The following is a 111649-nucleotide window of genomic DNA, read 5'->3' as shown; positions in this document are numbered from 1 at the left end:
TCGAGCGGGAGTACGCCCACAGGCGGGAGGTCGGGCACCGTACGGTTGGCGGCCAGGTCCGCGGGGCGGCGACTCGGCGGCGGAGCGTACCGCCGGACCAGCCGGCGCAGGACGGCGCGCAACTGACCGTCACTGGCCGTGGCGACGATGAGCCGGGTCTTGCCGTCGGAATCCGGCCAGGTGAGGCCGTCGGCGCGCGGCGGGCCGTCGAGGCGGGCCAGCACCTCGTCGATCTCGGAGTCCGACCGGGCGGTCACGGTGGTCACCCGGGCACCCCGGGCGGTCAGCTCGTCCGCACAGGCCAGCACCGGTACGCGCGGCGTCTCGCAGCGCTCCTCGCCGCTCTCGGCGGCGGTGTCGTCCGCGCCGCCGCAGCAGGCGCCGCCGCTGCCGCAGCCACCACCGGGAGCGTCCCGCTCCGAGCCGAGGGTGAGCAGCACCACGTCGTACACGAAGGAGCCTCCTGCTTCTCGACCAACCCCTGCTGGTCCCGCCGTCACTACTTGTTAGCCTGACACCCCGGGCTCGCTGACCGGTCGCCACCTGGCACCCGAGCCTTCTGGAGGCGAGAAGATGCCAGCGATCGTGCTGCTCGGCGCCCAGTGGGGCGACGAGGGCAAGGGCAAGGTTACCGACCTGCTGGGTGAGCGGGTCGACTACGTCGTGCGCTACTCCGGCGGCAACAACGCAGGCCACACGGTGATCACGCCGGACGGCCAGAAGTATGCGCTGCACCTCATGCCGTCCGGGGCGCTGTCACCGAGCGCGATGATCGTGATCGGCAACGGCGTGGTGGTCGACCCGAAGGTGCTGCTCCAGGAGATCGACGGGCTCGCCGAGCGCGGCGTGGACGTGTCCCGCCTGCGTATCTCCGGCGACGCGCACCTGATCATGCCGCACCACCGCGCGCTGGACCGGGTGGTCGAGCGCTACCTGGGCAGCTCCCGTATCGGCACCACCGGCCGGGGCATCGGTCCCGCGTACGGCGACAAGGTCGCCCGGATGGGCATCCGGCTCCAGGACCTGCTCGACCCGGGCATCCTGCGCAAGAAGCTGGAGCTGGCGCTCCGCGAGAAGAACCAGCTGCTGTTCAAGGTCTACAACCGCAAGGCGATCGACGTCGAGGAGACCGTCGAGGAGTACCTCCAGTACGCCGAGCGGCTGCGCCCGTACATCGCCGAGACCCGGGTCATGCTCTGGGACGCGCTCGACCGCGGCGAGACCGTGCTGCTGGAGGGCGCCCAGGCCACCATGCTCGACATGGACCACGGCACCTACCCGTTCGTCACCTCGTCGAACCCGACGGCCGGCGGGGCGTGCGTGGGCGCGGGCATCCCGCCGACCGCGATCACCAAGGTCATCGCGGTGAGCAAGGCGTACACGACGCGGGTGGGCTCGGGCCCGTTCCCGACCGAGCTGTTCGACGACAACGGGCAGCACCTGCGCAAGGTCGGCCACGAGTACGGCACCACCACCGGCCGGGAGCGCCGCTGCGGCTGGTTCGACGCCGTGGTGGCCCGGTACGCGTGCCGCCTCAACGGCGTCACCGACCTGGTGGTCACCAAGCTGGACGTGCTGACCGGCCTGGCCAAGGTGCCGATCTGCGTCGGGTACGAGATCAACGGCGAGCGCTTCGACGACATGCCGATGACGCAGACCGACTTCCACCACGCCACGCCGATCTACGAAGAGCTCGACGGCTGGTGGGAGGACATCACCAAGGCGCGGACCGAGGACGAGCTCCCGGAGAACGCCCGCCGCTACATCGCCCGTATCGAGGAGCTGACCGGCACCCGGGTGAGCGTGGTGGGCGTGGGCCCAGGCCGAGAGGAAAACGTCCTCCGCCACCCCCTCCTCCCCTAACCCCACCCCCGCGCCGGACCCCCGGCCCCCGCCCTCCGGCTCGCACTCTGGTGATCAAGGAGTTTGTGTCCAGTTCGGCGTCGGATCCGGACACAAACTCCTTGATCACCGGGGCGGGCGCCGGGGCGGGTGAAGGCGGGCACGGGGTGGAGGCGGGGCGGGCTGTGGGAGGCGGTTTTCCACAGGGTTGTCCACAGGGGTGTCGGCTGTGGGGTGGCGCGGGGGAGCCTGCGCGTGTGGGTGAATTCGGCGAACTGACGCGGCTGGCCGCGACGCAGGGCGGGTTCGTGACGGCGGGGCAGGCGTTGCGCCTGGGCCTCGGCCGGGAGCAGATCCGGTACCTCGTCCGGTCCGGGCGATGGACCCGGGTCTCGCGCGGCTGCTACCTGCCGCCTCCCGCCGTGCTGACGCCTGTGGCACTACGACGTGCCATGATCCGCGCTACGGTCGCCAGCCTCGGGCGGGGCGCGGTCGCCGTGTTGGGTACCGCCGCCGAGCTGCACGGCATCGCCGGTCTCCCGCCGACGGCGGCGATCCACGTCTCGGTGCCGCCGGATCGGCCGCACGTGCAGCGCCGGGCGGAGCCGGGCCTGACGGTGCACCAGTTGACGCTCGCCGAAGCGGACGTGTGCCGGGCCGGCGGCGTACCGGTCACCACACCGGCGCGCACCGTCGCCGACGTGTTGCTGCGGGCGCGGCGCTATCCGGCGGTGTGCGTCCTCGACTCCGCGCTCAATCAGCGGATCCTGGCCGAGAACGACCTGTCCCTGGTGCTCACGCACCTCACCGGACGCCGTGGAGCGGTCGCCGCTCGGGGATACCTGGCCGAGGCGGACGGCCGGGCACAGTCACCGCTGGAGACCCGCGCCAGGCTCCGGTGCGTCGACGGTGGCGTGCCGCCGGACGTCCTGCAACTGCCGGTGCGGGACGAGGACGGTTACCTGCTCGGCGTCGGGGACCTGGCATGGCGCGGGGCTCGTCTGATTGCGGAGGCGGACGGCCGAGGCCCGCACCTGACGCCGCAGGCCGTCTACGCGGACCGGTTCCGGCAGAACCGCCTGGTCAACGCCGGCTGGCGGATCCTCCGCTTCACCTGGTCCGACACCCTGCGCCCCGACTACATCCCCCAGACGGTCAAGCACGCCCTGACGCGCCGGTGATCAAGGAGTTTGCGGACCCGCACCGCTCAATCTGAGACGCAAACTCCTTGATCGACGGGGTGGGGTGGGGCGGTCAGTAGGATGCCGGTCGTGCGCGTACTTCTTGTGGGTGGTGGTGGGCGGGAGCACGCTCTCGCGCTCGGACTCGCCGGTGACCCGGCTGTCGAGGCGCTCGTCGCGGCTCCGGGGAATCCGGGGATCGCTGCGGTTGCCGAACTTCGGGAGGTGACACCCACCGATCCGGCAGCAGTGGCGGCTCTCGCCGTCGAGGTCGCTGCCGACCTGGTGGTCATCGGGCCGGAGGCGCCGCTGGTGGTGGGCGTCGCCGACGCGGTACGCGCCAAGGGCATCGCGGTGTTCGGCCCGAGCGCGGAGGCGGCCCGGCTGGAGGGCTCGAAGACGTTCGCGAAGGACGTGATGACCGCCGCGGCGGTGCCGACCGCCCGCGCGTACACCTGCGAGGGCGCGGCGGCGGTGGGGCGCGCGCTGGACGAGTTCGGCGCGCCGTACGTGGTGAAGGACGACGGGCTCGCCGCCGGCAAGGGTGTGGTGGTCACCGAAGACCGGGCGGTCGCCGAGCGGCACGCCGCGGAGTGCGGCCGGGTGGTGATCGAGGAGTACCTGTCCGGTCCCGAGGTCTCCCTGTTCGTGGTCACCGACGGCGAGGCGGCGGTGCCGCTGCTGCCGGCGCAGGACTTCAAGCGGGTCGGCGACGGCGACACCGGGCCGAACACGGGCGGCATGGGCGCGTACGCGCCGCTGCCGTGGGCCCCGCCGAATCTGGTCGACGACGTGATGCGCGACGTGGTGCACCCGACGCTGGCGGAGCTGCGCCGCCGGGGCACCCCGTTCGCCGGCCTGCTCTACGTGGGCCTGGCGATCACCCCGTCCGGCCCGCGGGTGATCGAGTTCAACGCGCGCTTCGGCGACCCGGAGACGCAGGTCGTACTCGCCCTGCTGGAGACGCCGCTGGCCGGGCTGCTGCACGCCGCCGCCACCGGCACGCTCGGCGCGCACCCGCCGCTGCGCTGGCGCGACGGCGCGGCCGTGACGGTCGTGGTGGCGGCCGACGGCTATCCGGCGGGCCCGCGTACCGGTGACGTGATCACCGGCGCGGACCGCGCCGGGATCATCCACGCCGGCACCCGCCGGGACGCCGACGGCACGTTGCGCTCCGCGGGGGGCCGGGTCATCTGCGGTACGGCGACCGGGCCGGACCTGGCCGCCGCGCGCGACGCCGCCTACGCCCTGGTACGCGACGTCGAGCTGGCCGGTTCCCACCACCGCACCGACATCGCGGCGGCGGCCGTGGACGGCCGGGTCACGATTCCGGGCTGACCGGCCCGGGGCGCCGGCCGGCCATCCGGTTGAGCACGTTCGCCGTGGCCCGCTCGATGCGCGGGTCGCGGTGCCCCTGCCGGTCCAGTGCCAGGGTCCAGCCGAGCGTGCCGCTGGCGAAGACGACAGCTCCGCGTGCCGTCTCGTGGACGTAGCTGCTCTGGAGCCGTCGGCCGCCCTGCTGGGCCGGGTACGGCGAGGAGCTGAGCGTGGTCCCGGCGGGCCGCGGGAGGGCCGCGTGCAGCCCGTCCGCCTCGCCCGCGACCACGCCCGGGATGCGGTCGCCGTCGGCCACGCCGGTGCCGGCCCACACCCAGTTGTCTGCGGCGCGCACCACGAGCGGCTGCGGGGTCAGCACGATGCCGTTGTACTGCACGCCGAGCAGCGCCTGTTCCGGCCGGTCGAGGTTGCGCCAGGTCACGGTCGGGTCGCCGATGCCCGCGCCCGGGTCGGGAAGCGTCTTGGCGCACTCGACGAGCCGTTCGGGGCGGCCGTCGGCGGCGGCGCGTACGCGGGCGTGCCAGTAGACGCTGTTCGCGCCGAGGAACGCGAGGCTGGTGCCCCCGTCCAGGCCGACCTCGGTGGCGCGGCGCATCTCGGCCGACCAGTACTCGTCGTGCCCGCAGAACACCAGACCCCGGTACCGGGCCGGGTCGAGGCGCCCGGAGTGCAGGTCGAAGCTGGTGGCGTAGCTGACGTCGTAGAGGTTGCGTTCCAGCCACCGGATCGCGGCCTCGTCGCGGTCGAAGTGGGTGGGCAGGCCGGCGCCGGAGTACGGGCGGTCGAACGTGACAGCGCGTGCCCGCAGCGCCGGGTCGCGCCGCCCGTCGGCCCGGTAGCCGTTGTAGAGGCTCTTGCCGGTCCGCCGGTCGCGCGGCCACTGGTTGTACGCCTGCCAGGTGGTCACCGGCAGCACCACGCAGAGCGCGGCCGGGCGCCGGTCGTCGCGTACCACGAACGGCGTGCAGGCCCGCCAGCCGTCAGCCGAGGTGAAGACCGCCTGGTAGAGGCCGGAGGTCCAGCCGTGCGAGACGGACAGGCGCCAGGACACCGGCCACCGGCAGTCGAGCACACCGGTGTCCGGGTCGGCCACCGGCACCGGCTGCGGTACGCCGCGCAGTTCGGGGCTGGTCAGCATCGTGCGGGCGCCCGCGCCGTCGTACCAGCCGAGGCGGTGCACGCTGATCCGGAACCGGCCGCCCGGGTTGACCGCGACGTGGAAGTCGATCTCCTCGCCGGGGGCGACGCTCGTCGTCGAGGCGTACCCCTGGATCTGGCGCCGCCGGTCGTCGGCGGCCCGGCCGCCGTGCTCGGGCCACCACGGCTCACCGGCGGCGCGGTTCTCCCGCTCGACGGGCGGGACCGGCCACCGGGTGGGTGAGTCGTCGGGCCGGCCGCCGAGGACCGGGTCGAACGGGCCGAGCGCGGCGGCGGACGCGCCGCCGACGAGGAGGCCGAGTGCGGTACGCCGCCGAAGCCTGTCCATTGTGGTGCTCCCCGTTTCCCCGTTCGATCGGGGGAGACCGTAGCACCGGAGGACGGCAGCCGTGTGACCGATGTGGATCAGTCGAAGTAGCGGCGCAGCTCCCGGGTGAGCACCTTGCCGGTGGCGTTGCGCGGCAGGTACTTGACGAACACCACGTCGCGGGGCACGGAGAAGCGGGCCAGGTAGCGCCGGACGTACTCGCGGACCGCCTCCGGGTCGAGCGTCTCGCCGGTGCGCAGCGCGAGGAACGCGGCCAGTCGCTGGCCGTAGTCGGGGTCCGGTACGCCGATCACGGCGACCTCGCGGACCTGCGGCAACCGGGCGATCAGATCCTCCACCTCGGACGGGAAGACGTTCTCGCCGCCCGAGACGATCATGTCGTCGGCCCGGCCGTCGACGAAGAGCAGGCCGTCGGCGTTCAGCCGGCCCAGGTCGCCGGTGTCGAGCAGGCCGTCGCGGCTCTCCCGCCCGGCGCCCGAGGTGTAGCCCTCGAACAGCATCTCGTTGCCGACGAAGATCCGCCCGACCTCGCCGTCGCGGACCGGCCGGCCGGTCTCGTCCAGGATGGCCAGCCGGGTGCCGTGCGGCGGCCGGCCCGCGGTGGTGGGCGCGGCGCGCAGCTCGGCCGGGCCGGCGATGGAGGCCCAGGAGACCTCGGTCGAGCCGTAGAGGTTGTAGAGCACGTCGCCGTACCGGTCCATGAACGCCGTGGCCAGGTTTCCGGGCAGCGCGGATCCGCTGACCGCGACCACCTTGAGTGGCGGCCGGGGCTGCGGCGGCGCCACCTCCATCAGCCGTTGCAGCATCACCGGTACGGCGAACATCGCATCGCACGGTTGAGCGGCGAGCGCGGCGAGCGTGGCGGCCGGGTCGAAGCGGCGGTGCAGTACGACTGTGGCGCGCAGCGCGAACGACACCTGAAGCGCGGCGTACCCCCAGGTGTGGAAGATCGGCGCGGCGATCATCACGGTGTCCCGCGCGTGCAGCGGGATGCGGTCGATGATGGACACCAGCGGGCCGAAGCCGTGCGGGGTGGGCCGGCGGGCGCCCTTGGGCGCGCCGGTGGTGCCGGAGGTCAGCACGATGGTGCGGCCGTCGCGCTCCGGCGGCTGGAGCTTCTCGCCGGGTACGGCGGCGGCGATCAGCTCCTCCTGCCGCCGCTCGTCGACCCGGTGCAGCTCGGCCGGGAGGCCGAGGACGCGCTCGGTGAACTCGCCGTCGTGCACCAGGACACGCAGGCCTTGTTCCTCGGCCACAGTCACCAGTTGCGCGGCGGACAGCCCGGTGTTGACCAGGACGGCGTCCGCGCCGAGCAGCATCGCTGCCACTATCGCCTCGATCAGGCCGTGGTGGTTGCGGCAGAGCACACCGACCCGGTCGCCGGTCTGCACGCCGAGGTGGGAGCGCAGCGACCGGGCCAGCCGCTCGGAGCGGTCGAGCAGTTCCTGGTACGTCATGGTGGCGCCCTGCTCGTCGACAACGGCGACACGGCCGGGGTCGCGGGCGGCGGCCTGGCGCAGCTCCCCGGCGAGGCTCCAGCCCCACCGGCGCAGCGCGTTGAGCTGGGAGACCACGCGGATCGGTCCGCCCGGGGCGAGCAGTCCACGTCGGGTCAGCGTGGCGGCGATGAACGGCAGGTCCACGGCGCAACTCCTTCGCGTTCGTGGTTCGTCGACCAGGCTCCGGACGGTCGGCCGTCCGGTTCGGCATGATCTTGCGCCCGATCGCGGTTCGGGTCGGCCCGGGAGCGGCGACCCGGCCCGCGACGGCGTGCGACGTCGTCACGGGCCGGGCCGCGGCCCGCCGGCGGTCAGCGGATCTGCATCCCGGAGATGGCCCGGGAGATGACCAGCCGCTGGATCTCGGAGGTGCCCTCGAAGATGGTGTAGATCTTGGCGTCGCGGTACCACCGCTCGACCGGGTGGTCGCGCAGGAAGCCGGCGCCGCCGAGGAGCTGGACCGCCTTGTCGGTCACCGAGACGGCCACCTCACCGGCCTTGAGCTTGGACATCGAGCCCTCGCCCGCGGTGAACGGCCGGTTGTTGCGGCCCATCCAGGAGGCGCGCCAGACCAGCAGCCGGGCCGCGTCGATCTCCATCTTCATGTCGGCGAGCGCGAACGCGACCGCCTGGTTGGAGATGATCGGCCGTCCGAACTGGACCCGCTCCTTGGCGTAGTCCAGGGCGTACTCGTAGGCGGCGCGGGCCACGCCGAGCGCCTGCGCGCCGACTGTCGGGCGGGACAGCTCGAACGTCCGCATCGCCGCCTGGCCGGAGGCGCGCTGCCCGGACCGGGCGCGGGCCAGACGCTCGTCGAGCGCGTCCTTGCCGCCGAGCAGGCAGCGGCCTGGCACCCGGACGTCGTCGAGGAAGACGTCCGCGGTGTGCGAGGCGCGCAGCCCCAGCTTGCGCAGCTTGCGGGTGGCGGTCAGACCGGGAGTGCCGGGGGGTACGACGAACGCGGCCTGGCCGCGCGAGCCCAGCTCGGGCTCGATCGAGGCGGTGACCACGTGCACTCCGGCGATGCCGCCGTTGGTGGCGTACGCCTTCTGCCCGTTGAGCACCCACTCGTCGGTGGCCTCGTCGTAGACGGCGCGGGTACGCATCGAGCCGACGTCGGATCCGGCCTCCGGCTCGCTCGTGCAGAACGCGGCCACGGCCGGGGAGTCGACGTCGCCGAAGCACTGCGGCACCCATTCGACGAGCTGCTCGGGGGTGCCGGCGCCGTAGATCGCAGCGACCGCGAGGGAGGTGCCGAAGATGCTCAGGCCGATGCCGGCGTCACCCCAGAAGAGTTCCTCGCTGGCGATCGGCAGGGAGAGGCCGGTGGGGTCGGCCCAGCAGGTGGCGAGGAACTCGAACCCGTACAGGCCGACCTTCGCGGCCTCCTGGATGATCGGCCAGGGAGTCTCCTCCCGGGCGTCCCACTCGGCCGCGGCCGGGCGCACGACCTCGGCGGCGAAGCCGTGCACCCAGTCGCGAAGGTCCCGCTGTTCCTCGTTCAGGTCGAGCGAGAAATCGGCCATGTCAGGCCTTGGGGATGTCGAACAGGTTGGCGATGTTGGCGGCCAGGCCCAGGTCGCCCTTGGCCTTCAGCTTGCCGGTCATGAACATCATCACCGGGTTGGCGCCACCGGAGACGATCTTCAGGAACTCGACCGGGCCCATGGTGAGGCTCAGCTTCGGGTCGCGGGTCGCGGTCTCCGAGACGGTGCAGGTGCCGTTCTCGATGACGATCTCGTAGGTGTCGGTGCCACCGTCCGGACGGCCGGTGATGTTCCAGTGGATGACCGCGTTGGTGGCACCGGCGCGGTCCGCGCGGAACAGCGTGGGCATCCGGTTGAAGACCTCGCTGAGGATCTTGCCGCGCGCCTCGCCGGACATGATCTCGTTGATCTTGGCGTCCGGCGTGGACTTGACCAGCTGCGCGAACTCCTTCGGGCCGACGTTCGCGAAGTTGGCCGGGTCGAAGTCAGTCATGGGGGATTGCACCTCTCGGGCGGGGCCACTTTGGTTACTCTCGCGTAACCTTACGCACGGGTAGGTATGCTCGCAAGGGTGTCCAGCACGCCGACCTTCAAGCGCCTCCCCCGCGCCGTACGCGAGCAGCAGATGCTCGACGCGGCGGTGAAGGTGTTCTCCCGCCGCGGCTTCCACGCCGCCAGCATGGACGAGATCGCCGACGACGCCGGCATCTCCAAGCCGATGGTGTACGCCTACCTCGGCACCAAGGAGGAACTCTTCATCGCCTGCCTGCATCGGGAGAGCACCCGGATGATGGAGGCGATCGCCGGTGCCGCCGCCCCCGACCTGCCCGCCGACGAGCGGCTCTGGCGCGGACTGCGCGCGTTCTTCGGCTTCGTCGGCGCGCACCGGGACGGCTGGGCGGTCCTCTACCGGCAGGCCCGCGGCTCCCAGCCGTTCGCCGCCGAACTCGCCGCCATGCGCGGCCGGCTGGTCGAGGTGGTCGCCGGCATGCTCGACCACGCGTTGCGCGCCTCCGGCCGCGAGGTCGGCGCCACCGACCTGGAGGTGGTCGCGTACGGGCTGGTGGGCGCCAGCGAGTCGCTCGCCGACTGGCTGGCCGACCACCCCGAGGCGGACGCCGGGAAGACAGCGACCCGGATGATGAACGTGGCCTGGCTCGGCGCCGACCAGCTCCTGCGCGGCGTCACCTGGCACCCGCCCGCGGCGGGGTAAGGAAGGGCCCCTTCTTAACGCCTCCGGTAGTGGAAGGGCCCCTTGTTAACAGTCGCGCCGGGCGGCAGCCCGCCGGTGCGCCCGCCGCCGGCCCCAGCGGACGGCCTCGAACAGGCCGGTGACGGCCAGCGAGATGGCCACGCCGGCGAGCAGCCCGGACAGCGGGTTGTGCTCGAACGCCAGGCCGCCGAAGTAGCCGAGCAGCCCGCAGTAGACCCCCCAGGTGGTGCACGCCAGGCCGTCGTACAGCAGGAACGTGCGCGCGGGATAGCGGACCGCGCCCATGGTCAGCGTGACGGCGGTCCGGCCGCCGGGGACGTACCGGGCGGTGGTCAGGATCATCCCGCCGCGTCTGTCGACCGCCCGGCGGGCCCACTCCGAGCTGGCCCGCCGCCTGCTGTCCGCCGGGAAGCGGGCCAGCCGGTGCGCGCCGCCGCCGCGCCCGATCGCGTACGAGATGTGGTCGCCGGCGAGCGCGCCGAACGCGGCGGTCACGATCACCAGCACCAGGTTCGGCTCGCCGCCGGCCGCGAAGACCCCGGCGGTGATCACCACTGTCTCGCCCGGTACCGCCGGAAAGAACGCGTCGATGGCGGTGACCGCGATGATCACCAGGTACACCCACGGCGACGTCACCGTGTGGTGCAGCAGGTCGAGCACGTCCCCCATGCACCCATGCTCGGGGGTGCGGTGTTAAGCAGGGGCCCTTCCCATACAAAAGGCGTTAACAAGGGGCCCTTCCTTCTCCTCGGCCGTCGGCCCGCGCGACGTGAGCACCACCGGCGCGCCCAGCGCCTCCGAGACCGCGGCCGGCCAGTCGGCAGGCGACTCGTCCAGCACCGGCCGAGCCCGCATCAGCCGCTCGGTGAGCGCCGCCTGCCGGTCCAGGTCACCGGCCGGGCCGGGGACGAGCCGGTCCAGGCCCTCGTACCGGCGGCAGATCCGCAGCTCGGGCCGGGCCAGGTCGAGGTGGGTGAGCGCCAGCCCGTCCACGCCACCTGCCACCTCCAGCGCGTACCGGTGGGCGACCGCGTCGAAGTGCCCGAACCGGAACCGCCCCTGCCAGGGGTTCGTTCCGTTGTGCCGGTCGCGGAACGGCAGCGCCGCGTCCTCGGTGACCAGCGGTCCGGGACCGTGCCGGGTGGTGGTCGTGCGCAGCACGCCGAGCCGCTGCGCGGTCCCGGCCATGCCCGCCTCGGCGAGCAGCGTCTCGGCGTTGGCGAACGTCGTGGTGCTCCACGTCGTGTACGGGTGGAAGCCGTGCCACTCGTCCAGCAGCACCCCCTGCGCGCCCTCGAACACGCAGGTGCCCTCGCGCAGGGCACCTGCCAGCCAGGTCCGGTCGACGATTGCCACCCGGCGCGCGAAGGCCGCGTACGCGGGCAGGCAGTCGTCCACCGGTGGCGCGTCGAGCGGGCCCAGCTCGGCGGTGAGCCGGTCCCGCAGCGCGGTCAGTCGCCGGCGCAGCACCGCCGGGCGGCGGCAGTCAGCCACCCGGGGTGCCTCGTCGGGGTGGGCGAGGCCGTACGCGACCGCCTCGCCCACCCCGAGCCCGCAGGAGCCGTGCCGGTCGGCTCCCCGGGCGATCTCCCGGGCGCGGTTCGCGGCCCGGTGGTACGGGGTGGCGAGCAGCGCCTCCCCGTCCACAGTCAGACGGTCGAGCGCGTCGGGCACGCCCACCGACGCGAGGTGGTCGGCCTCGGCGGCCAGCGCCAGCGGGTCCACCACCACGTGCCGCGCCAGGTGCGTGCGTACCCCCGGACGGAACGTCCCGGCGCCGAACTGCGCGAACGTGTGGTGCCTCCCGTCGCGCAGGACGACGTTGTGCGCCGCCTGCGCGCCCCCGTTGAACCGGACCACCGTGTGGACCTGCCGGGTGGCGCAGAGCAGGTCCACCACTGTGCCCTTGCCGGCGTCGCCGTAGCCGAGGTCGACCACCGTCACGTGGTTCACAGCCGGGTGACCCCGCTTCCGCCGTCGGCCGGGCTGAACGGCAGCGTCGCCACCGCGCGCCGGCCCGAGCCGACCTGGGCGAGGGCCTTCGAGACGGTCCGGGTGGCCGTCGAGCCGGCCCGGTCCAGGTCGCGCAGCCCGGCGTCGAGGTCGATGGCCTGCTCGCCGAGGCCGACGGTGAGCGCGATCGTCTCGCAGACCGCGTCCAGGTCGTCCAGCTCGACCGCGTTCTGCCCGAGCAGGCCGCGCCAGAAGTCCAGCACCTTGCGGTTGCCCGCGTAGTGGCTGCCGGCGGGCAGCAGGTAGTAGGTGTCCCAGCGCGCGGTCACCTCGTCCACCATCTGCCGGACCGGCATGTCCTCGCCCAGGCCGTCCCCGATCAGCCGGCTCACCTCAGCGGTCTTCACCGCCGGGTACGCCAGCTCGTCGCCGATGATGAACAGGTAGCCGCGCCGGCCACGCTTGTCCCAGCTGTCGGTGGCCGTGTGCCGGGCCATGAAGTAGAGCGCCAGCTCGTACGACTCCATCATCTGGCCGCCACCGCCGCCCTCCAGCACGATCCGGCCGAGGTCGTCGTCCATCCGGTTGTCGGACTCGAACTGACCGACCTGCAACGGCACCCGGTCGCAGGTGGCGTCGCCGATCGCGCCGAACATGACCTGCGGGTCCTTCGCGTACCCCTGGCGCAGCAGCAGGCCGAGCAGCTGCGGCAGCTTGCTCTGCAGCACCCGGGGCACGTGGCCCATCGAGCCGGTGACGTCGAACAGCACGGCGATCGGCGTCGACTGGGGGTGCTCGGCGGAGTCGCGGCTCTCCCGCAGCGCGTCGCGCGGGTCGAGCGCCGGGTGCACCTTGCGGGCGCCGCTGTCGCTGTAGGAGAACGCGCTCTTGCCGGTGCGGCGCCGGTAACGGTCGGCGGCGTCGTACACGTCGGTGGACCAGATTCCACTGCCCATGGCAGCCTCCCTACGGGTTGAGGGTGAAGGGTCGGAAGGTGCGTGGCCCGTACAGCCGGTGCAGCACCTCGTCCAGTTCGCGCAGCAGCCGCCAGGCGTCGTCCGGCCTGGTGGCGAGCGCGGTGCCCTGGCAGCCGTCGGCGAAGGCGCGCAGCTCGCGCGGCGCGCGGTCGCCCATCAGCCAGGTCATGCAGCGGGCGGCGAGCGCGATGTCGGTGCCCGGCCCGCACTGCCGCTTCGCGGCGACCTCCGGCGGATACCAGTCCTCGTGGCCGGGCACGAGCGCCGGCACGAGCCCGCCCGGCTCGGCCGAGAAGCACCAGTCGACGAGCACCAGGCCGTGTGCGTCCGGCTCGATCAGCACGTGCCGGGGCAGCACCGCGCCGTGCACGACGCCGGCCCGGTGGGCCAGGCCGAGCGCCACGAGCAGCCGCCGCCACATCCAGGCCGCGTCGCGCGGGTCCAGCCCGTCCGGGTACGCGCGGCGCACGTCGTCCAGGCTTCGCAGCCCGGGTACGGTCACCAGCTCGTTGACCTGCCGTTGCACGCCGGTCGACGGGTCGCGCGCCGGGTAGGAGTCGACGAGCCGGGGCACGTACGCGAGGTGCTTGGCGTCGCCGCGCTCGGCGATCCGCCGCAACGCGCGTGCCTCGCGGGCCATCAGGTCGTTGTCGCTCGGGTGCCGGCACACCTTGGCCAGGTGATAAGAAGGGGCACCTCCTCTACCGGAGGCGTTAACAAGGGGCCCTTCCTTCCGTTCGTGCAGGGTGGCGACGTCGCCGGTGTACGTGGGGGCGGGAGTACGCCACCGGGTGGTGACTGTGACGAGCGCGTCGGCGGCGGCGGCGCGTACCCCCGGGTCGGCCGCGCCCAGCCGGTCGGGGTGCAGCGCGCCGACCAGCTCGCGGTAGCGGCGGGCCGGCTCCTGCGTGCCGAACAGGTCGGCGTCGGTGCGCGCGGCCGTGACCAGCCGGATCGCCTCCTCGGTCCTCACCGAACCGTCTCCTCCCGGGCGGGGCGCAGCAGCGCCGGGTGCAGCAGCCGGGCGTCTCCGGCGCGGTAGAGCTTGGCCCGGGGGCCGCCGCGCGCGCCGCCGCGTTCGGTGCTGGCGCCGGTGCTCTCCACGAAGCCGGGCACCGAGAGCACCTTGCGGTGGAAGTTGCCGGCGTGCAGCGGGTGGCCCCAGACCGTCTCGTAGACCTCCCGCAGCTCGGTGACTGTGAACTCGGGGGCGAGGAACCGGGTGGCGAGAGGCGTGTACTCCAGCTTGGAGCGGGCGCGCTCCAGACCGTCGTCGATGATCCGGCCGTGGTCGAAGGCGAGCTGCCGGCTGGTCAGCGCGGTGACCGGCAGCCAGATCGCCTCGTCGGCGTCGGTGTCGGCGACCGGGTCGGGCAGGTCGGGGGCGAACGCCAGGTGCGCGACCGAGACCACGCGCATGCGGGGGTCGCGGTCCGGGGCGCCGTAGCTGCCGAGCTGTTCCAGGTGCACCCGGCGCAGCCGCTCACCGCCCAGGCCGGTCTCCTCGGCCAGCTCGCGCCGGGCGCCCGCGGCTAGGTCCTCGTCCGGCTGGACGAAGCCGCCGGGCAGCGCCCAGTGCCCCTCGTAGGGTGGCGCGCCGCGGCGGATCAGCAGCAGGTGCAGCGCGCCCTCGCGGATGGTCAGGGCGACCACGTCGACGGTGACCGCGACCGCCGGGTAGTCCCGGGGGTCGTACCCGGCGAGGAACTCCTGCTCGTTCACGGCCACTCACTCTCTCAGGTTGAGAACAACTCAATCTGAGAACAACTTAGCGCCGAAAAGAGGGGACGGCAAGTCCCCTCTTTCGCTCAGCGCACCGAGCCGACCAGATGCGGCCTTCCGTCCCGGGCGCTGTGCAGCGCGAAGTCCCAGCCCTCGCCGGTCGGCGAGGCGCTGAACGCGACAGTGGACGGCAACGGCACCGGCAGCTTGAACGACACGTCCACCGTGTACGCCTCGGGCAGCCGGGGCGCCAGCGCGGCCAGGCAGCGGGCCTTGCTCCACATGCCGTGCGCGATCGGGCGCGGGAAGCCGAACAGCCGCGCGCCCAGCTTCGAGGTGTGGATCGGGTTGTGGTCGCCGGAGACGCGCGCGTAGTCCGTACCCACCCGGGGCGTCACCCGCCACCGCGCCGAGGCGGCCGGCGGCGCCGGGCGGTCACCCCGATCGCGCCGCGGGCCGCCGCCCGCGGTGCGCTCCTTCCCGAGGTACGTGGACACGCCGCGCCACACCTCCTCGCCGCCGATCGAGCCGACCAGCACCACGTCGAGCTGGCGGCCCCGCTCGTGCGGGCGCAGGTTCTCCGCGTACGTGTGGAAGTCGACGCTCTCGCCGACCTCGACCGGGCGGTGCACGGTGATCCGGTTGGCCACGTGCACCACGCCGGTGAGCGGGATCGGGAAGCCCGGACCCGTCATCAGCCGCAGCGACAGCGGGAATCCGAGCACGTGCAGGTACGTCGCCGGCAGCCGGTCGGTCAGCCGGAACCCGCACACCCGGTCGTAGTCCGCCAGGTGCCGCTGATCCACAGCGACCCCCGAGACGCCCAGTTCAAGTCCCGGCACGTCCGCCCCGCGACGCCCCCCGACCCCCGGCACCACTCCCAGCAGCGCCCGCCGGTAGAGCGCCCCACTCGCAGGCAGCCGCGACAGTGCCACGCGCCGCCGCCCTTCCGGCCCCGCCGCTTCCCCCTCCCCTTCACCCCGTCGATCATGAAGTTGGCTGCCTTGTGGATCTCCAGAAGTGCCGTCAACTTCATGATCGTCGGAGGAGGGGCGGGCCTGGGTGGGGTGGGACTGGGGGTGGGACTGGGCCTGGGCGGCGGCTCGGGCTGCGGTCAGGTCCCGGGTGGGGCCCTCGATCAGGTCGTGCAGGCTCAGGTCGTCCTCGTGGTCCTTCGCCATCACGCCCCCAGCAGGCTCTGGCCGCAGACCCGGACCACGTTGCCGCTCACCGCGCCGGTCGCCGGCCAGGAGAGCCAGCCGATCGTCTCGGCCACGTCCACCGGCAGGCCGCCCTGGGCCATGCTGTTCATCCGGCGTCCCGCCTCGCGGATCGTCAGCGGGATGCGCGCGGTCAGCCGGGTCTCGATGAAGCCCGGCGCCACGGCGTTCAGGCTGATCCCGCGCTCGCGCAGCACCGGCGAGAGCGAGTCGACCAGGCCGATCACGCCGGCCTTGCTCGTCGCGTAGTTGGTCTGCCCCCGGTTGCCGGCGATCCCGGCGATCGACGAGACCGACACGATCCGGCCGCCGGCCGGGATCAGGTCGCGCTCCAGCAGTACGTCGTTGATCCGCTCCTGGCTGGACAGGTTCACGTCGATCACCGAGTCCCACCGGTCGGCGTCCATGCGGCCCAGCGTCTTGTCCCGGGTGATGCCCGCGTTGTGCACCACCACGTCGACCCGGCCGTGCCGGGACGCCAGATGCTCCGCCAGCCGCGTCGGCGCATCAGGCGCGGTCAGGTCGAGCTGCACCGCGCTGCCGCCGATGTCGTTCGCGACAGCGGCCAGCTCGTCCCCGGCCGCCGGGATGTCGAGCGCCACCACCTGGGCGCCGTCGCGGGCCAGCACCTTCGCCAGCGCCGCGCCGATGCCCCGGGCCGCGCCGGTCACCAGCACCACCTGCCCGGAAAGCGGCCGGTCCCAGTCGGCCGGCGCCACGGCGGTGCCGGTGCCGACGCGGACGACCTGGCCCGAGACGTACGCGGACCGGCCGGAGAGCAGGAACCGGAGCGTGGACTCCAGGCTCACCGGGGTGCCGGCGTCACCCTCGCGTGTCACGTAGACGAGCTGGGCGGTCACGCCCCGGCCGAACTCCTTGCCGATGCTGCGGGTCAGGCCCTCCAGCGCACGCTGGGCGGTAGCCTCCCGGGGGGAGCCGCACTCGGCCGGCGGGGTGCCCAGCACGATCACCCGGCCGCTGGGCAGCAGCGAGCGGGCCTGCGGGTGGAAGAAGTCGTAGAGCTGGCGCAGCCCGGCGGAGTCGGTGATGCCGCTGGCGTCGTACACCAGGGCCGCGAAGCGGCGGTCGGCGTCGTGGGCGGCGACCGGGTCGGCCAGCTCGACCCCGGCGGCGGTCAGGATCTTGCCGGCCGGCTCGGCGATCCGGCCGCCGGCCGAGGAGCCGAGCAGGACCGGCCCGGGAACGAGCGGGTCGCCCGGCGTGTGCCGGCGCAGTCGGGGCGGGTCGGGCAGCCCGAGGCGCTTGACCAGCGCGCGACCGGCCCCCGTCTGGACGAAGCTCGCGTACCTGTCGGTCATAGGCGTAGCCTACTGGCGAGTAGGGTTCGGGCAACAGTTTCGAGGGAGGCCGATCGTGCAGAGTGTCCGGCGGGTCGCGGTCATCGGGGGCAACCGCATCCCCTTCGCCCGGTCCAACTCGCGCTATGCGCACGCGTCGAACGCGGACATGCTCGGCGCGGCGCTCGACGGGCTGATCGCCCGGTTCGGGCTGGCCGGCGAGCGGGTCGGCGAGATGGTGGCCGGCGCGGTGCTCAAGCACTCCCGCGACTTCAACCTCACCCGTGAGGTGGTGCTCGGCTCCCGGCTCGACCCGCACACCCCCGCGTACGACATCCAGCAGGCCTGCGGAACCGGGCTGGAAGCGGCCATCCTGGTCGCCAACAAGATCGCCCTCGGGCAGATCGAGGTCGGCATCGCCGGCGGCGTCGACACCACCTCGGACGCGCCGCTCGCCGTCAACGAGGACATGCGGCGCACCCTGATCCAGCTCAACTCGGCCCGTACGCTCGGCGAACGGCTCAAGATCGCGGCGAAGCTGCGCCCGCACCAGCCGTTCAAGCCGGAGATCCCGCGCAACGCCGAGCCGCGTACCGGGCTGTCGATGGGTGAGCACGCGGCCCGCACCGCGCTGCGCTGGAACGTCGACCGGGCCGCGCAGGACGAACTCGCGCTGCGCTCGCACCAGCGGCTCGCCGCCGCGTACGACAAGGGGTTCTTCGACGACCTGATGACCCCCTACCTCGGGCTGACCCGCGACCAGAACCTGCGCCCGGACACCAGCCTGGAGAAGCTCGGCTCGCTCAAGCCGGTCTTCGGCGCCTCCGGCGCGGACGCCGAGCGGGCCACCATGACCGCCGGCAACTCCTCGCCGCTCACCGACGGCGCGTCCACTGTGCTGCTCGCCTCCGAGGAGTGGGCCAAGGCGCACAACCTGCCGGTGCTGGCCTGGTTCTCCTGGTCGGAGGCCGCCGCCGTCGACTTCGTGCACGGCGACGAGGGCCTGCTGATGGCCCCCGCGTACGCGGTGCCCCGGATGCTGGCCCGGGCCGGGCTGAGCCTCCAGGACTTCGACTTCTACGAGATCCACGAGGCGTTCGCCTCGCAGGTACTGGCGACGCTGGCGGCCTGGGAGTCACCGGAGTTCTGCAAGGAGCGCCTCGGCCTGGACGCCCCGCTCGGCTCGATCGATCGGGACAAGCTCAACGTCAACGGCTCGTCGCTGGCGGCCGGACACCCGTTCGCCGCCACCGGTGGCCGGATCGTCGCCACGCTGGCCAAGCTGCTGGATCAGAAGGGGAGCGGGCGCGGCCTGATCTCCATCTGCGCGGCCGGCGGGCAGGGCGTGACAGCGATCCTGGAGCGCTGACGAGGACGCCCGCCCGGTTCTGCGCCGGGCGGGCAACCCGCGTGCCGGCTCGTTCCGTCCCCTGGGCATGAGGCGAGCGAGGGGTGGCACTTCGTGACCGGGCGCGACGAGGAGTTCCGCGACTACGTGACCGCCCGGCTGGAGCCGCTGCGCCGGACGGCGTACCTGCTCTGCCGGGACTGGCACACGGCGGACGACCTGGTGTCGATCACGTTGAGCAAGCTCTACCGCAACTGGCGGCGGGCGCTCGGCGCGGACAACCTCGACGCGTACGTCCGGGGGATGCTCACCAACGCGTGGCTGGACGAGCGGCGCCGGCCGTGGCGGCGGGAGCGCAGCACCGACGAGGTGCCGGACCGGGCCGACCTGGCAGCCGGGGAGCCGTCGGTCGGTGAGCGGGAGATGCTGCTGGAGCTGCTGGGCCGGCTCGCGCCGCGCCGACGGGCGGTGGTGGTGCTCCGCTTCTACTGCGACCTGTCGGTCGAGGAGACCGCGCAGATCCTGGGCGTCAGCACCGGAACCGTGAAGAGTCAGGCCGCCCGTGCGCTGGAGACGCTGCGGCTGCTCGCCTCGCACCATTCGGCAGCGGAGAGCGGGAGGCAGAGATGACGTACCGGCAGATCTTCGACGAGGCGATCGGCGATGCGCCGCCGACGACGGTGGACGTGGACGCCCTGGTGGCGCGGGAGGGCCGGCGTCGGCGGCGAACGGTGGGGGCGTACGCCTCGGCGACCGCGGTGCTGGCCCTGGCGCTCGGCGTCGGCGTGGTCGTGCAGCCGGGGGCGTCCGGTGGTCCGGCGCCCGCCCACTCGGCCGCGTCCGCCGCCGCACGGACCGAGCCGGAGCGCCTGCGCGCGGCGATGCTCGCCGCGTTCCACCGGGAGGCACCGGACCTGCGGTGGGTGCAGGGCGCGTCGACCGGGGACCGCGAGACCTGGGACGGCCCGGTCACCGACGCGCCGCCGTGGTCGGTGCAGCGGTTGCAGTGGGAGTCCGCGACCGGCTGGTTGGCTGTGGGTGTCGCCGCTCGGGGCGAGGTCCGGTCGTACCTGAACATCAACGTGGGCCGGGTACGCCCCGGCCACACGTCGGGCCCGGACCGGTGCCGCCCCGGCGAGGTCACGTGCCGGTCCTTCACCGGCCCCGGGGGCGAGCTGGTGGTGGCGCACGACGCGGAGGGCAGGAACGTGGCGGGGCCGGTGACCAAGCGCACGGTCCTGCGTACCGTGACCGTCAAGCGGGCCGACGGTGCGTTCGTGTCGGTGCAGACGGTCTCGTCCACCGACCGGCACCTGATGACAGTCGAGGAGATGGCAGCGGTCGCGCTGGACCCGGAGATCCGGCTGGGCTGACGGTGTGTCCCGGTCCGGCCCGCCCACAGGCCGGACCGGGTACCGGCGTCGCCGGGACCGGCCCGGGCCTCATGAAAGACTGAGGTACGTGACGACGATCCCGAACGTGCTCGCCAACCGGTACGCCTCGCCCGAACTGGTCGCCCTCTGGTCACCGGAGGAGAAGGTCCGGATGGAGCGCCGGCTCTGGCTGGCGGTGCTCAAGGCCCAGCGTGATCTCGGCGTGCCGGTGCCGGACGGGGTGGTCGAGGCGTACGAGCGGGTGGTCGACCAGGTCGACCTGGCCTCGATCGCGGCGCGGGAGCGGGTCACCCGGCACGACGTGAAGGCCCGGATCGAGGAGTTCAGCGCGCTCGCCGGGCACGAGCACGTGCACAAGGGGATGACCTCCCGCGACCTCACCGAGAACGTCGAGCAGCTCCAGATCCGTGCCTCGCTGGAGCTGATCCGGGACCGGGTGGTCGCCACGCTGGCCCGGCTGGGCTGGCACGCGGGGGAGTACTCGGCCCTGGTGATGACCGGCCGGTCGCACAACGTCGCCGCGCAGGCCACCACGCTCGGCAAGCGCTTCGCGTCGGCGGCCGAGGAGCTGCTCATCGCGTACGAGCGGCTGGAGGATCTGATCGGCCGCTACCCGCTGCGCGGGATCAAGGGGCCGGTGGGCACCGCCGCCGACCAGCTCGACCTGTTCGACGGCGACGCCGCCAAGGTGGCCGAGCTGGAGCAGCGGGTGGCCGGGCACCTGGGCTTCCGCCGGGTGCTGGACAGCGTGGGCCAGGTCTACCCGCGCTCGCTGGACTTCGACGTGCTCTCCGCGCTGGCCCAGGTGGCCGCCGCGCCGTCGTCGCTCGCCACCACGATCCGGCTCATGGTGGGCCAGGAGCTGGTCACCGAGGGCTTCAAGCCGGGCCAGGTCGGCTCCAGCGCGATGCCGCACAAGATGAACACGCGCTCGTCGGAGCGGGTGAACGGCTTCGCGGTGATCATCCGGGGCTACCTGTCGATGGTCGGCGAGCTGGCCGGTGACCAGTGGAACGAGGGTGACGTCTCCTGCTCGGTGGTGCGCCGGGTAGCGCTGCCTGATGCGTTCTTCGCCGCCGACGGGCTGTTCCAGACGTTCCTCACCGTGCTGGACGAGTTCGGCCCGTACCCGGCGGTGATCAACCGGGAGCTGGAGCGCTTCCTGCCGTTCCTCGCCACCACGAAGATCCTGGTGGCGGCCGTGCGCCGGGGTGTGGGCCGGGAGGTCGCGCACGAGGTGATCAAGGAGCACGCGGTCGCCGTGGCGCTGGCGATGCGGGAGAAGGGCGCGGCCGAGAACGACCTGTTCGACCGCCTGGCCGCCGACGGCCGGCTGGGCCTGACCCGGGCCGAGATCGACACGCTGGTGGCCGACCGCAACGCCTTCGTCGGCGCCGCCACCGACCAGGTCGCCCGCGTGACCGCAAGAATCACCAGGGTCGTGGAGTCCCACCCCCAGGCGGCGACCTACTCCCCGCCCCCCATCCTCTGACGGCCCTGTTCTTCTGGTCGATCATGAGGTTGGCAGCACTCAGGGAGATCATTCCTGCCGTCAACTTCATGATCGACGCGGCAGGACAAGGGGGTCAGGGGCCGGTGGGGGTTTCGGCCGCGGAACTCAGGTTGGGGGCGCTCGCGGGCTCGGCGATGCCGCCGGGCGCGGAGGCGATCTCCGGCTCGTGAGCGGTCTCGGCCGCGATCGCCGGCTGGTCCGGCGGCATGACGTCCGGCATCTTCGGCGCGACGATCACCGCCGTGCCGTACGCGCAGATCTCCATCCACATCTCGCCGCAGTCGCGGCTGTCGAAGCGCATGCCGATCACCGCGTTCGCGCCCAGGCGGCGCGCCTCCTCGCCGAGGCGGGCCACCGAGTCGGTGCGCCACCGGGTCAGGTTGTCCGGCGCCATCGGGTCGTAGGCGCCACCGCGCAGGTTCTTGACCCCCTCGCGGTACGGGTTGCGGGTCCTCGCCATCGAGGAGACCACTTCGCCGAGGATCTGGCGGATCTCGTAGCCGGGCAGTTGATCCGTCGTCACGACCAGCACGCTTCCGATGCTGTCAGTCCCCGGCCGGGTGGTTCGCGAGCCGTGTTCAGCTGATCGGATGCTGAAAAACGGCGCGGCGCGGACGGCCGGGCCGCACCCGACCGATCCGCGCCGCATCGGCATCAACCGTCAGACACCGGCCGTCGAGGTGATCCAGGCCCGGTTGTACGCAACACTGCCGTAGTTCTGGATGCTCTGGCCGTCGGCGGTGGAGGCGACGCCGACCTGCCGGCCGTTGTAGAACTGCGGGCCGCCCGAGTCGCCCCGCCACGCGTTGCCGTTGACCCGGGTGCTCCGGATCGCCTGGCCGCCGTACGCGTCGGTGACGCTGGTGCTGGTCACCCGGACGCTGGCGGTCTTGAGCTGGGGCGACGCGCCGCAGCCGCTGTAGCAGGTCATGCCCCAGCCGTAGATGGTGTTGGTCGAGCCGACCGGCGGGTTGCTGCTGGCCAGCGAGACGGCGGAGGTGCTGACCGTGCTGGACAGGCGCAGCAGGGCCAGGTCGTAGCGGGTGTAGGAGGCGCTCACGGTGCGGGTCACGCCGCCCGAGGCGTAGTAGACGCTGCCGACCCGGACGGACATGGTGCCGCTGACGCAGTGCCGGGCGGTGAGCACCCACTGGGGCGCGATCACGCTGCCGGAGCACGTGAACGAGCCGTTGCTGAAGACGGCGGCGGCCCACGGCGCCGACGAGACGGTGCCGCCGCCGATGATCGGCTGGGGGCCGGCCGGCGCGGCGGTGGCGCCGGAGGCGGTGGCCAGGACGCCGGCCAGCGCGGTGGTCAGCACGGCGAGCAGGGGACGGAGGCGCATGTCGGGGCTCCTTCTGCGCGGACGCCCGGGGTTGCCGGGCAGGGGGTGACACCCGCCGGATGGGGTGGGCCGGCGAGGGACGTCGATCTAACTCATCGACATCTGACGATGCATGCTACGGCCGTGACACCCTCTGTCACAAGGTGCGGATCGAATCGCGCCGATGGCGTGACGCGCGCCGCGTGCCGCGCGGGCGCGCTGTCGGATACCGGTCGAAGGTGGGGTGTTTCGCGGCAGAATGCCTGGTAGGAGGTGGTGCCAGGGGGCGTCCACAAGCACGGAGCGCAACGAATTCGCATCGGCGCCGCAACGAACGGGCAACGGTGCCCGTCCGGTGCCGCCGGTGGGGCCGATCGGTGCCGGAACTGCCCCCGGCCGGTGCGGGCCGGGCGGTATCTGCCAGGTAGGCTGGCTCCGCTCGCCCGATTGTTGGGCCGGCACCCAACTGCGTACACAGTCAGGAGTGCCCAGTGCCTCGCGTCGTAGTCGACGTCATGCTCAAGCCCGAGATCCTCGATCCGCAGGGCCAGGCCGTCGCAAACGCGCTGCCCCGCCTCGGCGTCAGTGACGTCGCCTCGGTTCGGATCGGCAGGCGGATCGAGATCGAGTTCACCGGCGAACCGGACCTGGACCGGGCCCGGGAGATCGCCGACAAGCTGCTGGCCAACCCGGTCATCGAGGACTTCACCGTCCACGTGGTCACCGCCGACGAGACCGCGGGCGCGCAGTCGTGACCGCCCGGGTCGGTGTGGTCACCTTCCCCGGCTCGCTCGACGACGGGGACGCGGCCCGGGCCGTACGGATCGCCGGCGCCGAGGTGGTCCGGCTCTGGCACGGCGACCCGGACCTGCACGGGGTGGACGCTGTCGTCCTGCCCGGCGGCTTCTCCTACGGCGACTACCTGCGCTGCGGCGCCATCGCCCGGTTCGCACCGGTGATGGAGACGATCGTCCAGGCCGCGCGCGGTGGCCTGCCGGTGCTCGGCATCTGCAACGGCTTCCAGATCCTCTGCGAGGCCCATCTGCTGCCCGGGGCGCTCACCCGCAACCAGCACCTGCACTTCCGCAACCGGGACCAGGTCCTGCGGATCGAGAGCACCGGCACCGCCTGGACGAACGCGTTCCAGCCGGGCCAGGAGGTGCTCGTCCCGGTCAAGAACGGCGAGGGCTGCTACGTCGCCGACCCCGCGACGCTCGATCGGCTGGAGGGCGAGGGCCGCGTCGTCGCCCGCTACGTCGGCGGCAACCCCAACGGATCGCAGCGCGACATCGCCGCGATCACCAACGAGGCCGGCAACGTCGTCGGCATCATGCCGCACCCCGAGCACGCGGTGGAGGCGCTCACCGGCCCCTCCCTGGACGGCCTCGGCTTCTTCACCTCGGTGCTCAAGCATCTGGTGGGAGCGCCGGCGTGATGGTGGCCGGGAACATCGGTCGGCCCACCCGCCGCACCGGCGGCGAGCGCAGCAAGGAGACGTCATGACCACCCATCCGGACCCGGCCCTGCGCGAGCCGCAGGGCGTGGTGCCGCAGGCCGGCCCGACCGACGACTGGGCGCTGGGCGTGGACACCGTTCCCCGGGCCGCCGACTCGCCGGAGGAGCTTCAGCCGTACGCCGAGCTGGGCCTCCGCGACGACGAGTACGACCGGATCCGGCACATCCTCGGCCGCCGGCCCACCCAGGCCGAGCTGGCCATGTACTCGATCATGTGGAGCGAGCACTGCTCCTACAAGTCGAGCAAGGTGCACCTGCGCCAGTTCGGCGAGAAGGCGCCGCCGAGTGACCGGCTGCTCGCCGGCATCGGGGAGAACGCCGGCGTGGTCCGGGTCTCCGACGAGCTGGCGGTGACCTTCAAGGTCGAGTCGCACAACCACCCGAGCTTCGTCGAGCCGTACCAGGGCGCGGCGACCGGCGTCGGCGGCATCGTCCGCGACATCCTCGCCATGGGCGCCCGCCCGGTCGCCGTGATGGACCCGCTGCGCTTCGGCGCGGCCGACCACCCGGACACCGCCCGGGTGCTGCCCGGCGTGGTCGCCGGCGTCGGCGGCTACGGCAACTGCCTGGGCCTGCCCAACATCGGCGGCGAGGTCGTCTTCGACCCCTGCTACCAGGGCAACCCGCTGGTCAACGCGCTCTGCCTGGGCGTGCTGCCGGTCGACCGGCTGCAGAAGAAGGACGCCACCGGCCCCGGCAACATCGTGGTGCTGATGGGCGCCAAGACCGGCCGCGACGGCATCGGCGGAGTGTCCGTGCTCGCCAGCGCCACCTTCGACGAGGGCAGCGAGCAGCGCCGCCCGTCCGTGCAGGTGGGCGACCCCTTCATGGAGAAGCTGCTCATCGAGGCCTGCCTGGAGCTGTACGACGCCGAACTGGTCGTCGGCATCCAGGACCTCGGCGGCGCCGGCCTGACCTGCGCCCTCACCGAGACCGCCGCCTCCGCCGGCACCGGCATGCGGGTCTGGCTGGAGCGCGTGCCGCTGCGCGAGCCGTCGATGGAGCCGCACGAGATCCTGGCCAGCGAGTCCCAGGAGCGGATGCTGCTCGTCGTCTCGCCGGACAAGCTCGACGCCGTGCTGAAGACCGCCGAGAAGTGGGGCGTCTGGGCCACCGCCATCGGCGAGGTCACCGCGCCGTCGGCGGACGGCCAGCCGGGCCGCCTGGTCGTCACCTGGCGCGACCAGCTCGTGGTGGACGTGCCGCCGGGCTCGCTCGTCGATGACGGCCCGGTGTACGCCCGGCCGATGCGCGAGCCGGCCGACCTGATCCTGCTCCAGGCCGACCGCGCCGAGACGCTGCCCCGGCCGAGCACCCCGGAGGCGCTCCGGGAGACCGTGCTGCGCATGATCGCGTCGCCGAACCTGGCCGACAAGACCTGGGTGACCGAGCAGTACGACAGGTACGTGCTCGGCAACACCGTGCTCGCCCAGCCGGAGGACTCCGGCGTGATCCGGATCGACGAGCGCAGCGGCCTGGGTGTCGCGCTCTCCGTCGACGGCAACGGCCGGTACGCCCGCCTCGACCCGTACCACGGGACGAAGCTGGCGCTGGCCGAGGCGTACCGGAACGTGGCGGTGACCGGCGCGAAGCCGATCGCGGTGACCAACTGCCTGAACTTCGGCTCGCCGGAGGACCCGGGCGTGATGTGGCAGTTCGCCGAGGCCGTGCGCGGCCTGGCGGACGGCTGCCTGGAGCTGGGCATCCCGGTGACCGGCGGCAACGTCAGCTTCTACAACCAGACCGGCGCCGCCGCCATCCACCCGACCCCGGTGGTCGGCGTGCTGGGCGTGCTCGACGACGTCGCCGACCGGGTGCCGATAGGCTTCGTGCCGCGTCCGGCCGGCGACCACGACCAGCTCTTCCTGCTGGGCGAGACGCACGTCGAGCTGTCCGGCTCGGAGTGGGCCTGGGTGACGCACGAGCACCTGGGCGGCATCCCGCCGCAGGTCGACCTGGCCCGCGAGCGGCAGCTCGCCGAACTGCTGGCCGAGGCGGCCCGGGTCGGGCACCTCAGCTCCGCGCACGACCTGTCCGACGGCGGCCTGGCGCAGAGCCTGGTCGAGTCGGCTCTGCGCCGCGGCGTGGGCGCCCGGGTCGTGGTGCCGGAGCACTTCGCCGGTGGCTCGATGCCGTTCGTGTTCCTGTTCAGCGAGTCCGCCGGCCGCGTGCTGGTGTCGGTGCCGCGCGGCCACGAGAAGGCGTTCACCGCCCTCTGCGCCGAGCGCGGCGTGCCGTGGGAGTTCATCGGCGTCACCGACCCGGCCTCCGGCGGGCTGGAGGTGCACGGCCAGTTCCGGATCGGCCTGGACGAGCTGCGCGAGGCGCACACCGGTACGCTCCCGCGGCTGTTCGGTGCCGCCGAGGCGGCCCGCGTGGAGGTGGAGGCGACCCGTACCGGGACCACCACTGTGCTTCCGGCCACCGCCGAGCAGCCGGTCGGCGTGGACCCGGCCGCTGTCGACGCCGAGCCGATCGCCAAGGCCGGCCGGGACGCTCCGGCGGCCGACGCCGAGGCGTCCGCACCCGCCGCCGCGGCGGAGCCCGAGGCGTCCGCTGCGGCGTCCGACGAGGCCGAGCCGGCCGAGGGTACGGCGACACCGGCAGTCGACGGAAACCCGGCCCAGGACGAGTCGGCGCCCGCCGACGGGTCCGACGCTCCGGCTCCCGGTGAGCCGGCGCCGGGTCAGCGCTGAGGCGCTGGCCTTGGCCGTCTTCGCCCAACCCGGCGCCGGTGCCCGGTTCGACTGGGGACTGACCGGGGCGGCGGAACTCGGCCGGGTCTGTGCCGCCCTGGTGGTGGTGGACGTGCTGTCGTTCACCACCGCCGTGGAGGTTGCGGTGAGCCGCGGCATGCGGGTGCACCCGTTCCCGTGGGGCGAGCAGGCTGCCGACTACGCCCGCCGGGTGGGGGCCGTGGCCGCTGTGGGCCGCCGGAAGACGACGACCGAACACCCGTGGTCGCTGTCCCCGGCGGCGCTGCGGGCCGCGCCGGTCGTCGCCGACCTGGTGCTGCCGTCACCCAACGGTTCGGCGATCAGCGCCGCTGCGAGCGCCACCGGAGTGCCGGTGGTCGCGGCGTGCCTGCGTAACGCACCCGCCGTCGGGCGCTGGCTGCGCGCCGAGGGGTACGGCTCGAAGGACGCACCCGTGGGCGTGGTGGCGGCCGGGGAGCGCTGGCCCGACGGGTCGCTCCGGCCGTGCGTGGAGGACCAGCTCGGTGCGGCCTGCGTGCTCGACGCGCTCGCCGATGTGCCAGGCGGGCTCTCGGTGGAGGCCGCGATGGCGCTCGCCGCGCTGGCGAGCACGCCGGACGTGCCGGCAGCGGTCCGGGGATGCGTCTCCGGGCGGGAACTCGCCGAGGGCGGCTTCGCCGAGGACGTCACGGTCGCGACCGAGGTGGGCGTCTCCGACGTGGTGCCGGTGCTCCGCCAGGGCTACTTCGCCCCCGCCTGAGCACCGCTTCTGCTCCCGTCCTGCGGGGCCCGCTGACGACTGTGGCCGCCCGCTGTTCGCGGGCGGCCACAGTTCTCACGTCTGGTGTCTGTCAGTCGTCCAGCCAGTCGAGGCGTCGTCCGCTCCGGTCCGCCTGCCCGTCCGGGCGGGCGCGACCCGCCTGCGCCGGGTCGTTGGAGTAGCCGTTGTCGTAGCCGCCCCCGCGCTGCTGCGGCGGCTCCTGGCCGTAACCGCCCTGCTGGCCGTAACCGCCCTGCGGGTTCTGACCGTAGCCCTCGCCGTATCCGCCGCCCTGCTGGCCGTAGCCGCCGGACTGGTGACCGCCGTCGTAACCGCCACCGGCGTTGCCGTAGCCGCCGGCCGGCGCGTCGCCGTATCCGCCCTGCTGACGAGCGCTGTCGTAGCCACCTGTCGCGCCGCTGTCGTAACCCCCGGCGCCCTTGTCGTAGCCACCCTGGGACCGGCTGTCGTAGCCGCCGGCGGGGTTGTCGTAGCCGCCCGCGGGCGCATCGCCGTATCCGCCCTGCTGCCGGGTGCTGTCGTAGCCGCCGGCCGGGGCGTCGCCGTAGCCACCGGCAGGGGCATTGTCGTACCCGCCGGTCGGTGCGTCGCCGTAGCCGCCGCCCGCCGCGCGACCGCCGCCGTAGGCCGGGGCGTCGCCGTACCCGCCGGTCGGGTTGTCGCCGTAGCCACCGCCCGCGGCGTTGCCGTAGGCGCCGGTGGGCTCGCCGTATCCGCCCTGCTGGCGGGTGCTGTCGTAGCCGCCGGTCGCGCCGTTGTCGTAGCCGCCCGACGCGGCGCCGTAGCCACCGGCCGCGCCGTAAGCGTCGCCCTGCTCCGGGCCACGGCCGTACGGGGCCGAGCCGGCCTGGTCGTAGCCGCCGCGGTCCTGCTCCGGCTGGTAGGTGCTGGTGGGGTACGGGTCGGCCGCCGGTGCGTACTGCGTGCTGTCACCGGTGTAGCGGCCGGTGGGCTCGTCGAAGCGCTCGTTGCCGTAGCCACCGCCCTGGGCCGCGTAGCCGGCTGCCCCAGCAGCGGCACCTGCGGCATAGTCCGGGTTGCCGTAGCCGGCACCGGAGGAGGGTCCGTTGCCGTAGCCGCCGCCCGAGGAGGGCGCGTTGCCGTAGCCGCCCGCGCCGCCGTAACCGCCCTGGCCCGCTGCGTCGTCGCCGTAGCCGTAGCCGCCCTGGCCGCCGCCCGCGCCGTACGCCGGGCCGGGCGGCGCGCCGTACGGGTCCGGCGGGACGTCGTCCACGACCGGCCGCTGGAGCATGGTGGGGGCGTCGCTGATCGAGGGGCCGCCGACCATCGTCGCGGCCGGGGCGCCCATGCCGTTCACCACGCGGGTCTGGTCGTCGGTGCCGTGGTACGCGCCCCGGGCCGCCGGGATCGCACCGGCCGCGCCGGGACCACCCGGACCGGCCGGTCCACCCGGACCGTCGCCATCGCCGTCGTCGCCCTCGTTCTTGCGGCGCATGTAGAGCAGCACGATGGTGCCCACGCCGACGGCGACGAACAGGCCGCCGAGCAGGATGAGCAGCCAGGAGCCGAAGCCGCCGGAGTCCTCGTTCGCGGCCGGCTGCTGCGCGGCGGGCGCCTCGGCCGACGGGGTGTCGGTCGCCTCCTCGTCGAGCGGCTCCTCGGACGGCGGGGCGGACTCACTCGCCGACGGGGTGGCGCTCGGGCTCGCCGACGCCTTCACCTGGATGCTGAGCCGGACACCGGTCACCGACTGGCCGGCGTTCGCGTTGATCGACCGGGCGACCGGCGATGCGCCGTCGGTGGAGGCGCCGAGGTCGATCCGGCCGGGCGCGATCGGGTTGGACTCGGAGCCGCTGAAGCTGAAGTTGCCGTTACCACTGGTGTTGGTGCGGCGTTCCTTGCCCGCGCTGTCGCGGAGCATGACGAGGGCGCCCTCGATCGGATCGCCGTCGGCGTTTACCACCTTGCCCGAGACCGTCTTGACGGTCTGCGGCTGCTGCGGCGCCTCCGGACCACGCACCGTCATGTTCCGCGAGTCGCCAGCCTGGTCGCCGCCGGCCCGAGCGGAGACCCGGACCTGTCCTGCCTTGTTGGCACCGGGCGCGAGGTTGTCGGCGACGAGCGTCACGTTGAAGGTCGCTGACTCACCGTTCCCGATGGATCGGGCGGGGATCCGGCACTCGCCCTGACACTTCAGTCCGTCGAACGTTTCGACATTGATGCTGAAGATGCTCGTCGAGTCGTTGTTGTTCTTGACGGTGAAGCTCATGGCGGTCTGCTGACCGCTTGACAGGGAGTCTGTCGACAGGCTGGTGATCTGCACGTCTGGGTTCGCCGCGAGGGCGGGAGCTGCGGGGACGGTGAGCAGGGCGCCGAAGACCAGCGCTACGACCACACCGGCCCGCTGCTTCCAGGCACGTCGGTGTGTTGACACGTCCACCGCCTTCCGGGTCTGATCCCCCCGTCGGCCGCTCGGCCGAGGTTGATCACTCACGGTACGAATAACGCCGTCGGCAACTATGCCTTGTCTGACCGGATCATCTCTACCCAGGGCCGCCGTCGGGCGGCCTTCTGCCGGGTCGTATCGTCCCGTCGTGTCCTCTCCGCACGCTTATTCCGAAGCGGTACGCGCCGCACTGGTGGCGCTGGACGAGGGGCGTACGCCCGAACGGCCGGTGCTCCGGGAGGCGGTCCGGACGCTCTTGGCTGCCCTCGCGGATCGCGCCCCCGGCCGATCGGTGGAGGTGCGCGTCCCACCCTACGGTGCGGTCCAGTGCGTGAGTGGTCCACGACACACCCGTGGTACGCCGCCGAACGTGGTGGAGATGGACCCGCCGACCTGGCTGGCGGTCGCCACCGGACGCCAGGGATGGGCGGAAACGGTCACTGAGGGTCGCATCCGGGTTTCCGGGAACCGGGCTGACCTCTCCCCGTACCTCCCGATTTAGGCGTCGAGCAGGGCAAACCCTGCTCACGCTGAGCGGACGCTTCGTGACTGTCGGTGTCGACTGCTGGTCGCGTACACTGAGAGCCGACGACGGTCCCGGCCCATGCGTGCGGAGCTGCCCCCCTGACTCCGCCAGGCCAGTCCAGACCCCACTGCGAGGGAGCGGCAGGTGCCCCGAGGCGATGGCCGGCTGAGCCACGACCTTGACCCCCAGCGACCCGGCCCACAGGACGCGTGCGGCGTCTTCGGCGTCTGGGCGCCGGGTGAAGAGGTCGCCAACCTCACCTACTTCGGGCTCTACGCCCTCCAGCACCGCGGTCAGGAGGCCGCGGGCATCGCGGTGAGTGACGGCTCCGGTGTCGTGGTCTACAAGGACCTCGGCCTGGTCGCCCAGGTGTTCGACGAGCCGACGCTGGCGAGCCTGCGCGGCCACGTCGCGATCGGGCACGCACGCTACTCCACCACCGGCGGCTCGACCTGGGAGAACGCCCAGCCGACCATCCGTGCCACGACCGCCGGCACCACGATCGCGCTGGCGCACAACGGCAACCTGGTCAACACCGCCGAGTTGCAGCGCGAGGCGGCCGTGCGGGGGCTCGACTCGGACGGCTCGACGAACGACACCTCGCTGGTCACCATGCTGCTGGCGAGTCGGCCCGACCTGTCGGTCGAGGCGGCCGCGCTGGAGGTGCTGCCGCAGCTGCGCGGCGCGTTCAGCTTCGTCTTCATGGACGAGTCGACGCTCTACGCGGCGCGGGACGCGCACGGCGTACGCCCGCTGGTGCTCGGCCGGCTCGAACGCGGCTGGGTGGTGGCGAGCGAGACCGCCGCGCTGGACATCGTCGGCGCGAGCGTGGTGCGCGAGGTCGAGCCGGGCGAGCTGATCGCCATCGACGAGAACGGGCTGCGTTCCAGCCGGTTCGCCTCGCCCGAGCCCAAGGGCTGCCTCTTCGAGTACGTGTACATCGCCCGGCCGGACGCCACCATCGCCGGCCGCAACGTGCACGCCGCGCGGGTGCAGATCGGCCGCCAGCTCGCCAAGGAGCATCCGGTCGAGGCCGACCTGGTGATCCCGGTGCCGGAGTCCGGCACGCCGGCCGCGATCGGCTACGCCGAGGAATCAGGCATCACCTACGGCCAGGGCCTGATGAAGAACCCGTACGTCGGGCGCACGTTCATCCAGCCCTCGCAGACGCTGCGCGCGCTCGGCGTCCGGCTGAAGCTGAACCCGCTGCGGCAGAACGTACGCGGCAAGCGCCTGGTGGTGGTGGACGACTCGATCGTTCGGGGCACCACCCAGCGGGCGATCGTCCGGCTGCTGCGCGAGGCGGGCGCGCTGGAGGTCCACGTCCGGATCTCCTCGCCGCCGGTGAGCTGGCCCTGTTTCTACGGCATCGACTTCGCCACCCGCGCCGAGCTGCTCGCCAACGGGCTCGACAACGACGGCATCCGGCGGTCCATCGGTGCCGACTCGCTCGGTTACGTATCGCTGCCCGGTCTCATCGCCGCGACCGAGCAGCCGAAGAGCCGGCTCTGCCGGGCGTGCTTCGATGGGGAGTACCCCATCGAACTGCCGGCCGGGAACCTGATCGGCAAGCACGTGCTCGAAGGAGTGGGACGCCGGGTCGCCGCCGAGGCGGCCGGGCCGACCGGTCCGCTCGTCGCCACACCGACCCACCACCCGTAGCACCACCGACGCGGGTCCGGCCGCTCCGGGCCCGCGGGAACCACAAAGGGGAGAACCGTGACGCACGTGTCCGAGCGCAGCGGCGCAGGATCCAGCCCGACGGGCGCCGGCGGCGACCGCCAGCCCTGGTCGGCGGGTTCCGGCCGGACGCAGCGCAAACGCTCGGTCTCGTACGCCGACGCCGGGGTGTCGATCGAGGCGGGCGACCGCGCGGTCGAGCTGCTCAAGTCGAAGGTCAAGGAGACCCGGCGCCCCGAGGTCATGGGTGACCTGGGCGGCTTCGCCGGCCTGTTCCGGCTGGACACGAAGAAGTACAAGAACCCGATCCTGGCCTCCTCGACCGACGGCGTGGGCACCAAGCTGGTGATCGCCCAGCAGCTCGACATCCACGACACGGTCGGCATCGACCTGGTCGCCATGGTCGTCGACGACCTGGTGGCCTGCGGCGCCGAGCCGCTGTTCCTGCTCGACTACATCGCCACCGGCGAGGTCGTGCCGGACAAGGTCGCCGAGATCGGCGCGGGCATCGCGGACGGCTGCCGGTACGCCGGCTGCGCGCTGCTGGGTGGCGAGACCGCCGAGCACCCGGGCGTGCTGCGCCCCGACGAGTACGACATCTCGGCCACGGGCGTCGGCGTGGTGGAGGAGAGCGAGATCCTCAGCCCGGAGCGCGTCGAGGTGGGCGACGTGGTGATCGCCATGCGCTCGTCCGGCCTGCACTCGAACGGCTACTCCCTGGTCCGGCACGTGCTGCTCGGCGCCGGCCGGATGCGGCTGGACGTGGTGATCGACGACTTCGGCCGCCAGCGGACGCTCGGCGAGGAGCTGCTCACCCCGACCAAGATCTACGCACAGGACTGCCTCAAGCTGATCGCCGAGGCCGAGGTGCGGGCGCTGGCCCACGTCACCGGCGGCGGCATCCCCGGCAATCTGGTCCGGGTGCTGCCCGAGCACGTCGACGCCGTGGTGAACCGCTCCACCTGGAAGCCGCAGCCGATCTTCGACCTGATCCAGTCCAAGGGCCGGATCGAGGACCCGGAGATGGAGGCGACCTTCAACATGGGCGTCGGCATGTTCGCGATCGTCTCCGCCGAGGACGCCGACCGCGCGCTGGCCACCCTGACCGGCCGGGGCGTGGACGCCTGGCAGGCCGGCGAGATCATCGAGGGGTCCGGCAACGTGCAGATGGTCGGGCAGCACACCCGAGGCTGATCACCCTGCGCCGATCGGCCGGGCACTTTATCGGGGGTTCACCCGAGCGGTCGCCGCGGCCTAGCCTGGAGGTTCGGTTTTCAGGCAGGCGGGGGAGGTGCTGATGGCTGCGCGCACGCCCGGAGGGATGCGGGGCATCTCTGCCGTCCCGTCGTACGTGGTGATGCAGCCGACGACGCTGTGCAACCTCGACTGCGCCTACTGCTACCTCCCCTTCCGGGCGGTCGACAGGCGGATGCCGGTGGCCGTCGCCGAGGCGGTGGCGGCGTCGGTGAACCCGTGGGCGGCGGGCGGTCGATTCTCCGTGGTCTGGCACGGAGGGGAGCCGCTCGCTGCGGGCCGGGAGCACCTGGCCGCGCTGCTGGCGCCGTTCGGGCCCGACGTCGAGCACCACGTGCAGACGAACGCCACCCTGATCGACGACGCCTGGTGCGCGTTCTTCGCCGAGCACCGGGTGCGGGTCAGCATCAGCGTGGACGGGCCGCGGGCGCGCAACGGCGAGCGGGTCACCCGGGGCGGGCGGCCCGCGTACGACCGGATCGTGGCGGGTGTGGCGGCGCTGCGCCGCCACGGCCTGCCGTTCTCGGCGCTCGCGGTGGTCTCGCGGCCGGAACCGGGCCTGGCGACCGAGCTGTACGACTACTTCCTCGACCTGGGCTGCGACGTGCTCGGCGTCAACATCGAGGAGACCGAGGGCGTCAACACCCGGACGAACGCGCGCGACGAGGGTGCGGTCACCGGGTTCTGGGCGGAGCTGGTGGCGGCCTGGCGCCGGGATCCCCGGATCCACCTGCGTGAGGTGGAGTGGTCGCTGCGGTACGCGGGCGCGGTCCTGGCCGGCACCGCCGACGACCTGCTGCCCCGGAGCCTCGACCCGATCCCGACGGTCGGGCACGACGGCTCGGTGGTGGTGCTCTCGCCGGAGCTGGCCGGCTTCACCGACCCCCGGTACGGCGACTTCGCCAGCGGGAACGTGCTGACCACGCCGCTGGGCGACATCCTCGCGGGCGCGGCCGGTACGCCGTGGGTGGGCGAGTTCCTCACCGGCGTGGAGGCGTGCCGGGCGTCCTGCGCGTACTTCGGGTTCTGTGGCGGCGGGCACGCCGCCAACCGCTACTTCGAGCTGGGGCGTTTCGACGGTACGGAGACCGAGCACTGCCGTAACAGCAAGATCCGCCTACTGGAGGGAGTGTTGGAGCATGCCCGAGACCATCAGTGACACCGACCGGGAGGCGGTCGCCGACCGGGTGCGGGACGCCGCTGCGGGGCTTACCGCTCTGCTTCGGGAGGCGGAGGCGGCGCGGCTGCTGCGGGCGGAGGTGTCGGGCGGCGACGGCGCCGACGCGGTGTGCGCGTGGAACCACTTCGAGAACATCCCGACGTTCTACAACTGGAACAACCGGCCACGCTGAGGGAACGGTTCCGCGATCAAGGACCTGCCGGCGCGTCGGAGCGGGCGCCCCGGAGCGCCGGCAGGTCCCTGATCGTCGGTCGTACGCCGGCTCAGCAGAGCACATGCGTGAGCACGCGGGGGTTACCGCGTGCTCAGATGTGACCGGAGGTCAGCGGGTCGGACGAGCCCAGGTGTCCGGGTCGTCGTCCGCGTGGTCCTCGTCATCGTCGTCGACATACTCTTTGTAGTCGTCGTCGAAGTTGTGCTCAGACTTTCCACTACCCGCCAGTTCGCGCTGCAAGGCGGTTAGGTCGGTGTTCGGGGAGTGGTACTTCAACTCCCGGGCCACCTTCGTCTGCTTGGCCTTAGCACGGCCGCGCCCCATGGCTCGACCCCCTCGCACAGAATGCGGGGCAGCCCGAAGGCGGGCCCCGATGACGTCAGGCATCTCTCGTGGCTCTTACGGTACATGGGGATGCCATCGTTCGGCACCTCGGGTCACCGTCGACCGGACCTGCGCGTCGCAGTGGTCCAGCCGTCACAAAGTGTACCGGGTAAGGGGTAAGCCCCGGGGCTGGCCGTGACACCGGACATACCGGTACTAACGAGCCCGAGAATCAGCTTAACGCGCACCGCCTCCGGGGGTGGAGCGCCGCCCCGCCCCCGGAGGTGAGCTTCACCGCAGATGGATCGTGCGCAGCCGGCCGACCTCGGCCATCCGCCGCTCGGCGAGCCGGTCCGCGGCGACCGCCGGCGGCACGCCCTCGTCGTCGGCGAGCTGGAGGATCTGCCGGGTGGTGTCGAAGATCCGGGTCGCGCGCAGCTTGGCCCGGTCGAAGTTGAAGCCCTCGATCTCGTCGGCCACCTGGATCACGCCACCGGCGTTCACCACGTAGTCCGGCGCGTAGAGGATGCCCCGGTCCGCGAGCACCTTCTCGATGCCCGGGTGGGCGAGCTGGTTGTTCGCCGCCCCGGTGACCACCTTCGCCCGCAGCACCGGCACGGTGTCGTCGTTCAGCGCGCCGCCGAGCGCGCACGGGGCGTACACGTCGATGTCGGAGGTGACCAGCGCCTCGGTGTCGTCGACCAGGGTGACCTGCGGGTGGGTGGTGCGCGCCCACTCCAGGGCGCGCGGGCTGACGTCGGTCGCCACGACCTCGGCGCCGTCGTCGAGCAGGTGGGCGGTCAGGTACTTGCCGACCTTGCCCAGCCCGGCCACGCCGACCCGGCGGCCGGCCAGCGTCGGGCTGCCCCAGACGTGCTCGGCGGCGGCCCGCATGCCCTGGAACACGCCCCAGGCGGTGAGGATCGAGGAGTCGCCCGCGCCGCCGTGCTCCACGCTGCGGCCGGTCACGTAGCGGGTCTCCCGGGCGATCACGTCCATGTCCGCCACGTAGGTGCCCACGTCGCAGGCGGTGTAGTAGCGGCCGTTCAGCGCCTCGACGAAGCGGCCGTACGCGCGCAGCAGCGCCTCGCTCTTGATCTGCTCGGGGTCACCCCAGATGACCGCCTTGCCGCCACCGAGGTCGAGGTTCGCCAGGGCGTTCTTGTAGGCCATGCCGCGGGAGAGGTCGAGCACGTCGGCGAGGGCCTCGGCCTCGCTGGCGTACGGGTAGAACCGGGTGCCGCCGAGCGCGGGGCCCAGCGCGGTCGAGTAGATCCCGATGATCGCCTTCAGGCCGGACTGCTTGTCCTGGCAGAACACGACCTGCTCATGCCCCGTGGAGACGGGGTCGTCGGTACTGGCGAATACGCCCATGGCTGACTCCTGTGTCGGTGTGCGCCCTTGTGGGGCGCGGAACCCGGGTGGCACGCCGGCGGGATGCTGCCGGTGTCGTTGAGCCTAATATCGGCCCGAACCGTACTGTCGCGCATGTCACGCCACGGGCCCGAGGGCGGCGACGGGCGGTCCCGTCTCGTGGGAGGATCGCGCCGTGCCGTCGCTCTTCGCTTCATACCTGCGCGTGTACGAGCCGCTGACCGCCTTCGACCGGGACCGGCAGTCGTACTGGCGCCGGTACGTCAGCGAGGGCCGCGCGATCGCCCCGCTGGAGGGACCGGTACGGCAGCGGACGGCGGTGATCGAGGCGCTCGGCGCCGGCTGGACCCGGCTGCCCGACCTGCCCGACGAGGCGTACGTCCTGGAGTCCGACGACGCGCTGCTGGTCTGCCCCTGGAACCTGCGTATCCGGGTCGCCGAGGCGGCGCTGAGCGCCCGCGACGGCGTGCCCTCGGTGCTGGCCGACGCGTTCGTGCCGCCCGTGCTCGCCGGGCAGGCCAAGGCCGTGGTGGAGGACTGGCGCAGCGGCGCCCGGGTGCTGGAGCACGGGGTGCCCCGGGTGCACGAGCAGATCGCCACCTGGGGCGTGCCCCTGCGCTGGTTCGTGCTGTTCGAGGCCGGCGAGCGGCACCTGGTCACCGAGCCGGAGCGGCGGGCGCTGCGCTACCGCACCGAGATCTCCAAGGCGCGCCGCCGGGCGTCCCGGGCGCTGTCGGTGCTGCGCAAGTCGATCGGCGAGGCGCCCATCACCGAGGCGGTCGAGGAGGCGGCCCGGTGGCTGGAGGAGTTCCACCCGCGCTCGGTGGTCGAGCTGGACTACGGCGGCCTGGTGCAACTGCTGCCGGACGAGACGCTCGAAGCCGACGACTCGACCGAGCTGGTGGCCACCGGACTGTCCGGACTGGGTCGGGGCGAGGCCGAGGAGGCGTCCGCCGCGTACGACAAGCTGGTCGCCCGCTGGCGCGCGGTGCAGCTGCTCGAACGGTGCAACTGACGCCCGGTTTGCCCTGCTAAGTGGCCTTGGACACGAGAGTGTCTCGTAGTTGATGCGTCACGAACCGTGATCATGAGTCCGAATAAGGTAGTTTCTGCGGCATAAAAGTCGTAAAAATCGGGCATGCTTCATCCGTCCGTCTAGGGACCTTCAGCCGTTCGGCCCATGTCGGACATCGGGGACTAGCCGGACCATGGGAGACGCGTCGGCCGGCGGGACCCCGGCCGATGTCTATACATGTGGAGGAGTGACCCCGATGGCATCGCGAACGCACGAACCTGAGCCGCTACTCACACCGGCCGAGGTGGCGTCGATGTTCCGTGTCGACCCGAAGACGGTGACCCGGTGGGCCAAGGCTGGCAAGCTCAGTGCCATCCGGACCCTGGGCGGCCATCGCCGCTACCGCGAGTCGGAGGTTCGGGCCCTGCTGCAGGGGCAGATCCCCCAGCAGCGCCAGGGAGACTGACGAACCGGCGTTCTCCGGCGTTCCGATCAAGGGCGGTGCCGTCGCGGCGCCGCCCTTGATCGTGTCCGGGCTCAGTCGCGCCCCGGGCCGTCCAGCACGATCCGCAGCCCCACAGTGCCGCGCTCACCCCGGCGCAGTCGGCTGCCCAACAGGCTCAGCCGTCCGATCAGCCGGTACTTCCGCTTGAGCAGCCCTCGGACCCGGTTCGTGCTCTCCGGGTCGGCGATCGTCGCGTGACCCGGCACCGCCTCGCCGTGCGGCCGGCCGCGCACGTCGCACGGGGCCACCGTCACCCGGCCGTCGCGCCGGATGCGCTTCACCTTGCCGGAGTCGGCCACCGTCCACACCGCCAGCCCGTCGCCGTCGCGTACCGCCCACACCGGAGTCGGCACCGCCCGGCCGTCCTTGCGGAACGTGGTGAGCAGGACGTACTTCTCCGCCGCCAGGCGGTCCAGGTCGGTCACGCCGCCAAGGATACGGCGGCGACGGCGCCGCCGACCCCCGGATAGCGTTGCGGGCATGACCGGGGAACCCGAGATCGGCGACGTGTTCGGCGAGATGATCCGCGACGCGTACGCGGTCGCCACCGGGATCGGACCGCGCCCGATGGCCGGCGGTCGCCTACCCCGCCCGGTCATCGAGATCATCGAGCGCGACGACGGGCTGGTCAACGGCGCGCCCGCCGAGCACTACCTGGACCCGCCGCAGCGGTGGCAGCCGCACGACCACCGGGCCGTGGACCGGGTACGCGGACACGTGCTCGACGTCGGCGTCGGCGCCGGCCGGATCGCGCTGCACCTCCAGGACCGGGGCGTACCGGTCACCGGACTGGACACCTCGCTCGGGGCGCTGCGGGTCAGCCGGCACCGGGGCGTACGCGACCTGGTGCACGGCACAGTCGACGAGCACGCCGCCGACGGCCGCCGGTACGACACGTTCCTGCTGCTCGGCAACAACCTGGGACTGTTCGAAGGGCGGGAACGCGCCCCGGCGATGCTCGCGGCGCTCGCCGCGCTGGCCCGTCCCGGCGCCCGGGTGATCGCCCACGGCACCGACCCGTACGGGACCACCGACCCGGTGCACACCGCCTACCACGAGCGCAACCGCCGGCGGGGCCGGATCGGCGGGCAACTACGGCTGCGGCTGCGCTACCGGCTGCTCGGCACCGACTGGTTCGACTACCTGGTCTGCTCGCCCGAGGAGTTCGCCGAGCTGGTCCACGGCTCACAGTGGCGACTGACCGACGTGGACGACACCGACCACCCCTACTACCTCGCCACCTTGGAGCTGCGGCGTTAGGAAGGGCCCCTTTCAAGCGCCTAGGCGTTAAGAAGGGGCCCTTCCTTACGTGCTCAGACCTGGACGGTGGGGGTGGTCTGCTCCGGGGGCAGCCCGCCGTCGCCGTCGACCACCTCGTCCGGCGTGCCGTCCTCGTCGATGTCCACCATGGTGATGTCCACCTTGCCGTCACCGTCGGTGTCGAACTGGAACAGGTCGGCCTTGCCGTCGCCGTCGGTGTCCACCACCCACACGTCGGTCTTGCCGTCGTTGTTGGTGTCCGCACGGAGCAGGTCCACCCGCTCGTCGCCGCGGGTCTCGACCGTCTCGGTGCTCTCCGCGCTCTCCGGTGCCTGGCTCATCTCGTTCCTTCCTTCGGCGTTGAGGGCCGTCCTTACCCCGTCCGCTCCGCCCCCACGCATCCCGGCGGCCCGGCCATGCATAGGGTCGCATGCAGGAACGAGCGAGCGGACGGGCCCGGCGGCGGAGACCCCGCGCGCCCCCGCCGCGGCGAGGGGACGTCGATGAGTGGTCGTTTTGTGGTCGTCGGGGCCGGCACCATGGGCCTCGGCATCGCGTACGTGGCGGCCGGCGCCGGGTACGCGGTCGAACTGGTCGAGGTCGACCCCGCCCGGGGCGCCGAGGCCCTGCGCCGGCTCGGCGAGCTGTGGGACCGGGGCGTGCAGCGCGGCAAGCTGACCGAGGAGGCCGCCACCGCCAACCGTGAGCGCGTCACGCTCCGGGCCGGGCTCGCCGAGGTGGCCGAGGGCGCCGACGTGATCGTGGAGGCGGTGCCCGAGCGGCTCGACCTCAAGCGTGCCGTCCTGCGCGAGGCGGAGAGCCGCCGGCCGGCGCTGCTGGGCAGCAACACCTCCAGCATCCCGATCGCCGAACTGGCCGCCGGGCTGGACCGCCCCGCCGACTTCGTCGGGTTGCACTTCTTCAATCCGGTGTGGGCGATGGCGCTGCTCGAGGTCGTGGTCGGCCCGGCCACCGCGCCGGAGACGACCGAGGCGGCCGTCGCGCTCGCCGCCCGGCTCGGCAAGGACCCCGTCGTCGTACGCGACATGCCCGGCTTCGCCACCTCCCGGCTGGGCGTCACGCTCGGCCTGGAGGCGATCCGGATGGTGGCCGACGGGGTGGCGAGCCCGGCCGACATCGACAAGGCGATGGTGCTCGGCTACCGGCACCCGATCGGCCCGCTGGAGCTGACCGACCTGGTCGGCCTGGACGTGCGGCTCGACATCGCGCGCACGCTCCAGGCCGCGTACGGGGACCGCTTCGCGCCGCCGCCGCTGCTCGTCGAGATGGTGGCCGCCGGGAAGCTGGGCAAGAAGTCGGGGCGGGGCTTCTACACGTGGAAGGACGGCGTGAAGCAGTGAGCGCGAGGAGTGAGCTTGCGAGCCCCGCAGTCGCGAACGACAGGCCGGCACAGTGAGCGGGCTGCGGATCGAGGAGCTGCCGGACCGGCTCGTGGTCACGCTGGACCGGCCGGAGAAGCGCAACGCCATCGACGCCGACCTGGTGGGTGAGCTGCATGCGGTCTGCGCCGACCTGGAGGCGCGTCCCCGGCTGCTGCTGCTCACCGGCGGGACGGCGGGCATCTTCGCCGGGGGCGCCGACATCGCCCAGCTCCGGGAGCGTGGCCGGCTGGACGCGCTGGCCGCCATCAACCAGGGCGTCTTCGCCCGCATCCGGGCGCTGCCGATGCCCACCGTGGCCGCAGTCGACGGGCCGGCGCTGGGCGGCGGCGCCGAGCTGGCGTACGCCTGCGATCTCCGGGTGTGCACGGACCGAGCGGTGTTCGGCCAGCCCGAGGTGCGGCTGGGCATCCTGGCCGGCGCGGGCGCGACCTACCGGCTGCCGGCGCTGATCGGTGAGGCCCGGGCCAAGGAGCTGCTGTTCACCGGCCGGCGGGTGGACGCCGAGGAGGCGCTGCGGATCGGGCTGGTGAACCGGGTGGTGGCCGACCCGGCGGAGCTGCTGCCCACCGCGCACGGCCTGCTCGACGAGATGGCGAAGGGCTCCGCGCTGGCGCTGCGGCTGACCAAGATGGCGGTGGACGCCCCGGCGGCCGCGCACCCGCAGCTGGACCTGCTGAGCCAGGCGGTGCTCTTCGAGGACGAGGAGAAACACCGGCGGATGACCGAGTTCCTGGACCGGCGCCGGGCCCGCTGAGCCCGGGAGAGACGACGAGGGCCGCACCGGTCTCCCCGGTGCGGCCCTTCGCGTCGGTACGCGTCAGTGCTTGATGTCGACTCCCGCGTCGTCCAGCGCGGTGATCGCCGGCGCGGACTCGGCGAAGCCGATGAGCAGCAGCGCCTCCGGGCCGAACGCCTTGATCTCCTTGGCGGTGCCGCTGAAGTCGACAGGCGTCTTCGGGTCGGCCGGCGGCTCGTAGGTCAGCAGCTTGATCCGGTCCGCGCCGATCCCGGCCTTCTCCAGCTCCGAGCGGACGTTCTCCTGGAGGCCCTCGCCGTACGAGTCCTTACGGGCCAGGATTGCGATCTTGCGCGGCCCGTCCCGGAGCATCACGTCGGCCAGCGCGCGGCCCTGGAGGCTGTCCGGCGGCGCGGTACGGAAGTAGAGGCCCTTGTCGTCCACAGCGCTCAGCCCCGCGTCGGTGTTCGACGGGGAGAACAGGATCCGGCCGGCGGCCACCACGTCCGGCAGTACGGCCCGGGAGATGCCGGAGCCGCCCGCGCCGATGATGACCTGGACGCCCTTGCTGACGTGCGAGGCGACGGTGGCCTTGGCGACCTCCGGGTTGGTGCCGTCGTCGCCCTCGATCCACTTCACCGGCTCGCCGAGCACACCACCTGCGGCGTTGACCTCACGGATCGCGAGCGCCGCGCCGGCCGCCAGCGGCGGGTTCGCCAGCGCCAGGTCACCGGTCTTCGGCAGCAGCCCGCCGAGGACCAGCGGGGCGTCCTTCGCCTTGCCGTCGCGCGGCTTGCGCCCACGCGGCGGGGCCTTCGTGCTCGCCCCCGACTCCTCACCGGCGCCGACGAACTCGGTCTTGCTGTCGTCGATCTTCTGGTTGTCGAAGTGCATGGTGCCGTAGCTCGCGGTGGCCGGCTCGCCGGTGTCGGTGAACCCGGCGCGGGTCAGCGACACGCCCCGGTACTCGATGTCCCGGCCCGCGCGGGCGAGCTGGAGGCAGGCCGTCACGTCGTCGCAGCGTTCACCGCCGGTGGTCACCCCGACGATCTGCTTGGCGATCTCGGCCGGAGCGGTGGTGCCGGCGAGCTGGGCGGCCAGCGCGCTGATCACCACCGCGTCGTACGACTCGGCGGAGTAGAGGAAGTCACCCAGCTTCGGGTCTACGGCGAGTAGTCGCTCCTTGAAGCTCTCGGCAAGCGGAGTGAGGGGCGTGGTGCCCTTCATCCCGTTCACCAGGTCCGCGCGGTCCTTGAGTTCCGCGGCGTACGAATTGAGCATGTTGCCGTCGGTGCCGTAGAGGCGTACCTGGGTGGCAGGCGTTTCCTCCGGCTCGTCGCTCCCGCAGGCGCTCGTGGCGAGCAGAAGCGCCGCGCAGGCCATGGACAGGGCCGCGCGCGACGTGCGTGTTCTCAGCATGGTCGTCCTTCCTCCGGCGAAGGTCCGCTGCGCACCTTAGCGTGCTCGCGCGGCATGCGGGACTGTGGAGTCGGCTCCGTCGGCACCCCGACTGCGGGTATCACTCTGCGTGGTCGACGAGCCGTTTCCGGGTCACGGCTTGACCCCCGGCGATACTGTTCCGCGGGTGAACGACGAAGCACAGCAGACGCTCGACGACGCGACCGCCGTGCTCCGTTCCGCCCTCGCCGGTGACGGCGCCGGCGTGGTGGGCACGTTCGACGCGGTGGTGGACCGCTCCGGCCTCGCCGGGGCGTACGGAGTGGCGTGGTGCCTCGCCGCCACCATGCTCGGCGACGACACCCCGGGCGGCGGCGCCGCCCTCGACTTCCCCGGCATCGACCAGGCCGACTACGACACCCGCTGGGTGGCCCGTTTCGTCAGCGCGTGCGCCAACGACGACGCGGACACCGGCGAGGCGCTGTTCGGGGCGGCGGCCGCCGACGGGCTGCTGCCCGACTGCCTGCTCACGCTCGCCGGGTCGACCATCGCCACGCTGCGCAGCCGGTCGGACTGAGCCCGGCGCGCGGCCCGGCCCCTCGGCTGTGGTAGCTCTGGGTGCATGTCCGAGGCGATGCTCAGCAAGGTGCGCAAGCTGCTCGCCCAGGCCGAGGACCCGGCCTGCACGCCCGCCGAGTCGGCCGCCTTCATGGCCAAGGCCACCGAGCTGATCGCCCGCTACGGCGTCGACCGGGCGCTGCTCGCCGCCCGCGACCCGGCCGCCGACCCGGTCGGTGACCGGACCGTCGACGTGGTCGCGCCGTACGCCCGGGACAAGGCCGGCCTGCTCGCGGCGGTCGCCGAACCGCTGCGGTGCCGATGCGTACGCCGCCGGCAGGGCAACGGCTTCGTCATGCACCTGTTCGGCTTCGCCAGCGACCTGGAACGGGTCGAGCTGCTGTTCACCTCGCTGCTGGTGCAGGCCGCGCACGGGCTCGCCGGTGCTGTCGTACCGGCCGGGGAGCACCCGGCGGCGTTCCGGCGTACCTGGCTGGCCGGGTTCGCGTACGTCGTCGCGGAACGACTGCGCGCGGCCGAGAGCAAGGCGGTGGCGGAGTCGGGTGGAACCTCCACGGCTCTGGTGCTCGCCGACCGCTCCGATCGGGTCCAGCGCCGGGTCGCCGAGGCGTACCCCCGGTTGCGCACCGCCCCGCGACGGCGGCTGGCGGGCGGTGGCTTCGGTTCCGGCGCGGACGCCGGCCGCCGGGCCGACCTCGGTGGCACCGGCGTGGCCGGGACCGGCGCGGCGCCCGGTATCGCCGGCTGACGGGCTGCTGTCCGGTCGGTGCGGGTCAGGCGCTGGTGCGGGCGACGGTCGCCAGGTAGCGGCAGAGCAGTTCGTGCCAGCCCGCGGTGAGCGCCTCGCGGTAGCCCTCGGCCGCCGTGCCGTGCCGGTCGAAGTAGCGGTGCTCGACGTCCACCCGGGTCCGCTCCGGACCGTCGGCGTGGAACAGGACCTCCACCTCGCTGGCCCGCGCCGGATCCGGCACCGGCACCCGGTCCGGGCCGATCTGCCAGGTGAACACCAGGCGCCGGGGCGGATCCCAGGTCAGCACGCGGCCCCAGTCGTTGCGGAAGCCGTACGGGCCGATCTCGTAGAGCATGCCGCCGGCCCGCGGCTCGATGCCGATCGCGGCGAGCGCCTCCGGGCCGGACCAGGTGTATTCGCGCACCCACCAGTCGGCGAGCGCGCCGGTGAAGACGGCGTACGCCCGCTCGGCGGATGCCGGGACGAGCAGGCTGCTGCGGAGGGAGAAGCGGTCGGATTCCTGCCGGACCTCATCCGGATCGGCCATCTCCTGTCCCATAGGTCCGGACCATACCGGCTCATGTCTCGGTGTGCAGCTTCCGTTCCGCCCGCTTCCGGACACCGGGAACACCGGTTCCCGACAGCGCTGAGTGGTGGGACAGGCGCTCTGCGCAAGGCGCGACGGCGCTTCCGGGAGGTGCCCCGGCGGGGCTTCCGGGAGGTCAGGGCGGGCATCCGCGAGGTGGGGGTGGGCGACGGATGCCGTACCGGAAAGCGGGTAACCGCGGCCGATCGGACCGATGGGAGAGCGGGGAGCATGACCGACAGCCGAGCCACCGAACCAGTGCCGGACCCCGGTGACGAACTGACCGGCTCGCCGGCCGGTCCCGAGTCGGAGCCGGACGTCCTGCTCGACGTGCCTGAGCTGACAGTCGACGAGATCCGGCTCGCGGTGGACGGGCTCGACGCCGACCTGTCGCTGCGCGCCCGGCTGGCCAACCTGCTCCAGCTCGACGCCGGAGTCCGGGTGCACCTGGAGGGCGTCGAGCTGGACATCACCGGGGTGAGCGCCGAGGCGCTGCTCAAGGTACGGCTGGAGAAGCTGGTGCAGATCCTGGACCGGGCGCTGACCACGATCGACCGGAACCCGCAGCTGATCGACGCGCTGGCCCGCTCGGCCGGTGTCACCCTGGACGACGTGCACCGGCTCGCCGCGCCGGTGGTGGACCAGACCGGTCGTACGGTGGCCGCAGCCGGCGAGGTGGTCGAGCGCACCGCTCCGGCGGTGTCCGGCCCGATCGAGGCACCCGAGCCGCCCGGGCGCCCGGCGCGGACGGAGTCCGAGCGTGCCGCCGGATCGGGGCAGGGCGCCGGTGCGGGCCCGTCGGCGGAACGTCCCACCGAGAAGAAGCGCGGTTCGGAGCGCCCGGGCGGGACCGGCCAGCCGGCGAGCGCCGCCGCCGAGGCGGCACAGTTGGCGGGACAGGCCGGACAGGCACTCCGGCAGGCCGGCCGGAGCGTCTGGGAGGCGATCCAGGGCAGCCCCACCCAGAACCGCCGCCCCCCAAAGACCTGACCGCCCGCCGCCGGTCCCGCCGCCCGCCTGTCCGGGATCGGGTGACCGGGGAGGGCATCACGCGGGTGGGAAGTCGTCCGGACCGGCCGAGGTGGAGGGCTGTGCGGCCTGCTGGTGGCGGCGGAGGAGTTCCTGGAGGGCGGCGATCTCAGACTGCAGGGCCTGACGTCCCTCCCTGGTGATCCGGATCCACGTCCGCGGACGACGGCCGTGGTAACCCTTCTCCACCTGGATCAGGCGTGCCTCCTCCAGCACGGTGAGGTGCCGGGACAGGTTGCCCGCGGTGAGTTCGAGGGCCTCCCGGAGATAGGCCACCTCCACCCGCTCGCCTTCGGCGGCGATGGTCAGGATGCCGAGCCGGTGCCGCTGGTGGACCGTGTCGTCGAGACCGTTCGTCGGGAACGGCCCGCCCGCGCGAGGGTCGTCCACGGTGCTCACGCGTACCCATTGTGCTGCTTCTTCGCGGCGGCGAGCGTCAGACCCCCGCCGATCAGCAGGACCGGTGCCGGGAGCATTGCCGCAAGCATGAAGCTGAACCGGGTCAGATCACCCGGTTGCAGGTCGGAGACCTGGAACCAGGCGTTCACGGCGACGAGCACGACGGTGTAGAGCCCGACCACGACCCACAGGCTACGGCTGCGTTCGAGGTGGGCGAGGACCGCCAGGCCCACGGCGATCACGAGGTGCGGCAGCATGCCCCGGTTGGCGAGGCCGAGCAGCGGACCGGTCAGCCAACTGGTGCCGCCCGACACGGGTGCGCTGGTGTTGAACAGCAGGAACTCCAGGACGACCGGAAGGGCGAGGCCGACGAGTGTGCCCGCGATGCCGGCGATGACGTACGCACGGGTCGGGGTCTGAACGCCCGCTCGCCGGCCGTGCCAGCGGTACCAGGCCAGGCCGGCCAGGTAGCCGCCGACGAGCGCGGCCAGCCAGTACCAGCCCAGAGCGGTCGACTTCTCCAGGAAGCCGCCGCCGAGACCGGTCAGGACAGGACCGTCGGACCCGGCGCGCAGCGCGGGTGGCTCCGCCGACTCCACGTACAGCGGCGCGGCCGCCGCGATGAGCACCCCGAAGAGCAGGAGCGGAAGCCAGTACGCCTGACGGGCCGCCCGCGCCTGCCGGCGGAGGGTGGTCATCGAGGCGAGCAGTTCCTGGGCATCGTCCTCGCGGGGTGACTCGGACGGCATGGTTCCTCCCGGCAGCCGTAGCGCTGTGACCCAAATAGGTTTGCAGCGCAAACCTATTCGCGCAAGAGGTCGAGGGTCTCGAACATCCGCGCCTGTTTCGACATTTCTCTAGGTTGACAGACTTCGAATCAAGAGGCAGGGTGGAGACTGCTTCGATAAACATCTAGACAGGGGGTTCCCATGTCCCGCGTCCAGCTCGCCCTGCGCGTGTCCGACCTCGAAGGCTCCGTGGCCTTCTACAGCAAGCTGTTCGGCGTCGAGCCGGCCAAGCGCCGCCCCGGCTACGCCAACTTCGCGGTGGAGAACCCGCCGCTGAAGCTCGTACTCCTCGAAGGTGAGCCCGGCCTGCCGACGGTGATGGACCACCTCGGGGTCGAGGTGTCCACCACCGAGGAGGTCAACGCCGCGACCAACCGCCTCACCGAGTCCGGCCTGATCACGCTGGAGGAGAACGACACCGAGTGCTGCTACGCGCTCCAGGACAAGGTCTGGGTACGCGGCCCCGGCGACGAGCCGTGGGAGGTCTACACGGTCAAGGCCGACTCGCCGCAGCTGGCGAAGGCGACCGAGAGCGCCTGTTGCGCCTCGGACGCGGCGGAGCAGCCCGCCGCTGTCTGAGCGGATGCCACGAGGTCCCCACCGGCCTGCACGCCGGTGGGGACCTCTTTCGTGCGCCGGCGGCTACCGTGCCTCGGCGAATTTCAGCCGTTCGAGCTTTTCGACGTAGACGAACCGCTTCCCGTCCGGCGAGAAGCTCGGGTGGTAGGCGCGGGCGCCGCCGGCGATCCTCGTCTTCTTCCCGGTGCGGACGTCGACCGACCAGACCCCGCCCACGTGGTCCGACGCGACGGCGGCGATCACCGACCGGCCGTCCGGCGACACCGCCAGGTCGGCGAGGCCGGGAAGCTCCGTGATGAACCTGGCTGTGGCCGATCCGACGGCCCACTCCGTCAGGTGCCAGGTGAGATCGTCCGGACTCACCTCGGGCGGCAGCGGCAACCTGCCGAGGGAGTCGGGTGCGGTGATGAAGAACAGCCGTTCACCCAGCGCCGCAGGCGACCGCGCCAGCACCGTCGACTCGCAATCCGTGTCACCGCCGCTCAGGTTGAAGGTCACTCCGCCCACCGTCACCGGAGAGCCGAACTCGTACGCCTTCCCGTCGGCGAGCAACTGGACTCCCCCCGGACCGCACTCCCGGGGCGCCTCCACATATCCCCCGCCGCCACGGTTCACGAGTGCGGCTTCGGCGAGGAAACGCGTCGACGCCAGAGGCTCGAACGTCCTGTCGGCGGGCGAGTAGCTGAGCAGCTCGGTTTCGTCCCAGCCGCATTCGAGGGCCACCCCGAGGTCGCCGCCGGGGCCGGCGAACAGGAAGCTGAACAAGCCCGCTTCGCAGGTGGATACCGCTGGCGCGCGCTTGAGAACGGGTTCCTCGGCGCTCCCATCGGGTCGCTGCCGCCACACCTCGGCTACTCCCGAGCCCGAGGTCGAGGTCACCTCCCGCAGGTAGTAGACCCAGCCGTCGGCGGCCCAGACCGGATGGAACAGGGAGACTCGGTCCAGGAGCCCCGAGACCCGGCCACACCCGCCGAGCAGGATCACGGCCAGTACGAGGACCGGCGTCAGAGCCGTACGCAGCGCACGCACACGTGGCCTTCCGGTGGCATCCTGTCCGCCACTCGGCGGGCCCGCTCACCGTAGACGCGGGACGCGTCGCGCGAGTGCCCGCTCCACGCCGCGGTGCCTCCGTCGCGATGCACCCGGCCGATGGAACCACAGGGGCCGTCCGAGCGTCGGTATCGGTGTGAAGCTGCGCGCCGCGATTCTGCTCGCCCTGACCGCCCTCAGCCTCGGCCTCGTCGTGGTCGCCTCACCGGCGGAGCCGGCCTGGGCGTGCAGTTGCGCGCGCACCGGCGCGGACGAGCGTGCCGACCTCATCGTCGTCGGCACGATCACCGAGGTGACGGACACCGGGGTCCAGCTCGCGGTGGAATCGGTCGAGAAGGGCAGCCTCCGGGCAGGGGCCACGCTCCGGCTGAGGGTGGGCCGCCAGGAGGAGAGCTGCGGCTACGACTTCCGCACCGGCACCCGGTACCGCGTGAACTCCCGCGACGGCGTCACCGGGCTGTGCGCGGGAATCACCGCCGCACCTGCGCAGGTGCAGACCACACCGTCCGCGCCCGCAGCCGCCCCGACGCTCGTCACGGCCTTACCGGCACCTGCACAGGTGCCGGGCCGTCTGTGGCTCGTGGGCGGTGCCGTGCTGACAGTTCTCGCCGCCGGACTGGTCGCTGTGTCCATGCGACGGCGCCGGATCGAAGCAAAAAGGTAACGGGCAGACCGGACAGGCAGGCTTCTAGCGCACAAAGCAGAACGCCGACCTGCGTTCCCGCTGGTCGGCGCTCCTGTAGCCCGGCGAAAGGCTATGTGGCCAGGGGCGGGGTCGAACCGCCGACCTTCCGATTTTCAGTCGGACGCTCGTACCAACTGAGCTACCTGGCCGTGGTGCTCGGCACATGCTACCGCACGGGCCGATACGCAGAACGCCGCGCATCGAGCTGCGCGGCGTCAGCGCTTGCGGTCCTGACGGGACTTGAACCCGCGACCTCCGCCTTGACAGGGCGGCGAGCACTCCAACTGCTCCACAGGACCTGGCTGGTGTTGCATCCGGCGCGAGCCGGACCGTGCCCCCAACGGGATTCGAACCCGTGCTACCGCCTTGAAAGGGCGGCGTCCTGGGCCGCTAGACGATGAGGGCGGCCCCGCCATCATTGCACACTCGCAACTTCAAGCGGACTTGCTCCCATCCGGCCCCGCCGGAGGCAGGAGAAGCATATGTCATGCCTGCGCGGACGACAAAACCGGTATGGGCACGGCCGTGGAGCCGGGCAAAACCGCAGGTCAGCGCGGCAGGGCGATGCCGTACCGCCGCTTCAGGTCCGGGATTAGGTGCCGGCAGGCGGCCATCGTCTGGGCCCGGTCGCCCCCCGCGTCGTGCATCAGCACGACCGAGCCGTGCCGGGTGGCGCCCTTCACCCGCTTGATGATCGTCTTCGCCGGTGGGTGGTCCCAGTCCTGCGGATCCACGCTCCAGTGCAGCGGGCGCAGGCCCATCTGCTTGGCGATCGTGACCTCCTCGGCCGTCCAGCGGCCACCGGGCTGGCGGAACCAGGTGATCGGCGCCTTGGGCGCGGCGGCGTGGATGGCCTCGTTCGTCCGTTCCAGGTCGGATCGGATCTCGGCGGCGGAGCGCCGGCCCAGGTTCACGTCGTGGTGCCAGCTGTGATTGCAGAGCTGGTGCCCCTCCCGGACGATCCGGGCCACCAGTTCCGGGTAGCGCTTGGCCTGCTTGCCGACGACGCAGAAGGTGGCCTTCACGTGGGCCGCCCGGAGCTGGGCCAGGATCTGCGGGGTGTAGCGGGGATCCGGCCCGTCGTCGAAGGTGAGCGCCACCCCGTTGCTCCCGCTGGCCCGGTGCAGGCCCGCCGGCAGTTTCTTCGGCAGCGGGCGCAGCTTGGGCTTCGCGGGGGTGGTGTGGGTCGGTGAGGGCTTCGTCACCGGCGTCGGGGACGGCGACGCCGAGGCCGACGGCGGTGCGGCGGCCTTCTCGGGTGACTTGCCGGCTTCGCCGCAGCCGGTGACGAGAAGCACCAGGCCCAGGGCGAGCGCCGACAGGGCGCGTGGACGCATTCGTCGCTCCCGGAGGGGTCGGGGTCAGACGGACTTTCCGACCGTAGTGGACGCCGACCCGGAACGGGAGAGGGGCTCAGCTTGTCGTCGACTGGTCCAGCGAGTCCCGTACCGCCACGGCCAGCGACAACGCCTCGGCCAGGTCCACCGGCCGGACCACCCCGGCCGGCAGCGAGTCGGCCCGCCAGCCGGGCCCGGCGGCGAGCACCAGCAGCGGCCGGCGTGGCACCGCCAGCAGCGCGGTGAGCTGGCACGGGTCGGCTGTGGCGCGGATGTGCGACCAGAGCACCACGGCCGCCGGACCGGTCCGGTTGACGGCCTCGACCAGGGCCGGCACCGGTACGCGGGCACCGAGCATGCGGTAACTCACACCGACCTCGGCCAGCGCGGCGGCGAGTGCCTCCAGCGGCAGCGAATGCTGCTCCTCGTCGGCGCAGGAGAGCAGGATCCGGGGCGGACCGGTCATCGGGTACGTCCGCGCCACTGTGGCGAACGCCTCGGAGACGCACCGGGACATGAGGTGTTCCACCTCGATCAGCGCGGAGGTGGCGGCGTGCCGCTCCCCGATGCCGGCGAGCACCGGCCGCAGCAGCCCCTCCCAGGTCGCCACCACCCCGTCGGCGGCCAGTGCGTCGGCGATGGTCCGGCCGATGGTCACCGAGTCCAGTCGCATGGCGGCACGGGCCAGCCCGCGCGCCGCCGGCCCGGCCCGGCCAACCGGGATGGTGGTGCCGCCGCCGTCGCGTACCGTCGAGGCCCGTGCCTTGAGGCCGAGCCGCTCCGGAGGCAGCACGGCCGGCGCCTGCCGGGCCCAGCGGGCGGCCTCGGCGGGCGCGACCCCCTCGGTGGTCAGCCGGCGCATGATCTCCAGGCGGGCGAGGTCGGCCGGCGTGTACCGCCGGTGGTGGCCCGGTACGTGCTCGCTGGGGCCGAGACCGTAGCGCTGGTGCCAGGTACGCAGCGTGGTGACCGCCACGCCCAGTCGGCGTGCGACGGCCCCCGCGCTCAGCGCCTCATCGGCCACCCGACCGCTCCGGTGCCTCGGTGGCCGGTACGCCCGGCCGGGACGCGTCGGTGGGGTGCAGCAGCCGGTTGACCACGCCGCCGAGCCACGGCGCGTACTCGCGGGGGTGGGCGTCCAGGTCGGCCACCACCGCGCCGGGGTCGACCCAGCGCAGGTCGGCCACCTCGTCCGGGTCGGGCCGCGTGACCAGGTCGGCGGGTACGTCGGCGCGCAGCACGTGGTCGTACTCGAACTCGACCCGTCCGGTCGCCGGGTCCTCGGCGTAGTAGAGGTAGACGCCCACCTCGGTGAGGTCGACCGCGTCGACGCCGAGTTCCTCGGCGAGCCGCCGGTTGGCGGCCTCGGTCAGCGACTGACCGGGCAGCGGGTGTCCGCAGCAGGAGTTCGCCCAGCGCAGCGGGAACCGCGTCTTGACCGCGGCCCGCTGCTGCAACAGCACCCGCCCGTCGGGATCGACGAGGAGCACCGAGAAGGCGCGGTGCAGCCGCCCGGGTGGCTGGTGGGCGGTCGCCACCGTGGTCTCGCCGATCACCAGCCCGTCGTCGTCGACCAGCTCGACCAGGTGGGTCTCCCGCTCGCTCACGACATCGCCCCGGTGATCCGGGCCGCGGCGATCTTGCCGCTGATCAGCACCATCGGCACGCCGACACCGGGCTGCGTGCCGGAGCCGACGAACACCACGTTCTCCAGCGTCTGGTGCAGGTTGGAGGGGCGGAACGGGCCGGTCTGGAAGAGGCTGTGCGAGGCGGCGAACGGGGTGCCGGCGGCCATGCCCTGCGCCGCCCAGTCGGCCGGGGTGACGGCCCGCATCACCTCGATGCCGTCGCCGAAGCCGACGTAGCCGCGCTCCTCAAGAGTGGTGACGAGCTGGTCGGCGTACCGCTGCGTGAGGTCGCCCGTCCAGTCGAACGGCGCCCGTTCCAGGTTCGGCACCGGGGCCAGCACGTAGTAGGTGTGCCTGCCGGCCGGCGCCACCGACGGGTCGGTGCGGCTCGGGTTCGTCACCAGCAGCGACGGGTCGGTCATCAGCTCGCCTCGGCGGATCACCTCGTCGAACGTGCCCTTCCAGGACCGCCCGAAGTGGATGTTGTGGTGGGCGATCTTGCCATAGCCCTGCGTCGAACCGATGTGCAGCACCACGCAGGACGGCGAGTAGGTGAGCTTGCGCTGCCGGCTGGGCGGCAGCAGGTCCTGGTAGGCGACCGGCAGGTCCGGGTTGAGCACGACCGTGTCGGCGGGGATGAAGTCGCCGTCGGCGGTGACGACGCCGGTGGCGCGGCCGTTGGCGGTCTCCACCCGGGTCACCGTGGTGCCGTAGCGGATCTGCACGCCGTGCTTCTCGGCCGCGCCGGCCATCCCACGCGAGACCGCGTGGATGCCGCCGCGCGGGAAGCACACGCCGGCCACCGAGTCGAGGTACGCGATGACCGCGTAGATCGCCAGCGCGTCGTGCGGCGACAGGCCCGCGTACATGGCCTGGAAGGAGAAGATCCGCTGGGTACGCGGGTCGCGGAAGAACTGGTTGATCTTCGTCTGGAGCCGCCGGAAGGCGCCGCTGGCGAACAGCTTCAGCAGGTTGCCGGTGAGCAGGTCCGTCGGCGCGTCCAGGTTGCGCTCGATGAAGTCGGCCCGTTCCCACTGCCACAGGTTGCGGGCGTACTCGACGAAACGCAGGTAGCCGTCGGCCTCCCGGGGGCCGCAGACGCGGGCGATCTCGGCGGCCATCCGGGTGGTGTCGGTGATGACGTCGAGCGTCGACCCGTCCGGGTAGTAGGCGCGGTACGCCGGGTCGAGCGGGGTCAGGTCGAGCCAGTCGGTCAGCTCCTCGCCCACCGCGCCGAGCGCCTCGGCGATCAGGTCGGGCATGGTGAGGACTGTCGGGCCGGTGTCGAACTCGTACCCGTCGACGCTGAGCCGCCCGGCGCGCCCGCCCGGCACCGGCTCGCGTTCCAGCACTGTCACCTGCCGGCCGCTGCCGGCCAGGTGCAGCGCGCAGGCCAGCCCACCCAGCCCGGCGCCGACCACGACCACCCGGTCGGTCCGTCCCTTGACGGTACGCATTCCGGCCCCCTTGCTCACGAAGTTGCTCATCATGCCCGCCGCGCCGTGGCGGCGGTGGCGAGGCCGGTCAGCGCGGTGCGCGCGGTCTCGTCGATCGGTGCGGTGCCGAGCGCGGCGAGCGCCTCGGTCACCCGGTCGGAGATCATCCGCTCCACCCGGGCCGTGGCCCCGGTGTCCCGGACCACGTCGGCCAGCCGGTCCACCTCAGTTGCCGAGGTGACCGAGCCGGCCCGCTCCAGGACCCGGCGCTGCGCCGGGTCGGCGAGCTGCCGGGCCAGCATCAGCAGGGCGGTCGGCTTGCCGGTACGCAGGTCGTCCCCGGCCGGCTTGCCGGTGGTCTCCGGGTCGCCGTAGACGCCCAGCAGGTCGTCGCGGAGCTGGAACGCCTCGCCGACGGCCAGCCCGTACCGGGTGTACGCGGCGATGAGCGGGTCGTCCGCGTCGGCGCCCGCCAGACAGGCGCCGAACAGCAGCGGACGCTGGACGGTGTAGCTGGCGGTCTTGTACCGGGCCACCCGCAGCGCCCGGTCGACGGTCCAGCTCGCCGAGTCGTTCTCGCCGAGCACGTCCAGGAACTGCCCGGCGACCGTCTCCACCCGCATCTGGTCGTAGCAGCGGCGCACGTCGAGCAGCCGCTCCGCCGGGACTGCCGCGTGCGCCATCAGCCGGTCGGCCCAGACCATGCACAGGTCGCCGATGAGGACGGCGACGGCTTCGCCGTACCGGTCGGGGTCGCCGGTGTGTCCGGCGGCCCGGTGCCGGGCGGCGGCGGCCCGGTGCGCGGTGGGCAGCCCGCGCCTGGTGTCGGACGCGTCCATCACGTCGTCGTGCACCAGCGCGAACGTGTGCAGCAGCTCCAGCGCGGACAGGGCCGGGAGCACCGAGCACAGCGGTTCCTCCCCGCCGACCACACCCCGCCATCCCCAGTACGCGAACGTGGGGCGGACCCGCTTGCCGCCGGCCAGCACGCAGTCGCGTGCCGTGGCCGCGAAACCACCCATCGCTGCGTCGATCTCGGTGAGCGATTCGACTTCCGCGGCCAGGAACGCCGCGAGCGTCTCATCGACCCCTTTGATCAGGTCTTTCGTGAACGCGGCCAGTACGCCGCGGACCGGATCGTCCGTCGCCCCGGGCTGAGCCGGCGCGACGCGGAGCGCATTACCCGCAACTGCGTCGTTGGCCATGTGGGCGAGCGTACCCTAGGGTTACGAGTTGCGTCGATTGCTGCGTCGAAACTGAGGAGGGCCGATGGACACGGATCTGACCGCTGCCTATGACCGTTGCCGCGAGCTGCACCGCCGTCACGGCCGTACCTACTATCTCGCCACCCGGCTGCTTCCCGCCTGGAAACGGCGACATGTGCACGCCTTGTACGGCTTCACCCGGTACGCGGACGAGATCGTCGACCGCACCGAGGACCTGCCGCCGGCCGAGCGCGCCGCCCGGCTGCGCGAGTGGTCGGATCGATTCGTCGCCGGGCTGCACGGTGCGTCGGTCGACGACCCGCTGCTCCCCGCGGTGCTGCACACCATCGCCGTGTTCGACCTGGACCGCGACGACTTCGCGTCGTTCCTGCGCAGCATGGCGATGGATCTGACTGTCATGTCGTACCCGACCTACGACGACCTGCTCGACTACATGGAGGGCTCGGCCGCTGTCATCGGCACCATGATGCTGCCGATCCTCGGCAGTTCCGACCCGGCCGCCGCCCGCGAGCCCGCCCGTCAGCTCGGCTTCGCGTTCCAGCTCACCAACTTCATCCGGGACGTCGCCGAGGACCTCGACCGGGGCCGGACCTACCTGCCCGACGAGGACATGGCCAAGTTCGACCTCACCCGCGACGACCTGCTCGCGGCGAAGGCCGCCGGCCGCACCACGCCGCGCATCCGCGAGCTGATCGAGTACGAGGTGACCCGCGCCCAGGCCCACTACGTCGCCGCCGCACCGGGCATCCCGCTGCTCGACCCGGCCTCGCAGGCGTGCATGCACACCGCGTACGCGCTCTACGGCGGCATCCTCGACGAGGTGGCCGCGCAGGACTACGACGTCTTCGTGCGCCGTGCCCTGGTGCCGCAGCGGCGCCGGATGGCGGTGGCCGCGCGGGCGCTGCTCACCCCGCCCGGTACGCCGGTGCGGGTGCCCGGCCCGGCACTGGAACCGGCCCTGGCCGGATGACCGGCCGCACGGCGGTCGTGCTGTTCACCCGTGACCTGCGGGTGCACGACCACCCGGCGCTCGCCGCCGCCTGCTCCGCGTTCGACCGGGTGGTGCCGCTCTACGTGCTCGACCCGGCGCTGCAGAAGCTCTCGCCGAACCGCACCCGCTTCCTGCACCAGAGCCTGGCCGACCTGCGTGAGACGCTGCGCAAGCGCGGCGGCGACCTGGTGATCAGGCGTGGCGACCCGGTGGCCGAGACGGTGAAACTGGCCCGGAAGGTGGGCGCCGAGGGCGTCGGGCTCTCCGCCGACGTGAGCCGCTACGCCCACCGCCGGGAACGCCGGCTGCGCGCCGAGTGCGACAGGCACCGGATGTTCCTGCGCCTGTTCCCCGGCCTGACGATCGTCGAGCCGGGCGCGCTGCGCCCCGGCGGCGGCGACCACTACCGGGTCTTCAGCCCCTACTTCCGGGCCTGGCAGGGCGTGCGGTGGCGGGACGAGCTGGCCGCGCCGAAGCGGGTCCGGCTGCCCGACGGCGTCGACCCGGGCCGGTTGCCGGACCCGCCGAAGGGCGACAGCCCGGATGCCGCCGTCGGTGGCGAGACCGTCGCCAGGCGCCGGCTCACCGCCTGGCTGCCCACCCTCGACCGGTACGACGACATCCACGACGACATGGCCGGCGACGAGACCTCGCGGCTCAGCCCGTACCTGCGGTTCGGTTGTGTCTCGCCGCTGGCGGTGGCGACCCGGGCCGGCGACCGGGACGGGCCGTTCGTCAGGCAGCTCTGCTGGCGCGACTTCTACCACCAGGTGGTGGCCGGTTTCCCCGACCTGTCCACTGTTGCCTACCGGCGCGGCGCGCGGGAGGACTGGCGCGACGACACGCACGCGTTCGACGCCTGGGCCGAGGGGCGGACCGGCATGCCGATCGTGGACGCGGGCATGCGTCAGTTGCGCGCCGAGGGCTGGATGCACAACCGGGCCCGGCTGATCACCGCCGGCTACCTGACCAAGCACCTCGGGCTGGACTGGCGGCCCGGCCTGGAAATCTTCTTCCGGTGGCTGCTCGACGGCGACCGGGTCAACAACTCGGGCAACTGGCAGTGGGTGGCCGGCACCGGCAACGACACCCGGCCGTACCGCGGCTTCAACCCGGTACGGCAGGCCGAACGCTACGACCCCGACGGCGCGTACGTGCGGCGCTGGGTGCCCGAGCTGGCGTCGGTGGCGGGCAAGGCGGTGCACCAGCCGTGGCGGCTGCCCGACGAGGTACGCCACACACTCGACTACCCGCCGCCGCTGGAGGTGCCCGGCGCCGACGCGGTCTGGCTGCGCTGACGCCGCCCGCTGACGCCGGCTTGTGCGTCCCGCCGGCACCGCGCATCACCGGCGCACGAACGTGTCCGGACACGCCGGCGCACCGCTCCCGTGGCAGTGTGGGCTCGGCAGAATCGGTCACTCCAAGTGACCTTTCGCCCGCCGGGACCGTGTGCCTCTCGTCCCCTTTGCTCTGCAGCCATATCCGCATTGGTTGCGGAACGTCACCACCTGGGCCTCGCGCGGTTTTCGGACCTGCGAGGAAATCCCTGTTCAGCGCCGTGCTGCGCTAATGGCTGCAGAGCAAAGTCGGAAAAGGGAACACGGGGCCGCCCGGCCGGCCGAATGCGCTGCGTGACGATGGCTCGGGATCACCGAGGGTGACCGACTGTCAGAGGCAGGAGTGCAACGCCTCGACCAGCTCCTCCACCCGGTCGTGGTCGGCCAGCCGGGCTGTCGCGTACGCAAAGGTGTAGCCGCGCTCCGGGTCGGCCCAGGCGCTGCTGCCGCCGATCCCGCCCATGCCCCAGCTGCCGTCCGGCTCCCACTGCATGCCGAGCGTCCAGTCCACCGGACGGTCCAGCAGCAGGTCCGGTCCGCTGTACTGCACCCGCGTCGCCTCGGTGACCAGTTCCGGGCTGAACAGGCGTACCCCGTCCAGGGTGCCGCCGGCGAGGAGGCCCGCGTAGAGCCGGGCGAGCCCGGCGGCGGTGGCGTGCAGGTTCACCGCCGGGATCTCGGCGGCCCGCCACAGGTCGCTGTTCACCATCGCGACGTCGCGCCCGCCCGGCGGGTTGTCCAGCGCCCGCGCCCGCAACGAGCCCGGCTCGCCGCGCATCGCATCCGGCCAGGCCGGATCGGCGTACGACAGATCGGCGCACCGCCGCCGGTCGGCCTCACCGAGCCCGAAGGCCAGATCCAGGCGCCACGGTCCGGCGATCTCCTCGGCCAGGAACCGGCCCACCGAGCGTCCGTCCACCCGGCGGACCAACTCGCCCACCAGGTGCCCGTACGTCCAGGCGTGCTCGGCCGCGACGGCGCCCGGCGTCCACTCGGGCTCGGCCGCCGCCAGATCGGCGCAGAGCAGGTCCCAGTCGGCGATGGCGGCGGCGGGCCGGGGCACCGGGAAGGCGGGCAGCCCGGCGGTGTGGGTGAGCACCTGCCGCACGGTGGCCGGGGCGCGGAAACCCGGCCAGTACGCGGACACCGGCGCGTCCAGGTCGACCCGGCCCCGATCGACGAGCAGCAGCAGGCACAGCGCGACCACCGGCTTGCCGGCCGAGTAGACGTCGACGAGCGTGTCCGGTCGCCACGGCCGGTCCGCCCCGGCGGCCGGTACGACAGTGCCGGGCGGGACCGTCGCGGTGGTGCCGCCCACCAACTTCACCACCGGTACGCCGTCGTGCCACACCGACAGCGACGCACCGGTCTCCCGGCCGGTCGTGAACAGGTCGTGGAAGCAGTCCCGGACCGGGGTGAAGCGCGCGTGCATGCGGCCACGGTAGGCGGTCGCGTTCGTTATCGGCGCGGGAATTCCGGCCCGGTGCGGTGGTCGGTGTCCCGAAGGTGCGGAATGCTTGCGGAATGGCGGAGCCGGAACTGGTGGACGTAGTAGTGGTCGGGCTCGGCGTCGGCGGCGAGGAGGTGGCCGGGCGGCTCGCCGAGGCCGGCCTCACCGTGGTCGGCATCGAACGGGACCTGGTCGGTGGCGAGTGCCCCTACTGGGGGTGCGTGCCGAGCAAGATGATGATCCGGGCGGCGAACGCGCTGGCCGAGGCGCACCGGGTCAACGAGCTGGCCGGGTCCGCCCAGGTGCGGCCCGACTGGGCGCCGGTGGCGAAGCGCATCCGCGCCGAGGCCACCGACACCTGGGACGACAAGGTGGCAGTGGACCGGTTCACCGGCAAGGGCGGCCGGTTCGTCCGAGGCAGTGGGCGGCTCGACGGCCCGAACCGGGTACGCGTCGGCGACCAGGTTTTCCAGGCCCGCTACGGCGTGGTCCTCGGCACCGGCACCCGGCCCTCGGTCCCGCCGATCGACGGGCTGGCCGACACGCCGTACTGGACCAATCACCAGGCCATCGAGGTCGAGGAGCTGCCCGCGTCGCTGCTGGTGCTCGGCGGCGGCGCGATCGGGCTGGAACTCGCCCAGGTCTTCGCCCGGTTCGGCGTGCGGGTGACTGTCGTCGAGGCGGCCGACCGGGTGCTCGCCGTCGAGGAGCCGGAGGCGTCGGCGCTCGCCGCCGACGCGCTGCGCGCCGACGGGGTGGAGATCCACACCGGGGTCAAGGCCAGCCGGGTGAGCCACGACGGCACCACGTTCACCGTGCACGCCGACGGCGCCGAGTTCACCGGCGAGAAGCTGCTCGTGGTGACCGGCCGCAAGGCGCACCTGGAGGAGCTCGGGCTGGACACGGTCGGGGTGGACGCCGGGCAGCGGTACCTGCCGGTGAACGACCGGATGCACGTCACCGACGGGATCTGGGCGGTCGGCGACCTCACCGGCGAGGGCGCGTTCACCCACATCGCCATGTACCAGGCCGGCATCGTGGTGCCGGACGTGCTCGACCACATGCGGCGTACCAAGGGCGGCCCGGACGCCAGCGGCACCGCGAGTGTCGTCGGCGGCGCGGCCGGGGTGGTCAGCGCGGTCGGCGGCGCGATGAGCGCGGGCGGCTCGACAGCAGCGCCCGGCAGCGTCCCGGTGGCCGACTACCGGGCGCTGCCCCGGGTCACGTTCACCGATCCCGAGGTCGGCGCGGTCGGCCTCACCGAGCAGCAGGCCCGCGAGCGCGGCGTCAACGTCCAGGTCGGGTACGCCGACCTCACCTCGTCGGCCCGGGGCTGGATCCACAAGACCGGCAACGCCGGGTTCATCAAGCTGATCGCCGACGCCGACCAGGGCGTCCTCGTCGGCGCCACCTCGGCCGGACCGGCCGGCGGCGAGGTGCTCTCCGCCCTCGTCGTGGCGGTGCACGCGGCGGTGCCGATCAGCCAGCTCCGGCACATGATCTACGCGTACCCGACGTTCCACAGGGCCATCGAGGACGCGCTACGCGCGCTGAAGTGACGCCTCAGCCGGCCGGCGCACCATGCCGGCCGGCCCCGTCGGCGAACCGGCCGGCGCCGCGTACCCCGTCCACAGCCAGCGACTCCAGGCCGTAGGCCAGCTCGGTCGCCATCGCCTCCGGCTCCGGCTGCCCCGCGCCGTCCCGCACCGCCGCCCGGTCGTTGCGCAGGCACGTCTGCGGCGACCGGGCGATAGCGGCGGCCAGCTCCTCCGCCGCCGCGCGGGCCTCACCCGGCGCGACCAGCCGGTTGACCAGACCCATCGCGTACGCCTCGTCGGCGCCCACCGCACGGCCGGTGAGGATCAGGTCCATCGCGCGGCTCTCCCCGATCAGCCGGGGCAGCCGGACCGTCCCGCCGTCGATCAGCGGTACGCCCCACCGGCGGCAGAACACGCCGAGCGTGGCGTCCGACTCGGCGACCCGCAGGTCGCACCAGAGTGCCAGCTCCAGCCCGCCGGCCACCGCGTACCCGGAGATCGCGGCGATCACCGGCTTGGACAGCCGCATCCGGGTGGGGCCCATCGGCCCGTCGCCGCCGGGCTCGACGCGGTTGCCGCGCGGCGTGCCGACGGCCTTGAGGTCGGCGCCGGAGCAGAACGTGCCGCCCGCGCCCCAGAGCACGGCGACCGCCGCGTCCGGGTCGGCGTCGAACGCGCGGAACGCGTCGGCCAGCGCTCGTGCGGTGGGCCCGTCCACGGCGTTACGAGCCTCGGGCCGGTCCAGGATCACAGTGGTCACGGCACCGGCGTGCTCGACGCGTACCCCCATGGGCTCAGCATGCCCGCGACGGCGTCGGCGTGGCTACGGCCTATTTGATCGTGCCGGGCCGGGTCAGCCAGCGCATCGGCTGGCCGGTGACGGCGGCGACCTGGTCGAAGTCCCGGTCGTAATGCAGCAGCGAGAGCCCGTGGTACTCGGCGGTGGCGGCGATGAGCAGGTCGACCGCGCCCGCCGACCGGTGCGCCCCCCGTGCGGTCAGCTCGCCCTGGATCTCGGCGGCACGTTCGTAGATCCGGTCCGGCATGACCACCCAGCCGAAGGCGGCCCGGAGCTGCTCCGCCAGCCGCGTCCGGTCGGCGACGGACCGGGCGGTGTAGAGGAATTCCAGCTCGATCAGCGGGCAGACGGCGAGCAGGCCCGCTGTCACCTGCTGGTCCCAGCGCGCCAGCACCTCGCGATCGCGCAGGAGCCGGACGAGGGCGCTGGTGTCGATCAGGTAGTCGGCCAGCTTCACGAGCGGTAGGTGCCCTTGTCGAGCAGTTCGTCGAAGTCACCAGCCTGTCCGCGCTCGGCCAGCTCCGCCAGCGCGCGGGCGCGGCGCAGTCTCGTCGCGCCCTCGCGGAGAGCGACGTTCACTGTGTCCTTCTTGGTCTTCGTGCCGAACGCCTCGGCGGCATCCGCGAGCACCTCGTCGTCGACGTCCACCAGAATCTTGGTCATCGTGACCCCCTATATACGGCTAGCCTCCTGAGTATATCCAGCGGGGATGCCGTGCGAGGGAATTCCGGGGCGTCCGGTTTGGGGGCTCTCCTGCCGGGAAGTCGGAACGGGTGCGCGAACTACTGACGAAACTCGAACAGGCCACCGGTCTCGACCGGGTGGGTGACCGGCTGCAGCGCGCCGTCCAGGGCACTCTGCGTTCCCAGCGGGTACGCGACGCGCTGCACGGCGTGTGGCTCGGCCATCCGCTGCACCCCGCGATGGTGCAGGTGCCGGTCGGCGCATGGATCTCCGCCGCCGTGGTGGACCTGCTGCCCGGCCAGCGCCGCGCCGCCACCGCCCTGGTGGGTCTCGGTACGGTCAGCGCGGTGCCCGCGGCCGTCGCCGGGCTCAACGACTGGGCCACGCTCACCCGCGACCAGCGCCGGGTCGGGCTGGTGCACGCCGCCGCCAACACCGTCGGCCTGGCGTTGTTCGCCGGCTCGCTGGCGGCTCGGCTCAACGGGCGGCACGGACTCGGCCGGACGCTGTCCTATCTGGGGCTGTCCGCCGCGAGCGGTGGGGCGTACCTGGGTGGGCACCTCGCGTACAAGCAGGGCGCCCAGGCCAGCCAGAGCGTCTCCGAGCTGCACCTGATCAGCGACGGCTGGCACCGGGTCGGTGACCTGAGCAGCCTGCCCCGGCACGAGCTGGTCACCAAGAAGATCGACGACGTCCCGGTGATCCTCTACCGGGACGGCGACGACGTCAGCGTGATGCTGGAGCGCTGCCCGCACCAGAGCGGCCCGCTCGGCGAGGGCACGGTGGAGCAGATCGACGGCCACGCCTGCGTGGTCTGCCCCTGGCACGGCAGCGCGTTCCGGCTCGACGGCGGCGAGGTGGTGCACGGCCCGGCCGCGAACGACCAGGTCGTGCTGCCCAGCCGCGTGGTGTCCGGCCGGGTCGAGGCCCGGCTGCCCTGACTCAGTCCCGCCGGTGCCGTCCGCTGGACAACGCGCGGGCGGGTACCGGCCGCTTGCGCAACCCGAGCAGCGCGCCGATCTGCGCACCCACGATGCTCGCCACGGCCAGCACCGCCGAGATGGCGAGCGGACGGTTGATGCCCTCCTCGGCGGTGGCGCGGGACGCGCCCGCCGACATGGCCGGCGGCTGACCGACAGGCGCCTCCACGGTGGGCGTCGCGTCCCGCGGCGTGGGCTTGGGCTTCGCCTTCGGGGTGGTCGACGAGGCGCCGCCGCCACCCGGCTTCACCGGCGCCGTCTCGGCCGGCTTGGTGACCACGATCCGTCCGGTGGCGTGCCGCCGGGCACCCGAGTCCGTCGCGCCCTCCGGCAGCGTGATGAGCTGACCCGGGCGGATCCGGTCCGGGTCGGCGAGCCGGTTCAGCCGGGCCAGCTCCTTGTATCTGTCGAAGTCGTCCAGGTAGCGATCCGCCACCTCGCCCAGGTAGTCGCCCTTCGCCACCCGGTACACGGCCGGGTCGTCCGCCTTCGACGCGATCGGCGCCGGCGGGGTGACCTGGCTCGCGGCCACGGCCGGTGAGGTGACGGCGGCGACCGCCGGTTGCGGGGCGGTCAGCGCGGCGGCGCTCGCCGCGGCCGGGCTCGCGACCAGGATCAGCGCGACCGAACCGACGAGTGCGGCTGCGGCCTTCTGCTGGCGGTGCATGCCGGGCAGCTTCGGCGCCGGCCGGCGTACCGCCGCCGCGAGCAGCTCCACCAGTACGGAGAACGCGAACGTGGCCCAGCCGAACCAGCCCACCACCGCCAGCGCGCGCAGGAACAGCCGGCCGTCGTCGCGGCTGGTCAACGCCGTACCGACCTCGGCCAGCGTGGGCAGATGATCCGGCAGCGGGTTGCCGGCGAACGCCAGCAACGCGACCGGCCCGCCGGCCAGCACGCCGACGAGCACGACGAGGGCGCCGAGGCCGGTGAGAACCTGGCCGGCGCGGCGGACGGGGGAGCGTCGGGGTGCGCCCATGGCGGCCTTCCCTTCCTACGGTGGTCCGGTGAGCGCCCGAGCGGTGGCCTCACCGGTGACGGTGGCGTTCTCTTGCACGCCGAACAGACTCAGCAGGTCCCGGCTGTAGGTGATCTGCACGCGTACCCGGATCTGGGTCTCGGTGCCGACCACGGGGAAGTCGACCTCGTGGTCGCGGACGCCGCCCGCGGCGTCGAGGTAGGCGGCGACAGCGGCGCGGGCGGCGACCTGGTCGATCCGCTTCGGGCCGCCCTCGATGGCCCGCGCCCGGTCGATCATCTGGCCGCCGGCGCGGGCCGCCTCGGCGGCCAGGTTGTCCGCGCGCTGGAGCGTGCGCAGTTGACCGGCGCCGTCGTAGGCGAGGCCGATGATCGCGAGTACGCCCGTCATCGCCACGGCCAGGAACAGGCTCACCCGGCCGCTCTCCGCCTCGCGCCGCCCGGTCATCCGCGACTCCGGTAGGTGTCCAGCGGCGAGGTGAACCTCGCCGAGACGGTCTTGCCGCCCGGCACGCCGGGCAGGCCGGGCGCGCTCAGGTCGTCGAAGGAGACGGTGCAGGTCACCGTGACCGTCACTGTCGCCGGCACGCCTGCGGCGCTCTGGTACGCGGCGGCGAAGCTCGTCGTCGTCCCGGCCACCGAGCCCGCGAGATCGATCCGGGGTGGGCCGGTGCAGTTCAGCCCTGCCCAGCCGAGCTGGTCCTGGGCCGCCACCTCGGCGGCCTCCGCGCCGTCGTCGGCGGTGCGGGCGAGCGAGGCGGCCCGGGCGGCGTCGTGGGCGGCCGACTCCACCGCCTCGTCCGCGATCGCGGTCCGCCCGGCGACCCCGGCCAGCACCATCAGCCCGATGAAGGCGGGCGCGAGCACCGCCACCTCGATCGAGACGGAACCCCGGTCCCGCCGTGGCCCGGCGCTCATCCGGTGGTCCAGTGTTCGGCCGGGCCGTGCGCGGTCTGCGTGACCTCGAACGAGACGCCCGGGATGACCGACAGGGAGCGTCCCTGCACCGTGCAGGTGACAGCTGTGGCTGTCTCGACGCAGGTCGGGCCGGTCTGCTCCCAGCCGACCAGCCAGTCCCCGGACTGTTGCAGGAAGCTGATCGCCCGCTGCCGTCCGGCGTCCGGCCCGGCGTCGATCGTGCGCTGGGCGTTCACAGCGGTCTGCGCGGCGTTCAGCGCTGTGGACCGGGCCACGAACCAGACGGCGACCTGGATCGAGCCGAACAGCATCACCAGGATCACCGGCATCACCACGGCCAGCTCGACCGGGTTGGCGCCCCGCTCGCCCTCGGCCAGGCGGGCGCGCAGGGCGGGGCGGGGCATCACGGGGCCTGCGGCGCCGTGTTGTTCGGGATGGCGTTCATCCAGTTGTTCGCCTTGGCCAGGGCGAGCCCGGTGACCGCCATGGCCACCGCGACCAGGCCGAAGATGATCACCGCGGTCGGCACCGGGCTGTCGCCGCGCTCGGAGTCCCGGCGCAGCTCGGCGAGGCGGGTGCTCACCGCCACGTACAGGTAGGCGTAGAGGTGCATGGTCGTCTCCTTCTCGGGTGGGTTCACAGGCGGGCGAGGAACGGATAGACGGCGAAGCCGAGCAGGACGAACACCAGCAGCGAGCCGGGGATGTCCAACTTGCTGGTGACCCCCTCGGCCCGGGCCAGGTTGTCGGTGCGGATCTGGTCGCGCAGCGAGTCGGCGCGGGACCGCAACGTCTCGTGCACCTGGGCGCCCTCACTGCCGGAGGAGCGCATGATGGCGCCCACATCACCCAGCTCCGGGATGCCGATGCGCTCGGCCAGCTCCTGCAACTCGTCCCAGGGCGAGTGCATCTGGAGCTGCGCGAGCCGCAGCGCCTCCCGGATCCGGTCGAAGACCCAGCCGTCGCAGACCGCCGCCGCGCGTTCCAGCGACTGCACCGGGCCGTGCGCGGCGGACAGCTGCAACGCCACCAGGTCGAGGTAGGTGCAGACCGCCTGCCGGAACTCGTCCCGGGCGGCGTCCGCCTTGGCCAGGACCGTGCGGTGCGCGAGCAGTCCGGCGCCGAGCGCCAGGCCCAGGCTGGCCACCACCGGTACGGCCACCGGCAGCGCCACCCCGCCGACGAAGAGCACCGCCGACGCGACCGCCGGGGTGGCGAAGCCGACGAGCGCGGACAGCAGCACCGACAGCGCGTACTGCTCCGGGGTGCGGTCGAGCAGGGCGAGTTGCCGGTGCGGCGGGCGCAGCCAGCGGGCGAACCCGCCGAGCCAGTCCGGCCCGGCACCGGCGGCCGGGGCCTGGCCGGGCGGCTGGTGCAGCCGGCGCAGCGCCGGGCCGAGCGCCGGGGTGGCCGGCAGCGCCTCGCGTACGACCAGGAACAGCCCGAGCCCGACCGCGCACCCGCCGAGCACCGCGATCGCCAGCTGCCAGTTGAGTGCGCTCACGGTGCCCGCCTTTCGTTCGCGACTGCGGGGCTCGCAAGCTCGCTCCTCGCGCTCACGCGATCGCCTCATCCAGGTCGGGCGCGGGCAGGAACCGCGCCGGCCGGGGCGGCTGGCTCATCGAGCGCACCCAGACCAGCAGGCCGACGAACGCCGCGCCGAGCACCGCCATCACGAGCTGACCGGTCAGCGTCCCGTAGGGACGGATGTAGTCGCTGTTCACCAGCCCGTACGCGAGCGTCGCCAGCGTCATGCCGGTGAGGAAGCGGACCGCGAACCGGGGCTGCGTGCGTTTCGCCTCGACCTCGCGCCGGGTCGCCACCTCGGCCGAGGCGGCGGTGGCGATCGACCCGAGCACGTCGCCGAGGCGCTCGCCCCGGTCGGTGAGGTGCAGGATCAGCGCGGCCACCACCTGGTCGGCGACCGGGTCGGCGATCTCGTCGGCGAAGGCGAGCAGCGCGGAGCGGGCCAGCCAGCCGGCCTGGAGGCGGGCGGCGAGCGTGCGTACCTCCTCCTGGATCTCCTCCGGCGCGGTGGCGATGGTGCCGATGATCGCCTGCTGGAGTCCCTGGCCGGTGGCCGAGATGTCCTTGAGCCGGCGGGTCCACTCGCCTACGGCTTCGACCCGGGCGATGGCCCGCTGCTCGGCCCGGCCGACCGCGAACAGCCACGGCACGCCCGGTACCGCGAGCGCCACCAGCAGGCCGACCACCGGCAGCCCGGTGAGCAGGAACGCCGCCGCCCCGGCGACCACAGCGGCGCCGAGCAGGAGCTGGTAGCGGCGCTGGTCGGCGCGGCTCGCGCCGGAACCGGTCCAGAGCCGGCTCAGGCCCGGCCCGGCACCGGGCGCCGGACCGGGCGGGCGACGGGTGCCGACGAGCGCGACCACTGTCAGCACCAGCCCGGCCACGCAGGCCGCGCCGGAGACCAGGGCGATCAGTTCGATCTGCGTCACGCCGGGCCTCCGCTCGGCCGCGCCCCGAGGCGGGTGTGCCGGGGCCGCCGCCACGCGCCCACGCCGGCCTCGACGAACCGGGTGAGCAGGCGGGCGTCGTAGCCGACGCGCAGCAGTTGGTCGCGGATGCGTTCGGGCAGGTGGCGGGGGACCGCACGGCCGTCCGGTCCGGGGCCGAAGACGGTCGTGGTGGTGATCCGGTTGCCCTCGCCGACGCCGATGACCTCCTCGACGTGCGAGACGAAACGGTGCTTGCGCCCGCCGATCGCTGTCTCGTCCTCGACCGTCACGTAGACGATCAGGTCGAGCGCGTTGCCGGCCATCCGGCGGGCCTGGTCGACTGTCATCTCCCGGCCGTGCGACAGCGCCAGCTCGATGATGCGTTCGCTCACCCCCGAGGGGGTACGCGCGTGGATGGTGCACATCGACCCGCGGCTGGTGGTCATCGCCTGGAGCATCGGCACGATCTCCCGGGACCGCACCTCGCCGACGATGATCCGCAGCACGCCCATGCGCAGTGACACCGGGATCAGGTCGGCGATGCTGACCTCACCCGCCGGTCGCCCGTCCGCGCCGCGCTCGCCGTGGCCCTCCCGGGACTCGAAGCTCATCACCGCCCGGTGCTTGTGCCCGCGCCGGGCCGGCAGCAGCTCCCGGCTCTCCTCCAACAGCACGTACGGCTCGTCGGCCGGGATCTCGTCCATCAGCGCGCGGATGACAGTGGTCTTCCCGGCACCGGCGAGCCCGGCGACCATGATGTTCAGCCCGGCCCGCATGGACGCGCGGAGGAAGTCGCGCAGCAGCGGATCGATCATCTCGTCCAGGTCGGGCCGGCCGCCCGCGATGTCCTCCAGGCTCACTTCGAGCGTGTTGTGCTTGCGGATCACCGCGTACGGACGGTGGCTGACCAGGAACACGGCGGCGAGCCGGCTGCCGTCCGGTAGTTGCAGGTCGAGCGTGGGCTTCGAGGTGGACAGTGACCGCTCGGTGGCACCGGCCCGGCGGGCCGCCGCCTGGAGGATCTCCACCAGCTCGTCGTCGGTCTCGGCGATCGGCTCGGCCCAGTCGACGCCGCCGCCGTGCCGGGTGATGCGTACCTGGTCGCAGCCGAGGATGTGCACCTCCTCGATGCTGTCGTCGACGAGCAGCGTCTGGAGCCGGCCCAGCCCGACGAGTTCGGCTGTGACCTGGTCGAGCAGCAGGCGTTCCGAGTCCGCGGCCATCGGCGTGCCGGCCCGGCGTACCGAGTCGGCGTACGCGGACACCACGGCTACCGCCAGCCGGGCGCGCTCGACCTCCTCGGCGTCGGCGTCGAACTCGCGTCCGCGCTGCCAGTGGGTGAGTCGTTCGCTCAGTTCCCGGCGCAGCTCGCGGACCACGGCGAAGTCGACCCGGGGGCGTGGCGGTGGCGCCGGTGGCGCGGCGGGCGCCGGGCCGGGGACGTGGTGCCGCCCGTTCGGCGGGGCGAGCGGCGGCACAGTGGAGACGACGCCCGGCTGCTGCGCGCGTGGGTCGTGGGAGACCGGCTCAAACCGCACCGGACACCCCCGGCACGCTCGGCGCGGTCACCGCGCGCGGTGTGGTCGCCCCGGGCCAGGCCAGCCGGGCGCGCCGCCGGTCCAGCAGCGCCCGTACCGGCACCTCCAGGGCGCCGGCCGCGCGCATCAGCGGCCGGTTGGCCCGTACGGTGCCGCCGTGGGCGAGCACCTCGGCGGTACGCGGGTCGTGCGGCAGGCGGGCGATCACCGGCAGCCGTAGCGCCTTGCTGATCTCGCTGGTGCCGTGCCCGTCCCCGACGACGAGGAGGCGCAGCGTGCCGGGCGGTACGCGGTGCTCGGTGAGGTCCCGCTCGATCGCGCGGGCGGTGGCCCGGGTGGCGGAGAGGTCGGGCAGGTGTGCGCGCGTGACCAGCAGCACCACCGCGGCGGCCCGCAGCAGCGGCCACGGTGGACCGCCGACCGCCAGCCGGCCGCAGTCGACCAGCACGTCGTACGGCGGTTCGCCCCGTTCCAGCCCGGTGAAGTAGTCGGCGAAGCGCTGCCAGAGCGGGATCACGCTGCCGGCCTGGGCCGGGTCCACCACCCCTGGCAGCAGCAGCCGTTCGCGGCGGGGCGCGTCCAGGTCGACCAGCTGGGACCAGAACGCGTGTTCCAGGCTGCCGTCGCGCAGCTCACCCACCGCCAGCTCGCCGATGCCGCGCGGGCCGTCCAGCGCCCCGCCGAGGTACCCGGCGAGGATCGAGCCGCCCGCCGGGTCGCACTCGGCCAGCACGAGCCGCCGGTGCCAGCTCAGCGCGGCGGCGAGCGCGGCGGTGGTGACGCCCGGCGATCCCTTCGCCGAGACCAGGGCGATGATCGCCATCAGGCCGCCTCGGTGAGCACGAGCGCGATCCGGTCGTCGGCGGCGAGCGCCACGACGGCCGGCACGTCCCGTACGGCCAGCGCCAGGTAGACCACCACGTCACCGTTCTGCGGCGCGGCGGTGTCGATCACGGTGCCCTCGAACCGGGTGCCGCCGCCACGGGACGCGTCGGAGCCGCCGCCGGTCGCGTTCGAGGGCGTGCTGACCAGCAGCACCTTGTCGCCGGGGTGCAGCTTGCGGGCCGGCACCTGCTCGGGTTCGAGCCCCAGCGCGATCTGCTGCTGCCCGGCGCCGAGCAGCGGGGCCTCGGTGAGCTGGGCCGGGGTGAGCAGCGTGCCCGGGGTGAGCCGGACGGCCGCCCGCAGCCCGAGGACCTCGTCCATCCGGTCGGCGGACACCGGCTGGAGTTCCCGCCCGCCGGAGACGCGTACCGGCACCAGGTCGTCGGCGGTGAGCTGCTGTCCCACGTCGACCGGCCGGGCCACTGCGAGGTACGTGCCGGTCGAGCGGACCGAGGTGACCGCGAACGCCGCGCCCAGCCCGCCGAGCGCGATCAGCAGGACCGCCAGGCCGAGCAGGCCGGGGCGGACGCGTCGTTGCCGGACCACCTTCGGCGGCGCGACCGGTGCCTCCACCGGGGTTCCGTTGCGGGCTGCCACGACACTCATCGGGTCACCACCTGAAGCTCGTTGATCTGTACCGGGACGACGCCGCTGGACCGGCTCTGGGCGATGACGCCGCTCTCGCCGCCGCCGGACCACTCGACGGTCCAGAACGTCGTGGCGCTCACCTCGTAGGTGCCGGCCTTCGGATAGCCCTGGTCGAGGCCGCAGTCCGGCGAGGTGGAGCCGGCCCTCGGCCCGTTCGCCCGGTACGGCGTGCCCGGCCCGTCGCAGGTGACGTCGATGTCGTCGGACATGTGCCAGACGATCCGGTCCACCTTCGCGGTGATCTCCACGGTCAGCCCCCGGTCGGAGGCGGACGCGGACAGCGGCCCGAAGTAGGCCTCGCCCGGGCTGGCCCACATCCAGACGGGCAGCCCGACCAGGCCGGGGCCCTGGCTGCGCCGGGGCGCCACGGCGGCCCGGGGCGGGAGCAGCGAGATCGAGGCCAGCGCGCGGCGGGCGAGTTCCTCCGGGTCCGGCGGCGCGCCGTAGCCGGGCGGCGGGGCGTCGAGAAGCGCCCGACGGATGCTGCCGAGGTCGCCGCCGTTGCAGGTGAGCTGGTACCACTGTTGGCCGGGAGCCGCCTCGCCCTGCGGCTCCTCGAGCTTGTAGTAGCAGCCGTCGGCGTTGTTGAACCAGCCGAGAACCGGGTGGTAGCAGGCGATGGCCCGGCCGTTCCACTGGCACTTCGGCGTGCTTCCGCCGTTGCCGCCTCCGCCGCCGTTGTCACCGCCGCCACCCGGTCCGCCTGGTCCACCGGGGGTGCCGGGGTCGTCGTCCCAGACGTCGCAGTCGGTCTGTTCCGGCGGGCAGGAGCCGCCGGGGTCGGCGGCGCGGGCGGGTGCGCCGGTGAGCGTCAGCAGCGCGGCCAGGCCGGCGGCGAGCAGCAGCCGGCGGGGCGTCCCGGCCCGGGTCGGACGGGCCGGGACACCCCTTCCTCCCCAGGTCAGCACGGCTGGTCCTGGTGCGCGGCGCCGCCGTTGACCAGCCATCGGCCGTCCGGGAAACGGACCGCTGTGGCGGTGGCCAGGTAGCGCCCGCCACGGGTGCCGGGTACGGCCCTGCGGTTCTTGGCGTAGACGAGCCGGTATCCGCTCGCGTCCAGGCAGTCCTGGATCTCGACTGTGGGCGGGCGGGCGGCCAGGTCGACCGACACGACCTCGGGGTCGGAGAGCAGTTTCCCGGTACGCATCGCGCCGTGCTCCTTCGCGTCGAGAATCGCCATTCGCACCCGGGTCAGCAGCGGATCAGCCAGAAAACGGGTCAGAGCGGGATGGGACGGATCGCTGCGCGCACTGGCTGCCCGGGACGCGTCGAGATAGCCGGAATAGGCGGCCAGGGCCGCTTTTCCGGCGGCGTCCTCCTCGGCGCTGGAATGGGCGGCGGGTGCGGCGGCACGACCGGTCAGCGGACGGGTGGCCGCCTCCGGCTCGGTGCCGCAGCCGGCCGAGCCGACCACCAGCACAACGCTGAGCAGGACGATTTCCCATCGGCGGGATTGCCGTGTGCGCAACGCCGATCCCTCCTCGGTGCCGGCCCGGGGCGATCACGCCGACCCGCTCCGGGCATGCGGAAGCGCGCCCGGAACTGTCACTCCGGGCCCCCGTCGCCGCCATTTGTATTGACCTGTACTGATCGCTGCGGATTCTGTGCCCTGGTGCCTCCGACGCCAATTGATCGGGGGTTGCGTCGTACCCAAGGGGCGAGCATAGGCTCACGTCCGCCGATGCAACAGAGGTAATTCACGTGAACACGGTGAGTGAAGACGGGAGGTGGTGGCCGGTGTGTGTCGCCGCGATGACGAGTGGGCTCCGGCGGGGCTCCGGGCCGGCGGGCGTGTGCTCACCCGTACGCGCCGCGGTGGTCGCGACGGACCGCCGGTATGGGTGGGGAGCGTGCCGCTCGTCCGATCCGTCCCGCCGGTTCGCCGGGGTTCACGCCGTGGCTCGCCCCGGCCGCCGCCGCGTCGCATCAGACGCCCCGGCACGCCTCGGTCGTCACATCCGCGCGAAGGAGAAATCACTCTGCGTGCTCCACGGTGGAACGCACGGCGACCGGACGGGGGATCCGGCATGACGGCTGAACGGGTACGGCGTACCGGACCGGTGGCCGATGCCCGCCGTCCGAGTACCCGGCTGGTCGCCGCCCTGACGGTCGTACCCCTGCTCCGGCTGGCGGTGGCGCGCTACGCCGTACCGCCGGGGTCTCCGGACCGGACGGCGTGCGACGGCTGCGGCGCCTCGATCGGGCTGGACCGGCCGCTGCCGGCGCTCGGCCCCGCGGCCCGGTGCCCGGCCTGCCGGGCCCGGGTCGGCGCGCCGCCCGCGGTGGTGGAGGTGGCGTTGCTGCTCGCGGTGGCCGTGCCGGTGTTCGCCGGCGGGGCGCCCGCCGCGCGGCTGGCGCTGGCGTGGTGGCTGGTCTGGGCGGTGCCGATGACGATCGTGGACGCGATGGCGCACCGCCTGCCCGACCGGCTCACCTGGCCGGCCGCCGGCGGCGTGTGGGCGCTGCTCGGGGTGGCCGCGCTGACCGGTCCGGGCGTCGACCCGCTGGTACGCGCCGTCCTGGCCGCCCTGGCGCTCGGCGGCGGCTTCGCCGCGACCACGCTGCTGTTCGGGCGGCGTGGCTTCGGCCTCGGCGACGCCAAGCTGGCGCTCGGCGCGGGCGCGCTGCTCGGCTGGTACGGCTGGCCGGTGCTGGTGGCCGGGCTGGTGCTCGCGCTCCTCCTCGCCGGGGTGGCCGGGGTGGCGCTGCTCGCCGCCCGGCGGGTCCGCTGGTCCGGGCACCTGCCGTTCGGGCCGTTCCTGGTGTTCGGCACCGCCGCCACGCTGGTGCTCGTCACCGTGTGATCGGCCACCCGCAGGTGCGGGCGGGTTCGCCAGGGGTATCGGAGTCCCAGCCACCTCCCAGCCGGGTCTGGTTCGGTGGCGGTCCAGGCTTCGGACTCGGGAGGGCACGTGCCGCACGGCGACGACGGTTGGCGGATCCGGCGCACGAGCGCGGACCTGGACCGGCTGGGCGAGACCGAGTCCGTCTTCGCGCTCGCCAACGGCTGGGTGGGCTGGCGCGGGACGCTCGACGAGGGCGAGCCCTGCGGCATGCCCGGCAGCTACCTCAACGGGTTCCACGAGCAGCACGAGCTGACCTACCCGGAGAGCGGGTACGGGTTCCCGGAACGCAGCGACACCGTGATCAGCGCGCCGAACGCCGCCCTGATCCGGCTCTGGGTCGACGACGAGCCGCTGGACCTGGGCACCGGCACGATCCGGCGGCACCACCAGGAGCTGGACCTGCGCGCCGGGGTGGTCCGGCGGGAGACCGAGTGGGTCTCGCCGGGTGGCCGGGGTGTGCGGATCCGCAGCACCCGCCTGGTCTCGCTGACCCGCCGTCCGGTCGCCGCCGTCGACTGGGCTGTCGAACCGCTGGACGAGCCGGTCCGGCTGCGGGTCGGCGCCGACCTGCTCGCCAACCAGCGGGTGCCGGAACGCGCCGACGACCCCCGGGCCGCCTCGGTGATCCACGACCCGCTCACCGGCGAGATCGGCCGCGACGACGGCCTCGACGGTGTGCTCGTGCACCGGACCGGGCGCAGCGGCCAGCGGGTCGCCGTCGCCGTCGCGCACCGGGTCGAGGCGCCCGACGAGATCGCCACCGACACCGAGCTCACCGCCGACCGGTTCCGGCTGGCGCTGTCCGGTCCGGTACGCCCCGGCGAGCGGATCCGGGTCACCCGGTTCGCCGCGTACGAGTGCGCGGACGTCGACGGCACCCCGGCCGGTGAGCTGGCCGACCTGGTCGTCGCGGAGGCGGACACGGCCCGCGACGACGGGTTCGACGCCCTGCTCGCCGAGCAGCGCGCCGCGCTCGACGCGGCGTGGGCCACCGCCGACGTCGAGCTGGACGGCGACCCGGAGTTGCAGCTCGCGGTCCGGTTCTCGGTGTTCCACCTGCTCCAGTCCGGCCGCGCCGACGGCGACCGGACCATCCCGGCGAAGGGGCTGACCGGAAACGGCTACGACGGGCACGTGCTCTGGGACACCGAGGGCTACGTGTTGCCGGTGCTGACGTACCTGGCGCCGGAGCTGGCCCGCTCGGCGCTGCGCTGGCGGCACGCCCACCTGCCCGAGGCCCGCGAGCGTGCGGCCGAGCTGCGCCTGACCGGCGCCACCTACCCGTGGCGGACGCTCAGCGGCCGGGAGTGCTCCGGCTACTGGCCTGCGGGCAGCGCGGGCCTGCACGTCAACGCCGACATCGCCGACGCGGTGCTGCGGTACGTCGCGGCCACCGGCGACACCGCGTTCCTCGCCGAGTGCGGCGCCGAGATGCTGATCGAGACCGCCCGGCTGTGGCACGGCTACGGCCACTTCGACGACGGCGGCGCGTTCCACCTGACCGGCGTCACCGGCCCGGACGAGTACTCCGCGCTCGTCGACGACAACGTCTTCACCAACGTGATGGCCCGGCGGAACCTGCGCGGCGCCGCCGACGCCGCGCAGGACTGCCCGGAGGTGGCCGCGCGGCTCGGCGTCGACGCCGCCGAGGTGGCCGGCTGGCGGGCCGCCGCCGACGCCATGTTCGTCCCGTACGACGGCAAGCGCGGTGTACACGAGCAGTCGGCCGGATTCACCGCGCAGCCGGAGTGGGACTTCGCCGGCACCGGCGAGGACGACTACCCGCTGCTGCTGCACTTCCCCTACCAGGAGCTGTACCGCAAGCAGGTGGTCAAGCAGGCCGACCTGGTGCTGGCCATGCTGCGCTGCCCGGGGGAGTTCACCGCCGAGGAGAAGACGCGCAACGTCGCCTACTACGAGGCGCGGACCGTCCGGGACTCGTCGCTGTCGGCGTCCGCGCAGGCGATCCTCGCCGCCGAGGTCGGGCATCTCGACCTGGCGTACGACCTGTTCGCCGAGACGGCGTTCCAGGACCTCGCCGACCTGGGCGACAAGACCGCCGACGGGCTGCACCTGGCGTCCCTGGCCGGCGCCTGGCTGGTGGTGGCGCAGGGCTTCGGCGGGCTGCGCGACGACCGGGGCGTGCTCGCATTCGAGCCGCGGCTACCCCGGCCGATCACCCGGCTCGCGTTCCACCTGCGCCGGCACGGGCACCGGCTGCGGGTCACGCTCACGCCGCAGGAGGCCCGCTACGAGCTGCCGGACGCCGGGCCTGGTGACGCGGTGGAGCTGTGGCACCACGGCGAACAGCTCCGCGTCACCGGCGACGGGCCGGTCACCCGGCCGATGCCGCCGGTGCCCGACCCCGGTCCCGAGCCGGAGGCCCCGCCCGGCCGCCGTCCGGAACGGCGCGCTCAGGAGGCGGGCGGCGACTGAGCCGGCAGGCCGGACATCCGGGCGACGACCTCCTCCAGCGCCTCGAACGCGTACGCCCAGTTGTGGCACTTGAAGCTGCGCAGCCCGGTGATCGGGGTGCGGCAGTCGGCACAGTGGACACCCGGGATCGCGTCCGGCACCTCCGTGTTCACGTACTTGCGCTCGCCGAGGATCACCCGCGCGATCATCGTGTGGTCGTGTACGCCGTGCAGCGCGGACGCGACGATGTCGTACCAGGTGACCCGCCGCTCGCACTTCGGGCAGTCCGGCTCGTCGCCGCTGACCCACAGCGGCGCGCCGATGCTGCGCGCCGGCATGTTCAGCAGCTTCTCCAGCCGTCGCACGTCCGCCTCCGGGGTGGTCCACCGGTGCCGCCCGGGCAGCGACGCGGGCGAGTCGTAGACGGCGCGGAACACCACCGGCTCGACCTCCACTGTCTCCCGTCCACCTGTCATCGGTACCTCCTCGCGCCGGCGTGTCCCACCGTCGTACCAGGTGGACGGCGGGATCGGCCGGACCACCGACACGACGGGTCAGCGGTGTGTCGCCCAGAGTGCTACACATCGAGGCGTGACGGAGGCTGAGAACCGACCCAATGTCGCCCGGATGTACGACTACTACCTCGGCGGCTGCCACAACTTCGCGGCCGACCGCGCCGCCGCCGAGGAGGTCCTGAAGATCTTCCCGGACACCGGCGTCGCCGCGCAGAGCAACCGCGCGTTCCTGCGCCGGGTCGTGCGCTGGGCGGCCGGGCAGGGCGTACGCCAGTTCCTCGACATCGGCGCCGGCCTGCCCACCCAGGGCAACGTGCACGAGGTGGTCCGCGCCGTACGCCCCGACGCCCGGGTGGTCTACGTCGACCACGACGAGGTCGCCGTCGCGTACGCCCGGCGGTTGCTGCCTGCCGACGGCCGCACCGTCGTGCTCCAGGGCGACCTGCGGCGTCCCGGCGACCTGCTGGCCGACCCGACGCTGCGGGACACCATCGACCTGAGCGAGCCGGTGGCGGTGCTGCTGCTCGCGGTGCTGCACTTCGTGCCGGACGCCGACGACCCGTACGCGGCGGTGGCGACGCTGCGCGACGCGACAGTCCCGGGCAGCGTGCTCGCGCTGTCCCACCTCACCCTGGACGGCCTGCCGACGCTGCCCACCGAGCAGGGCACAGCGATCTACCGCCGCAGCAGTTCCCCGCTCGTGCCCCGCACCCGCGACGAGGTGGCCCGGTTCCTCGACGGGTACGAACTGGTCGAGCCGGGCCTGGTCAAGGTGGCGGACTGGCGGCCCGACGGCGAGCCGCAGGCGGCGGTGTCGCACGGCTACGGCGGGGTGGGCGTCCGCCGCTGAGCGCGGTCAGTCCAGGCCGCCGTGCGCGGCCCAGAGCGCGGCGGCGCGGTCGGCCGCCGCGGCCACGAGCGCGGCCAGCTCCGGCCGGTCGGGCACCCGGAACGACACGTACGCGCCGCGTCCACCGGCAGTGGGCCGGCCGTACGCCTTCGCGGCGAGGCGCCCGTCCGGCAGCAGCCGGATGTTGAGCGTGGTCAGCGTGAACTCCTCGCCGCGCCGGGTGTCGGTCCAGCGCAACTCCTCCGGCACTGTGACGTTGATGGCGAGGGCGCTGACGTCGGGGGAGGCGGCGCTGCTCATCCGGCGATCGTCGCACGGTCCGCCCGCTGTGCCCTCCCGCCGTGCCTTTCCGCCGGTCACCGGCGCAGCGTCGTCTCGCGGGTCATGTGGGACAGCTTCTCCGGGTTGCGCACCGCGTAGAGGCCGCTGATCCGGCCGTCGTCGAGGCGTACCGCGACCACCGTGTCCAGCTCGCCGTCGAGGCGTACCAGCAGCGCCGGGTAGCCGTTGACCTGCACCGGTTCCATCGACGCCACGGCGGCGATCCGGCGCCAGCCGCCCGCGAGCAGGCGGGCCACCTTGTCGCCGCCGGTGACCGGGCGGGCGATCGCCTGCTTGATCCCGCCGCCGTCGCCGACCAGCACGGCGTCCGCGGCCAGGACGCGGAGCAGCCCGTCCAGGTCGCCGGTCTCGACCGCCCGCCGGAACGCGTCGAGCGCGTCGCGGGCCTCGGCCGCCGGGACGGTACGCCGGGGGCGGCGCGCCGCGACGTGGGCCCGCGCCCGGTGCGCGATCTGCCGCACGGCGACCGGGGTCCGCTCGACCGTCTCGGCGATCTCGTCGTAGCCGACGTCGAACACCTCCCGCAGGACGAACACGGCCCGCTCGGTCGGCGTGAGCGTCTCCAGCACCAGCAGCATCGCCATCGACACGCTCTCCGCAAGCGTCACGTCGTCTGCGACGTCGGGCGCGGTGAGCAGCGGTTCGGGCAGCCACGAGCCGACGTACGACTCCTTGCGCCGCCCCAGCGTGCGCAGCCGGGACAACGCCTGCCGGGTGGCGATCCGGACCAGGTAGGCGCGCCGGTCCCGGACCGCCTCCAGGTCGACGCCGGCCCAGCGCAGCCAGGTCTCCTGCACCACGTCCTCCGCGTCGGCCGCCGAGCCGAGCATCTCGTACGCGACGGTGAGGAGCAGGTTCCGGTGCGCGAGGAAGTCCTCGGTGGCGCGGTCCGCCATGACTGGCTCCTTCGCTGCTCGGTTGCGTTCCCCACCAGACGCCGGCCGCTGTCGCCGTGTGACAGCCGGTCGCTGTGGTGGTCCTCACCCGGTGCCGCCGTCACGCCGGGGCGGTCCCCGGCATCTCGTGTTCGTCCGACGTCCACCCCAGCAGAGAGGGCGCAACCATGCAGACCCGATTCAACCTGTTCGAGAACCCGGTCTCGGCGACGTTCATGAAGCGCTTCGCCGGTGCGGGCCTGATGATCCACCAGTCGTCGCTGCCCCGCACCGTCCAGGAGCTGGTGTCGCTGCGGGCCAGCCAGATCAACGGCTGCGGCTGGTGCATCGACATGCACACCAAGGAGGCGGTGGCCGGGGGCGAGAGCGCGGTCCGGCTGAACCTGGTCGCCGCCTGGCGCGAGTCGACTGTGTTCACCGAGGCCGAGTGCGCGGCGCTGGCGTTCGCCGAGGAGGGCACCCGGCTCGCCGACGCCCACCAGGGCGTGTCCGACGAGACGTGGGAGCAGGTGCGCAAGCACTACGACGACGACCAGATCGCCGCGCTGGTCTGCCTGCTCGGGCTGATCAACGCGGCGAACCGGTTCGCGGTGCTCGTGCACCAGCGCGGCGGCTCGTACGAGCCTGGGATGTTCGCGGCGGCCATGGGCTGAGCGCCGCCGTCACCGCAGGTTCCAGAAGAAGGACCGGACGTCGTCGACGAACAGCTCCGGCACCTCCAGCGCGGCGAAGTGACCACCCCGGTCGAACTCGCTCCATTGCCGGATCGTGTACGTCAGTTCGGCGATCGGCCGCACGGACCGGGTGATGTCGTGCGCGAACACGGCGACCCCGAGCGGGGGCGGGCAGGGCGCGGGCGGGCCACCGAACGCGCTCTCCCGCACCAGCCGCGCGGACGAGGCGGCAGTGCCGGTGAACCAGTAGACCGAGACGTCGGTGAGGACGCGGTCCACGCTGACGGCCGATCCCGGGTCGGTCCACTCGGTGAACTTCTCCGCGATCCACGCGAGCTGCCCGACGGGTGAGTCGTTGAGCGCGTACGACACGGTCTGCGGCCGGCTGGCATAGAGCACCTGATGAGGGTGCCGTTGCGTCTTGAGCCGCCTGATCCGGTCGAGCCGGTCCCGGTCCTCGCCTGATAGTCCGGCTTCCCCGGTCCAGCCGGGTGGCGGGGGCGTGGGCAGGTAGTTGAGGTGGACGCCGACGACGTGCTCCGGGTCGATGCCGCCGAGCCGGGTGGAGATGACCGAACCCCAGTCGCCGCCCTGTGCGCCGTACCGCCGGTAGCCGAGCCGGCGCATCAGCTCGGCCCAGGCGCGGGCGACGCGGTCGACGTCCCAGCCGCGCTCCCGGGTCGGGCCGGAGAAGCCGAACCCGGGGATCGACGGCACGACCAGGTGGAACTGTTCGGACAGCGGGCCGATCACGTCGAGGAACTCCACGACCGAGCCGGGCCAGCCGTGGGTGAGGATCAGCGGCAGCGCGTCCGGGTCGGCGGAGCGTACGTGCAGGAAGTGGATGTTCTGCCCGTCGATTGTGGTGGTGAACTGTGGATACCGGTTCAGCTCGGCCTCGGCCTCCCGCCAGTCGTAGGCGGTGCGCCAGTGCTCGGCCAGCTCGCGTACCCGGGTCAGCGGGATGCCGTAGTCCCACCCGGCGTCCGGCAGTTCGTCGGGCCAGCGGGTGCGGGCCAGGCGGTCGGCCAGGTCGTCGAGGTCGGCCTGGGGGACGTGGACGCGGAACGGCTCGATCACTGTCGCTCTCCGATCGTTGGTCACACTAACGTTGGCGCGACCAACGGTATCGCAGATCGTTGGGGGCGCCAACGGTTTCGGTTAGGCTGGGTTCGTGGACAACCCGGAGCCGGACCTCGTACCGACCCGCCTGGCCGGCCTGCCGAGCTGGCTCATCACCCGGACCGCCGTACGCGCCGGGCGGCTGGTCGCCGACGGCCTCGCCGCTGTCGACGCGCGGGGTTACCACTTCCGGCTGCTCGCCACGCTCGACGAGTTCGGGCCGGCCAGTCAGGCGGCGCTCGGCCGGCGCAGCGGCATCCACGTCAGTGACGTGGTGGCGGCGCTCAACGAACTCGCCGAGCGGGAGTTCGTCACCCGCAGCCCGGACCCGGCCGACCGGCGGCGCAACGTCGTCACCATCACCGCAGCCGGGCGGCGGCAGTTGCGGCGGCTGGAGAAGCGGCTCGCCGCCGTCCAGGACGACCTGCTCGCGCCGCTGTCGCCGGACGAGCGCGCGGACCTGACCCGGCTCCTGTCGCGAGTGCTGGCCCACCACACCCGCCCGCCCGCCTGACCGCCGCCTTCCGGCGCGGTTCTCGGGCACGCCCTACCATTATCGTTCTCGATAGTGATAACGTCTGTGGCGTGACGACGTCGATGGAGCGGTGGGCGGAGATCGCGCTGCACCCGGTGCGGATCCGCATCCTGCGCGCGGTCGCCGGTGCCCGGGTGACCACGCACGACCTGGTCGAGCTGCTGCCCGACGTCCCGCAGGCCACCCTCTACCGGCACCTGGCGACGCTCGTGAAGACCGGGATGCTCGACGTGGTGCAGGAGCGCAAGGTCCGCGGGGCCGTCGAGCGGGTGTACGCACTGCCCGCGCACGGCGCGGCGCTGGACCCCGCAGCACTGGCGACGGCGACGCCGGAGGACCACGCGCGCTACTTCACCGCGTTCGTGTCGAGCCTGCTGTCCGAGTTCTCCCGCTACCTGGCGAGGGACTCCGTCGACTTCGTCGCCGACGGCGTCGGATACCAGCAGCTCGTCCTGCACCTGACCGACGCCGAGCTGCACGAGTTCGCGGCCGGGCTCAACGCGCTGGTCGGCCCGTTGCTCGCCAGAGGGCCCGGCGACGGACGGATCCCCCGGCTGCTGGCGACCATCCTGATGCCCGCCGACCGCCAGGCGGCCCCCGGCGACACGCACACATCAGCGCACGACTCCGACACGACGAAGGGCGACGACTGATGGCATCGGTAACGCTTGACCGCGACGTGATCGACATCCGGTTCACCGGATGGGAACGAATGTGGGTCGGCCGGGAGCGGTTCACGCTGCGCCTGGCCGCCGTGCGGCACGCCGCCCCGGTGGACGAGCCGATCCGGCTGGCCCGTGGCGCCCGGCGTGGGTACGCGGTGTCCGGCTTCGCCAAGGTCGGCGTCTGGGGCATCTTCGGCGGTCCCCGGCAGCTCGTGGCGGCCCGGCGCGGTAAGCCCGGTCTGCACCTGGTGCTGGACCGCGCGGCGGCCGGCGGGGAGTTCGACGAGGTCGTCGTCTCCGACCCGGCCGCGTCGCGCCTCGCCGAAACGATCGGGCGTGCGACGGGGAGCCGGCCATGACCGGCGACCGGCTGGCGATCGAGGCGTCGGGCCTGACCAAGCGCTACGGCGACGTCACCGCCGTCCGCGACCTGACGTTCACCGTACGACCCGGCGCGGTCACCGGCTTTCTCGGCCCGAACGGCGCCGGCAAGACCACCACGATGCGCATGCTGACCGGACTGGTGACGCCGACCAGCGGCGCCGCCACGATCGGCGGGCAGCCGTACGGCCGGCTGGCCCAGCCGTCGCGGACCGTCGGCGCGGTGTTCGACGGCAACGCGTTTCACCCCGGCCACACCGCCCGTGACCACCTGGGCGTCTACGCCGCGATGGCCGGCTGCCCGGACGGTCGCGTCGCGGAACTGCTGGATCTGCTGGGCCTCGCGCAGGCCGCCGACCGTCGTACCCGGGAATTCTCCACCGGCATGCGGCAGCGGCTCAGCCTCGCCACGGCGCTGCTCGGCGACCCCCGCGTCCTGCTGCTCGACGAACCGTCGAACGGCCTGGACCCGGAAGGCATGTCGTGGCTGCGCGGCCTGCTGCGCCGGCTCGCCGACGAGGGCCGCACCGTGCTCGTCTCCAGCCACGTCCTGCACGAGGTCCAGCAGGTGGTGGACGACGTGGTGGTGATCCGGCGCGGTGAACTCGTCGCCGCCGGGCCGTGGTCCCGGCTCACCGGCCCACCCACGGTGCTCGTCACCTCGCCGGACGCCACCGACCTGGCCGCCGCCCTGACGGCGGGCGCCGGGTCCGTCGAACCGGCCGGGCCCGGCCGACTGCGGGTACGCGGACTGGACGCGCCGCGCGTCGCCGACCTGGCCGCGGACCACCGGCTGCGGATCCACGAGCTGGTCACCGAGACCACGAGCCTCGAACAGCTCTTCCTCGACCTGACCACCGATACGGCGGAGGCCCGATGAACCTGATCAGAGCGGAACTACGCCGGATCCTGGCCACCCGCATGTGTACCGGGCTGCTGCTCGCCGCCCTCGCGCTCGGCGGCGGCCTGGTCGGGCTCATGGCGCTCGTCGGACCGGAGAACTTCGACCCGCCGATGCCCGGCCTGCACACCGAGGAGGGCCTGCGGTCGATCCTCGGCATCCTCGGTTTCACCGCCTTCGTGCCGGCCGCCGCCGGGGCCCTCGCGGCCACGTCCGAGTACCGGCACGGCACCGCCGCCGTCACGTTCATGTTCGCGCCGCGCCGAGGGCGGGTGCTCGCCGCCAAACTCGCCACCCACGCGATCGTCGGCCTCGGCTACGGGATCGCCCTGGCCGGCTCCGCCGCGGTGGCCCTGTTCACAGTCGCCGCCGCGCGTGGCGTGTCGCTGGGCCTGCCCGCTCCCACAGTGCTGGCGCTGCTCGCCCGCATCGGCGTCGCGATGGCGGTGTACCTGCTCGTCGGCACCGGCGTGGGCGCGCTGCTCCGCAACCAGGTCGCGGCCGTGTGCGTCGTGGTCGGCTACCTGTACCTGGCCGAGCCCGTACTGATGATGATCCCCGGCGTCAACGCGCTCTACCCGCTCCTGCCCGGCGGCGCCACCGCCGCACTCACCGACTTCACGTACGTCGCCGACGCGATGTCCGCGCAGCTCGGCAGCGACGCCGTCGCGCTCCTGCCACCGGCGGCCGGCGCGCTGCTGCTGACCGGGTACGCGATCGCCGCCGCCGCGATCGCCGTTGTCGTCCCGATGCGCCGCGACATCACCTGAGCGTCGCGAGCCGGACGATCTCCTCGGCGGTCAGCGGGCTGCGGGGGTGGTGGGTCAGGCACATCGGCGCCTGCATCTTGACGAACCGGGCACCCTCCACCGCGGCGTAGAACTGGCCGGTACGCAGTTTGCCGATGTCCGGGACGTCGGTACCCTTCGCCCTGGCCACATCCCGGGCCGCCTCGATCTGCACCGGCACGGTGAGAAGGCCGAAGAACTGCGTGGCGGCGTTGCCGGGGATCTGGTTGTGCAACGCCTTCGGCGCCTGGGTGGCGAAGACCAGCCCCAGCCCGTACTTGCGGGCCTGCGAGGTCAGCGCGAGCGTGCTCTGGGTGCAGGCGGTGACGGCGCCGGACGGAGCCAACGTCTGCGCCTCGTCCATGACGAAGAGTCCACCGAGTGGCCGGTCCCCGGCCGGATGGCGCTTGATCCAGGTGAACAGGGCGAGTTGCAACTGGTTGACGAAGCTCTGCCGCTGATTCTCCTCGGGCAGGCCGGCGAGGTTGATCACCGAGACCCGGGCACGGCGACCGGGTGGCGGGGTGAGCAGTTCGCCCGGGTCGACAGGGGTTCCGACGCCGCCCAGGAGCGGATCGTTGATCAGGGCGGCCTTGAGCAGCTGTGCCATGCCGGCGGCCAGTTTGGGCGCGCTTTCGAGCTGACTCACCCCGTCCGGTAGGTCATTGAGGACGTCGGTGAACTCACGCAGGTCACTCTCGCCGCTGCGCGCGTAGCCGATCAGCGCCTCGCGCAGCACGGCCCGGCCGAGCCGGGCCTTGTCGGTGCCGCCGTCCACCCGGGCGTGTGGGGCGAGCGTGGCGACGGCGGCGTTGACGGCCGAGGTGAATCCGTCCGGGTCGTCGAGCACGTCGGCGAAGGCCGGCAGCGGCTGGAAGCTCAACGGCCGGCCGGCCTGCCGTCCCGGGGTCCAGACGACCACGTCGGTGCCGGCCAGGTATTCCGCCGCGCGGCGGGCGTCGTCGGCGCCCCAGCCCGGCGGCGGCGCGGGCCAGTCCTCGCCGAGCCGGGCCAGGTCGTTGTTGGGGTCGAGCACGATGGCCGACACGCCGCGCAGGGCGCACTCCTCGACCAGGCGGCGGATCAGGACGGTCTTGCCGGACCCGGAGCCGGCGAAGATGACTGTGTGTCGACGCAGCGCCTCCAGGTCGATGCCGACCGGGTCGGGCCGTCCGGTGACAGTTCCGATCTCCATCCGCTCCGGGTCGATGCCCGCAACCGGCGGCAGGGGAGCGACCACCGGCGGCACCGGGACGGGATCGGCAGAGCGCGGTGCGGCGGTGACCGGCGGTGGCTTCCCGACCGAGGGCCGGTCCGGCGCCTCCTCCGGTCCCTCTTCGGCCCGGACGGCTGCCGGCTCGCCCGGCCGGTCGCCCAGCGCCTCCCGCAGGCAGGTGATGTCGGACGCCGGCCGGCGATCGGCGAACCACGGCCGCAGCGTCTCCCGCCCGTAGTCCTGGATGAGTTGTTCGAGCGCGGCCAGCCGGGCGACGTCCGGCGCGTTCAGGGGAAGTCGCCGGCCGCCGGCCCGCTCGAACGCGTCAAGCACCTCGCGGGTACGGGCACCGGCCGACCACTCCGCGCTTCGCAGCAGGAAGAGCCGGCGTTTGGCGACCCCCTCGGTGAGCCCGGCGGTCGTGATCGCGTTGCGGATCCGGTTGAGCACGGCGATGTGGTGCGGCGCGGAGATCGCCCGGAACGACCAGTGCTCCTCGTCCTCGCTGTCCTCGCTCAGGCTGTGCCGTAGCCGGGCGTGCAGCGCCGGCTTGGTGCCGGCGGGGATCGGGTCGAGGCTGAACGCGTCGACGGCCGTGCCCTGCGCGGCGATCCACGCGGTCAGGCCGGCTTCGAGCAGGCGCGGGACGCGGGCGTCCTCCGACTGCGGGGACAGGGCGGAGGTGGTGTCGGCGGCGGCGACCAGCTCCGCATACCGGGCGTCGATCTTGCCGAATCCGTTCGTCCGGTCTTCCGGCGGCGGCCCGGTGACCGGGGCGTGGGCGAGCCCGTCGGCGGCGCGATCGCCGGTCGTGTGCAGCAGGTGCCGCAGTTCCCGCGCCTCACCGTCGGCCAGACAGGCCCGGACGTGTGCGTCGATCCGTCGCAGCAGCTCACGGGGGGTGAAGCCGACTACTTCCTGGAACGCGTCCGGGTGGACTGGCCAGGTGGGGTGGGGCGGTGTGAACCCGAGGCCCTCGAAGAGCACCGCGAACCGCTTCTCGACCAGCTCGCGACCCACCTCGACGGACGGGATCTCCTTGAGCGGGGCGGCTTCCCGGAACCGGTCCTGGACGGTGTCCGTCGCCTGCTGCTGGATGCTGCGCCACGTCTGCGGCAGGCACGAGACGACGGACAGGGTCCGGCGAGTGGTCTCGCGCAGCGCCATCAGGCCGCTGGCGACCTGTTCGAGCAGGAGCGACGTCTGCCAGTCCGCCTCGCCCCGGGCGTCCTGGTTCGTGGCCTTCACGGACTGGGCGATCATCAGGTCGATCTGGTCCACCGCGATCACGGTCGGGCCGACGACGGCGAGCAGCCGGGAGATGTCCCGGACCACCTCCTGGGGAGCCCGTCGGTTGCGCCGCAGCCCCCACCCGGCCCGTTGGCCGGGCTCCTCCTCGTCCATCGAGGACAGAAAGTCGTAGCCGATGTCCTGCACCGCGGACTGCTCGGCCGCGTAGAGCACCAGGGCCCGCGCGGTGTCCTGGCACTCCGTGCCGATCTGGCGGTCCTTCTTGCGGATCAGGTCGGCGAACGCGTCGAGCGTCGACCGGCTGAGTTCGGTCTCGCCGGCGACCGCGCGCCGTACCGTCCGAGGCGCCCCCACCTCGTCGGCCAGCCGGCGCAGGAACGTCCGCAGCTGGGTCGTCTCGTCCGGCATCGGCCGGACAAGGCCCTCCAGCATCGAGATCGCGGTGCGTTGCCAGAACGTCCGGGCCTCGAGCAGCTCGACCAGGAAGAAGAACCCGCCGCGTGCCTGCACCTGCTGGCGGACCGTGCCGATGAGGTGGGTCTTGCCGGTGCCGCGCTGGCCGAGGATGGCCACCCCCACCGGACTGGAGTCGGTGCTGGCCTGAGCCTCCGCGAAGCTGTCCAGGACCGTCGTGACGACGTCGTGGTGCAGGCCCTCCACGTGGAACGGCGTGGGTTTCCAGACGTCGTCCGGGGTCGGAGCCCAGTTGAACCTCAGCGCTGCGAGGGCACGGCGTTGCTCGTCACCGATCATGACGAGATGGCGACCAGATGCTTGTCCTGGTTGCCGATGGTCACCGCCGCCGCCCGCTCCTGCGGCTTGAGGACCTTCTGGTTGGACTCGGGCACCAGGTGTACGCCACGCTCCCGATTGAGCGTCATGAGTGCGGCGTCGAACTCGGGGCGGGACAGGTCGGTGAGAGCGCCGCGAAGGTCGGCCAGCATCACGTAGTCACCGGGCTTGGCGGCCAGCTCGTGGTACGCCTGCCGGATCAGCGCGACCGCGTCGACGGCTGGTGCCCCCGACGACGTCACCGGCGGCGCGACGACCTCGCTCCGGTTGATCTGCATCCGGAAGAGGTCGTCGGCGCGGGTCCCGGAGTGGTCGATCAGCCGGCGCAGGAAGTCGAGCGCCACGTAGAGCGTGCCGCCGGCGGTACCGGCACCCTTGGGTGGCTCCGCGCCCAGCTCCTCCGTGGCCCGATCCCATCCTCTGTCGGTGAGCGCCAGGGTGATGGGCTTCTCCGTAACCTCGATCAGGCCGAGTGACTGAAGTCGACGGCGGTGATCCGCCTTCAGCCCGATTCCGGCGACATTGGTGAAGTAGGTCTGCGGCAAAGGCGCCGCCTTCACCATCAGCGTGACAAGAATGCACCGGTCGACGAGGGTCAGTTCCTTTTCCGGCATGCGGATGCTCCTCTGCGGCACGAGCTCCCACCGCGTCGACGGTGTGATCGAAGGCTCGGAAGGGGTGGCCATGATCGAGGTGGGCAACGAGGGCTGGCCCCGGCGCACGGGCCGATTCTGCCGACGGTGCCGGACTCGCGCAAGGTCACCGATCTCGCTGACGAAAGCCGACAGGGCCGCGTAGTGGATCTCCAACGGTCCTGCGTGGGCGGCTCGATTGAGACGCCTGTTCGGCGGCTTCGGCGCGGTTCGCCGTCCCGACCATTGCGAAGTGACAAGGACAGCGGGCAGCATGGCAGACCGGTGAGAGGGCCGGAGTTCTGCTCCGCCGCGAGCCCTCCTGCCTGTTCTCCTGAAATACGTCACGGAGGTGACCGTGCAGTCTGAGGTGGTCCGCTACCAGGTCGATGACGAAACGGTTGCCTTGATCGAAGTCGAGCCGACGCCCGGTTTCCAGCCCGCCGGCTTCGGCGATGTCGCCGGCTGGGTACGCGAATCCGCGGCGCCGGCGGTCGCCGCCGCCCGGGAATTGCTGGAACAGGTCAAGACCGTTTCTCCCGACGCGGTGGAGGTGCGCTTCGGGATCAAGGCCACCGGCACGGCGAGCTGGGTGGTGGCGAAGGCGACCGGAGAGGCGAACTTCGAGGTCACGCTCGCCTGGCAGCCGGACGGCCCCACCGATCGCGGTGCCGGCCCACGGCGCTGACGGCCGGGTCGGCCCGTGACAGCGGCCCCGGACGAGAGCTCGTGGGCGGTTGCTCTGCACCGCGAGGCGGACCCGCACACGGCGCTCGGCACCGGCATCGTGATCGCCACCAACCTGGTGCTCACCTGCCACCACGTGGCGTTCGCCACCGACGGCACCCTCCGCCCTGATCTCATGGTCGCCTTTCCACGCGCACCCAAGGTCGCCTACTTCGATCGGCGCAAGGTCCGGCAGTGCCGGCACGACGGCATGCGGGAGGCGTACGTCGATCTGGTCGTGCTCGAACTCGTCGAGCCGGTGCCGGCCACCGTCACCCCGGCGCGGCTGCGCTGCCTCGCCCCCGAGCCGCTGCTCGACCGTCCCTTCTGGGCGTACGGCTTCCCGACGGGAGTGGTCGGTGGCCTCCAGGCGACCGGTTCCGTCGTCGAAACCGGCGGGTACGGCCACGTCACCATCGACAGCGGCGCCTCCGGGCCGCTCAGCAAGGGGTTCAGCGGGGGCGCCCTGTGGTCCCCGGAGTACGAGGCGGTGGTCGGCGTCGTCGTCACGGCCGACGGCAAGGGCAAGGGTCAGGCGGTGACCCTGCACCACGCCGACGAACAGGTGCCGGCGATGACGTTGGGCGCGTTGTCGGCCTGGCGGGTCGAGGACGCCGACGACGCCGCCCTCTCGGCCTGGGGGTGGACGTTGAGCACCGACGGTGAGGCCGGCCGGCACTGGCTGCCCCGAGCGCGGGGCGTCGCCGTGGACACCGAGGGTGGCGCGCGGTTCCGGGGTCGTACGGCCGCGCTCCGGCGGATCGTCGACTTCATCGACGGGGAGGCGCCCGCCACCCGGCCGCTGATCGTCACGGGCTCACCCGGGGTCGGTAAGTCCGCCGTCCTGGGCCGTGTCGTGACCACGGCCGACCAGCAGATCCGGGCCGGCCTGCCGGGCGGCGACAACGCCGTGCGGGCCACTGTCGGCTCGGTGTCCTGCGCCGTGCACGCCAAGGGCAAGACCGCGCTCGAGGTGGCGGTCGAGATCGCACGGGCCGCCGCCGTCGAACTGCCCGGTGCGCCGGCTGACCTGATGCCGGCGGTGCGGGACCGGCTGGCGCGTCGTCCGGCTCGTTTCGCGCTCGTCATCGACGCGCTGGACGAGACGGCCGCCCCCGGTCAGGCGCGGCAGGTCATCGACGACGTCCTGCTACCGCTGGCCCGGGAGTGCGGCCGGTACGGCGTCCGGGTGGTCGTCGGCACCCGGCGCGGCGACGACCGGGGTGACCTGATCTCCTGCTTCGGTGATCCGGTCGAGCTGGTGGATCTGGACACGCCCGAGTACTTCGCCGAGGCCGATCTGATGAACTACGCCCTGGCGACCCTGCGGCTGCTGGGCGCGGAACGGCCGGGCAATCCGTACACCGACCCGGCGGCGGCCGCCCCGCTGGCCCGCCGCATCGCCGGGCTGGCGAAGGGGAACTTCCTCGTGGCCGGTCTCGTCGCCCGGGCACACGCGCTGCGCGACATCGAGCCGGTCGACCCGGCCTCGGTGTCGTTCACCGCGACAGTGGCCCATGCGCTCGACTCCTACCTGGCCGGGCTGCCGGCTGCCGGCTCGGCCTCCGCCCGGCTCGCCCTCACGGCCCTGGCGTACGCCGAGACGCCGGGCCTGCCGCTGTCGCTCTGGCGGATCGCGGTGACCGCGCTCGGCGGTACGGTCACCGAGGACGAACTCCTCGCGTTCGCCCGTACGTCGGCGGCGAACTTCCTGGTCGAGACCGGCGGCGGTAGCCAGCCCGCGTACCGCCTGTTCCACCAGGCCCTCAACGACGCGTTGCTGGCCGGGGCATCGCGGCGGGACGATCAGCGACGGCTGGTCGCGGCCTGGACGGACCTGGCTGCTGAGGTGGGATGGGCCTCGGTGCCCGACTACCTGCGGCGCTCCCTGCCGCAGCACGCCTCCCGCGCCGGGCTCGTGGAACGGCTCCTCGCCGACGAGGACTACCTCCTGCACGCGCACCTGGAGCGGTTGCTCTCGGTCGTCGACATGGAGAGACCGTTGGAACCGTTGTCCCGATCACGGGTACGGCTGCTGCACCGCACGCCGCTCGCGGTCGCGGCGGCGCCGGCCGAACGCGCCGCCCTCTTCTCGGTGGTCGACCGACTCGACGGGCTGGGCAGCGGGATCGAGGCCGACCCCGCGCCGTACCGCGCGCGCTGGGCGCACACCCCGCCCCGGCAGGAGCGCAGTGTGCTGGACGGGCATTCGCAGGCCGTCTACGACGTGGCAGCCGTCGAGCTGGACGATCGGTGGTTGCTCGCCTCCGCCGGTGACGACGGCACGGTCCGGCTCTGGGATCCGTTGACCAACCAGGCCGTGGCGGTCTTCACCTGTCACGGCGACACGATCCGCGGGTTGTGCGCCGTCCGTACCGGCGCCGGCGAGACGCTGATCGCCACCGCCAGTCACGACGGGACCGTCGGCCTGTGGGATCCGCGAACCGGTCAGCGCCGGCACGAACTGCGCGGGCACGACGACTGGGTCCGCAACATCTGCGTCATCCCGTTGCCGGACGGCGACCTGCTCGCCTCGGCCGGCGACGATCGGACGGTCCGGATCTGGGATCCGGTGACCGGGACGCAGCGCTACGCGTTGACCGGCCACTCGGGCTGGGTGACCGCTGTGACGTACGTTCCGGCGGGCGGCCGGCACCTGCTCGCCTCCACCGGTTTCGACGGCGTGGTCCGGGTCTGGGAGCCGACATGTGACACGCGCCCGGCGCTGACTCTCACCGGACACGTCGGCTGGGTGACCACCCTCTACGCCGTCCGTGCGCCTGGCGGCACGTTGCTCGCCTCGGCCGGCTACGACGGTACGGTCCGGCTCTGGGATCCGCAGAGCGGCGAATGCGTCCACATCCTCGCCACCGGCGGGCCTGTCACGGATCTCTGCACGGTCGAGGTCGACGAGGGCTGTCTGCTCGTGTCGACAGGTGAGGACGGGCTCATCCGGATCTGGGACGTTTCGGCCTGGACCATTCGGCCGAGCCTGCGGGGACATGCGAGCTGGATCCGCGCGGTCTGCGAGCTGCGTACGGCGAAGGACCGGATGCTGGCGACGGCGGGTGACGACGGCACTGTGCGGCTGTGGGATCCGGCGGGCGGCCGACCGGACACGGTCGCCGAGCGGGACCGGCTCGGGCCCGTGCACAGCCTCTGCGCGGTCCCCGGCGAGCGGCCGGGTCTCGTCGCCTCCGGCGGCGCCGACGGGCGCGTGGGCGTCTGGGACGCCGCCACCGGCGAGCGGTTGCGGGAGATTCCGACACCCGGCGGGCCGGTCAACGCGATGTGCGCGGTCGCCGACGTCGAGGAGCCATTGCTCGTCACCGCGCAGGACGACAACACGGTCGGAACGTGGAGTGTGCGGCACGGCGCGCAGATGGGGTCGATGACCGAGCACCACGCCCCGGTGGCGGCGGTCTGCCCGATCGTCATCGGCGGTGAGACGCTTGTCGCGTCGGCCGGCGACGACCAGGCCATCCGGCTCTGGCACCCGCAGACCGGCACCGTGCGGGCGGTCCTGCTCGGGCACGTCACCCGTGCCTGGGTGACCGCCCTCGCGACGGTCCGGTGGCCCAGTGTGGAGGCGCTCGCCTCGGCCGACAAGAGCGGCACGGTGATGCTGTGGGGCGGTGGTGACACACCGGTCTGGACCCGGCAGGGACACCAGGACGCGGTCACCGCGCTCTGCGGGCTCGTCGTTGCGGGTCGCCGGATGCTGGCGTCGGCCAGCGCCGACCACACGATCCGGCTTTGGGACGCCGAGTGGGGCGAGCCTGTGGGCGTGTTCACCGGCCACACGGCTGCCGTCACCGGGCTGAGCCTGGTGTGCGTCGGCGGACGGGATCTGCTCGCCTCGACCAGCCGGGACCGGACGGTACGGATCTGGGATCCGTCCACCGGCCGGGTGTTGCATACCATCCCCGTCTACCACCCGGCGCTCACCTGCTGCACGGTCGGCGGCACGTTGCTCGTCGGCCTGGACCAGGGGTTGCTGGCGTTGGACGTCGGCGGCCGGAGCGACGTGCCACCCGAGGCCGCAGACCGTGCGGTCGCTCGGGTGGCGGTGCGCTGCTGATCAGGGACGCAGCACGTAGCGTCCGCGTACCCCGCCCTCGGCCACCGCCCGGTGCGCGTCCGCCACCCGGTCCAGCGGCAGGACCGCGTGCACCCGCGCCGGCAACTCGCCGGCTGCGGTGCGGGCGAGCAGGTCGGCCAGGCGTGCCCCGTCGGCGTGCACCTCGACCGCGCGCACCGTGACACCGCGCTCGGCGGGCGGGTGGGCGTTCGGCCGTACGCCGACGAACACGCCGCCGTCGCCTACCAGCGCGAGCCCCTGGTCCTGCCATCCGGCGGCGTCGGCGACCGCGTCCCAGCCCGGCTCGGCCGCCGTGATGAAGTCGGCCCCGAGTCCGCGGACGAACTTCTCGTCCCCGGCCCGCGCCAGGCCGGTCACCCGCCATCCCCGGTCCCGGGCGAGCGGCACGACGTAGCCGCCCACCGCGCCGGCCGCGCCGGTGACGAGCAGCCGGCCGTCGGCGGGAGGGTCGCCGAGCAGGTCGACGATCTGCGCCGCGGTCTGGCCGTTGAGCGGCACTGTCGCCGCCGCCACCAGATCCAGATCATCGGGTACGACGGCGACGTCGGCCGCGGCTACGACGAGCTGCTCGGCGTACGTGCCGAAGTCGCGGTCGAACCCGCCGACCAGCCCGGCGACCCGGGTGCCCACGGCGAGGTCGACGCCCGGCCCGGCCGCGGCGACGACACCGGCGAAGTCCCAGCCCAGGCCGGTGTGGTGCGGCTGGTGGATGAGCCCCAGCGAGTGGAAGAAGCCGCCGACGACCCCGAGGTCGGCCGGGTTGACCGGTGCCGCCGCGACGTCCACCCGGACCTCGCCGGGCCCCGGCTCGCGCTCCGGAACGTCGATGATCTCGATCGTGTCCGGTCCGCCCGGAGTGCGGACGACGGCGGCGCGGAAGGTACGCGTACCCATGATGGTGTCTCCTTGTTCTTGAGGAATGCCCTGCTCCACGATGGAGGGGTAACTTTCTTTCGGGAAGTACGCACTTCGGAGTGCGTTGGGTACCCCCGGGTAGGAGGAGGCGCGGACGATGCCGACGCAGACGGCGGCGGAGAAGCGGGCGCAGGCGCGTGAGGAGTACGACGCGTTCCTCGCCGGCTGCCCGAGCCGGCAACTCCTGGACCGGATCTCCGACAAGTGGGTGGCGCTGATCCTGGCGGCGCTCGGCCGCGACGGCCCGGACCGCAACGCGGAGCCGCAGGTCATGCGCTACTCCGAGCTGTCCCGGCGGCTGGCCGGGGTCAGCCAGAAGATGCTCACCCAGACGTTGCGGTCCCTGGAACGCGACGGCCTGGTCACCCGCACCGTGACGCCGAGCGTGCCGGTCACAGTCACCTACGAGCTGACCGACCTCGGTCAGTCGCTGCACCGGCTGATGTACGGCATGAAGCTGTGGGCCGAGGCGCACATGGACGAGGTGCACGCCAACCGCGAGCGGTACGACGCCGCCGATCGCTGAGCGGCCGGGCCGGGATTCTCCGAAACTTTCGGTCCGCGTCCCGGTTCTCGTTGCGCTTCGCTCTCATGGTCATGCATGGACTCCCGCGCTGATCAGCCGGTTGAGTCCATGTTCGCGTTGACATCGACATTGACCGATCGTGCCGTCGCGGATATCTTCCCAGGGAAGTTACCGGTACATCTTCGAAAAGTTTCAGGGCAGTGACGCGGGGAGTGAGCGCACCGCCGGCTCTCATCCGCGTCCAGCCGGGCATCGCCAGCGCATCATCGTCCGATATGCAGAGGAGTGTCATGAAACATCTACCGAGGCGCAGTCACCGCGTGGTGCTGGCCGCCGTCACCAGCGCGCTGGCACTGGCCGGTGCCGCGCTCGTGGTGCCCAGCCTGGCCCAGGCGGCGGCGAGCACGCTCGGCGCCGCCGCGGCACAGTCGGGCCGGTACTTCGGCACCGCCATCGCGGCGAGCCGGCTCGGCGACTCCACCTACAGCACCATCGCGGCCCGTGAGTTCAACATGATCACGGCCGAGAACGAGATGAAGCCGGACGCGCTCCAGCCCAACCAGGGCCAGTTCAACTTCTCCTCCGGCGACCAGATCTACAACTGGGCGACTCAGCGTGGCCTCCAGGTCCGCGGCCACACGCTGGCGTGGCACGCCCAGCAGCCGGCCTGGATGCAGCGCCTGAGCGGCAGCTCGCTGCGCACCGCCATGATCAACCACATCAACGGCGTGATGGCCCACTACCGGGGCAAGCTCGCCGCGTGGGACGTGGTGAACGAGGCGTTCAACGAGGACGGCAGCCGCCGCCAGTCGAACCTGCAGGGCACCGGCAACGACTGGATCGAGGTGGCGTTCCGTACCGCTCGGGCGGCGGATCCGTCGGTGAAGCTCTGCTACAACGACTACAACATCGAGAACTGGTCGTACGGCAAGACGCAGGGCGTCTACAACATGATCCGGGACTTCAAGTCCCGTGGTGTGCCGATCGACTGCGTCGGGTTGCAGACGCACTTCACCGGTGGCAGCTCGCTGCCGGGCAACTTCCAGACCACGCTGTCGAGTTTCGCCGCGCTCGGTGTCGACGTGGCGCTGACCGAGGTCGACGTCACCAACTCGTCGACCAGCCAGTACGCGGGTCTGACGCAGGCGTGTCTGAACGTGCCGCGCTGCATCGGCATCACGGTGTGGGGTGTGCGCGACAGCGACTCGTGGCGTTCCAACGAGAACCCGCTGCTGTTCGACGGCGGAGGCAACAAGAAGGCCGCGTACACCTCGGTCCTCAACGTCCTCAACTCCGCGTCGCCCAACCCCACGCCGACCGGGACCGCGTCGCCGACCGCCGGACCGACCCCGACCGCCGGGCCGACCACGCCGCCGCCGACCAACGGCGCGAGCCGGATCGTCGGCAACCAGTCCGGCCGGTGCATCGACGTACCCAACTCCTCGCAGAGCAACGGCACCCGGGTGCAGCTCTACGACTGCCACGGCCTGACCAACCAGCGGTGGACGTACACCTCCAGCCGGCAGCTGACCGTGTACGGCTCGATGTGCCTGGACGCCGCCGGTTCCGGCAACGGCTCGGCCGTCCAGATCTACAGCTGCAACGGGCAGACGAACCAGCAGTGGAACGTCAACTCCAACGGCACCATCACCGGAGTCCAGTCCGGCCGCTGCCTCGACGTCTGGGGCACCGGCAACGGCCAGCAGGTGCAGATCTACGACTGCAACGGCCAGGCCAACCAGCGGTTCCAGCTCGTCGCGACGAGCTGACCTCCTCGTACGGAAGGCGCGCGACGGGCGGGCCCGGTGTGGACGCGAACACCGGGCCCGCTCGTCGCGCCTCTGAGCATTAGGCTGGATCGGAGTGTGTGAGGCGGCCGCACGGGGGAGCGGAGACGGCAATGGTCATCGTGGTCTTCGACGCCGACCGGGAGTGGTACATCCAGGGGCGCGTCTACACGAACATCATCGAGTCGGTGCCGGCCGGGATGCTCCAGGACGACGACCTGGAGCTGCATATGTGGCCCGCCCGGGCGATGGGCCTGCTGAGGCTGCCGGGCATGGAACCGGATCGAGCCGAGCGAATCGCGGCAGCGCTCGTTGAGGGCGTGACCCGCCGCCTGCGGACCATCGACCAGAGCGACACCGAGATGGTCACGTTCCACGAAGGCCTGCGAGAGATCGCCGCCCGGCACGCCTGACTCGTGCCCGCCGGGTCAAGGGACAAGCAACTCCGAGCGGTATTCGGAGGCCAGCGCGGCGGCCCGGTTCCGGCGCTCGGCCTGTTCCTCGTCGGTGAGAGCCGGCGGCGGCGAGGTGGGACCGTCCACCCGGTCGCCCACGCGCAGGAAATACTCGTCCTGCCCGGCCGGTGTGCACATGCACAGCAGCCGCGCGGGCTGGTCGAACGAGTTACGGAAGAAGTGCGGCGCGTTCGCCGGAATGTTGATCGTCTCCCCGGCCCGCGCGACGGTCTACTCGCCCCGGAACGTGAACTCCACCGCCCCGTCGAGCACCGTGAACATCTCCTCGAAGTCGTGCCGGTGCGGAGGCGGTCCACCGCCGGGCGGAACGCCCATGTCGATCAGGCAGTACCGGCCGGCCGTCTGCTCGCCGGTGACCAGGATCGTGTAGGTGCCGCCCGCGATGGCGAGATGGGAGAGGGCGGGGTCGTCGGGACGGGCGTGGACGAGGGTACGGGTCGGATCGTCGGACGGGATCGCACCGCTGGCCATCGGTTCTCTCCTCGATCGTCGGTCTGCGGATCGATCCCCCTCATAGCCACCGAGAACACCGCTAAACCTTTTCATCGGCCTCTCTGGTCCAGCCCAGAAAACGCCGATGCAGCGCTCCGGCCGGCATCCAGTGCATGTCCTCGGTGGCTTGCACGAGGTAGGCGCCGAGGTAGAGGGCCAGCGACACCGGAGCGTCGGCGTACTCCGCGCGCAGCTCGCGCTTCCGCGTCGGGCACGGCCAGGGCAGGTTACAGCCGCCACAGCTCCAGACCGGCATGACCGGGCCGTGGGTGCTCACCGCACACCCTCCAGGAAACGAGCGGTGATCGTCCGTGCCTGTCGGCTGGTCGCCCATTCCACCTGCCAGCACGGGTACGGAGTCAGCCGCGACCACCAGGCCCGGCAGCCGGTGCACATGCCGTCGAGCCCTCGGAGATGCACGGCCAGGATCGTCTGCTCCTGGTCGTCCTTCACGGCGCGTCCTGTCCCGGCCAGTGGCCACGATTGATGGGGATTCGATGCCGGGCACGACACGGCAGGTCGGCTCCGCAGCGGCAGACTCGTAGCCATCTGCGCCAGGACCAGACCGGCCGGTGCCTCCGGCCGAAAGTGAGGGCCGTCGCGATCAGGTACTCCTCGTACGAGACGTGCTGCCTGGCCGGAGGCATCCGGCCGATCCCGCCGAGGCCCATTCGGCTCACCGCTGCTTCGTCGGCACGTCCGGCGCCGGCCCTCGGTCGCCCTGGGATCGTCGTAGCTGTGCTGCGTGGTCGAGTAGCCGCTGCCGAGCGGCCGCGTACTCGGCGTCCTGGTGCTGCTGCCCTCTCCGGGACCGTGGTAAGGGCTCGTGCTTCCGGGCCAGCCATCGGAAGAACTGGTCCAGGTAGCCACGCATCGTCACGAGCCTGCCCGCTCAGAGCCGGAGACGGCGTCCAACTCGGGCAGGCCATTCGGGTCATCGGCATCGAAATCCATGCCGGATACGGTTCCGCCGACTGAGCTGCGGCGACCATGTCGAGAGGTCATGTCACGGTGACATGAGCCGGCTCGACCTGCCGGTACGCCGACCGTAGGCTCCGGACTCAGCACCTTGGGTAGTCGCCCGACGACGCTGGGAGCCGTTGTGCTGGTGGGGAATCTCCGGATACCTGACGACCTCTGGTCGCGAGAGGACGTGCACACCGCGTTGGCGGGCCGTGACATAGGCGCACTGTTCCGGCTGCTCGCCCGGCACACGGGTGCGAGCCAAACCCGCATCGGTGCGGCTGTCGGCCTTGAGCAGGGCTACGTCAGCCGCATCATCGCCGGTCGGCGGGTGACCTCGATCGACGTGTTGGAACGGATCGCCACCGGTTGTGGCATGCCCGACGACGCCCGGATGACGCTGGGCCTCGCGCCCCGCCAGCGGTCATATCGCCCGGCCATGGCGGAACACTTCCGCGGTCGGCACAGTGACGTGCCGGCCAACCGGTCCTGGCGCGAGGACGTCCGGGCCGCCGCGCAGCTATGGGAAGGCGATGTGAACCGTCGAGACATGCTTCGCCAGACAGTGTTCAGCTCCACGGCATACACCCTGCCCGCCCTACGCTGGTTCACCGCCACCACGGCGCAGCCCGTCGAGCAGGAGGGGCGCCGAGCAGTCGGTCAACCCGACATCGACACCATCCGCCAGATGACCGCCACCTACCGGCGACTCGACAACCAGTACGGCGGCGGGCACGCACGCGACAACGTCACCCGCTTCCTGCACCACGAGGTCACACCCCTGATGGTCGAGGGCCGGTACGACCCGGCGACCGGACGCAAACTGCTCACCGCCGTTGCCGAACTGGCCCAACTCGCCGGTTGGCAGGCGTACGACATGGCCGAACACGGCCTCGCGCAGCGCTACCTCACTCAGGCCCTCGACCTGGCCAGAACGGCCGGCGACGCCGGGCTGGGCGCCGAGATCCTCGCCGCGATGAGCCACCAGGCCACCTACCTCGGGCACGCCGCCACGGGCATCGACCTCGCCCGCGCCGCCCGGCAAACGGCACAGCGCGCCGGTCTCACCGTCCTGACTGCCGAAGCGCTGGTCATGGAAGCCCACGCTCACGCTGTCGCCCTCCACGAACGTGACTGCGCCGCCGCGCTTCACCAAGCAGAGCAAGCCCTGGACCGCGCGGACCGCAGCAGCGACCCGCAATGGCTCGGCTACTTCGACGAGGCGTACCTGTCAGCCAAGTTCGGCCACTGCTTTCATGCGCTCGGTCAACACCGTCGAGCCGAGCGCTTCGCCGCTCGCTCGCTGAAGATGGACGAGCGCTACGTACGCGGCAAAGCGTTCAACCTCGCCCTGCTGGCCAGCGTCCATGCTCGCCACGGCGAGCCGGAACGTGCCAGCGCCATCGGGACGGAAGCCCTCACCCTGACCGCGCAGCTACGGTCGGCCCGTGCCGTTCGCTACGTGCGTGATCTGCAAACCGGTCTGACACCCCACCGTCGCGAGCCAGCAGTACGGCAGTTCATCACCCGGGTCGACGCGGCGCTCGGCCAACGGCGCTGACTACAGCTCACCCCGAGCCTTACGCGCCACCAACTCCAATACTGCGATCACCGTGCCGGCGCCAACGATCTCACCCTCGGAGACGAGTCGCCGCGCCTCCTCCAGCGGCATCCAGGCCACCCGCTCGGTCTCGTTGACGTCCACCGGGGCGCCGATGTGCTCCGCCTCCCGGGCGAGGAACAGTAGGTTCTCCGCGTCCGCGGTCGCCACCCAAGGCTGAAACGACAGCAACGGCTCTACTGCCTCGGGACGCCACCCGGTCTCCTCCTCGACCTCCCGGACCGCGCACTTCGCCGGATCCTCGCCCTCATCGACGTAGCCGCCCGGCAGCTCCCACACCCACCGGTCGAACACGAACCGGTGCCGCCGCATCAGCAGCAGCCGCTCCTGGCCGTCGAGCACGGCAACCATGGCCGACCGGGGCGCCCGGATCACGTACTGCTCGAAGCGGACCCCGTCCGGCAACTCCACATCTGCGATGCTCAACCGGGAGCGCCGGCTGCCGTCCACGACCCGCTCACCATGAATCGTCCACCGTGTCGACCTGCCAGCCACTTCGTCCGTCACTCGGCCAGTATCCGACCGGCGGTGCCGGAGCGCTGTCGAGCGGTGCCCCGACGACTCGACTCAGTCCCGACCGCCCGTTCATCCGCGCCGGAGGTACGAACCCTGCTTATCAGGCTGACAGGGGCGGCCAGGATTGCGGCCACGCTTCCAGACGCATGACTATTCGCAGGAGGCTTGCCTCAAACGCGGCCTCATCAAGATCGCCTTCTCGGCGGCGGGACCACAAGTCGCTCAGGTCATCCTCGATGGCGCCAAGTTCGACGAGTCGATCGGCGCAGGCGAGGCTTCTCTGACGCGCCTCGGCTGGGCTGCCGGTGCTAATGGTCATCTTGTCTGCGACCACTGTCAGTGTGCAGCGCGCCTCTGCCGTGATGCCACGGCCAGCAGTCTCGACTGCCCGCAGGGTTCCTTCGGGCCCTTGAACGATCTCGACGAACAGGCCGAGCAACCGTGAATTGCGCACGAGCGGTTCGTCCGGCATCGCCGACCTCCATCTGTTCGGTCCGCTGCCGCTTAGGAGAGCACCCCCGACACGGAGGTCGGGCTGGCGGTTGGTTCACTGCTGCACTTCGCTGCTGCATCTCGCCGCTGCACCGGCCCGGAGCACAACAAAAGCGGCCCCGTAAAGAGCCGCCGAGCTGGAACGAAGTGGGCCGCCAGGGACTCGAACCCTGAACCTATGGATTGCCGGCGAACTGGCTGGGTCGGGCGCGGTGCGAGGTTATCGGGCCTGCTGGCGCGCTTCTCGGCTTGGTTCGGCTGGCACGGTTGCTGTACTTCGCTGCTGTACTGCTGGCATCAGATAAGCCGCTGGATGCGGACCCTCGGGCGCTCGTTCCTGAGGTGGCCTTGCTTGTGCTGGCGGACCTGCTCCTCCCAGACCTCCTGGTCGTAGTCCAGGTCTGGCGGGGTCCACCTGTGGGAGCCGTCGCTGTAGTGGAACTTCTCGTCCCCGGGCCGAAGGATGCTCATCGGGTCCAGCCGAGGAATCGGTGGTGCAGGTGGCCGGCGGGGACGTGGGCCAGGTCCTGGGCGGCGTCGACGAGCTGGGCGGCCAGGTAGAGAGCCATCGACACCGGGGCGCGGTCGTACTCGGCTCGCAGCTCGCGTCGCCGCGTCTGGCAGGGCCAGTCGGCACCGCAGCCGCCGCAGCTCCAAGCCGGTGTGACCGGGAGGTGAGTCGTCATCTCCGCATCTCCTTCGCCGCCGCCTGGTTCGTTGGTCGGGCGTCTTGCCGGTCGTCCTCAGAAGGCCAGTGGCCTCGATTGATCGGGATCCGATGCGTCGTACGACAGGGCAGCTCGCTTCCGCAACGGCAGACCCTCCGCCATCGCTCCCATGACCAGACCGGCCGGTGCCGCCTGGCCATAGTGAGCGCGACGGCGATCAGGTACTCCTCGTACGAGACGCGAGGCATCGGGCCTCCCTCGGCTCTCGACCAAGGTCGCGGGTGTTCCCGCAGACCGGCTCAGCGCAATGCCGCAGCTCGCATCACCGTAACGACGTAGGACTGTAGATACAATAAGATGTAGAGCTGTTGGACACGTAGCGTCACTTTCGTGATCGACCCGAGTGCGGATCGCGCCGTGTTCCGGCAGCTCGCAGACCTCCTGCGAGACCGGATCACCTCTGGCGACCTGGCGCCCGGGGCTTCACTTCCCAGCGAGCTGCGGTTGGCTCAGGAGTACGGGCTGAGCCGCACCAGCGTCCGACAAGCGGTAGCACTGCTCCGGTCGGAAGGGCTCGTAATCGTGGAACCGCCGCGCGGCACGTTCGTTCGCGCCGTCGAACCAACCGAGACGGTAACGCTCCTCAAGGGCGACACCGCCACTGCTCGGATGCCTACCCCTGTCGAGCGGCGCGAGCTGGAGATGGGCGAGGGCATCCCGGTCATCGTGATCTTCCGTGCCGACGGTTCCCGCGAGCTGTACGCCGCCGATCGCATCCGCGTCGGCCGGTAGCAGCGGCTGATAACCCCTCGCTTGTAAGTTCTGGGCGCGCCGTCCGGGGGCGTCCAGCCACGTCGCCCACCTCGGACAACCGTCCGGCCAGGGGTGCTGCTGGCTGACGGCGTCCTGGCTTGTTGCTGTCGACAGCCTTGCCACGCCGATCTTGCCGCACCGGCTGCGTCAGTCGGTACGGTCCGGCGTGGCGGACGAATCTATGTCCCCGGTCGATGGCACGATCACCGCTCGCAAGCACCCCTCCACCCCTCCGCACGATCGGCTGAACCGTTGGACATCTGGGCACCAGTTCAGAGCGCTACGGCTGTCGCTGCCGCTCTTATCGCGGCCGTCGCGGCCTGGCAGTCGAGGAAGACTGCCGTCAGAATGGCCGCCATCGAGAGCGAGCGCCGCAAGAGTGAGCTCTCCCCTCGGCTGCGTGTGACGTGCGAGCCCCTGAACCCGGGTTCTGAAGACACCGTGCGCCTGCGTGTGGCGTTGATTGGCCCGCCAGGGCTCGACCGCCTAGATCGACTTACCGTAACCGTCAGGAATGACCACCACCGCCGAGGTGAGGGTGAGCTCCAGCAGTACATGGACGGCCCGACCCAGGAAGAGGTCAAGCAGCACGTCTGGGGGCCTTACCGCTTCACGCCTCACACTGGGCCGGACGATGCGCGGGCTGATGGCATGGGGCGTCAGGTCGTGTACGACCAGAGTCTCCCGGTCGGCGAGGAGCTGCCGTACCAACTGGAGCACACCCACCCTGGCCGCTGGATGAGGAGTTACACGCAGGCGTCCTGGCTACTCGAACGGGGTTCGGCTATCCGTCTGGCATTCACTGCCGAGCACAAGGATCATGGGAGTTGGTACCTACCCTGTGAGATCGAAACGGGGACCATGCCAACGACAGTCCAGGTGCCTCAGCACTGACGCTCGTCACCAGTCCGCCACCGACCGGCCGGCGATGCCACGATCTCCGGCGTACAGGTCGACTCGTCCGTCGCCCACCAGCTCAGACGCCCACATCTGGTGTCTGAGCTGGTGTTTCTTTGGGTAGTGCTGGTCGTCGTTTGTCATCCCTGGTTGGCGTTTGACGGCCCGGCGACGGCCCAGACGGCCCAGGGACGGCCCGACCCAGATGACTTGCCGGTGGAGCCGCGCTACCTCCTTCAGTGACGCTCGTCTGTATGGACTGGCCCGGGTACCATCGCGGGCGAGGGGAGGGGTCAACTGTGGCGAAGCACCGTGGGTCGGCGAGGTCAGTCTTCGAGGGCGTTCAACGACTGGGCGACTTCTCCGGATCTCTTTACCGTGCCCGTCGTCCGCGTGGCCCCATTCGTGCGACCCCCGCGAGTCACGACCGAGACTCAATCCGTGGGGACTTCCGCGCTCTCCGACGCGACATCCTTGAGGGCATTCGCCTCGTCATAGGCGAGCGGTGGTTGAAGACAACAGCCCGCGAGACCTCTGGCTCCTATCTGCGGGAGTTCCTGGACAAGGGTGGCAACTACGAGCTTGCGATGCGGTGGACAGACCGTGAAGGGCGGGTTTGGTACACCGGCATCGATCCTGAGACGGCCGAGACGGCGACTCCAACCTTCGACGAAATGGAGTCAACCTACACGAGGATTCAAGAGGAGTATCGCTCCATCACCGTCCGCGAAGCGGTTGACGGACGGATTAGTGGAGTGCGGTCCGCTCCTGCAGATGCCAGTAATCCCCAACCTCGCGACTCGTCAGACGGAGATCATCGATGACGGAAGACGCCGCCGGCTCTGGCGTCGGCGAGATTCAGCGCGTCGTTCCCGCACCTCGCAGCGACCCCGATCCTCCCCATGAGGTTGAGCTGGTCGACCTCCGAGTGAGCCGGGAGCAACTTGAGCAGTGGTCTTCACCGTTCGTTCCATCCCATGAGTTGCAGCGCCTCGACGCTGTTGTCGAGAATGGGGCCGAGCGCGCTTTCAGATATGCGGAAAGGGAGCAGGAGCACCGACTCGGCATGGACGAGCGCCAAGCATGGCGCTTAGAGCGTGCCGATAGGCGCGAGTATGTTCTTGCATGGGCGGGGATGGGGTTTGCATTCCTGCTCGCCTCGATGGCTATTGCTGCTGGCGTTTTTCTCGGTTATAAGGGGCAGCCAATTGCTGGAACGATTCTCGGCGGTGGCGGCCTCGTCTTGATCGTTGCGGCGTTCCTTCGCAGGCCTAAGCAGGAGCCATGAGCTGCCCGGAGCAGAGCCTGGCGACGAAGCAGAGCTGAGAAATCTGGGATCCGTGGCGACTAACTGGGCGGAAGTGGCAAGAATTCTTGCGCCGATCGGCGCATCGATGGTTGCGGTCGCGGGCGTGTGGATAGGCGGTAGCATAACTCGCCGCTCAACGGAGGCGCAGTAGCCGCAACCCCGCGACCGCCGCCAGCTCGCCGACGCGGCCGGCGCGCTCTCCCCCACGTCGCGCGGGCTCGTGGCCGCGCGGCCCTGGCCGACTGCCGGCACACCACCACCCGTCAACGGTCTGCCGTTCTGCGGCGGCCCACCGGGCTTCCCGCTCTCCGCGCCAGCCGCCGGGCGTCAGGCGTGACGGCCGCAGAGCGACAGCGGAGCGGCCAGCGCGCGCCCAGGGGGCGGCGCGTGCGGCCCGTCAAGGGCCGCCTTGATAGACGTACAGAAAGTCCTCCCACACCGGCCGGCAGCCGGCCTTCCCGCCCCGGCGCAAGAGGTCACGACGGGTTGACGTGTCGGTACCCGGTGCTATTCTGGCGCTCGTCGAGCACGCCAGCGCGGCCTTCCTGCCGGATCGCTGGACTCGACTTCTGAGATGCCGAGCGGCCGTCCTGTCGCTGATGCGGGCCATGTCCCGTCGGCTCTCGATCGAACCGGCCGCTATGGCGGCTCTCCGAATCCGCTGATCGGCCCAGCACGGCCTTTGCCTGCCGTCCACGATGGCCCGGATTCGCACACCTCCGCGGGTGGGGCAGCCTGCGGCAAACCCGCCGGATGCCGATATCAGGCTCCCCACCCGTGCCGGCCCTCATCACCGAGTTCACGAGCGTGAAAGGACATGACCGATCGGCGGGAAGTGGCACGACCACGATTCCGCCCTCCGGCGTCAGCCGCCCTCTCGGCGGTGCCAGGAGACACGACGAACACCACCAGCGGACCTACGTCCACGGCTGGTGGTGCTTTGTCTCCCGTCCCTGCCACCCCCCGCAAGAGGAGACAGCCATTCTCACCGCCTACCGCCCCGGCCTCGCCGCCGGTCGTGACGCCCAGGCCCTGCACCGCGCCGCATCGCCGGAGTTCTCCGGCTGGCTGGAGCACACCCGCCCCGCCGGCGGCTGTGCTCGCCCGATCCGCCTCACAGGCACCATCGCCGCCGTCGACCGGAACACCGGCCGAATCCTGAGCGAGCAGCACACCGACGAGTTGCCCGACCGGACGCTGTACAAGGCGTGCGGCAACCGCCGCGAATCGGCGTGCGCGGACTGCGCCTGGGTCTACCAGGGCGACGCCTACCAAGTCGTCTGTCGCGGCCTGACCGGCGGCAAGGGCGTCCCCGCCTCGGTCGCCGACACCCGGTCGTCTTCGTCACCTTCACCGCCCCGTCCTTCGGCCCGGTCCACCACCGCCACGTCCCAAACCACACCTGCCGCACCCGGCATCGCTGCGACTGCCGACCCGCCCCCTGCCGCGCCCGCAGCAACGCCGGAACCTGCCCGCACGGACAGCTCACGTCGTGCTTCGCCCGCCACGACGCCGACGATCCGCGGCTCGGCCAGCCGTTGTGCCTCGACTGCTACGACCACGCCCACCAGGTCGTCTGGAACTACTTCTCCGGCGAGCTGTGGCGGCGCACCAAGCAAGCCGCTGAACGCCACGTCGCCGCAACGTGCCGTCGACGCGGTATCCCGAAGGCCGGCGTCGTCACCGCCTCCGGCAAGGTCCGCTGGGTGCCGCCCGTGCGGGTGTCCCACGGCAAGGTCGCCGAGATGCAACGCCGCGCAGCGGTGCACTTCCACGTCCTGCTGCGCCTGGACGGCGTCGACCCCGACGACCCGGACGCCCTCGTGCCGCCACCGGCCGGCATCACCATTGACGACCTGGAAGACGCGATCCACGCCGCCGCCCGGCAGGTCACCGTCACCACACCCTCGCACCCGACCAGCCGCAGGGCTGGCTGATCGCCTGGGGCGAGCAGGTCGACGTCAAACGCATCAACAGCAGCGACGGCGAGCTGACCGATGCCAAGGTCGCCGCCTACCTCGCCAAGTACGCCACCAAGGCCACCGAAGCCACCGGCCACTCCTCCACCCGACTCACCCCCTCCACGGTTGACGACTACGCCGACCCCGGAGGCGACCACGTCGCACGCCTCATCGACGCCTGCTGGCACCTCGGCCGCCCCACCCACACCGGCACAACCGGCGGCGCCGCAACCGCCGACGACCGTCAAGGCATCCTTGACGCCAAACCCAACGTCTACGCCGGGCTGCGCCGCTGGGCGCACATGCTCGGCTTCGGCGGCCACTTCCTCACCAAAGCCCGCCGCTACTCCGTCACCTTCGGCCAACTCCGCGCCACCCGCACCACCTACCGCCGCGAAGAGGACGACGAACCGGCCGACACGATCAGCGTCGGCACCCTCACCTACCTCGGCTCCGGCTGGCTCACCGAAGGTGACGCCCTGCTCGCCAACACCGCCGCCCGCCAGCGGCGCGAGAGCAGACGCATCGGCCGAGAAGAACTCGCCCACGAAGCCTGGCTCACCGGAGCCGCCGCATGACCCACGACCTCCGCCCCCGCTGGTACTCGCCCGCCGAGGTCGCCGTGCTGCCCGGCTTCGGCATCTCCAAGGTCAAAATGAAGATCGCCACCGGCGAACTGCGCTCCATCAAGGACGGCAAATACCGCCGGATCCTCCCCGAATGGGTCGACGACTACATCCGCGACCAGGTCGAACGCCAGGAGGCCGCCTGATGCCTGGACGCGCAAGGGCCAACGGCGAAGGCTCGATCTTCCCCTACCGGAACGGGTTTGCCGCGTACGTCTGGGTCGAGAAGCCCGACGGCAAGCGGGGCCGGAAGTGGGTCTACGGCAAGACCCGCGAGGAGGTCCACGACAAGTGGATCAAGCTCCACGGGCAGGCCAAGGCCGGCCCGGTGGCGACCCGCTCCCGACGGTGGGGGAGTACGCCGGCTACTGGCTGCGCGAAGTCGTCAAGCCGAACCTCGCCCCCGGCAGCTACGTCACCTACGAGGTGGTGGTCCGGCTCTACCTCGTGCCGGGGCTGGGCCGGAAGCGCCTCGACAAACTCCGCGTCAGCGATGTGCAGACCTGGATTAACGAGGTCGGGCGGACCTGCCAGTGCTGCACCCAGGGCAAGGACGAGCGGCGCAAGCCGGCCCAGCGTCGCTGCTGCGCCCTCGGCCGCTGCTGCCAGGATCTGCCCTCGGCAACCAGCGTCACGCACCTGCGGACCGTGCTCCGGACGCTGCTGTCCCAGGCGATCACCGAAGGGCTGATCTCCCGCAATGTCGCATCCCTGGTGAAGCTGCCGCCGGTACGGAAGCGTAAGCGGAAGGCGTGGACGAGCGACGAGGCACGGCGGTTCCTGGAGTCGGCCCGTGCCGACGATGACCCGCTCTACGCCGCGTACGTCCTGGTCCTGGTGCTCGGTCTGCGCAAGGGCGAGATGTTGGGGCTCACCTGGGCTGACGTCGACATCGACACGGGGGAGTTGACCATCGATCGGCAGCTCCAGCGGGTCGGTGCCGAGCTGCTGCACCGGGAGACGAAGACGGCTGCCTCGGACGCCACCCTGCCGCTGCCGGACATCTGCACTGTGGCGCTCGACCGCCGCCGCACCGCGCAGACTGCCGCCCGGGACGCCGCCGGTCCGGCCTGGCAGCCCTCAGACCTGATCTTCACCACCCGCTACGGGCGGCCAGTCGAGCCGCGCAACTTCAACCGCTTCTGGGACCGGCGCTGTGACGCGGCCGGAGTCCGGCGGATCACCGTCAGGGATGCCCGGCGGACCTGCGCCTCGCTCCTGGCGGACCTGGACGTGCACCCCCGGGTGGCGATGCAGATCCTCCGGCACGCGCAGTTCGCCATCACGATGGAGATCTACACGGTGGTGTCCTCGGCGGCCACCCGCGACGCCCTCAAGCGGCTCGGCAGCGCACTGGACCGGTGAGGCGCTACTGCTGTACTTCGCTGCTGTACGAGGCGTGCTGACAAAGACAGCGACCCCGCAAAGGGCCGCTGAGCTGGAGCGGAGTGGGCCGCCAGGGACTCGAACCCTGAACCTATGGATTAAAAGTCCACAGCTCTGCCATTGAGCTAGCGGCCCGCACGGCACAGGTTACCCGAACCCGATCAGCCCGGCGTGCGTCGCGCACCGACCCTCCCGACCACGCTCCGGCACGCCACGACGCCGCTACGGGGTCCTCCGCTGCGTCTGCGGACCGCTACGCTTCGGCAATGTCGAGCTGGCGGCGACACGGCCCCAAGGCAGAAGCCGCAGTGGTGCCTGCCGTCGCCCTGGTGGCCCTGCTCGGCCTGATCATGCAGTCGGACGGCATCGACACCACCGCCGAACTCGTCGCGCTGCTCGTCGTCCTGGCCTCGTCCGCAGCGCTCTACCTGCGCCGGCGACACCCGGTGGCCGTGGGGCTGGTGGCGCTGGCTGCTGTCGCCGCGTACGGGGCTCTGCTGCACCGGCCCGGGCCGATCATGCTGGTGTTCGTCGTGGCGCTGTACACGGTCGTCGACGAGGGGTACCTCGCTGTCGCGGTGGGGCTCGGCCTGGCCTCTGTCGTCTCGTTCGCCGTCGCCGACAGCTACACCCGGACCGGCGTCAGCGGGAACGGCGCGACGCTGCTGCACGCCGGGTGGCTGGTCGCGGTCATCGTCGGCGTCACCCGTAACCGGCGGGCCTATCTCGCCGAGGTGCAGGCCCGGGTGCTCGCCGCGGAGCAGCGCAAGGAGGAGGAGGCTCGCCACCGGGCCACCGAGGAGCGGCTGCGGATCGCCCGCGAGCTGCACGACCTGCTCGGCCATCACCTGTCGCTGATCAGTGTGCAGGCGAGCGCCGCGTTGCACCGGCCCGATCCGGAGCGGTCGGCGGAGGCACTCACCGTGATCAAGCAGACGAGCCGGGAGACGCTGCGCGAGCTGCGGGCTGCGCTGGGCGTGCTCCGGCAGGAGGGTACGACGCCGAACCGGCCCGCGCCCGGTCTCGACCGCCTCGACGAGCTGGTCACGGCGGCCGGGCGGCGCGGGCTGACTGTGCGTACCGAGGTGACGGAGACCGGGCCGCTGCCGCCGGAGGTGGATCTGTCCGCGTACCGGATCGTCCAGGAGGCGCTCACCAACGTGAGCCGTCACGCGGGCGCGACCACGGCGGTGGTCCGGGTCGTGCCGGACGGCGACGAGGTGCTGGTGGAGGTGGCGGACGACGGCGCCGGTCCCGCCGGCCCGCCCGGGAACGGGATCCTCGGCATGGGCGAGCGGGCCCGGGCGCTGGGCGGCTCGCTCACCACCGGGCCAGGCCCGGACGGCGGCTTCCTGGTGCGGGCCCGCCTACCGCTGCGGCCCGTCCCGCTGCCGGTCCCGGCGCCACGCACGGCACAGGGGGAGACGACATGATCCGGTTGCTGCTGGCCGACGACCAGACTCTGGTACGCGCGGGCTTCCGCTCCATCCTCGACGGCGAGGACGGCATCGAGGTGGTCGGCGAGGCCGCCGACGGCACCACTGCGGTACGGCTGACGCGGGAACTACGGCCGGACGTCGTCCTCATGGACATCCGGATGCCGCTGCTGGACGGGCTGGCCGCCACCCGGGAGATCGTCGCCGGCACCGACGCCCGCGTGATCATCCTGACCACGTTCGACCTGGACGACTACGTCTACGGCGCGTTGCGGGCCGGCGCGAGCGGCTTCCTGGTCAAGGACACCGAGCCGGCGGAGCTGATCCACGGCGTACGGGTGGTGGCGCGGGGTGACGCGTTGATCGCCCCGGCCGTCACGCGCCGGCTGATCGCCGAGTTCGCCGCCCGGACCCGGCACCCCGACCCGGGCCCCCGGCTGAACGCGCTCACCGAGCGGGAGCGGGAGGTGCTCGCCCTGGTCGCCGCCGGCCTGTCGAACGACGAGATCGCGGCCCGGCTGGTGCTGAGCCCGGCCACCGCGAAGACGCACGTCAGCCGGATCATGACCAAGACGCGGGTACGGGACCGGGCCCAGCTGGTGGTGCTCGCATACGAGTCGGGGCTCACCGTCCCCGGCTGGCTCACCGCCTCCTGAGCGAGCCGCCGGGACGGAACGAGCGACTCGGGCGGAACGAGCGGCCGGGACAAAGAGGGCGGCCGGTCAGGCGGTGCGACGGGAACGGGCCAGCGCCAGCCCGCCCAGCACCGCCCCGATCAGCCCCAACGCCACACCGGCGACCGCACCGGCACGCCCCTGACCGCTGCCGAGTCCTTCGGTGGTCAGCGCCAGATGCCACGCGCTGAGGACCAGGCTGACCAGTCCGGCCGCAGCAGCCACCAGGGCCTGAACCCGCCCCTCGCCCGGCCCCCGGCGAGAGCGGCTGAGTGCCAGCCCGCCGACGACCACGCTGGCCAGGCCCACCAGGGCGATGACAGTGGCGCCGGCCCGCCCGGAGCCGCCGATGCCCCCGGCGGCGAGCGAGGTGTGCGCGGCCGGGGCGAACTCTCCGACGACAGTGGTGGCGAGCAGGTGACGGATGGACATTCTGGGACTCCCTCGGGTCGCGGCAAGTGGTGACGGCGGCAGCGTATGGACGGGCATCGCCGCCGGTCGTCGCCCCGGAGTCGTCGATCGGGCTACCACCACGGGAGTACGCGCTGCGCCCGCGTACCCCAGGGGTTGTCGCCGCCAGGCGTGAACGGCGGCGGCCGGGGAACCTGGGCGACCATGCGAGTCACGAGCACCGCCGCCGTGGCGGCGTCCCGCGAGGTGCCGGGCGACGACGGCGTACGCCGCCCCGGCGGTGAGGTGCACGCCTGGCTGCCGGGCCGGAACCAGACGCTGTGCGGGCTGCCGCTGAGCCGGACCCGGCTGCGCCGCTTCCCGCACGTGCCGTTCGACTACTCCGGCACCGACGTGCTCACCGAGGCCGACCCGGAGGGCTGGCTCTGCCCGCGCTGCCTGGCCGCCACCGCCGGTCGCCGCGACCGCGAGAGGGGCTGGGTGCGGACGAACCCCCGTCCGTGAGCGGTTGCTGCCCGGTTCAGCGGGTACCGCACCCGTCATGCGCATCGTGATCGTGGGGGCGACCGGCAACGTGGGGACGGCAGTGCTGCGCCGGCTGCGGCGGGAGGCGGGCACCGAACTGGTCGGCGTGGCCCGCCGGTTGCCTGGACCGGACGCCGGTGAACCGTACGACGACGTGGAGTGGCACTCCTGCGACATCGGCGCACCCGGTGCCGCCGACCAACTCGTGCGGATCTTCGCCGGGGCGCGGGCGGTCGTGCACCTGGCCTGGCAGATCCAGCCCAGCCACGACCGCCGCACGCTCTACCGGACCAACGTCGGCGGCAGCCGCGCGGTGATCGAGGCCGCCGTCCGGGTCGGCGTTCCGGCCCTGGTGTACGCCTCATCTGTCGGCACCTACGCGCCCGGCCCGAAGAACCAGCCGGTCAGCGAGAACTGGCCGGCGACCGGTGTGGAGACGTCGTCGTACAGCCGGGACAAGGCGGAGGTCGAGGCACTACTCGACGGCGTACAGCGGGAGCACCCGAAGCTGCGCGTGGTACGGCTGCGGCCGGGACTGATCTTCCAGCGGGAGGCCGGTACGGAGATCAGCCGGTACTTCCTCGGCCCGCTGGTGCCGGTGCGCCTGCTGCGGTACGGCCGGATTCCGCTGGTGCCGTCGAACCGGCGACTCCGGATGCAGGCGGTGCACGCCGACGACGTCGCGGACGCGTACGCCCGGGCGGTCGTGGGTGATGCGAGCGGCGCCTTCAACGTGGCGGCCGACCCGGTGCTGACGCCGGAACTGGTGGCCCGGCACTTCCACGGCTGGACGTTGCCGGTGGCGACGCCGGTGCTGCGTGCCGCGGCGGCGCTGACCTGGCGGGCGCGGCTGCAACCCGTCGACACCGGGTGGGTCGACCTGGCGCTGAACGTGCCGCTGATGTCCAGCCACCGCGCCGAGACCGAACTCGGGTGGAGCCCGAGCATCGACACGGTGACCGCGCTGAAGGAGCTGTTCGCCGGCATGGCCACTCGTGCCGGGACCGGCTCCCCGCCGCTGTCCCCGGATCCGGCGCTTCCGGGGCGGCCCGCAGCCCTGACCAGAGGCCAACTCCCGGGCCACCCCAACCCCTACTGACAGTGATGATGTGGGAGCGGGTCACCCGGCCGGTCTGACTCACCCTCTGACTGACCTTGGGTGTCTTCTAGGGGATTCGTCGGCTTGTCCG

At 72.4% G+C, this 111649-nt stretch carries 114 protein-coding genes, 4 tRNA genes and 3 pseudogenes (1 of these 121 cut by a window edge); 56 read left to right on the top strand and 65 right to left on the bottom strand.

Annotation, left to right across the window (positions count from 1 at the left end):
* Positions 1-452 carry the beginning of a diacylglycerol kinase family protein gene (locus FB455_RS23960; RefSeq protein WP_013283398.1) on the bottom strand. Its footprint begins 547 nt before the window's first position, so only the first 452 of its 999 coding nucleotides appear in the window; the start codon lies at positions 450-452; the stop codon falls past the left edge of the window.
* A 121-nt stretch (positions 453-573) separates the two neighbouring features.
* Here FB455_RS23960 and FB455_RS23955 point away from each other — a divergent pair, with 121 nt between their 5' ends.
* The 3 genes from FB455_RS23955 to purD all read left to right on the top strand — a co-directional run bounded on the left by FB455_RS23955 (position 574) and on the right by purD (position 4361).
* Entirely contained in the window at positions 574-1863 is a 1290-nt protein-coding gene (locus FB455_RS23955; protein WP_013473426.1) for an adenylosuccinate synthase, read from the top strand.
* Positions 1864-2099: 236 nt separating this feature from the next.
* A complete protein-coding gene (locus FB455_RS23950; RefSeq protein WP_071097222.1) occupies positions 2100-3023 on the top strand; it encodes a type IV toxin-antitoxin system AbiEi family antitoxin domain-containing protein in 924 nt (307 codons plus the stop codon).
* 90 nt (positions 3024-3113) lie between these two features.
* Positions 3114-4361, top strand: coding sequence for a phosphoribosylamine--glycine ligase (gene purD, locus FB455_RS23945; RefSeq protein ID WP_071098928.1), 1248 nt, complete (start codon positions 3114-3116; stop codon positions 4359-4361).
* Here purD and FB455_RS23940 read toward each other — a convergent pair.
* From FB455_RS23940 to FB455_RS23925, 4 genes are all read right to left on the bottom strand, one after another.
* The gene (locus tag FB455_RS23940; RefSeq protein ID WP_071097221.1) at positions 4345-5847 is read right to left on the bottom strand and encodes a N,N-dimethylformamidase beta subunit family domain-containing protein; all 1503 of its coding nucleotides are present in this window, start codon (positions 5845-5847) and stop codon (positions 4345-4347) included. The genes purD and FB455_RS23940 overlap by 17 nt on opposite strands.
* A gap of 77 nt (positions 5848-5924) precedes the next feature.
* Entirely contained in the window at positions 5925-7490 is a 1566-nt protein-coding gene (locus FB455_RS23935) for an AMP-binding protein (protein ID WP_013283403.1), read from the bottom strand.
* Between the two features lie 167 nt (positions 7491-7657).
* Positions 7658-8872, bottom strand: a complete 1215-nt coding sequence (locus tag FB455_RS23930) for an acyl-CoA dehydrogenase family protein (RefSeq protein ID WP_145755002.1) — start codon at positions 8870-8872, stop codon at positions 7658-7660.
* Position 8873: 1 nt separating this feature from the next.
* Entirely contained in the window at positions 8874-9326 is a 453-nt protein-coding gene (locus FB455_RS23925; RefSeq protein ID WP_013283405.1) for an SCP2 sterol-binding domain-containing protein, read from the bottom strand.
* A gap of 78 nt (positions 9327-9404) precedes the next feature.
* Here FB455_RS23925 and FB455_RS23920 point away from each other — a divergent pair, with 78 nt between their 5' ends.
* Positions 9405-10046, top strand: coding sequence for a TetR/AcrR family transcriptional regulator (locus FB455_RS23920; protein ID WP_030273380.1), 642 nt, complete (start codon positions 9405-9407; stop codon positions 10044-10046).
* A gap of 45 nt (positions 10047-10091) precedes the next feature.
* Here FB455_RS23920 and FB455_RS23915 read toward each other — a convergent pair whose 3' ends face one another.
* From FB455_RS23915 to FB455_RS23885, 7 genes are all read right to left on the bottom strand, one after another.
* The gene (locus FB455_RS23915; RefSeq protein ID WP_145755001.1) at positions 10092-10715 is read right to left on the bottom strand and encodes a DedA family protein; all 624 of its coding nucleotides are present in this window, start codon (positions 10713-10715) and stop codon (positions 10092-10094) included.
* A 24-nt stretch (positions 10716-10739) separates the two neighbouring features.
* Positions 10740-11999 carry an adenylosuccinate synthetase gene (locus FB455_RS23910; protein ID WP_047894224.1) on the bottom strand — a complete coding sequence of 420 codons (1260 nt, stop codon included), beginning with the start codon at positions 11997-11999 and terminating at the stop codon, positions 10740-10742.
* Positions 11996-12955 carry a hypothetical protein gene (locus tag FB455_RS23905; RefSeq protein ID WP_013283409.1) on the bottom strand — a complete coding sequence of 320 codons (960 nt, stop codon included), beginning with the start codon at positions 12953-12955 and terminating at the stop codon, positions 11996-11998. The genes FB455_RS23910 and FB455_RS23905 overlap by 4 nt, the downstream gene beginning before the upstream one ends.
* A gap of 10 nt (positions 12956-12965) precedes the next feature.
* Positions 12966-13949: a BUD32 family EKC/KEOPS complex subunit gene (locus FB455_RS23900; protein WP_145755000.1), complete on the bottom strand. Its 984-nt coding sequence runs from the start codon at positions 13947-13949 to the stop codon at positions 12966-12968.
* Positions 13946-14704 carry an NUDIX hydrolase gene (locus tag FB455_RS23895; RefSeq protein WP_013283411.1) on the bottom strand — a complete coding sequence of 253 codons (759 nt, stop codon included), beginning with the start codon at positions 14702-14704 and terminating at the stop codon, positions 13946-13948. The genes FB455_RS23900 and FB455_RS23895 overlap by 4 nt, the downstream gene beginning before the upstream one ends.
* A gap of 80 nt (positions 14705-14784) precedes the next feature.
* Positions 14785-15879, bottom strand: coding sequence for a MaoC/PaaZ C-terminal domain-containing protein (locus FB455_RS23890; RefSeq protein ID WP_256092882.1), 1095 nt, complete (start codon positions 15877-15879; stop codon positions 14785-14787).
* Complete coding sequence (locus FB455_RS23885) at positions 15879-17237, bottom strand: 3-oxoacyl-ACP reductase (RefSeq protein WP_071097212.1); 1359 nt, start codon at positions 17235-17237, stop codon at positions 15879-15881. The genes FB455_RS23890 and FB455_RS23885 overlap by 1 nt, the downstream gene beginning before the upstream one ends.
* Before the next feature lie 55 nt (positions 17238-17292).
* Between FB455_RS23885 and FB455_RS23880 the strand changes: the two genes are divergently transcribed.
* From FB455_RS23880 to purB, 4 genes are all read left to right on the top strand, one after another.
* Entirely contained in the window at positions 17293-18585 is a 1293-nt protein-coding gene (locus FB455_RS23880; RefSeq protein ID WP_047894675.1) for an acetyl-CoA C-acetyltransferase, read from the top strand.
* A gap of 93 nt (positions 18586-18678) precedes the next feature.
* Positions 18679-19194: a SigE family RNA polymerase sigma factor gene (locus FB455_RS23875; protein WP_013283415.1), complete on the top strand. Its 516-nt coding sequence runs from the start codon at positions 18679-18681 to the stop codon at positions 19192-19194.
* Complete coding sequence (locus tag FB455_RS23870) at positions 19191-19937, top strand: hypothetical protein (RefSeq protein ID WP_145754999.1); 747 nt, start codon at positions 19191-19193, stop codon at positions 19935-19937. Before FB455_RS23875 ends, FB455_RS23870 begins: the two co-directional genes overlap by 4 nt.
* An 88-nt stretch (positions 19938-20025) precedes the next feature.
* Positions 20026-21450 carry an adenylosuccinate lyase gene (gene purB, locus FB455_RS23865; RefSeq protein WP_145754998.1) on the top strand — a complete coding sequence of 475 codons (1425 nt, stop codon included), beginning with the start codon at positions 20026-20028 and terminating at the stop codon, positions 21448-21450.
* 94 nt (positions 21451-21544) lie between these two features.
* Here the strand turns inward: purB and FB455_RS23860 are convergent, their stop codons facing one another.
* Together FB455_RS23860 and FB455_RS23855 are read right to left on the bottom strand one after the other, a co-directional pair.
* The gene (locus FB455_RS23860; RefSeq protein WP_174361687.1) at positions 21545-22120 is read right to left on the bottom strand and encodes a YbjQ family protein; all 576 of its coding nucleotides are present in this window, start codon (positions 22118-22120) and stop codon (positions 21545-21547) included.
* 12 nt (positions 22121-22132) lie between these two features.
* On the bottom strand, positions 22133-22816 hold the full coding sequence (locus FB455_RS23855) for a S1 family peptidase (protein ID WP_013473438.1): 684 nt from the start codon (positions 22814-22816) through the stop codon (positions 22133-22135).
* Positions 22817-23286: 470 nt separating this feature from the next.
* Here FB455_RS23855 and purS point away from each other — a divergent pair, with 470 nt between their 5' ends.
* From purS to FB455_RS23835, 4 genes are all read left to right on the top strand, one after another.
* Entirely contained in the window at positions 23287-23550 is a 264-nt protein-coding gene (gene purS, locus FB455_RS23850) for a phosphoribosylformylglycinamidine synthase subunit PurS (RefSeq protein ID WP_013283420.1), read from the top strand.
* Positions 23547-24230: a phosphoribosylformylglycinamidine synthase subunit PurQ gene (gene purQ / locus FB455_RS23845; RefSeq protein WP_145754997.1), complete on the top strand. Its 684-nt coding sequence runs from the start codon at positions 23547-23549 to the stop codon at positions 24228-24230. Before purS ends, purQ begins: the two co-directional genes overlap by 4 nt.
* 64 nt (positions 24231-24294) lie before the next feature.
* Positions 24295-27006 (top strand): phosphoribosylformylglycinamidine synthase subunit PurL, encoded by a 2712-nt coding sequence (purL, locus tag FB455_RS23840; RefSeq protein ID WP_145754996.1) that lies wholly within the window; start codon positions 24295-24297, stop codon positions 27004-27006.
* 10 nt (positions 27007-27016) lie between these two features.
* Positions 27017-27766 carry a 2-phosphosulfolactate phosphatase gene (locus FB455_RS23835; protein WP_030273407.1) on the top strand — a complete coding sequence of 250 codons (750 nt, stop codon included), beginning with the start codon at positions 27017-27019 and terminating at the stop codon, positions 27764-27766.
* Between the two features lie 91 nt (positions 27767-27857).
* On the opposite strand, the gene FB455_RS23830 is transcribed toward FB455_RS23835, so the two are convergent.
* Positions 27858-30182 carry a carboxypeptidase-like regulatory domain-containing protein gene (locus FB455_RS23830; RefSeq protein WP_030273409.1) on the bottom strand — a complete coding sequence of 775 codons (2325 nt, stop codon included), beginning with the start codon at positions 30180-30182 and terminating at the stop codon, positions 27858-27860.
* Between the two features lie 160 nt (positions 30183-30342).
* Here FB455_RS23830 and FB455_RS23825 point away from each other — a divergent pair, with 160 nt between their 5' ends.
* The 5 genes from FB455_RS23825 to amcA all read left to right on the top strand — a co-directional run bounded on the left by FB455_RS23825 (position 30343) and on the right by amcA (position 35006).
* A complete protein-coding gene (locus FB455_RS23825) occupies positions 30343-30696 on the top strand; it encodes a sterol carrier family protein (RefSeq protein ID WP_041798746.1) in 354 nt (117 codons plus the stop codon).
* A gap of 168 nt (positions 30697-30864) precedes the next feature.
* Positions 30865-32382 (top strand): amidophosphoribosyltransferase, encoded by a 1518-nt coding sequence (gene purF / locus FB455_RS23820; RefSeq protein ID WP_013283425.1) that lies wholly within the window; start codon positions 30865-30867, stop codon positions 32380-32382.
* 57 nt (positions 32383-32439) lie between these two features.
* Positions 32440-33594 carry a phosphoribosylformylglycinamidine cyclo-ligase gene (gene purM / locus FB455_RS23815; RefSeq protein WP_013283426.1) on the top strand — a complete coding sequence of 385 codons (1155 nt, stop codon included), beginning with the start codon at positions 32440-32442 and terminating at the stop codon, positions 33592-33594.
* 127 nt (positions 33595-33721) lie between these two features.
* On the top strand, positions 33722-34813 hold the full coding sequence (amcB, locus tag FB455_RS23810) for a cyclophane-forming radical SAM peptide maturase AmcB (RefSeq protein WP_174361756.1): 1092 nt from the start codon (positions 33722-33724) through the stop codon (positions 34811-34813).
* Entirely contained in the window at positions 34794-35006 is a 213-nt protein-coding gene (amcA, locus tag FB455_RS23805; protein WP_013283428.1) for a multiple cyclophane-containing RiPP AmcA, read from the top strand. Before amcB ends, amcA begins: the two co-directional genes overlap by 20 nt.
* A gap of 150 nt (positions 35007-35156) precedes the next feature.
* Here the strand turns inward: amcA and FB455_RS23800 are convergent, their stop codons facing one another.
* A complete protein-coding gene (locus tag FB455_RS23800) occupies positions 35157-35372 on the bottom strand; it encodes a DUF3073 domain-containing protein (protein ID WP_013283429.1) in 216 nt (71 codons plus the stop codon).
* 291 nt (positions 35373-35663) lie between these two features.
* Complete coding sequence (locus tag FB455_RS23795) at positions 35664-36746, bottom strand: Glu/Leu/Phe/Val family dehydrogenase (RefSeq protein ID WP_030273411.1); 1083 nt, start codon at positions 36744-36746, stop codon at positions 35664-35666.
* A gap of 175 nt (positions 36747-36921) precedes the next feature.
* On the opposite strand from FB455_RS23795, the gene FB455_RS23790 reads away from it, so the two are divergent.
* Together FB455_RS23790 and FB455_RS23785 are read left to right on the top strand one after the other, a co-directional pair.
* Positions 36922-37761, top strand: coding sequence for a DUF8083 family protein (locus FB455_RS23790; RefSeq protein ID WP_013283431.1), 840 nt, complete (start codon positions 36922-36924; stop codon positions 37759-37761).
* A 256-nt stretch (positions 37762-38017) separates the two neighbouring features.
* Positions 38018-38227, top strand: coding sequence for a BldC family transcriptional regulator (locus FB455_RS23785; protein ID WP_007073996.1), 210 nt, complete (start codon positions 38018-38020; stop codon positions 38225-38227).
* 71 nt (positions 38228-38298) lie between these two features.
* Here FB455_RS23785 and FB455_RS23780 read toward each other — a convergent pair whose 3' ends face one another.
* Positions 38299-38691 carry a PPOX class F420-dependent oxidoreductase gene (locus FB455_RS23780; protein WP_013283432.1) on the bottom strand — a complete coding sequence of 131 codons (393 nt, stop codon included), beginning with the start codon at positions 38689-38691 and terminating at the stop codon, positions 38299-38301.
* 55 nt (positions 38692-38746) lie between these two features.
* Between FB455_RS23780 and FB455_RS23775 the strand changes: the two genes are divergently transcribed.
* A complete protein-coding gene (locus tag FB455_RS23775) occupies positions 38747-39526 on the top strand; it encodes a class I SAM-dependent methyltransferase (RefSeq protein ID WP_013283433.1) in 780 nt (259 codons plus the stop codon).
* 53 nt (positions 39527-39579) lie between these two features.
* Here the strand turns inward: FB455_RS23775 and FB455_RS23770 are convergent, their stop codons facing one another.
* Positions 39580-39867 (bottom strand): hypothetical protein, encoded by a 288-nt coding sequence (locus tag FB455_RS23770; protein WP_013283434.1) that lies wholly within the window; start codon positions 39865-39867, stop codon positions 39580-39582.
* A 162-nt stretch (positions 39868-40029) separates the two neighbouring features.
* Between FB455_RS23770 and FB455_RS23765 the strand changes: the two genes are divergently transcribed.
* Together FB455_RS23765 and FB455_RS23760 are read left to right on the top strand one after the other, a co-directional pair.
* Positions 40030-40887 carry a 3-hydroxyacyl-CoA dehydrogenase family protein gene (locus tag FB455_RS23765; protein ID WP_013283435.1) on the top strand — a complete coding sequence of 286 codons (858 nt, stop codon included), beginning with the start codon at positions 40030-40032 and terminating at the stop codon, positions 40885-40887.
* 52 nt (positions 40888-40939) lie between these two features.
* Positions 40940-41683 (top strand): enoyl-CoA hydratase/isomerase family protein, encoded by a 744-nt coding sequence (locus FB455_RS23760; protein WP_013283436.1) that lies wholly within the window; start codon positions 40940-40942, stop codon positions 41681-41683.
* Between the two features lie 63 nt (positions 41684-41746).
* Here the strand turns inward: FB455_RS23760 and FB455_RS23755 are convergent, their stop codons facing one another.
* Positions 41747-43084 (bottom strand): ABC transporter substrate-binding protein, encoded by a 1338-nt coding sequence (locus FB455_RS23755; protein WP_013283437.1) that lies wholly within the window; start codon positions 43082-43084, stop codon positions 41747-41749.
* A 166-nt stretch (positions 43085-43250) separates the two neighbouring features.
* On the opposite strand from FB455_RS23755, the gene FB455_RS23750 reads away from it, so the two are divergent.
* Both FB455_RS23750 and FB455_RS23745 read left to right on the top strand, forming a co-directional pair.
* Positions 43251-43640: a hypothetical protein gene (locus tag FB455_RS23750; RefSeq protein ID WP_013283438.1), complete on the top strand. Its 390-nt coding sequence runs from the start codon at positions 43251-43253 to the stop codon at positions 43638-43640.
* Between the two features lie 45 nt (positions 43641-43685).
* Complete coding sequence (locus FB455_RS23745) at positions 43686-44390, top strand: DUF2786 domain-containing protein (protein ID WP_013283439.1); 705 nt, start codon at positions 43686-43688, stop codon at positions 44388-44390.
* 25 nt (positions 44391-44415) lie between these two features.
* On the opposite strand, the gene FB455_RS23740 is transcribed toward FB455_RS23745, so the two are convergent.
* Complete coding sequence (locus tag FB455_RS23740) at positions 44416-44931, bottom strand: SRPBCC family protein (protein WP_030273417.1); 516 nt, start codon at positions 44929-44931, stop codon at positions 44416-44418.
* 258 nt (positions 44932-45189) lie between these two features.
* Here FB455_RS23740 and FB455_RS23730 point away from each other — a divergent pair, with 258 nt between their 5' ends.
* Positions 45190-45948 carry a hypothetical protein gene (locus tag FB455_RS23730; RefSeq protein WP_145754994.1) on the top strand — a complete coding sequence of 253 codons (759 nt, stop codon included), beginning with the start codon at positions 45190-45192 and terminating at the stop codon, positions 45946-45948.
* Positions 45949-46005: 57 nt separating this feature from the next.
* On the opposite strand, the gene FB455_RS23725 is transcribed toward FB455_RS23730, so the two are convergent.
* On the bottom strand, positions 46006-46386 hold the full coding sequence (locus FB455_RS23725) for a winged helix-turn-helix domain-containing protein (protein WP_013283442.1): 381 nt from the start codon (positions 46384-46386) through the stop codon (positions 46006-46008).
* Complete coding sequence (locus FB455_RS23720; protein ID WP_091330451.1) at positions 46383-47135, bottom strand: hypothetical protein; 753 nt, start codon at positions 47133-47135, stop codon at positions 46383-46385. Before FB455_RS23720 ends, FB455_RS23725 begins: the two co-directional genes overlap by 4 nt.
* 180 nt (positions 47136-47315) lie before the next feature.
* Here FB455_RS23720 and FB455_RS23715 point away from each other — a divergent pair, with 180 nt between their 5' ends.
* The gene (locus FB455_RS23715; protein WP_013283444.1) at positions 47316-47753 is read left to right on the top strand and encodes an ArsI/CadI family heavy metal resistance metalloenzyme; all 438 of its coding nucleotides are present in this window, start codon (positions 47316-47318) and stop codon (positions 47751-47753) included.
* A gap of 63 nt (positions 47754-47816) precedes the next feature.
* On the opposite strand, the gene FB455_RS23710 is transcribed toward FB455_RS23715, so the two are convergent.
* Positions 47817-48737: a TolB family protein gene (locus tag FB455_RS23710; RefSeq protein ID WP_232236750.1), complete on the bottom strand. Its 921-nt coding sequence runs from the start codon at positions 48735-48737 to the stop codon at positions 47817-47819.
* Positions 48738-48939: 202 nt separating this feature from the next.
* On the opposite strand from FB455_RS23710, the gene FB455_RS23705 reads away from it, so the two are divergent.
* The gene (locus FB455_RS23705) at positions 48940-49467 is read left to right on the top strand and encodes a hypothetical protein (protein ID WP_013283446.1); all 528 of its coding nucleotides are present in this window, start codon (positions 48940-48942) and stop codon (positions 49465-49467) included.
* Positions 49468-49563: 96 nt separating this feature from the next.
* On the opposite strand, the gene FB455_RS23700 is transcribed toward FB455_RS23705, so the two are convergent.
* From FB455_RS23700 to FB455_RS23665, 8 genes are all read right to left on the bottom strand, one after another.
* A tRNA-Phe gene (locus FB455_RS23700) sits at positions 49564-49637 on the bottom strand.
* A 76-nt stretch (positions 49638-49713) separates the two neighbouring features.
* A tRNA-Asp gene (locus FB455_RS23695) sits at positions 49714-49787 on the bottom strand.
* Between the two features lie 33 nt (positions 49788-49820).
* A tRNA-Glu gene (locus FB455_RS23690) sits at positions 49821-49893 on the bottom strand.
* 143 nt (positions 49894-50036) lie between these two features.
* Complete coding sequence (locus FB455_RS23685; protein ID WP_030273420.1) at positions 50037-50825, bottom strand: polysaccharide deacetylase family protein; 789 nt, start codon at positions 50823-50825, stop codon at positions 50037-50039.
* A gap of 76 nt (positions 50826-50901) precedes the next feature.
* A complete protein-coding gene (locus FB455_RS23680; protein WP_013283448.1) occupies positions 50902-51849 on the bottom strand; it encodes a MerR family transcriptional regulator in 948 nt (315 codons plus the stop codon).
* Complete coding sequence (gene idi / locus FB455_RS23675) at positions 51839-52432, bottom strand: isopentenyl-diphosphate Delta-isomerase (protein ID WP_013283449.1); 594 nt, start codon at positions 52430-52432, stop codon at positions 51839-51841. Before idi ends, FB455_RS23680 begins: the two co-directional genes overlap by 11 nt.
* Positions 52429-53910 carry a phytoene desaturase family protein gene (gene crtI, locus FB455_RS23670; protein ID WP_186461583.1) on the bottom strand — a complete coding sequence of 494 codons (1482 nt, stop codon included), beginning with the start codon at positions 53908-53910 and terminating at the stop codon, positions 52429-52431. Before crtI ends, idi begins: the two co-directional genes overlap by 4 nt.
* A 29-nt stretch (positions 53911-53939) precedes the next feature.
* On the bottom strand, positions 53940-55094 hold the full coding sequence (locus FB455_RS23665) for a polyprenyl synthetase family protein (RefSeq protein ID WP_047891875.1): 1155 nt from the start codon (positions 55092-55094) through the stop codon (positions 53940-53942).
* A 64-nt stretch (positions 55095-55158) separates the two neighbouring features.
* On the opposite strand from FB455_RS23665, the gene FB455_RS23660 reads away from it, so the two are divergent.
* Entirely contained in the window at positions 55159-56085 is a 927-nt protein-coding gene (locus FB455_RS23660; RefSeq protein WP_145754992.1) for a phytoene/squalene synthase family protein, read from the top strand.
* A complete protein-coding gene (locus tag FB455_RS23655; RefSeq protein WP_145754991.1) occupies positions 56082-57404 on the top strand; it encodes a cryptochrome/photolyase family protein in 1323 nt (440 codons plus the stop codon). Before FB455_RS23660 ends, FB455_RS23655 begins: the two co-directional genes overlap by 4 nt.
* Before the next feature lie 370 nt (positions 57405-57774).
* Here the strand turns inward: FB455_RS23655 and FB455_RS23650 are convergent, their stop codons facing one another.
* Positions 57775-58875: a serine hydrolase domain-containing protein gene (locus FB455_RS23650; protein WP_145754990.1), complete on the bottom strand. Its 1101-nt coding sequence runs from the start codon at positions 58873-58875 to the stop codon at positions 57775-57777.
* Positions 58876-58967: 92 nt separating this feature from the next.
* Here FB455_RS23650 and FB455_RS23645 point away from each other — a divergent pair, with 92 nt between their 5' ends.
* Positions 58968-60452, top strand: a complete 1485-nt coding sequence (locus FB455_RS23645) for a dihydrolipoyl dehydrogenase family protein (protein WP_013283455.1) — start codon at positions 58968-58970, stop codon at positions 60450-60452.
* A 4-nt stretch (positions 60453-60456) separates the two neighbouring features.
* On the opposite strand, the gene FB455_RS23640 is transcribed toward FB455_RS23645, so the two are convergent.
* Genes FB455_RS23640 through FB455_RS23630 form a run of 3 tightly spaced genes read right to left on the bottom strand, consistent with a single transcriptional unit; the run spans position 60457 to position 61893 of the window.
* A complete protein-coding gene (locus FB455_RS23640; protein ID WP_013283456.1) occupies positions 60457-61221 on the bottom strand; it encodes a crotonase/enoyl-CoA hydratase family protein in 765 nt (254 codons plus the stop codon).
* Positions 61222-61261: 40 nt separating this feature from the next.
* Positions 61262-61687 (bottom strand): PIN domain nuclease, encoded by a 426-nt coding sequence (locus tag FB455_RS23635; RefSeq protein ID WP_047891870.1) that lies wholly within the window; start codon positions 61685-61687, stop codon positions 61262-61264.
* The gene (locus tag FB455_RS23630) at positions 61684-61893 is read right to left on the bottom strand and encodes a type II toxin-antitoxin system VapB family antitoxin (protein WP_047891869.1); all 210 of its coding nucleotides are present in this window, start codon (positions 61891-61893) and stop codon (positions 61684-61686) included. The genes FB455_RS23635 and FB455_RS23630 overlap by 4 nt, the downstream gene beginning before the upstream one ends.
* A 110-nt stretch (positions 61894-62003) precedes the next feature.
* Here FB455_RS23630 and FB455_RS23625 point away from each other — a divergent pair, with 110 nt between their 5' ends.
* On the top strand, positions 62004-62855 hold the full coding sequence (locus FB455_RS23625; RefSeq protein WP_013283457.1) for a Rieske (2Fe-2S) protein: 852 nt from the start codon (positions 62004-62006) through the stop codon (positions 62853-62855).
* 1 nt (position 62856) lies between these two features.
* Here the strand turns inward: FB455_RS23625 and FB455_RS23620 are convergent, their stop codons facing one another.
* The 12 genes from FB455_RS23620 to FB455_RS23565 are packed head-to-tail and all read right to left on the bottom strand — an operon-like array spanning position 62857 to position 71784.
* Positions 62857-63873: a LysM peptidoglycan-binding domain-containing protein gene (locus FB455_RS23620; RefSeq protein WP_013283458.1), complete on the bottom strand. Its 1017-nt coding sequence runs from the start codon at positions 63871-63873 to the stop codon at positions 62857-62859.
* 15 nt (positions 63874-63888) lie between these two features.
* On the bottom strand, positions 63889-64320 hold the full coding sequence (locus FB455_RS23615; protein WP_145754989.1) for a pilus assembly protein TadG-related protein: 432 nt from the start codon (positions 64318-64320) through the stop codon (positions 63889-63891).
* A complete protein-coding gene (locus tag FB455_RS23610; RefSeq protein WP_145754988.1) occupies positions 64317-64790 on the bottom strand; it encodes a TadE/TadG family type IV pilus assembly protein in 474 nt (157 codons plus the stop codon). The genes FB455_RS23615 and FB455_RS23610 overlap by 4 nt, the downstream gene beginning before the upstream one ends.
* The gene (locus FB455_RS23605; protein ID WP_145754987.1) at positions 64787-65194 is read right to left on the bottom strand and encodes a TadE family protein; all 408 of its coding nucleotides are present in this window, start codon (positions 65192-65194) and stop codon (positions 64787-64789) included. The genes FB455_RS23610 and FB455_RS23605 overlap by 4 nt, the downstream gene beginning before the upstream one ends.
* Positions 65194-65403 (bottom strand): hypothetical protein, encoded by a 210-nt coding sequence (locus FB455_RS23600; RefSeq protein ID WP_013283462.1) that lies wholly within the window; start codon positions 65401-65403, stop codon positions 65194-65196. The genes FB455_RS23605 and FB455_RS23600 overlap by 1 nt, the downstream gene beginning before the upstream one ends.
* A 23-nt stretch (positions 65404-65426) precedes the next feature.
* Complete coding sequence (locus FB455_RS23595) at positions 65427-66293, bottom strand: type II secretion system F family protein (protein WP_030273438.1); 867 nt, start codon at positions 66291-66293, stop codon at positions 65427-65429.
* A 52-nt stretch (positions 66294-66345) separates the two neighbouring features.
* Positions 66346-67299, bottom strand: a complete 954-nt coding sequence (locus tag FB455_RS23590) for a type II secretion system F family protein (protein WP_369752094.1) — start codon at positions 67297-67299, stop codon at positions 66346-66348.
* Entirely contained in the window at positions 67242-68783 is a 1542-nt protein-coding gene (locus tag FB455_RS23585; RefSeq protein WP_013473468.1) for a TadA family conjugal transfer-associated ATPase, read from the bottom strand. Before FB455_RS23585 ends, FB455_RS23590 begins: the two co-directional genes overlap by 58 nt.
* The gene (locus FB455_RS23580) at positions 68773-69606 is read right to left on the bottom strand and encodes a CpaE/TadZ family protein (RefSeq protein WP_013283466.1); all 834 of its coding nucleotides are present in this window, start codon (positions 69604-69606) and stop codon (positions 68773-68775) included. Before FB455_RS23580 ends, FB455_RS23585 begins: the two co-directional genes overlap by 11 nt.
* Positions 69606-70274 carry an SAF domain-containing protein gene (locus FB455_RS23575; RefSeq protein ID WP_128137032.1) on the bottom strand — a complete coding sequence of 223 codons (669 nt, stop codon included), beginning with the start codon at positions 70272-70274 and terminating at the stop codon, positions 69606-69608. Before FB455_RS23575 ends, FB455_RS23580 begins: the two co-directional genes overlap by 1 nt.
* Positions 70271-71224, bottom strand: coding sequence for a hypothetical protein (locus FB455_RS23570; protein ID WP_145754986.1), 954 nt, complete (start codon positions 71222-71224; stop codon positions 70271-70273). The genes FB455_RS23575 and FB455_RS23570 overlap by 4 nt, the downstream gene beginning before the upstream one ends.
* Positions 71218-71784, bottom strand: a complete 567-nt coding sequence (locus FB455_RS23565; RefSeq protein WP_128139268.1) for a hypothetical protein — start codon at positions 71782-71784, stop codon at positions 71218-71220. The genes FB455_RS23570 and FB455_RS23565 overlap by 7 nt, the downstream gene beginning before the upstream one ends.
* A 559-nt stretch (positions 71785-72343) precedes the next feature.
* Here FB455_RS23565 and FB455_RS23560 point away from each other — a divergent pair.
* Together FB455_RS23560 and FB455_RS23555 are read left to right on the top strand one after the other, a co-directional pair.
* Positions 72344-73120 carry a prepilin peptidase gene (locus FB455_RS23560; protein WP_145754985.1) on the top strand — a complete coding sequence of 259 codons (777 nt, stop codon included), beginning with the start codon at positions 72344-72346 and terminating at the stop codon, positions 73118-73120.
* A gap of 108 nt (positions 73121-73228) precedes the next feature.
* Positions 73229-75598 (top strand): glycosyl hydrolase family 65 domain-containing protein, encoded by a 2370-nt coding sequence (locus FB455_RS23555; protein ID WP_145754984.1) that lies wholly within the window; start codon positions 73229-73231, stop codon positions 75596-75598.
* Here FB455_RS23555 and FB455_RS23550 read toward each other — a convergent pair.
* Positions 75577-76053, bottom strand: a complete 477-nt coding sequence (locus tag FB455_RS23550) for a hypothetical protein (protein WP_145754983.1) — start codon at positions 76051-76053, stop codon at positions 75577-75579. The genes FB455_RS23555 and FB455_RS23550 overlap by 22 nt on opposite strands.
* A gap of 115 nt (positions 76054-76168) precedes the next feature.
* On the opposite strand from FB455_RS23550, the gene FB455_RS23545 reads away from it, so the two are divergent.
* Positions 76169-76942 carry an SAM-dependent methyltransferase gene (locus FB455_RS23545; protein WP_145754982.1) on the top strand — a complete coding sequence of 258 codons (774 nt, stop codon included), beginning with the start codon at positions 76169-76171 and terminating at the stop codon, positions 76940-76942.
* A gap of 6 nt (positions 76943-76948) precedes the next feature.
* Here the strand turns inward: FB455_RS23545 and FB455_RS23540 are convergent, their stop codons facing one another.
* Positions 76949-77242: a hypothetical protein gene (locus FB455_RS23540; protein ID WP_047892875.1), complete on the bottom strand. Its 294-nt coding sequence runs from the start codon at positions 77240-77242 to the stop codon at positions 76949-76951.
* A gap of 56 nt (positions 77243-77298) precedes the next feature.
* Positions 77299-78180, bottom strand: coding sequence for an RNA polymerase sigma-70 factor (locus tag FB455_RS23535; RefSeq protein ID WP_145754981.1), 882 nt, complete (start codon positions 78178-78180; stop codon positions 77299-77301).
* 167 nt (positions 78181-78347) lie between these two features.
* Between FB455_RS23535 and FB455_RS23530 the strand changes: the two genes are divergently transcribed.
* Positions 78348-78833, top strand: a complete 486-nt coding sequence (locus FB455_RS23530) for a carboxymuconolactone decarboxylase family protein (RefSeq protein ID WP_013283476.1) — start codon at positions 78348-78350, stop codon at positions 78831-78833.
* A gap of 9 nt (positions 78834-78842) precedes the next feature.
* Here the strand turns inward: FB455_RS23530 and FB455_RS23525 are convergent, their stop codons facing one another.
* Positions 78843-79934, bottom strand: a complete 1092-nt coding sequence (locus tag FB455_RS23525) for an epoxide hydrolase family protein (protein WP_145754980.1) — start codon at positions 79932-79934, stop codon at positions 78843-78845.
* A 94-nt stretch (positions 79935-80028) separates the two neighbouring features.
* Between FB455_RS23525 and FB455_RS23520 the strand changes: the two genes are divergently transcribed.
* From FB455_RS23520 to FB455_RS23500, 5 genes are all read left to right on the top strand, one after another.
* Positions 80029-80490, top strand: a complete 462-nt coding sequence (locus FB455_RS23520; RefSeq protein ID WP_013283478.1) for a MarR family winged helix-turn-helix transcriptional regulator — start codon at positions 80029-80031, stop codon at positions 80488-80490.
* A 71-nt stretch (positions 80491-80561) separates the two neighbouring features.
* On the top strand, positions 80562-81164 hold the full coding sequence (locus FB455_RS23515; RefSeq protein ID WP_244879709.1) for a helix-turn-helix domain-containing protein: 603 nt from the start codon (positions 80562-80564) through the stop codon (positions 81162-81164).
* Positions 81164-81535 (top strand): hypothetical protein, encoded by a 372-nt coding sequence (locus FB455_RS23510; protein WP_013283480.1) that lies wholly within the window; start codon positions 81164-81166, stop codon positions 81533-81535. The genes FB455_RS23515 and FB455_RS23510 overlap by 1 nt, the downstream gene beginning before the upstream one ends.
* Positions 81532-82437, top strand: coding sequence for an ABC transporter ATP-binding protein (locus tag FB455_RS23505; protein ID WP_013283481.1), 906 nt, complete (start codon positions 81532-81534; stop codon positions 82435-82437). The genes FB455_RS23510 and FB455_RS23505 overlap by 4 nt, the downstream gene beginning before the upstream one ends.
* Positions 82434-83228 carry an ABC transporter permease gene (locus FB455_RS23500; RefSeq protein ID WP_013283482.1) on the top strand — a complete coding sequence of 265 codons (795 nt, stop codon included), beginning with the start codon at positions 82434-82436 and terminating at the stop codon, positions 83226-83228. The genes FB455_RS23505 and FB455_RS23500 overlap by 4 nt, the downstream gene beginning before the upstream one ends.
* Here FB455_RS23500 and FB455_RS23495 read toward each other — a convergent pair.
* Both FB455_RS23495 and FB455_RS23490 read right to left on the bottom strand, forming a co-directional pair.
* Positions 83221-86466: a helicase HerA domain-containing protein gene (locus FB455_RS23495; RefSeq protein ID WP_145754979.1), complete on the bottom strand. Its 3246-nt coding sequence runs from the start codon at positions 86464-86466 to the stop codon at positions 83221-83223. The genes FB455_RS23500 and FB455_RS23495 overlap by 8 nt on opposite strands.
* Positions 86463-87314 (bottom strand): hypothetical protein, encoded by an 852-nt coding sequence (locus tag FB455_RS23490; RefSeq protein WP_262420719.1) that lies wholly within the window; start codon positions 87312-87314, stop codon positions 86463-86465. Before FB455_RS23490 ends, FB455_RS23495 begins: the two co-directional genes overlap by 4 nt.
* Positions 87315-87495: 181 nt before the next feature.
* On the opposite strand from FB455_RS23490, the gene FB455_RS23485 reads away from it, so the two are divergent.
* Both FB455_RS23485 and FB455_RS23480 read left to right on the top strand, forming a co-directional pair.
* Positions 87496-87825: a CU044_2847 family protein gene (locus FB455_RS23485; protein WP_013283485.1), complete on the top strand. Its 330-nt coding sequence runs from the start codon at positions 87496-87498 to the stop codon at positions 87823-87825.
* A gap of 15 nt (positions 87826-87840) precedes the next feature.
* Positions 87841-91944 carry a trypsin-like serine protease gene (locus FB455_RS23480; protein ID WP_145754978.1) on the top strand — a complete coding sequence of 1368 codons (4104 nt, stop codon included), beginning with the start codon at positions 87841-87843 and terminating at the stop codon, positions 91942-91944.
* On the opposite strand, the gene FB455_RS23475 is transcribed toward FB455_RS23480, so the two are convergent.
* Complete coding sequence (locus FB455_RS23475; RefSeq protein ID WP_145754977.1) at positions 91945-92859, bottom strand: NADP-dependent oxidoreductase; 915 nt, start codon at positions 92857-92859, stop codon at positions 91945-91947.
* Positions 92860-92977: 118 nt separating this feature from the next.
* Here FB455_RS23475 and FB455_RS23470 point away from each other — a divergent pair, with 118 nt between their 5' ends.
* The 3 genes from FB455_RS23470 to FB455_RS23460 all read left to right on the top strand — a co-directional run bounded on the left by FB455_RS23470 (position 92978) and on the right by FB455_RS23460 (position 95606).
* On the top strand, positions 92978-93406 hold the full coding sequence (locus FB455_RS23470) for a winged helix-turn-helix transcriptional regulator (protein ID WP_013283488.1): 429 nt from the start codon (positions 92978-92980) through the stop codon (positions 93404-93406).
* A 290-nt stretch (positions 93407-93696) separates the two neighbouring features.
* Complete coding sequence (locus tag FB455_RS23465; RefSeq protein WP_145754976.1) at positions 93697-95175, top strand: endo-1,4-beta-xylanase; 1479 nt, start codon at positions 93697-93699, stop codon at positions 95173-95175.
* Positions 95176-95306: 131 nt separating this feature from the next.
* Positions 95307-95606, top strand: a complete 300-nt coding sequence (locus FB455_RS23460) for a hypothetical protein (protein WP_186466432.1) — start codon at positions 95307-95309, stop codon at positions 95604-95606.
* A gap of 15 nt (positions 95607-95621) precedes the next feature.
* Here FB455_RS23460 and FB455_RS34885 read toward each other — a convergent pair whose 3' ends face one another.
* From FB455_RS34885 to FB455_RS23445, 4 genes and pseudogenes are all read right to left on the bottom strand, one after another.
* On the bottom strand, positions 95622-95786 hold the full coding sequence (locus FB455_RS34885; RefSeq protein ID WP_486481567.1) for a hypothetical protein: 165 nt from the start codon (positions 95784-95786) through the stop codon (positions 95622-95624).
* 93 nt (positions 95787-95879) lie between these two features.
* Positions 95880-96140: a cupin domain-containing protein gene (locus FB455_RS34880; RefSeq protein ID WP_486481566.1), complete on the bottom strand. Its 261-nt coding sequence runs from the start codon at positions 96138-96140 to the stop codon at positions 95880-95882.
* 61 nt (positions 96141-96201) lie between these two features.
* On the bottom strand, positions 96202-96438 hold the full coding sequence (locus tag FB455_RS23450; protein WP_145754975.1) for a hypothetical protein: 237 nt from the start codon (positions 96436-96438) through the stop codon (positions 96202-96204).
* A pseudogene (locus FB455_RS23445) lies at positions 96435-96746 on the bottom strand (hypothetical protein); the annotation flags it as partial. The gene FB455_RS23450 and the pseudogene FB455_RS23445, both read right to left, overlap by 4 nt.
* A 517-nt stretch (positions 96747-97263) precedes the next feature.
* Between FB455_RS23445 and FB455_RS23435 the strand changes: the two are divergent.
* A complete protein-coding gene (locus tag FB455_RS23435; RefSeq protein ID WP_145754974.1) occupies positions 97264-98685 on the top strand; it encodes a helix-turn-helix domain-containing protein in 1422 nt (473 codons plus the stop codon).
* Here the strand turns inward: FB455_RS23435 and FB455_RS23430 are convergent, their stop codons facing one another.
* From FB455_RS23430 to FB455_RS23420, 4 genes are all read right to left on the bottom strand, one after another.
* Positions 98686-99252, bottom strand: coding sequence for an NUDIX hydrolase (locus FB455_RS23430; protein ID WP_145754973.1), 567 nt, complete (start codon positions 99250-99252; stop codon positions 98686-98688).
* A gap of 109 nt (positions 99253-99361) precedes the next feature.
* Complete coding sequence (locus tag FB455_RS23425; protein ID WP_145754972.1) at positions 99362-99733, bottom strand: hypothetical protein; 372 nt, start codon at positions 99731-99733, stop codon at positions 99362-99364.
* Positions 99734-100050: 317 nt separating this feature from the next.
* Positions 100051-100224, bottom strand: a complete 174-nt coding sequence (locus FB455_RS34375; protein ID WP_186466431.1) for a hypothetical protein — start codon at positions 100222-100224, stop codon at positions 100051-100053.
* Positions 100221-100439, bottom strand: a complete 219-nt coding sequence (locus FB455_RS23420) for a flavin reductase (protein ID WP_069088171.1) — start codon at positions 100437-100439, stop codon at positions 100221-100223. The genes FB455_RS34375 and FB455_RS23420 overlap by 4 nt, the downstream gene beginning before the upstream one ends.
* Before the next feature lie 372 nt (positions 100440-100811).
* On the opposite strand from FB455_RS23420, the gene FB455_RS23410 reads away from it, so the two are divergent.
* The 6 genes and pseudogenes from FB455_RS23410 to FB455_RS23390 all read left to right on the top strand — a co-directional run bounded on the left by FB455_RS23410 (position 100812) and on the right by FB455_RS23390 (position 107392).
* The gene (locus FB455_RS23410; protein ID WP_069088172.1) at positions 100812-101213 is read left to right on the top strand and encodes a GntR family transcriptional regulator; all 402 of its coding nucleotides are present in this window, start codon (positions 100812-100814) and stop codon (positions 101211-101213) included.
* A 1738-nt stretch (positions 101214-102951) separates the two neighbouring features.
* Positions 102952-103419, top strand: coding sequence for a DUF2335 domain-containing protein (locus tag FB455_RS23405; protein WP_145754970.1), 468 nt, complete (start codon positions 102952-102954; stop codon positions 103417-103419).
* A gap of 774 nt (positions 103420-104193) precedes the next feature.
* Positions 104194-105377: pseudogene (locus tag FB455_RS34875) on the top strand (replication initiator).
* Positions 105374-105979, top strand: coding sequence for a replication initiator (locus tag FB455_RS34870; protein WP_486481568.1), 606 nt, complete (start codon positions 105374-105376; stop codon positions 105977-105979). Before FB455_RS34875 ends, FB455_RS34870 begins: the two are co-directional and overlap by 4 nt.
* A complete protein-coding gene (locus tag FB455_RS23395) occupies positions 105976-106173 on the top strand; it encodes a MerR family transcriptional regulator (protein WP_145754969.1) in 198 nt (65 codons plus the stop codon). The genes FB455_RS34870 and FB455_RS23395 overlap by 4 nt, the downstream gene beginning before the upstream one ends.
* Positions 106173-107392: pseudogene (locus tag FB455_RS23390) on the top strand (tyrosine-type recombinase/integrase). The gene FB455_RS23395 and the pseudogene FB455_RS23390 overlap by 1 nt, the downstream one beginning before the upstream one ends.
* An 84-nt stretch (positions 107393-107476) precedes the next feature.
* On the opposite strand, the gene FB455_RS23385 reads toward FB455_RS23390, so the two are convergent.
* Positions 107477-107548 (bottom strand) — tRNA-Lys (locus FB455_RS23385).
* A gap of 131 nt (positions 107549-107679) precedes the next feature.
* On the opposite strand from FB455_RS23385, the gene FB455_RS23380 reads away from it, so the two are divergent.
* Together FB455_RS23380 and FB455_RS23375 are read left to right on the top strand one after the other, a co-directional pair.
* Positions 107680-108846 carry a sensor histidine kinase gene (locus FB455_RS23380; RefSeq protein ID WP_145754968.1) on the top strand — a complete coding sequence of 389 codons (1167 nt, stop codon included), beginning with the start codon at positions 107680-107682 and terminating at the stop codon, positions 108844-108846.
* Positions 108843-109505, top strand: coding sequence for a response regulator (locus FB455_RS23375; RefSeq protein ID WP_013283505.1), 663 nt, complete (start codon positions 108843-108845; stop codon positions 109503-109505). Before FB455_RS23380 ends, FB455_RS23375 begins: the two co-directional genes overlap by 4 nt.
* Before the next feature lie 66 nt (positions 109506-109571).
* Here the strand turns inward: FB455_RS23375 and FB455_RS23370 are convergent, their stop codons facing one another.
* Positions 109572-109955, bottom strand: coding sequence for a DUF6223 family protein (locus FB455_RS23370; protein ID WP_013473492.1), 384 nt, complete (start codon positions 109953-109955; stop codon positions 109572-109574).
* A gap of 183 nt (positions 109956-110138) precedes the next feature.
* Between FB455_RS23370 and FB455_RS23365 the strand changes: the two genes are divergently transcribed.
* Entirely contained in the window at positions 110139-110438 is a 300-nt protein-coding gene (locus FB455_RS23365) for a hypothetical protein (RefSeq protein WP_030273491.1), read from the top strand.
* A 37-nt stretch (positions 110439-110475) separates the two neighbouring features.
* On the top strand, positions 110476-111558 hold the full coding sequence (locus FB455_RS23360; RefSeq protein WP_013473494.1) for an NAD-dependent epimerase/dehydratase family protein: 1083 nt from the start codon (positions 110476-110478) through the stop codon (positions 111556-111558).
* The last annotated feature ends 91 nt before the right edge of the window (positions 111559-111649 follow it).

It is taken from the genome of Micromonospora sp. CNZ296 (assembly GCF_007827635.1).
This window is presented reverse-complemented; position numbering and strand designations above follow the sequence as displayed.

Bases quoted from the DNA above. Each gene is read 5' to 3' on its own strand.
- FB455_RS23785 (WP_007073996.1), top strand. From the start codon at position 38,018: ATGGCATCGCGAACGCACGAACCTGAGCCGCTACTCACACCGGCCGAG.
- FB455_RS23360 (WP_013473494.1), top strand. From the start codon at position 110,476: ATGCGCATCGTGATCGTGGGGGCGACCGGCAACGTGGGGACGGCAGTG.
- FB455_RS23940 (WP_071097221.1), bottom strand. From the start codon at position 5,847: ATGGACAGGCTTCGGCGGCGTACCGCACTCGGCCTCCTCGTCGGCGGC.
- FB455_RS23955 (WP_013473426.1), top strand. From the start codon at position 574: ATGCCAGCGATCGTGCTGCTCGGCGCCCAGTGGGGCGACGAGGGCAAG.
- FB455_RS23730 (WP_145754994.1), top strand. From the start codon at position 45,190: ATGACCGACAGCCGAGCCACCGAACCAGTGCCGGACCCCGGTGACGAA.
- FB455_RS23620 (WP_013283458.1), bottom strand. From the start codon at position 63,873: ATGGGCGCACCCCGACGCTCCCCCGTCCGCCGCGCCGGCCAGGTTCTC.
- amcA (WP_013283428.1), top strand. From the start codon at position 34,794: ATGCCCGAGACCATCAGTGACACCGACCGGGAGGCGGTCGCCGACCGG.
- FB455_RS23425 (WP_145754972.1), bottom strand. From the start codon at position 99,733: ATGCCGGACGAACCGCTCGTGCGCAATTCACGGTTGCTCGGCCTGTTC.
- FB455_RS23500 (WP_013283482.1), top strand. From the start codon at position 82,434: ATGAACCTGATCAGAGCGGAACTACGCCGGATCCTGGCCACCCGCATG.
- FB455_RS23770 (WP_013283434.1), bottom strand. From the start codon at position 39,867: ATGAGCCAGGCACCGGAGAGCGCGGAGAGCACCGAGACGGTCGAGACC.
- FB455_RS23925 (WP_013283405.1), bottom strand. From the start codon at position 9,326: ATGACTGACTTCGACCCGGCCAACTTCGCGAACGTCGGCCCGAAGGAG.
- FB455_RS23650 (WP_145754990.1), bottom strand. From the start codon at position 58,875: ATGCACGCGCGCTTCACCCCGGTCCGGGACTGCTTCCACGACCTGTTC.
- FB455_RS23420 (WP_069088171.1), bottom strand. From the start codon at position 100,439: ATGACGACTCACCTCCCGGTCACACCGGCTTGGAGCTGCGGCGGCTGC.
- FB455_RS23535 (WP_145754981.1), bottom strand. From the start codon at position 78,180: ATGGCGGACCGCGCCACCGAGGACTTCCTCGCGCACCGGAACCTGCTC.
- FB455_RS23460 (WP_186466432.1), top strand. From the start codon at position 95,307: ATGGTCATCGTGGTCTTCGACGCCGACCGGGAGTGGTACATCCAGGGG.
- purL (WP_145754996.1), top strand. From the start codon at position 24,295: ATGACCACCCATCCGGACCCGGCCCTGCGCGAGCCGCAGGGCGTGGTG.
- FB455_RS23640 (WP_013283456.1), bottom strand. From the start codon at position 61,221: ATGGGGGTACGCGTCGAGCACGCCGGTGCCGTGACCACTGTGATCCTG.
- FB455_RS23655 (WP_145754991.1), top strand. From the start codon at position 56,082: ATGACCGGCCGCACGGCGGTCGTGCTGTTCACCCGTGACCTGCGGGTG.
- FB455_RS23905 (WP_013283409.1), bottom strand. From the start codon at position 12,955: ATGGGCAGTGGAATCTGGTCCACCGACGTGTACGACGCCGCCGACCGT.
- FB455_RS23380 (WP_145754968.1), top strand. From the start codon at position 107,680: ATGTCGAGCTGGCGGCGACACGGCCCCAAGGCAGAAGCCGCAGTGGTG.
- FB455_RS23685 (WP_030273420.1), bottom strand. From the start codon at position 50,825: ATGCGTCCACGCGCCCTGTCGGCGCTCGCCCTGGGCCTGGTGCTTCTC.
- amcB (WP_174361756.1), top strand. From the start codon at position 33,722: ATGCGGGGCATCTCTGCCGTCCCGTCGTACGTGGTGATGCAGCCGACG.
- FB455_RS23615 (WP_145754989.1), bottom strand. From the start codon at position 64,320: ATGACCGGGCGGCGCGAGGCGGAGAGCGGCCGGGTGAGCCTGTTCCTG.
- FB455_RS23505 (WP_013283481.1), top strand. From the start codon at position 81,532: ATGACCGGCGACCGGCTGGCGATCGAGGCGTCGGGCCTGACCAAGCGC.
- crtI (WP_186461583.1), bottom strand. From the start codon at position 53,910: ATGCGTACCGTCAAGGGACGGACCGACCGGGTGGTCGTGGTCGGCGCC.
- FB455_RS23610 (WP_145754988.1), bottom strand. From the start codon at position 64,790: ATGAGCGCCGGGCCACGGCGGGACCGGGGTTCCGTCTCGATCGAGGTG.
- FB455_RS23765 (WP_013283435.1), top strand. From the start codon at position 40,030: ATGAGTGGTCGTTTTGTGGTCGTCGGGGCCGGCACCATGGGCCTCGGC.
- FB455_RS23740 (WP_030273417.1), bottom strand. From the start codon at position 44,931: ATGGGACAGGAGATGGCCGATCCGGATGAGGTCCGGCAGGAATCCGAC.
- FB455_RS23600 (WP_013283462.1), bottom strand. From the start codon at position 65,403: ATGCACCTCTACGCCTACCTGTACGTGGCGGTGAGCACCCGCCTCGCC.
- FB455_RS23605 (WP_145754987.1), bottom strand. From the start codon at position 65,194: ATGCCCCGCCCCGCCCTGCGCGCCCGCCTGGCCGAGGGCGAGCGGGGC.
- FB455_RS23800 (WP_013283429.1), bottom strand. From the start codon at position 35,372: ATGGGGCGCGGCCGTGCTAAGGCCAAGCAGACGAAGGTGGCCCGGGAG.
- FB455_RS23370 (WP_013473492.1), bottom strand. From the start codon at position 109,955: ATGTCCATCCGTCACCTGCTCGCCACCACTGTCGTCGGAGAGTTCGCC.
- FB455_RS23775 (WP_013283433.1), top strand. From the start codon at position 38,747: ATGACCGGGGAACCCGAGATCGGCGACGTGTTCGGCGAGATGATCCGC.
- FB455_RS23915 (WP_145755001.1), bottom strand. From the start codon at position 10,715: ATGGGGGACGTGCTCGACCTGCTGCACCACACGGTGACGTCGCCGTGG.
- FB455_RS23575 (WP_128137032.1), bottom strand. From the start codon at position 70,274: ATGAGTGTCGTGGCAGCCCGCAACGGAACCCCGGTGGAGGCACCGGTC.
- FB455_RS23660 (WP_145754992.1), top strand. From the start codon at position 55,159: ATGGACACGGATCTGACCGCTGCCTATGACCGTTGCCGCGAGCTGCAC.
- FB455_RS23795 (WP_030273411.1), bottom strand. From the start codon at position 36,746: ATGGGCGTATTCGCCAGTACCGACGACCCCGTCTCCACGGGGCATGAG.
- FB455_RS23890 (WP_256092882.1), bottom strand. From the start codon at position 15,879: ATGGCGAAGGACCACGAGGACGACCTGAGCCTGCACGACCTGATCGAG.
- FB455_RS23530 (WP_013283476.1), top strand. From the start codon at position 78,348: ATGCAGACCCGATTCAACCTGTTCGAGAACCCGGTCTCGGCGACGTTC.
- FB455_RS23665 (WP_047891875.1), bottom strand. From the start codon at position 55,094: ATGGCCAACGACGCAGTTGCGGGTAATGCGCTCCGCGTCGCGCCGGCT.
- FB455_RS23855 (WP_013473438.1), bottom strand. From the start codon at position 22,816: ATGCGCCTCCGTCCCCTGCTCGCCGTGCTGACCACCGCGCTGGCCGGC.
- FB455_RS34375 (WP_186466431.1), bottom strand. From the start codon at position 100,224: ATGAGCATCCTTCGGCCCGGGGACGAGAAGTTCCACTACAGCGACGGC.
- FB455_RS23395 (WP_145754969.1), top strand. From the start codon at position 105,976: ATGACCCACGACCTCCGCCCCCGCTGGTACTCGCCCGCCGAGGTCGCC.
- FB455_RS23465 (WP_145754976.1), top strand. From the start codon at position 93,697: ATGAAACATCTACCGAGGCGCAGTCACCGCGTGGTGCTGGCCGCCGTC.
- FB455_RS34885 (WP_486481567.1), bottom strand. From the start codon at position 95,786: ATGTGCACACCGGCCGGGCAGGACGAGTATTTCCTGCGCGTGGGCGAC.
- FB455_RS23720 (WP_091330451.1), bottom strand. From the start codon at position 47,135: ATGCCGTCCGAGTCACCCCGCGAGGACGATGCCCAGGAACTGCTCGCC.
- FB455_RS23375 (WP_013283505.1), top strand. From the start codon at position 108,843: ATGATCCGGTTGCTGCTGGCCGACGACCAGACTCTGGTACGCGCGGGC.
- FB455_RS23755 (WP_013283437.1), bottom strand. From the start codon at position 43,084: ATGCTGAGAACACGCACGTCGCGCGCGGCCCTGTCCATGGCCTGCGCG.
- FB455_RS23550 (WP_145754983.1), bottom strand. From the start codon at position 76,053: ATGACAGGTGGACGGGAGACAGTGGAGGTCGAGCCGGTGGTGTTCCGC.
- FB455_RS23745 (WP_013283439.1), top strand. From the start codon at position 43,686: ATGTCCGAGGCGATGCTCAGCAAGGTGCGCAAGCTGCTCGCCCAGGCC.
- FB455_RS23870 (WP_145754999.1), top strand. From the start codon at position 19,191: ATGACGTACCGGCAGATCTTCGACGAGGCGATCGGCGATGCGCCGCCG.
- FB455_RS23510 (WP_013283480.1), top strand. From the start codon at position 81,164: ATGGCATCGGTAACGCTTGACCGCGACGTGATCGACATCCGGTTCACC.
- FB455_RS23860 (WP_174361687.1), bottom strand. From the start codon at position 22,120: ATGCGGCGCGGATCGGTCGGGTGCGGCCCGGCCGTCCGCGCCGCGCCG.
- FB455_RS23885 (WP_071097212.1), bottom strand. From the start codon at position 17,237: ATGACCGACAGGTACGCGAGCTTCGTCCAGACGGGGGCCGGTCGCGCG.
- FB455_RS23580 (WP_013283466.1), bottom strand. From the start codon at position 69,606: ATGGCGATCATCGCCCTGGTCTCGGCGAAGGGATCGCCGGGCGTCACC.
- FB455_RS23475 (WP_145754977.1), bottom strand. From the start codon at position 92,859: ATGGGTACGCGTACCTTCCGCGCCGCCGTCGTCCGCACTCCGGGCGGA.
- FB455_RS23630 (WP_047891869.1), bottom strand. From the start codon at position 61,893: ATGACCAAGATTCTGGTGGACGTCGACGACGAGGTGCTCGCGGATGCC.
- FB455_RS23495 (WP_145754979.1), bottom strand. From the start codon at position 86,466: ATGATCGGTGACGAGCAACGCCGTGCCCTCGCAGCGCTGAGGTTCAAC.
- FB455_RS23560 (WP_145754985.1), top strand. From the start codon at position 72,344: ATGACGGCTGAACGGGTACGGCGTACCGGACCGGTGGCCGATGCCCGC.
- FB455_RS23470 (WP_013283488.1), top strand. From the start codon at position 92,978: ATGCCGACGCAGACGGCGGCGGAGAAGCGGGCGCAGGCGCGTGAGGAG.
- FB455_RS23645 (WP_013283455.1), top strand. From the start codon at position 58,968: ATGGCGGAGCCGGAACTGGTGGACGTAGTAGTGGTCGGGCTCGGCGTC.
- FB455_RS23405 (WP_145754970.1), top strand. From the start codon at position 102,952: ATGACGGAAGACGCCGCCGGCTCTGGCGTCGGCGAGATTCAGCGCGTC.
- FB455_RS23930 (WP_145755002.1), bottom strand. From the start codon at position 8,872: ATGGCCGATTTCTCGCTCGACCTGAACGAGGAACAGCGGGACCTTCGC.
- FB455_RS23715 (WP_013283444.1), top strand. From the start codon at position 47,316: ATGTCCCGCGTCCAGCTCGCCCTGCGCGTGTCCGACCTCGAAGGCTCC.
- FB455_RS34880 (WP_486481566.1), bottom strand. From the start codon at position 96,140: ATGGCCAGCGGTGCGATCCCGTCCGACGATCCGACCCGTACCCTCGTC.
- FB455_RS23365 (WP_030273491.1), top strand. From the start codon at position 110,139: ATGCGAGTCACGAGCACCGCCGCCGTGGCGGCGTCCCGCGAGGTGCCG.
- FB455_RS23540 (WP_047892875.1), bottom strand. From the start codon at position 77,242: ATGAGCAGCGCCGCCTCCCCCGACGTCAGCGCCCTCGCCATCAACGTC.